Annotated in this window: 75 protein-coding genes, 1 pseudogene and 1 riboswitch (1 of these 77 running past the window's edge); of the genes and pseudogenes, 17 read left to right on the top strand and 59 right to left on the bottom strand. The window is 69.7% G+C overall.

Annotation, left to right across the window (positions count from 1 at the left end):
• Both OOK40_RS33840 and sepH read left to right on the top strand, forming a co-directional pair.
• Window positions 1–1,074, top strand: a 1,074-nt coding sequence (locus tag OOK40_RS33840) for a D-arabinono-1,4-lactone oxidase (RefSeq protein WP_266489273.1), incomplete at its 5' end; no start/stop codon positions are given.
• Between the two features lie 466 nt (window positions 1,075–1,540).
• Complete coding sequence (gene sepH, locus OOK40_RS33835; protein ID WP_266489272.1) at window positions 1,541–2,596, top strand: septation protein SepH; 1,056 nt, start codon at window positions 1,541–1,543, stop codon at window positions 2,594–2,596.
• Between the two features lie 62 nt (window positions 2,597–2,658).
• Here the strand turns inward: sepH and OOK40_RS33830 are convergent, their stop codons facing one another.
• Window positions 2,659–3,489 carry a sulfurtransferase gene (locus tag OOK40_RS33830; RefSeq protein WP_266489270.1) on the bottom strand — a complete coding sequence of 277 codons (831 nt, stop codon included), beginning with the start codon at window positions 3,487–3,489 and terminating at the stop codon, window positions 2,659–2,661.
• Window positions 3,490–3,714: 225 nt separating this feature from the next.
• On the opposite strand from OOK40_RS33830, the gene OOK40_RS33825 reads away from it, so the two are divergent.
• Window positions 3,715–4,488, top strand: coding sequence for a VOC family protein (locus tag OOK40_RS33825; RefSeq protein WP_266489268.1), 774 nt, complete (start codon window positions 3,715–3,717; stop codon window positions 4,486–4,488).
• A 5-nt stretch (window positions 4,489–4,493) separates the two neighbouring features.
• Here the strand turns inward: OOK40_RS33825 and OOK40_RS33820 are convergent.
• From OOK40_RS33820 to OOK40_RS33740, 17 genes and pseudogenes are all read right to left on the bottom strand, one after another.
• Window positions 4,494–4,757: pseudogene (locus OOK40_RS33820) on the bottom strand (thymidine kinase); the annotation flags it as partial.
• A gap of 38 nt (window positions 4,758–4,795) precedes the next feature.
• Entirely contained in the window at window positions 4,796–5,122 is a 327-nt protein-coding gene (locus OOK40_RS33815) for a transcriptional regulator (RefSeq protein WP_266489267.1), read from the bottom strand.
• A complete protein-coding gene (locus tag OOK40_RS33810; protein WP_266489266.1) occupies window positions 5,119–5,556 on the bottom strand; it encodes a hypothetical protein in 438 nt (145 codons plus the stop codon). The genes OOK40_RS33815 and OOK40_RS33810 overlap by 4 nt, the downstream gene beginning before the upstream one ends.
• Before the next feature lie 50 nt (window positions 5,557–5,606).
• Window positions 5,607–6,365: an ABC transporter permease gene (locus OOK40_RS33805; RefSeq protein ID WP_266489264.1), complete on the bottom strand. Its 759-nt coding sequence runs from the start codon at window positions 6,363–6,365 to the stop codon at window positions 5,607–5,609.
• Window positions 6,365–7,384 (bottom strand): ABC transporter ATP-binding protein, encoded by a 1,020-nt coding sequence (locus OOK40_RS33800; protein WP_266489262.1) that lies wholly within the window; start codon window positions 7,382–7,384, stop codon window positions 6,365–6,367. Before OOK40_RS33800 ends, OOK40_RS33805 begins: the two co-directional genes overlap by 1 nt.
• 133 nt (window positions 7,385–7,517) lie before the next feature.
• Entirely contained in the window at window positions 7,518–8,399 is an 882-nt protein-coding gene (locus OOK40_RS33795) for a lantibiotic dehydratase C-terminal domain-containing protein (protein WP_266489260.1), read from the bottom strand.
• Window positions 8,396–10,870: a hypothetical protein gene (locus tag OOK40_RS33790; RefSeq protein ID WP_266489257.1), complete on the bottom strand. Its 2,475-nt coding sequence runs from the start codon at window positions 10,868–10,870 to the stop codon at window positions 8,396–8,398. Before OOK40_RS33790 ends, OOK40_RS33795 begins: the two co-directional genes overlap by 4 nt.
• Window positions 10,867–11,967 carry a hypothetical protein gene (locus tag OOK40_RS33785; RefSeq protein ID WP_266489255.1) on the bottom strand — a complete coding sequence of 367 codons (1,101 nt, stop codon included), beginning with the start codon at window positions 11,965–11,967 and terminating at the stop codon, window positions 10,867–10,869. Before OOK40_RS33785 ends, OOK40_RS33790 begins: the two co-directional genes overlap by 4 nt.
• A 204-nt stretch (window positions 11,968–12,171) precedes the next feature.
• On the bottom strand, window positions 12,172–12,354 hold the full coding sequence (locus OOK40_RS33780) for a thiocillin family RiPP (protein ID WP_266489252.1): 183 nt from the start codon (window positions 12,352–12,354) through the stop codon (window positions 12,172–12,174).
• Window positions 12,355–12,418: 64 nt separating this feature from the next.
• Entirely contained in the window at window positions 12,419–12,598 is a 180-nt protein-coding gene (locus OOK40_RS33775; protein WP_266489250.1) for a thiocillin family RiPP, read from the bottom strand.
• A gap of 43 nt (window positions 12,599–12,641) precedes the next feature.
• Window positions 12,642–12,815, bottom strand: a complete 174-nt coding sequence (locus OOK40_RS33770; protein WP_266489249.1) for a thiocillin family RiPP — start codon at window positions 12,813–12,815, stop codon at window positions 12,642–12,644.
• Between the two features lie 77 nt (window positions 12,816–12,892).
• Window positions 12,893–13,066 (bottom strand): thiocillin family RiPP, encoded by a 174-nt coding sequence (locus tag OOK40_RS33765; RefSeq protein ID WP_266489247.1) that lies wholly within the window; start codon window positions 13,064–13,066, stop codon window positions 12,893–12,895.
• Between the two features lie 32 nt (window positions 13,067–13,098).
• Window positions 13,099–13,284: a thiocillin family RiPP gene (locus OOK40_RS33760; protein ID WP_266489245.1), complete on the bottom strand. Its 186-nt coding sequence runs from the start codon at window positions 13,282–13,284 to the stop codon at window positions 13,099–13,101.
• Between the two features lie 34 nt (window positions 13,285–13,318).
• The gene (locus OOK40_RS33755; protein ID WP_266489243.1) at window positions 13,319–14,071 is read right to left on the bottom strand and encodes a nitroreductase family protein; all 753 of its coding nucleotides are present in this window, start codon (window positions 14,069–14,071) and stop codon (window positions 13,319–13,321) included.
• Entirely contained in the window at window positions 14,068–15,732 is a 1,665-nt protein-coding gene (locus tag OOK40_RS33750; protein ID WP_266489240.1) for a hypothetical protein, read from the bottom strand. Before OOK40_RS33750 ends, OOK40_RS33755 begins: the two co-directional genes overlap by 4 nt.
• The gene (locus tag OOK40_RS33745; RefSeq protein ID WP_266489238.1) at window positions 15,729–16,358 is read right to left on the bottom strand and encodes a TOMM precursor leader peptide-binding protein; all 630 of its coding nucleotides are present in this window, start codon (window positions 16,356–16,358) and stop codon (window positions 15,729–15,731) included. The genes OOK40_RS33750 and OOK40_RS33745 overlap by 4 nt, the downstream gene beginning before the upstream one ends.
• A gap of 8 nt (window positions 16,359–16,366) precedes the next feature.
• Complete coding sequence (locus OOK40_RS33740; protein ID WP_266489236.1) at window positions 16,367–17,722, bottom strand: YcaO-like family protein; 1,356 nt, start codon at window positions 17,720–17,722, stop codon at window positions 16,367–16,369.
• A gap of 308 nt (window positions 17,723–18,030) precedes the next feature.
• Here OOK40_RS33740 and OOK40_RS33735 point away from each other — a divergent pair, with 308 nt between their 5' ends.
• On the top strand, window positions 18,031–18,555 hold the full coding sequence (locus OOK40_RS33735) for a SigE family RNA polymerase sigma factor (RefSeq protein ID WP_266489234.1): 525 nt from the start codon (window positions 18,031–18,033) through the stop codon (window positions 18,553–18,555).
• A gap of 488 nt (window positions 18,556–19,043) precedes the next feature.
• Here the strand turns inward: OOK40_RS33735 and OOK40_RS33730 are convergent, their stop codons facing one another.
• The 5 genes from OOK40_RS33730 to OOK40_RS33710 all read right to left on the bottom strand — a co-directional run bounded on the left by OOK40_RS33730 (window position 19,044) and on the right by OOK40_RS33710 (window position 25,296).
• Complete coding sequence (locus OOK40_RS33730; protein WP_266489233.1) at window positions 19,044–19,700, bottom strand: GPP34 family phosphoprotein; 657 nt, start codon at window positions 19,698–19,700, stop codon at window positions 19,044–19,046.
• A 139-nt stretch (window positions 19,701–19,839) separates the two neighbouring features.
• Window positions 19,840–20,490, bottom strand: a complete 651-nt coding sequence (locus OOK40_RS33725) for a thymidine kinase (protein ID WP_266489231.1) — start codon at window positions 20,488–20,490, stop codon at window positions 19,840–19,842.
• Between the two features lie 45 nt (window positions 20,491–20,535).
• Window positions 20,536–21,741 carry an alkaline phosphatase family protein gene (locus OOK40_RS33720; RefSeq protein ID WP_266489229.1) on the bottom strand — a complete coding sequence of 402 codons (1,206 nt, stop codon included), beginning with the start codon at window positions 21,739–21,741 and terminating at the stop codon, window positions 20,536–20,538.
• Complete coding sequence (locus OOK40_RS33715; protein WP_266489228.1) at window positions 21,741–22,325, bottom strand: DUF5998 family protein; 585 nt, start codon at window positions 22,323–22,325, stop codon at window positions 21,741–21,743. Before OOK40_RS33715 ends, OOK40_RS33720 begins: the two co-directional genes overlap by 1 nt.
• Window positions 22,326–22,362: 37 nt before the next feature.
• Window positions 22,363–25,296 carry a bifunctional GNAT family N-acetyltransferase/acetate--CoA ligase family protein gene (locus OOK40_RS33710; RefSeq protein ID WP_266489227.1) on the bottom strand — a complete coding sequence of 978 codons (2,934 nt, stop codon included), beginning with the start codon at window positions 25,294–25,296 and terminating at the stop codon, window positions 22,363–22,365.
• A 106-nt stretch (window positions 25,297–25,402) separates the two neighbouring features.
• Between OOK40_RS33710 and OOK40_RS33705 the strand changes: the two genes are divergently transcribed.
• The gene (locus OOK40_RS33705) at window positions 25,403–25,684 is read left to right on the top strand and encodes an HPr family phosphocarrier protein (protein WP_266489224.1); all 282 of its coding nucleotides are present in this window, start codon (window positions 25,403–25,405) and stop codon (window positions 25,682–25,684) included.
• 171 nt (window positions 25,685–25,855) lie between these two features.
• On the opposite strand, the gene OOK40_RS33700 is transcribed toward OOK40_RS33705, so the two are convergent.
• The 4 genes from OOK40_RS33700 to OOK40_RS33685 all read right to left on the bottom strand — a co-directional run bounded on the left by OOK40_RS33700 (window position 25,856) and on the right by OOK40_RS33685 (window position 30,629).
• Window positions 25,856–26,533 (bottom strand): GntR family transcriptional regulator, encoded by a 678-nt coding sequence (locus OOK40_RS33700; protein ID WP_266489222.1) that lies wholly within the window; start codon window positions 26,531–26,533, stop codon window positions 25,856–25,858.
• Between the two features lie 189 nt (window positions 26,534–26,722).
• Entirely contained in the window at window positions 26,723–27,493 is a 771-nt protein-coding gene (locus tag OOK40_RS33695) for a M23 family metallopeptidase (RefSeq protein WP_266489220.1), read from the bottom strand.
• Window positions 27,494–27,505: 12 nt separating this feature from the next.
• Window positions 27,506–27,670, bottom strand: a riboswitch (cyclic di-AMP (ydaO/yuaA leader).
• 230 nt (window positions 27,671–27,900) lie between these two features.
• Window positions 27,901–29,289: a pitrilysin family protein gene (locus OOK40_RS33690; protein ID WP_266489219.1), complete on the bottom strand. Its 1,389-nt coding sequence runs from the start codon at window positions 29,287–29,289 to the stop codon at window positions 27,901–27,903.
• A complete protein-coding gene (locus tag OOK40_RS33685; protein ID WP_266489218.1) occupies window positions 29,286–30,629 on the bottom strand; it encodes a pitrilysin family protein in 1,344 nt (447 codons plus the stop codon). The genes OOK40_RS33690 and OOK40_RS33685 overlap by 4 nt, the downstream gene beginning before the upstream one ends.
• A gap of 168 nt (window positions 30,630–30,797) precedes the next feature.
• On the opposite strand from OOK40_RS33685, the gene OOK40_RS33680 reads away from it, so the two are divergent.
• On the top strand, window positions 30,798–33,248 hold the full coding sequence (locus tag OOK40_RS33680; protein ID WP_266489217.1) for a DNA topoisomerase (ATP-hydrolyzing) subunit A: 2,451 nt from the start codon (window positions 30,798–30,800) through the stop codon (window positions 33,246–33,248).
• Here the strand turns inward: OOK40_RS33680 and OOK40_RS33675 are convergent.
• Window positions 33,245–34,279: a GTP-binding protein gene (locus OOK40_RS33675; RefSeq protein ID WP_266489216.1), complete on the bottom strand. Its 1,035-nt coding sequence runs from the start codon at window positions 34,277–34,279 to the stop codon at window positions 33,245–33,247. The two genes, OOK40_RS33680 and OOK40_RS33675, sit on opposite strands and share 4 nt — an antisense overlap.
• Before the next feature lie 310 nt (window positions 34,280–34,589).
• Here OOK40_RS33675 and OOK40_RS33670 point away from each other — a divergent pair, with 310 nt between their 5' ends.
• A complete protein-coding gene (locus OOK40_RS33670) occupies window positions 34,590–35,255 on the top strand; it encodes a DUF6082 family protein (protein ID WP_266489215.1) in 666 nt (221 codons plus the stop codon).
• Between the two features lie 80 nt (window positions 35,256–35,335).
• Window positions 35,336–35,572, top strand: a complete 237-nt coding sequence (locus OOK40_RS33665; protein ID WP_266489214.1) for a hypothetical protein — start codon at window positions 35,336–35,338, stop codon at window positions 35,570–35,572.
• Window positions 35,573–35,623: 51 nt separating this feature from the next.
• Here the strand turns inward: OOK40_RS33665 and OOK40_RS33660 are convergent, their stop codons facing one another.
• Entirely contained in the window at window positions 35,624–36,787 is a 1,164-nt protein-coding gene (locus OOK40_RS33660; RefSeq protein ID WP_266489213.1) for a citrate synthase/methylcitrate synthase, read from the bottom strand.
• An 87-nt stretch (window positions 36,788–36,874) separates the two neighbouring features.
• On the opposite strand from OOK40_RS33660, the gene OOK40_RS33655 reads away from it, so the two are divergent.
• Complete coding sequence (locus OOK40_RS33655; protein ID WP_266489211.1) at window positions 36,875–38,110, top strand: citrate/2-methylcitrate synthase; 1,236 nt, start codon at window positions 36,875–36,877, stop codon at window positions 38,108–38,110.
• A gap of 21 nt (window positions 38,111–38,131) precedes the next feature.
• Here OOK40_RS33655 and OOK40_RS33650 read toward each other — a convergent pair whose 3' ends face one another.
• The 6 genes from OOK40_RS33650 to OOK40_RS33625 all read right to left on the bottom strand — a co-directional run bounded on the left by OOK40_RS33650 (window position 38,132) and on the right by OOK40_RS33625 (window position 48,638).
• Window positions 38,132–39,748, bottom strand: a complete 1,617-nt coding sequence (locus OOK40_RS33650; protein WP_266489210.1) for a glycoside hydrolase family 13 protein — start codon at window positions 39,746–39,748, stop codon at window positions 38,132–38,134.
• Window positions 39,749–39,902: 154 nt separating this feature from the next.
• Window positions 39,903–40,778, bottom strand: coding sequence for a carbohydrate ABC transporter permease (locus OOK40_RS33645; protein ID WP_266489209.1), 876 nt, complete (start codon window positions 40,776–40,778; stop codon window positions 39,903–39,905).
• A 16-nt stretch (window positions 40,779–40,794) separates the two neighbouring features.
• Complete coding sequence (locus OOK40_RS33640) at window positions 40,795–41,754, bottom strand: carbohydrate ABC transporter permease (protein ID WP_266489208.1); 960 nt, start codon at window positions 41,752–41,754, stop codon at window positions 40,795–40,797.
• Window positions 41,755–41,757: 3 nt separating this feature from the next.
• Window positions 41,758–43,143, bottom strand: a complete 1,386-nt coding sequence (locus tag OOK40_RS33635) for an ABC transporter substrate-binding protein (RefSeq protein WP_266489206.1) — start codon at window positions 43,141–43,143, stop codon at window positions 41,758–41,760.
• Window positions 43,144–43,281: 138 nt separating this feature from the next.
• A complete protein-coding gene (locus tag OOK40_RS33630) occupies window positions 43,282–44,289 on the bottom strand; it encodes a LacI family DNA-binding transcriptional regulator (protein ID WP_266489204.1) in 1,008 nt (335 codons plus the stop codon).
• A 59-nt stretch (window positions 44,290–44,348) separates the two neighbouring features.
• Window positions 44,349–48,638: a discoidin domain-containing protein gene (locus OOK40_RS33625; RefSeq protein ID WP_266489202.1), complete on the bottom strand. Its 4,290-nt coding sequence runs from the start codon at window positions 48,636–48,638 to the stop codon at window positions 44,349–44,351.
• A 253-nt stretch (window positions 48,639–48,891) separates the two neighbouring features.
• Between OOK40_RS33625 and OOK40_RS33620 the strand changes: the two genes are divergently transcribed.
• Both OOK40_RS33620 and OOK40_RS33615 read left to right on the top strand, forming a co-directional pair.
• A complete protein-coding gene (locus OOK40_RS33620; RefSeq protein ID WP_266489200.1) occupies window positions 48,892–50,535 on the top strand; it encodes a sensor histidine kinase in 1,644 nt (547 codons plus the stop codon).
• A complete protein-coding gene (locus tag OOK40_RS33615) occupies window positions 50,532–51,257 on the top strand; it encodes a response regulator (RefSeq protein WP_266489199.1) in 726 nt (241 codons plus the stop codon). The genes OOK40_RS33620 and OOK40_RS33615 overlap by 4 nt, the downstream gene beginning before the upstream one ends.
• Before the next feature lie 41 nt (window positions 51,258–51,298).
• On the opposite strand, the gene OOK40_RS33610 is transcribed toward OOK40_RS33615, so the two are convergent.
• The 5 genes from OOK40_RS33610 to OOK40_RS33590 form a co-directional block, all read right to left on the bottom strand.
• Complete coding sequence (locus tag OOK40_RS33610; protein ID WP_266489198.1) at window positions 51,299–52,891, bottom strand: cation acetate symporter; 1,593 nt, start codon at window positions 52,889–52,891, stop codon at window positions 51,299–51,301.
• The gene (locus OOK40_RS33605) at window positions 52,888–53,364 is read right to left on the bottom strand and encodes a DUF485 domain-containing protein (protein ID WP_266489196.1); all 477 of its coding nucleotides are present in this window, start codon (window positions 53,362–53,364) and stop codon (window positions 52,888–52,890) included. The genes OOK40_RS33610 and OOK40_RS33605 overlap by 4 nt, the downstream gene beginning before the upstream one ends.
• Window positions 53,365–53,463: 99 nt before the next feature.
• Window positions 53,464–54,138: a response regulator transcription factor gene (locus tag OOK40_RS33600; RefSeq protein WP_266489195.1), complete on the bottom strand. Its 675-nt coding sequence runs from the start codon at window positions 54,136–54,138 to the stop codon at window positions 53,464–53,466.
• Window positions 54,135–55,295, bottom strand: a complete 1,161-nt coding sequence (locus OOK40_RS33595) for a sensor histidine kinase (RefSeq protein ID WP_266489194.1) — start codon at window positions 55,293–55,295, stop codon at window positions 54,135–54,137. The genes OOK40_RS33600 and OOK40_RS33595 overlap by 4 nt, the downstream gene beginning before the upstream one ends.
• A 105-nt stretch (window positions 55,296–55,400) precedes the next feature.
• Window positions 55,401–57,518, bottom strand: coding sequence for a type IIA DNA topoisomerase subunit B (locus OOK40_RS33590; RefSeq protein ID WP_266489193.1), 2,118 nt, complete (start codon window positions 57,516–57,518; stop codon window positions 55,401–55,403).
• A gap of 433 nt (window positions 57,519–57,951) precedes the next feature.
• Here OOK40_RS33590 and OOK40_RS33585 point away from each other — a divergent pair, with 433 nt between their 5' ends.
• Window positions 57,952–58,182, top strand: coding sequence for a hypothetical protein (locus OOK40_RS33585; protein ID WP_142213264.1), 231 nt, complete (start codon window positions 57,952–57,954; stop codon window positions 58,180–58,182).
• Window positions 58,183–58,309: 127 nt separating this feature from the next.
• Here OOK40_RS33585 and OOK40_RS33580 read toward each other — a convergent pair whose 3' ends face one another.
• From OOK40_RS33580 to OOK40_RS33555, 6 genes are all read right to left on the bottom strand, one after another.
• Window positions 58,310–59,131 carry a serine protease gene (locus OOK40_RS33580; RefSeq protein ID WP_266489192.1) on the bottom strand — a complete coding sequence of 274 codons (822 nt, stop codon included), beginning with the start codon at window positions 59,129–59,131 and terminating at the stop codon, window positions 58,310–58,312.
• Window positions 59,132–59,280: 149 nt separating this feature from the next.
• A complete protein-coding gene (locus OOK40_RS33575; protein WP_266489189.1) occupies window positions 59,281–60,840 on the bottom strand; it encodes an RNA polymerase sigma factor in 1,560 nt (519 codons plus the stop codon).
• Window positions 60,841–61,184: 344 nt separating this feature from the next.
• A complete protein-coding gene (locus tag OOK40_RS33570; protein ID WP_266489188.1) occupies window positions 61,185–62,072 on the bottom strand; it encodes a FadR/GntR family transcriptional regulator in 888 nt (295 codons plus the stop codon).
• 159 nt (window positions 62,073–62,231) lie between these two features.
• Window positions 62,232–64,073, bottom strand: a complete 1,842-nt coding sequence (locus tag OOK40_RS33565) for an ATP-binding cassette domain-containing protein (protein ID WP_266489186.1) — start codon at window positions 64,071–64,073, stop codon at window positions 62,232–62,234.
• Window positions 64,074–64,173: 100 nt separating this feature from the next.
• A complete protein-coding gene (locus OOK40_RS33560; RefSeq protein WP_266489183.1) occupies window positions 64,174–64,938 on the bottom strand; it encodes an NUDIX domain-containing protein in 765 nt (254 codons plus the stop codon).
• A 258-nt stretch (window positions 64,939–65,196) separates the two neighbouring features.
• Complete coding sequence (locus tag OOK40_RS33555) at window positions 65,197–66,552, bottom strand: DUF4192 domain-containing protein (protein WP_266489182.1); 1,356 nt, start codon at window positions 66,550–66,552, stop codon at window positions 65,197–65,199.
• A 111-nt stretch (window positions 66,553–66,663) separates the two neighbouring features.
• Here OOK40_RS33555 and OOK40_RS33550 point away from each other — a divergent pair, with 111 nt between their 5' ends.
• A complete protein-coding gene (locus tag OOK40_RS33550) occupies window positions 66,664–68,841 on the top strand; it encodes a RecQ family ATP-dependent DNA helicase (protein ID WP_266489176.1) in 2,178 nt (725 codons plus the stop codon).
• A 227-nt stretch (window positions 68,842–69,068) separates the two neighbouring features.
• Entirely contained in the window at window positions 69,069–69,698 is a 630-nt protein-coding gene (locus OOK40_RS33545) for a hypothetical protein (RefSeq protein ID WP_266489173.1), read from the top strand.
• Window positions 69,699–69,891: 193 nt separating this feature from the next.
• On the opposite strand, the gene OOK40_RS33540 is transcribed toward OOK40_RS33545, so the two are convergent.
• From OOK40_RS33540 to OOK40_RS33530, 3 genes are all read right to left on the bottom strand, one after another.
• Complete coding sequence (locus tag OOK40_RS33540; RefSeq protein ID WP_266489171.1) at window positions 69,892–70,515, bottom strand: hypothetical protein; 624 nt, start codon at window positions 70,513–70,515, stop codon at window positions 69,892–69,894.
• 82 nt (window positions 70,516–70,597) lie between these two features.
• A complete protein-coding gene (locus OOK40_RS33535) occupies window positions 70,598–71,299 on the bottom strand; it encodes a ribonuclease HII (protein ID WP_266489170.1) in 702 nt (233 codons plus the stop codon).
• 119 nt (window positions 71,300–71,418) lie between these two features.
• The gene (locus OOK40_RS33530) at window positions 71,419–72,045 is read right to left on the bottom strand and encodes a TetR/AcrR family transcriptional regulator (RefSeq protein ID WP_266489168.1); all 627 of its coding nucleotides are present in this window, start codon (window positions 72,043–72,045) and stop codon (window positions 71,419–71,421) included.
• A 119-nt stretch (window positions 72,046–72,164) separates the two neighbouring features.
• Between OOK40_RS33530 and OOK40_RS33525 the strand changes: the two genes are divergently transcribed.
• A complete protein-coding gene (locus OOK40_RS33525; protein ID WP_266489166.1) occupies window positions 72,165–73,721 on the top strand; it encodes an MFS transporter in 1,557 nt (518 codons plus the stop codon).
• Window positions 73,722–73,815: 94 nt separating this feature from the next.
• Here OOK40_RS33525 and OOK40_RS33520 read toward each other — a convergent pair whose 3' ends face one another.
• The 3 genes from OOK40_RS33520 to OOK40_RS33510 all read right to left on the bottom strand — a co-directional run bounded on the left by OOK40_RS33520 (window position 73,816) and on the right by OOK40_RS33510 (window position 76,094).
• Window positions 73,816–74,724: an ADP-ribosylglycohydrolase family protein gene (locus tag OOK40_RS33520; RefSeq protein WP_266489163.1), complete on the bottom strand. Its 909-nt coding sequence runs from the start codon at window positions 74,722–74,724 to the stop codon at window positions 73,816–73,818.
• Between the two features lie 12 nt (window positions 74,725–74,736).
• The gene (locus OOK40_RS33515) at window positions 74,737–75,396 is read right to left on the bottom strand and encodes a histidine phosphatase family protein (RefSeq protein ID WP_266489160.1); all 660 of its coding nucleotides are present in this window, start codon (window positions 75,394–75,396) and stop codon (window positions 74,737–74,739) included.
• A 92-nt stretch (window positions 75,397–75,488) separates the two neighbouring features.
• Window positions 75,489–76,094: a YdbC family protein gene (locus tag OOK40_RS33510; RefSeq protein WP_266489158.1), complete on the bottom strand. Its 606-nt coding sequence runs from the start codon at window positions 76,092–76,094 to the stop codon at window positions 75,489–75,491.
• A gap of 166 nt (window positions 76,095–76,260) precedes the next feature.
• Here OOK40_RS33510 and OOK40_RS33505 point away from each other — a divergent pair, with 166 nt between their 5' ends.
• A complete protein-coding gene (locus OOK40_RS33505) occupies window positions 76,261–76,782 on the top strand; it encodes a TerD family protein (protein ID WP_266489157.1) in 522 nt (173 codons plus the stop codon).
• A gap of 77 nt (window positions 76,783–76,859) precedes the next feature.
• On the opposite strand, the gene OOK40_RS33500 is transcribed toward OOK40_RS33505, so the two are convergent.
• The gene (locus OOK40_RS33500; RefSeq protein WP_266489155.1) at window positions 76,860–79,760 is read right to left on the bottom strand and encodes a vitamin B12-dependent ribonucleotide reductase; all 2,901 of its coding nucleotides are present in this window, start codon (window positions 79,758–79,760) and stop codon (window positions 76,860–76,862) included.
• 173 nt (window positions 79,761–79,933) lie between these two features.
• On the bottom strand, window positions 79,934–80,446 hold the full coding sequence (gene nrdR / locus OOK40_RS33495) for a transcriptional regulator NrdR (protein ID WP_266489153.1): 513 nt from the start codon (window positions 80,444–80,446) through the stop codon (window positions 79,934–79,936).
• Window positions 80,447–81,058: 612 nt separating this feature from the next.
• Here nrdR and lexA point away from each other — a divergent pair.
• Entirely contained in the window at window positions 81,059–81,844 is a 786-nt protein-coding gene (lexA, locus tag OOK40_RS33490) for a transcriptional repressor LexA (protein ID WP_142213283.1), read from the top strand.
• A 132-nt stretch (window positions 81,845–81,976) separates the two neighbouring features.
• Here lexA and OOK40_RS33485 read toward each other — a convergent pair whose 3' ends face one another.
• From OOK40_RS33485 to OOK40_RS33465, 5 genes are all read right to left on the bottom strand, one after another.
• Window positions 81,977–83,971 carry an ATP-dependent DNA helicase gene (locus OOK40_RS33485; RefSeq protein WP_266489150.1) on the bottom strand — a complete coding sequence of 665 codons (1,995 nt, stop codon included), beginning with the start codon at window positions 83,969–83,971 and terminating at the stop codon, window positions 81,977–81,979.
• Between the two features lie 49 nt (window positions 83,972–84,020).
• The gene (locus OOK40_RS33480; RefSeq protein WP_266489147.1) at window positions 84,021–85,853 is read right to left on the bottom strand and encodes an IucA/IucC family siderophore biosynthesis protein; all 1,833 of its coding nucleotides are present in this window, start codon (window positions 85,851–85,853) and stop codon (window positions 84,021–84,023) included.
• 75 nt (window positions 85,854–85,928) lie between these two features.
• A complete protein-coding gene (locus OOK40_RS33475) occupies window positions 85,929–86,666 on the bottom strand; it encodes a GNAT family N-acetyltransferase (RefSeq protein WP_266489146.1) in 738 nt (245 codons plus the stop codon).
• 35 nt (window positions 86,667–86,701) lie between these two features.
• A complete protein-coding gene (locus OOK40_RS33470) occupies window positions 86,702–88,609 on the bottom strand; it encodes an IucA/IucC family siderophore biosynthesis protein (protein ID WP_266489144.1) in 1,908 nt (635 codons plus the stop codon).
• A gap of 27 nt (window positions 88,610–88,636) precedes the next feature.
• On the bottom strand, window positions 88,637–89,019 hold the 3' end of the coding sequence (locus OOK40_RS33465) for a diaminobutyrate--2-oxoglutarate transaminase family protein (protein WP_266489141.1). Its footprint extends 994 nt past the window's final position; only the last 383 of its 1,377 coding nucleotides appear in the window; the start codon falls outside the window, past its right edge — the gene reads right to left on this strand; its stop codon occupies window positions 88,637–88,639.

Genomic DNA, 89,019 nt, shown 5'->3' with positions numbered 1-89,019 from the left:
ACGGCCATGACCGTGACCGTCGAGGCGGGCACCCCGCTCAAGCGGCTGAACGCGGCCCTAGCCCGTGAGGGCCTTTCGCTCACGAACATGGGCGACATCATGGATCAGACCGTCGCGGGCGCGACCTCCACCGGCACCCATGGCACCGGCCGCGACTCGGCGTCGATCGCCGCGCAGATCAGGGCACTTGAGCTGGTCACCGCGGACGGCTCGCTGCTGACCTGCTCCGAGAAGGAGAATCCGGATGTCTTCGCGGCGGCCCGGATCGGGCTCGGCGCGCTCGGCGTCGTCACCGCGATCACCTTCGCCGTGGAGCCGGTCTTCCTGCTGACGGCTCGTGAGGAGCCGATGGCCTTCGACAGGGTCACGGCCGAGTTCGACCAGCTCTTCGCCGAGAACGAGCACTTCGAGTTCTACTGGTTCCCGCACACGGGCAACTGCAACACCAAGCGCAACAATCGCAGCGCGGGCCCTGCCGCCCCTCCCGGGCAGATCAGCGCCTGGATCGAGGACGAGCTGCTGTCCAACGGCGTTTTCCAGCTGGTCGTTTCGCTCGGCCGGGCCGCCCCCGTGACCATCCCGACGATCGCCAAGATCTCCAGCCGCGCCCTCTCGGCCCGTACCTACACCGACATCCCCTACAAGGTCTTCACATCTCCGCGCCGGGTGCGGTTCCTGGAGATGGAGTACGCGCTGCCGCGGGAGGCGGCGATCGGCGCGCTGCGCGAGGTGAAGGCGATGATCGACCGCTCGTCGCTGCGGGTCAGCTTCCCGGTGGAGGTACGTACGGCCCCGGCGGACGACATCACCCTGTCCACGGCATCGGGCCGGGAGAGCGCGTACATCGCCGTGCATCTCTACCGCGGCACCCCGTACCAGGCGTACTTCACCGCGGTGGAGCGGATCATGACCGCGCACGGCGGGCGGCCGCACTGGGGCAAGGTGCACACGCGGGACGCGGAGTACTTCGCCGAGGTGTATCCCCGATTCGGTGAATTCACCGCGCTGCGCGACCGGCTGGACCCGCAGCGGCTGTTCGGCAACGACTACCTGCGGCGGGTCCTGGGCGACTGAGGGCCAACTGCCCGTTCAGATAGGGACATGCGAGCGAAGCGAATAGTTCCCTTTGGGAAGATTCTGTGAATCAGGACACCTGGTCACCCATGTCGCAGACGCCCAACTCCCCTACCCTGCGAGAAGTTCGGCGGCGCGGCGGTCCACCCCCGTGGCCCGAATGGAGTACTGTGGCGAGCCCTGGGCCCGGCCTCCCTCATGGGCGTTCGGACCCCAGGTAGGGGGCCGAAAGCGGCGCTCGATCCGGCGGCGCCGCGGCACCGCACGGGCACCCGATGCAGAGAGTGACGGCCCAGTCACTCAGAGTCGCAAACAGGTAACCGTGCCATAACGGCGATCCAGGGCCTGTGCCCGACACGCCGGGCAACTCGGCAAGGTTGTGGCAGGCTGCACCCGGGCAGGCCACACTCGACTAGCGGAAGCAGCGACGCACGTGACGTCGGCAGGCACCACCCGGGAGGTCCCCATGCCCGAACTGCGTGTCGTGGCCGTCTCCAACGACGGCACACGACTGGTGCTCAAAGCTGCGGACAGCACGGAATACACACTTCCGATTGATGAGCGGCTGCGCGCCGCCGTGCGCAATGACCGCGCCCGCCTCGGCCAGATCGAGATCGAGGTGGAGAGCCACCTCCGTCCCCGCGACATCCAGGCACGTATACGCGCCGGAGCCTCCGCGGAAGAGGTCGCACAGCTCGCCGGAATTCCGGTGGACCGCGTGCGCCGCTTCGAGGGACCCGTGCTCGCCGAGCGCGCGTTCATGGCGGAGCGGGCCCGTAAGACTCCCGTACGCCGTCCCGGGGAGAACACCGGACCGCAGCTCGGCGAGGCGGTGCAGGAGCGCCTCACGCTCCGCGGCGCCGAGAAGGACACCGTGCTGTGGGACTCCTGGCGCCGCGACGACGGCACCTGGGAGGTCCTGCTGGTCTACCGGGTCGCGGGTGAGCCGCACTCGGCGAGCTGGACGTACGACCCGCCGCGGCGGCTCGTACAGGCCGTCGACGACGAGGCGCGCGCGCTGATCGGCGAGACCGACGACACGATCGCCTCCTCGCAGGAGCCGAGCTTTCCGTTCGTACCGCGCATCGCGCGGCTGCCGCGGGACCGGCCGCTGGACCGGGCTCTCGACCGCCAGATGGACCGGCCGGCCGCGCCCGCTGCGTCGGCCGAGCCGGAGGAGAGCGGCGGGGAGAGGGACTCCCTGACGAGTCTGCTGGAGGCGGTACCGAGCTTCCGCGGCGACATGGTCGTGCCGGAGCGGCCCGCACCACCGGAGCCGGCGCCGACGGAGCCCGCCCAGGAGCCGGAGGCCGAGGAGCCGGTGGCTCCGGCCGCGTCGGCGGGTGCGGGCTCGGCGTACGCGGACGTGCTGATGCCCCGCTCGGTGGCGGGTCACCGCGACCGTCTGACGGGGACGACCGACCGTCAGGCGGAGGCGGACGGGGTGCGCCCCGGCCGCAGGGCCGCGGTGCCGAGCTGGGACGAGATCGTTTTCGGCACGCGCCGCAAGAAGCAGGAGTAGCGGTACGCAAGGGGCCCGGCGCGAGCGGTTGGCGCCGGGCCCCTTGCGTACACGTGCGCGGGTCAGCCCGGCTGAGGGCCCGTTGCCACCGGGCGGTTCGGGTCACCGCACCACTCCGACCAGGAGCCCGCGTACAGCGCGGGCTCGAAGCCCGCGATCTCCAGGGCGATGGCCTCTTGCGCGGCGGAGACGCCCGAGCCGCAGTAGACGCCGACGGCCCCGGAGTCGGCCGTCGCGCCGAAGGCAGCGAAGCGGGAAGCGAGTTGCTCGGCCGGGAGGAAGCGGCCGTCCTTGTCGACGTTCTCCGATGTCGGGGCCGAGACCGCGCCGGGGATATGGCCCGCCACCGGGTCGATCGGCTCCACCTCGCCGCGATAGCGCTCCGCAGCCCGGGCGTCCAGCAGCAGGCCGGAGCGGGCCAGAGCAGCCGCACCGTCGGCGTCCAGGAGCGCGAGCGCGCCCGGTGCTGGCCTGAAGGTGCCCTCGTCGGGCTCGGGGACCTTGGTCTCCAGCGGGCCCGTCCACGCGGCGAGGCCGCCGTCCAGAACCCGTACGTCCGTGTGCCCTGTCCAGCGCAGCAGCCACCACGCGCGTGCCGCGCCCCAGCCCTTGTCGGCGTCGTAGGCGACCACCGGAGTGTCCGGCGAGACGCCGGCCCGGCGCATCACCGCGCCGAAGGCCTCCGGGTCCGGCAGCGGGTGACGGCCCCCGGCGCCGGGCGGGCCGGCCAGTTCCGCATCAAGGTCGACGAAGACCGCTCCGGGGATGTGCCCGGCCTCGTAGTCCGGCCGCCCGTGCGGCCCGCCCAGCTGATAGCGGATGTCCAGAAGCACTGGAGGCCGGGTCGAGGACAGCTCGCTCGCGAGTTCGGTGGCGGAGATGATGGGGTTCATAAGGGCCATCCTTGCGCAGTGCCCGGCCGCACGATAACGCCGCGGAAACGGATGGGAAATGCCAAAGCGGGCATCCTCCATCGGGAACCCGCCAATTCCGGCGCGGCCGGGGCGCGCCGGACGCCGGGTGGTGGAACCATCTGCACGGGGCGCGGCCGTTCCGCACAACGGCGCGTACCCGGTCCCCCCGCACGGCCACCACGATGGTCCGAGGAGAGAGTGACGATGACCGAGGCGACTCGGCACACGCCCGGCACACCCTGCTGGGTGAGCTTGATGGTGCATGGCCTTGACAGGACCCAGACCTTTTACGGCGAGTTGTTCGGCTGGGAGTTCTCCCCCGGCCCGCAACAGCTCGGCCCGTATGTCCGAGCGCTGATCGACGGCAAGGAGGTGGCCGGTATCGGCATTCTTCCGGCCGACCGGCAACTGCCGATCGCCTGGACGCCCTATCTGGCGACCGACGACGCGGACACCACGGCGGAGACGATCAGGAGTTGTGGAGGCACCGTCGGAGTCGGCCCGCTGGACGCAGAGGACGCAGGCCGGATGGCTGTGGTGACCGACCCGGCGGGCGCGGTGTTCGGTATCTGGCAGGCGAGCGCCCACGGCGGCACCGCGGTGTACGGCACACATGGCACACCTGTCTGGAACGAGCTGCTGACCGTGGAGACCTCGTCGGTCGGCAAGTTCTATCAAGCGGTGTTCGGCTACGAGGTGGAGGCGGTCGTCTCGGCGGACCTGGACTATGTGACGCTGCTCCTGGAGGGGCGCCCGGTGGCTTCGCTGCACGGCGTCGGCCATGCCCTGCCCCGTAACCGGGGCACGCACTGGATGACGTACTTCGAGGTGGAGGACCCCGACGAGGCCGCGGAACGCGTGGTGGGGCTCGGCGGGCATGTGGTGCAGCCGCCGCGCGAGGCATCCAGCGGCCGGCTCGCGATTGTCGCGGACCCGGAGGGCGCGGTGTTCACGATCGTACGGTCGGCCACCCGCTGACCTGGCTAGGCTTCCACCGGCAGGACGTCCGGCGAGAGGGCGGCGGCACGAGCGGTGGCCGCCGTCATCCGCCGCCGGTGGTGGCGCCGGCACAGCACCTCGTAACCGATCTCGTCCGGCGACTGGTTGACGTCCCCGACAACGACCTGGGCGCCTTCGACGACCATCACCCCGCCCACCGTACGGGCGTTGTGGGTGGCCCGTGCGCCGCACCAGCACAGCGCCTCGACCTGGAGCACTTCGACCCGGTCCGCAAGCTCGACGAGCCGCGGTTGACTGGGGATGAGAAGTCTCCGGGAAGAAGAACTCACGGGCCGCCAAGTTCGTCTACCGGCTCAGGCTCCCACGCGGCGATTTCACGGAGGGCGGTCAAGTGGCGGGCGAAGGCCGTACGTCCCTTGCCGGTGAGTGAGAGCCAGGTACGCGCGCGCTTGCCGACGAAGGCTTTGCGGACCTTCACGTACTCGGCCTGCTCCAGGAGGGCGATCTGCTTGGACAGGGCGGAATCCGTGATCTCGATGGTGTCACGAAGGGTCTTGAAGTCGGCTTCGTCGACCGATGCCAGCGCGGCGGCGATGGAGAAGCGCACCGGTGCGTGAATGACGGTGTCGAGGGACTTGCGCGGATGCGTCATGGCCTGCCCTCGGAGGTGCGGGCCGCATTGCGGTCGAGGACACCGATCACGAAGAAGGGCACGGCGCACAGGACAGCTCCCGGTACCCACCAGAGCGGTTCGCCGGAGAAGAACACCGTGCCGAGGGTGACGGTGAGTGAGTAGAGGGCCGCACCTGCCGTCGTCGTGAGGGCATACAGGGTCCGGTAGTGGCGGGCCAACACCGGACGTGTCGCCGTGTAGATCACGAGGGCGAAGAAGGGAATGAGCAGGACGACCGGAACGGCGTACTGCGAGGAGGGCTCGATCAGCAGTCCGTAGACGGCTGTCATCACCATCATCGCCAGGCCGAGGAGGAACACCACGAGGCTGGGCCGCTGGTTCCCCCCACGCATCCGGGAAGCCAGTGCGTCGGCAGAAGCAAGGGCTTCCCGCGCTTCCTTCTTGTCCATCATGGCGCCTTCCTTGCGGGACAGGACTGGAGGATACGGTCGCATGCCCGTGCCTACGCGGCTTCGCCCTGGTCCCACTTGAAAGTGCGGACGGCGAGGACGACGGCCACGGCGGTGGTGACGGCGACGACCAGGACGGACAGCCACACCGGATGGGTCGGGTCGCCCTCTGACATCTGCGTGAGCATGAGATCTGCGAAGAAGGACGTGGGCAGCAGGCTCAGTGTGGTGCGGACGGCGTCGGGCATGAGCTCGAGGGGGAACGCGAGGCCGCTCAGGAACAGGGCCGCCAGCTGCACGAGCGTACCGACGTTGGTGGCGGCGTCCGGCGAGGACAGACGGCCGCCGATCAGGTACCCGATGCCTCCGAACATGGCGAGGCCGAGCAGGGCGATCCCGAAAAGGGCCGGGAGCCGGGCCGGCTCCACCTTGCCGAGGGCGACCGCCAGCACGAGCAGGACGGCCGCCTGGGCGGTGACCATGAGGACCCTGGCGACCATGTGGGTGTAGATCAGGCGGGCTCGTCCCACGGGTGTGGTGCCCAGGAGCCGGAGGGTGCCCTTGGTTCGCAGATTCGCCAGTGGGCCCGCGGTGACAGTCAGGGCCGCGCTGGTCACCGCCAGGAAGATGGCCATCGGGAAGACCAGCTGAAGGAAGTCGGGGGCATCGGCGTCCTTCGGCATGGCCAGGCCGAGGCTGAGGAAGATGGCCAGCATCCCGAAGGGGAAGAACAGCGCGAAATAGAAGTACTTGGGGTCGCGTACGAGCTCCCGGGCGTGCAAGAGGGCCAGTTCACGCGAGGTCGAAGCCATCAAGCCATCACACCTTCCGACTCTTTGGGCTGCGTGCCGTCGTGCTCCGAAGGCGCTTGTGCACCGCCAGAGGCTTCATGGAAGGAGACTCCGGTGAGGAGGCGGAAGACCGCCTCGAGGCCGGCTTCCTTGATCTGGATGTGGCGGGCTCCGAGCGGGCCGGCGAGCAGGCCGAACACCGCATCGGAGTCGCTGGTCCGCACCGTGACCCGGGTGTTGCCGCCGGAGCCGTGGCTCTCGATGTGGGACACCCCGGGGGCGGACCGCAGCAGTGCGAGCTCGGTGTCGGCCGGGACGGTGAAGTGCACCTCGCGTTCGGGCGCGTGGGTGCTGATCAGGTCCTGCGGGGTTCCGCAGGCGGCGACCGTGCCCTTGTGCAGCACGGCGACCCGGTCGCAGAGCATTTCGGCCTCCTCCATGGAGTGCGTCGACAGCAGTACGGTGCCGCCGGATCCACGGTGTGCGCGGACCGCCTCCCACAGTTCCTGCCGCGCATTGGGGTCCATGCCCGTCGACGGCTCGTCGAGCACCAGCAGACGGGGGCGGGAGATGAGTGCCGTACCAACGAGCAGACGCTGACGCTGTCCACCGGAGAGCTTCGACACCCGGACGTCGCGCGAGGCCGACAGGCCCATCCGTTCGATGATGGCGTCGGGGTCCTCGGGGTCGGGGTAGAGGGACGCCCAGACCCGCAGGAGTTCCGCCACCGTCTGTTGCTCGAACACGGCAGCGTGCTGCGGCTGGATCGCAACGTACTTGCGGATCTCGTCGCGCTGCGCGACGGGGTCGAACCCGAGGACGCGGACTGCGCCTGCGGTGGGGCGGCGCAGCCCGACGAGGGTCTCGATGGTGGTGGTCTTGCCGGCTCCGTTCGGGCCGAGCAGGCCGAAGATCTCCCCCGGCCGCACGGAGAGGTCGATGCCCGCCAGGGCGACGACGTCCCCGTGGGGGCCCGGGTAATGCTTGGTGACGTTCTCGAGCAGGATCACCGCGTCGTAGGACGGGCCTTGTTCAGCCATTCCGCATCTGCCTCTCATCGGATACCGCCGAGGTCTCGCCGTGCGAACTGCTGTCTCTCTGATGTGCCATCATGGCATCCACTTTCCAAGTTGACAAGTGGATGCGTGGTGGGCAACCAGTAGTGGAGGACTGCTAGTTCGCCGACGCGAGCACACCGAGCAGGCTCTCCTCGGCCGGCACGAAACCCCAGCGGTTGAGGTCCATGTGCAGGTAGTGGAGGAGCAACTCCTCCCGCGGTACGGGGTTTCCGTCCGCCGCCGCGTTGAGGGTGCGTACCACCGTCTCGACATGCCTCTCCGCGCTCTCCCGGAGGGGACCGTCGAGGCGTACCGCGGCCTCCTCGACGCCCTTCGCCGCGCGGGTGAGGAGGCCGCGCAGGTCCTCCTGGGCGGGCGCCGCCATCCGCAACTGCCGCCCCCATTGGCGGCGGTGGGCGGTCCAGAACGCCGTCCGCGCCTGGGGGGCGGGAAGCGCCGCCCGTACGAGCGCGCTCATGTACGAGACGGCCAAGGCCGCCCGGTCGTAGAGCGGGGCCAGGGCGCCGATCCGCTGGTCGTCGTACCAGCGGCAGGACGCCGTGAAGAGCTCCTCCGCCCTGGCCACCCCGCCCGTTCCCCCGTACTTGGCGAGTTCCGGCGCGTACAGGCAGCAACGAGCCTGCTTGACCATCGGCAGTCCCTGCGGCACCGAGCCTGGAACGAGGCGTTCCGCAGGGACGGTTCTGTCGAGCGAACGCAGCAACTCGACGAGTTCGGGGAGGCGTTCGTGGATGCGGTCGATCCCGTCGGATGAGCACTTGAGGCGTAGCCGCAGGTGATGACCGCTCATGTCCCAGTAGCGGGTGAAGAACCATGCCGACGCCGCCTCTTCGGACGCCCGCGCGGCCAGCCAGGGGATCAGCACCCTGGTGGCCTCGTCCATCGCATCCGGATGCCCGGGGTAGGCGCGGACGTACCACCAGTCGGACTCCACGCCCCGGTCCACTCGGTCCGTACGGTCCGGTGTCAGCATCATCGGTTCTCCTCGGGCCAGGCAAGCAGGGCCACGTGCTCGGTGACTCGGGGGCGGCCGAGGGCGTCACGCTGGGCGTGCAGGGAACGCTCGGGAAGTGCCTCCACGAGCCGGAGGTGGCTGGTCTGCGGGCTGAGCCAGTGGTGCAGGACCTCCACGGAGAGCGGCGAAGCCAGGGACACCCACATCGGTTTCCGATCGGCCGTCATACCGAGTGCGTTGCCCGCGCCGCCGAGCTGGTGCACGAAGACCTCCTCGGGGATGCCGTGGGCGCGCCGGAAGGCGTCGAGCCGGACGGCGAGAGCAGTCTCGTCGCCGTCCGGGTGCGGGATCGCCGAGGTCGGCACGATCCACGAGGCGCGGCGGGTGACGAGACGGTCCCCGGGGCCGTCGGTGACGCGCGGCAGTTCCGTGACGCCGTCGCCGCAGAGCGGGCCGAGCTCGTGCGCCTTCGTCATCGTGTAGTCGGAGTGCGGCGAGCCGTTGACCCACGGATCGGCGAGTATCGCCAGCAGCCGGACGTAGGACTGGAGCAGATGCTGCGGAATGAGTCCCAGGTAGGCCAGCCCGATGGGGTCGCCGTTCCGGTCGAAGAGGGAGACTGTGTCGTCGCGGGTGTCGTGGACGAGCGCGGTGTCGTCCAGGGTGAGCCCGTTCTCGGCCTCGACCTCGCCCGGCAGTACCAACGGCGGCAGGAGGCCGCCGCATTCGGACTGCACGGTGTTGCAGTCGGTCCACACCACCAGCTCGCGGCAGGGCACGCCGGGCCAGCAGCGTTCGGTGTGCGCGGCGAGGCGGTCGCGGAAGCCGTCGCCGAGGAGTCGGCCGAAGCGGCTGAACAGCCCTCCGGTACCCGCCCCGTACTGGTTGACCACGAGCCGGTAGCGGCCCGCCTCGACATCGGCCTGGCTCGCCGCCTCGATTTGGAAGAAGACTCCGGCGTTCGGCGGGGCGCTGGTCGGCCCGACCGGGAGCCAGGCACGATCCGCCGGGTCGCTTCGGCTCGCCATGTCGGCGAACAGCGCCCGTTCGAGCGGCGGATTGGCGTCCCGGTCGACGGTGAGCCGCATCAGGAAGCCGAGCGGGTCACGGCAGACACCGCCGGCGCCGAACTCTGCGGTGAAGCGCTCCAGGAGGAAGTCGTAGAGGTGTGACCGGAAGAGGTAGGGCCGCATCCGCTCGCCCAGTGTTGTGAGGTCGGCCTGGACCTCGGGCACGGTCAGCGGGTCGGGCAGGCCCAAGTCGGTCTCCCGGTCCTCGTAGACCAGCCCGCTGGGCTTGCGCTCGCCGCGGCCGCCGTTCTCGTTCCAGCCGCCGGTGAGGTCCCGGAGCTCCGAGGCGGCGGCGATCCGTACCTCGGCGTCCTCCCGCCACGCACCGTCACCCAGGCTGTGGGCCCGCGACAGGTCACGGCGCCCGATCGGGGAGGCGGTGAGGTCGTCCTCCAGCAGCGCGGCCAGAGCGAGAAACGGCGCCTCGCCCCTGGTCCAGGGCGGGACGGGCTGTACGACTCCGGCGTCGAGCAGCCGGACGAACCGGGTGAAGGGCCGGGCGCCGCCGACGGCGGCAAGGAGTTGGGCGAACGTGGCACCGGAGCGCAGGCCGGCCATTGAGGGCAGGGCGTAGTCGGCCTCGACCGCCCGGTCATGGCGCCAGACGACACCCTCGGTGATGATCACCTCGCTGTGGAGCAGCAGCCCCGCCGGCTCGGTAGGGGTACCAGGGCGCACGGGCGCGACGCGATAGCACAGCAGGCCGGCCGTCGACGGGTCGCGTGCCAGTCGGCGCAGCGCCAGGTAAGCCGTGGTCGCGGAGGTACGGCTGCGCCCCCGGCCGTGTCCTGCCGCTCCGGCCTCACCGACGGTGGTCAGCCCGGAGAAGGGGCTCGTCTTGACGGCGGCGCGGGCGACGTACGAGTACAGCGTCTTCAGCTTTTTCGTCGACCGGGCCCTGTGTTCGCGGTGGCGGATCCAGTCCGGCGCGGCAATCGCCAGGGATGCGCCGAAGCCGCCCTTCCCCGCGCCGCCGACGGTGTCCCCGCCCGGTTCGAGGCTCTGGTGCAGGGCTTGGACAGCCTGGTCCCGGTCCTCGGCGAGCTGGGCACCCAACTGCTCCAGCAGCCCCTGCCGTTCACCGGCGAGACGGACCCAGACGTCCAGGAGGGAAGCCGCGTCGGGCGGGAGGCGCTCGGCCAGGCGACGTCGTACGTCTTCGTCCCAGGGCAGCAGGTCCAACCGGTTGACCGACCGCTTGGCGGCCAGGGCCTTGCGGCGCAGCGGTACATCGTCGTCGAGCCGGGGGACGAGATCGAAGAGAACCTCGGTGAGCTCGGGCGCCAGGGCGCTCAGACGTTCCGCGGCGGCGGCGTGTTCGGCCAGCAGCTTGCGGGTGGCCGGGGCGACCAGGTCGAGTGCGTCGGAAGGCAGGCCCGCCACCCGGGTCAGCACGACCGGGGAGATGACGAAGGAGGTCATCGTCCCACCGCCGAGAGGGCCAGGTCCACGGTGACCGGGACCGCGTGGAACATGGTGTAGGCAAGGAGGCAGACATAGGCCACGGAGAACAGTCCGTACGCCATGTGGCCGCGGCGGGCCGCCTTGCTGAGGTTGGCGAGGTGCGCGGGGAGCTCTTGGCGCCGGGCCGTGTGGCGCAGCAGCGCGAACGCGCGCCCCCGGGCGTTGGTGAGTCCGCTCGCCGCTTCGAGAGCCGTGTAACCGTCGCTGGGCATCAGCGGGTTGAGGTTGATGATCAGCATCAGGAGCTGCATCCCCAGCAGCAGCACGGCCGTGTCCCTGAGCAGCCCGGCGGAATTCAACGCGACCGCGCCCGACACTGCGCAGAACCAGCCGTCACTGAGGATGCCGGCCATGGCCAGGACGACTCGGCCGCCGCGTCCCCGGAAGCGGTAGGCGTCCGTGCGGTCCACGTAGGCGACCGGCATGAAGTAGAACAGCAGCGCGACTCCCAGTCCGCGGACTGGTGTTCCGAGCATTTGGGCGACCAGGGCGTGGGCGGTCTCGTGCATCAGCACGTACAGCAGCATCACGCCGGTGGCGAGCAGGAACGCGGGCCCCGCCAAGTCCTGCGGCGGTGGCATCGCGGTGAAGAGGGTATGGAAGCCGAACGCGTACCCCGCGAGCGCGCCGAGTGCGACGATCAGTACCAGCAGTTTCGCCGGCACGGCGCGCAGGACGGCGGCCAGGGGTTCGAGCACGCGTGGCAAAGACCGGGTCAGGATGATCCGCGGCATCAGCATGGACGTGCGGACGCGGCCCCCGCCCTGGGGCTTGTCGGGCAGTTCGGAGCCCTCGAGGAGCCCGCTGCTGCCCAAGGCGGCCAGGAAGGTGTCGATCTGCCGGGAGAGTGCTTCGGCGCGCACCTGGTCGGCACGCGAGAAGAAGGCGACGAGGTCGTCGCGGGAGCGGGTGCCGTCCAGATAGGTGAGCACCGCTTCGCCGGCGCGGGTGATGCGATGGTAGTTCCCGGTGACCGGATCGAAGATCAGCGGGATGTCGTCCATCCCGCGGATGACCTCCAGCTCGTCTCGGAGCTTCGGTGGCGAACTGATCACTGTCTACCTCTCCTGTACTCCTGGACGCCCGGGGCCGACCGGCCGCGACCCGTTGACCCCGGGCCCTGCGTTGCAGGATGCTGCGAAATGAGAAAGCCGCCTTCCAGCGGCGCCGGTGACGGCACCGCTGGAAGGGAGGAACCGTGCCCGGCGGGCAGGTGCTGAAACGGTGTCAGCCAGTGCGGCACCGCCTGCCGGGACCGGTCACCCGTACGTCGACGCCGTGGTGGCGCTGCTGGCCGAGCTGACCGGGCAGGACGCGCACGCGGCGGACGTCGCCGTGGAGAAGGAGCCCAGGGCGTTGCCCTGCGGCAGCTCCTCGACGGACAGTTCGCCGTCCAGGGCGTACAGATCGAACGCGTACGGGTCGTTGTGCTGCTCGTTCATGGGGTGTCACCTCTTCTCTGCTTCTTGGGTGCCGGCTCTGGAGGGCCGGAGGGGACGGAACGGGTCAGCCGACGCAGGAGGCCGTGGTGGCGCTGCTGGCCGAGCTGGCAGGACAGGAGAAGGAGCTCGCCGAGGTGGCGCTGGAGAAGGAGCCCAGGGCGTTGCCCTGCGGCAGTTCCTCCACGAAGAGCTCCTCGTCCATCGCGTAGAGGTCGATGAGCTTGTCGGTGCTGTTCTCGTTCACAGGAGATGTCCCTTCTGAGAGGGGCGTGACCGCGCGGGGGCGGTCAGCCGAACGTCGAGGCGCTGCCGAGGCTGGAAGCCGAGGTCGCCGGGCAGGACGCGGTCGACGCCGAAGCGGCGGAGAACCAGCAGCCGAGGGCGTTGCCCTGCGGCAGTTCCTCGACGGACAGTTCGCCGTCCAGGGCGTACAGGTCGAATGTGTCCTCGTTGGTGTCCACTGATCGTTTTCCCTTCGAACGAGGTTCTGTGTGGGACGTGTGGTGGAACGGAGGCGGAGGTGGCACCTCCGGGCCGGTCAGGTGTAGCTGGAGAAGGAGGTGAAGGAGGAGGCGGTGGTCGCCGGGCAGGAGGCCGAGCTGGCCGATCCCGCGGTGGAGACCGACGCGAGGGCGTTGCCGTCCGACAGCGTCTCCATCTCGAGGGAGTCCTCGAGGATGTCGTCGAGGACGTAGAGCTCCAGTTCAGACATGGTGTGCTTCCTTTCTTCCGGGTGCGCCGGGCTCAGCCCGTGCAGTTGGCGGTCATGATGCTTCCGGCGCTGCTGACCGGGCAGCTGGCCGTGGTCGCGCTGGAGGCGGTGCTGAAGGTGCCCAGCGCCACGCCCTCGGGGATCTGCTCGATGGACAGGTCCTCGTCGCCCAGGTCGACACTGTGGAGGTCGAGCTCCCACGCGCTGGCGTCGGTCATCGGATCACTTCCTTCGGTTGCGTTGTTTCTCGGATCACCGGTGGCCGGTCGGCCCCGGAGGTATGGGGGGCGGCACGGGTGCGCCGCCCAGGGCCAGGGCGAAGAGCTGGTGCCGGCTGGCCCCGTCGCTGCGCAGCGGCAGCCGTACGGAGGCGGGGATGAACCCGGCGAATACGGTGCCGACGAGACCGACGGCCACGGCGTCGAGCCACATCGTGTACGCGGCTGCCGCGGCACGGGTCATGAGCGTCCGGTAGCCGTGGGCACCGTGCAGTTCGCTCGCCCGGTCGAGGTCGGCGGCTAGGGAGATGATGGCGGCGGAGTCGCAGAACTCCCGCTGGATCGTGAGCCCGTGCAGGGCTTCGCCCTCCGGCAGCGGTGCGACCTGGACGTAGGACCGCTCCGTGCCGCTTCCGGTGTCGAGGCTGTGCATGCCGGGCTCCAAGCCTCGGAGCCGGAAGGCGACGACGTTGATCTGCAGCGGCAGCCGCTCCCCCTCGTCCGGCCAGGACGCGAGGTCCGCCTCGATGCCTCGGGCGGCCACGTCGGCGACGAGGGAGGCATCGACGGGTTCGGGGCCGAAGAACCGTACGGAGCGGCGCTTCTCCAGCACGGTGAGCAGGGGCGCCCTGTCCCGCTGCCGGGCGGTGAAGCGGACGGGCGGTCCGAGGGGTACGGGCGGCTGGGGCGCGGGTCGTGCGGGCATCGGCGCGGTGGCGGTGCCCGTGGCCGCGGGAGCCCGGAAGGCGGTGAGGAGTTCAGCCGCGAGGTCGTGCGGGCTGCTCATGTGGCGTCTCCCAGGTCGATGACGGCCGTGACCGGTTCCATGTCGGGGTTGGTGCCGAGGGCCGCCGCGATGGCGTCGTCGTCCCAGCGGGGGCGCAGGGCGAAGCCGACGCCGAGGGCATGGGCCGCTTCCCGGGCGGTGGCCTGGGCACAGCCGCTGTCGAGCAGCACGATCCGCAGGGCGAAGGCGGAGTACTTGCGGGCGACCTTGGGGAAGTCACCGGTCAGCACGATGCTGAACGGCCGGTCACCGGGCACGGCGTCGGCGCGGGAGGACAGCCGCGCGAGCCGGTGGCCCGAGGCGACGTAGCCGTAGACGCCGGGGGCGATGCCCGGTACGTCGCGGACGGCGGCGTACGCGGTCACCGAGCCGATGTTGCCGCCGCTCGCCGTCCAGCGGGCCACCTTGTCGGGGTTGTCGGCCCTGATGCCCGCGGTGACCGAGAGCAGCAGCGACAGGATGTCCGTCCCGGGCCGCGCGGCGTCCCGGGGCTCGTCGCGGTCGGCGCGGTTGAGCCGGGCGTGGTCGGGCGGCGGGAGCTCGACGGCGGGGGCAACCGGCCAGGTCCGGGAGACGCGCTGCAGAGCCAGGTTGGAGGGCTTGTAGTGCATCTGATGGGCCTTGAGGTCGGCGAACTCCTTCGGGGGCATGGCCACTGACGCCTCGAAGCGTGTCGCCGGCGCGGCGCGTTCGACGACCGGCCCTTCGGCGACGGAGCAGCGCGGACAGCCGGGCCGGGTCGCGGAGGAGGTGTCCCGCTGGCCGAGGGTCTCCAGGTCCACAAGCCGCCAGCGCATCGGCAGCGGGGTAGGGGTCGTCCGGGATACCGCGGCGAACACGTCGCGGGCGAACAGGGCAGCGGCGAGCTCGTGGTCGCCGACGACGGCCGTACGGTCGTCGTCCTCGTCGTCGGCGGTCAGGCAGTCCAGGCACGGCGTCGTGCGGGGGTCGACCAACGGGCCCAGGGCCGCACGGCGGCCGCGCACGCTCAGGCGCAGCAACGGGACGCCCTTGTCCCAGCAGTGCTCGGCGAGGGTGTGCCGGCCGGTACCGGGAGCGGCGTCCTGTCCGCCGCCTCCGGCATCGGCCCAGACCGCGAGCGTCGCCCACTCAGCCGGGGTGTCGCCGGTGCCCAGGGTGACCGGCATGGAACCGGTGAGCTCGTCGCGCAGAAGCTCGGCGAGCGCCGGGTCGCCGAAGATCTCGATCTCGGCGGTACGGAGCCGGGCCGCCGCCTCCTCCCAACAGGGGTTCACCTCGGTCGCGCTGCCCACCCGGGACAGGTAATCAGCGAGGCGGTCGTCGACGTCGGTGACCGCTTCGCGTTCCGGCCCCCCGGGCGGCCCCTCCTCGACGACGCCGCAGGTCCACAGCAGCGAGAGTGCCTTGAACACGACCTCTTCGGGCAGCCCGAGCTCCGCCGCGAGCCGGTCATGGGTGCGCTCTCCGTCGAGCAGGTCGAGCAGCCCGGGCAGCATCTGCGTGGCGGACCTGCCGCGGAAGAGCTGCTTCTTGGGCGGGCCGGTCACCACCACCTGGTCGGCCTCGGCGCTGACCACGAGGCCCCGGCGCAGGCGCGGCCGCCGGGGGATGCGCAGCTGCGGGTCGAACCGTGCGGCGGAGCCTACGGTTTCGGCCGTCATCATGGATCGGTCGCTCACGCTTTCCGCCCTTCGTTGATCGAGGCCAGTCGGCGCCACAGTTCGTCGCCCGTGGCAGCGGTGCGGCAGCGCGCGCATCGGTCCACCGCGATCACGGAGGCCCTGCTGGTGGCGCCGGTGATCTGGTCGAACTTCCGCACCGTGCCGCCGATCGCCTCCTCGTCGCCCGGTGTGCGCAGCGCCTCCTCGACTGCTTGCCGGGCGAAGGCGGCGGCGACGCCGACGTGGTGGACCGGGTAGCCGGTCGGATGGCGGTCCCCCGTGCCGGCGGAGCCGTGCTCGGGCCGCCGGTGCTGGTTGCGGCGGCGCGCGTAGCACTGGTGGCAGGCCGTACGGCCGGGGACCACCACGGGTCCGCACAGCACCTCGGTGGCGGTGGTGTGCACCCCGAACCAGGGAGTGCCCCAGGCGAAGGCCGCCCGGTCCGCCGCCTCGTCGATCCGGGGCCGCTCATGGGAGGTTGCCAACATGATGAGGTCGGCGCGGGGCCACAGACTCGGGTGGGTTCCCTCGTCGATCTCCATCAGGGTGATGTCGTGTCCGCGCTCCCGGGAGCCGTGTTCCAGGCGTCGTGCGACGTCCTTGCCGAACGCCCCTGAGGCGAGTACGAGCAGTTGACGATTCATGACCCACCTCACGCGAAGGGCTGCGGATTGGGATTGATGCCGTCCTCGTCGCGCACGGGGTGGCCCATGGCGCGAGGAGCCTCATAAAGGCGGGGGTGGGCGAGGTAGCGGGCCCGGTGGGCGAAGGAGAGCGGCATCAACTGCGGCACCATGACCCGTACGACGGTCGCGCCCACCTGGCGGGCCTCGTCGGTCGTGATGTCGACGACCACGACCTCGCAGCCGGCCTTGGACAGCCGCTCCAGCAGCCATGGCAGCTCCTCCGCTCCCTCTGCGGGGCGCGGCAGGTCGGCGAAGGCCCGCACGGGGCGCTCGCCCTCCAGCAGGAAGTCGAACCGATGGCGCTGGTCGGGCTTCCCGGCGAGGAGCGCGCCACCGATCACGCTGACGATGTCCTGCGGGTCGTCCGGGTTCGTGTGCCGGCTCGCGTGGGAGCGGAGCGCGATGCGCAGCGAGGCGGCCTCGCGGTGCAGCTTGGCGATGGCCTTGCCCGGGTCGGTGTCGCAGGTGGCGACGACGAGTTGGGCGAGATCGCGGTCGTGGTCTGCGAGCTGCACCCCGTAGATGACGGGGATGCCAACGTCCGTCGTGGCGTCGAAGAGCAGGGTGCGGATGTTCTCGCTGGCCGCCCGTTCGACGAACGCGCGGTGCTCGGGGGCCAGATCGTCGAGTGCGAACTCCAGCCGGGGCAGCCGGAGGCGCTGAAGCCATGTCAGGGCAATGGAGTCCCGTTCGACGACTTCCATCAGACCGTTGGCTATGGCGGCCAGCGGGTCGGCGTGGGTTGCGCAGCCTGTGGAGACCGGGTGCACGTAGCGCTCGGCTGCCGACTCCGGTGAGCACTTCAGATAGACCTGGACGGCCGGTACGTACACCTTCCGGCCGCGGGCGAGGGACCAGCCCTCGACCCAGCGCAGCGGCATCCGCCGGTCGGTGGGCACCAGACCGCAGCGGGGGTCGGCCAGTTCGGCCGGTGAGAGGTTCGGCCACTCCCAGGGCGGGATGGCGTCGTCGCCGAGTTCCTCGGCGGTCGCCCAGATCATGTCCTGCGGGGACCAGGCGCACGAGGAGTACCGCTCCAACGATTCGGCGGCCGCGAGGTGCGCCGCCGTCTCGCTGTCCAGCGCTCCGCCTGCCCCGTCGAAGTTGCCCGAGGAGGCGTCGTGCTTCCACTCCCCGTGCGCGGCGAGAACCGCTCCCGGGTCGCCCAGCGATCCGGAGAAGACCGCGAAATCCGGCTCCCCCTCGGTGACGGGCAGCCAGGTGAGCCGGGACACAAGCCCGTACGGCGACACCAGCTTTCCGATCCGGCGCAGGGACTCGGGCACCGCGGCGCCCTGGGGTGTCGCCTGGAGCGTCCTCATTCCTCGCCCTCCTCGATGATCGGAAATCCGGCCGGGTCGCAGCCGAGACCCCTTCCAATTCGCATCCGTTGAGACCGCAAAAGAGAAATCCCTTGTCCTGGACGGTGCAACTCCGCTTCGCACCATGGGGCCTGGAACATCTGCAACGCATGTTGCATTGAGCCACTAGCGGGAGAGCAGATGACGTGTTTGACTCCGTTGAGCGTCACGCGGCCCGGTTCGCGACTTGTGGCGAACCGTTCCCACCCTCTACACGTGGTGGACAGGCCGGGACGCTGTTCGGCGGGGCGAAGAAATTTCGAACGGGGATGAACCGATTGGATGAGGCGCACGAGGAACGCTTCGCACGCTACGTCGTAGGTGCTCGACCAGCACTCAGACGTAAGGCATTCGTACTGGTAGGGGACTGGTTCGCGGCCGACGATCTCGTACAGCAGACACTGATCACCGTCTACCGGAGCTGGGAGCGGCTGGATCGCCACGACGCACTGTCCGCCTACACCCGCACCGTGATGGTGCGGCTCTTCATCGACGAACGGCGCAGGCATCGCTGGACCCGCGAACTGTTGCAGGGCTCGTTACCCGAACCCGAGCCCGCGGCTGAGGAGATGACCCGGGTCGGGGACAGGATGATCCTGCTCAAGGCGCTGTCGACCCTCTCGGCCCGGCAGCGCAGTCTCGTCTACCTACGCTACTGGGAGGACCTCAGCATCGAAGAGGTCGCGCGGATCATGGACTGCTCGGCCGCGACGGTCCGCAGTTCCACCTCCAGAGCGCTGCGGATCCTGCGGGAGCGGATCGGCGTGCTCAGCGCGCCTCGACGGGAGGATTGACTGAACTACGAGTGCCGGGGCGCCGGCCACGGGGCGTCCGCGAGGGTCACCCTTGCCAAAGGACCGGCGACCCGGCACTCTGAACCAGATGCAGGCAGCAGCGTCCACTCAGGCTTCCGCCGGGAGACAACCGCAGGAAACCTGCTCAGGGTGCAAGTGACGCTCGGCCAGCTCCGCATATGCTTTGTGAGGCCAACCTGTTCGGCACCTTTTTCTCCATGGGATTGAGTCATGAGTGAATCTGGGCGAGATCACGCTTCGGAATGCGAATGGGACGCTTCCGAATCACTCCGCGACGCCCTGCACACACTCCTCGGCTCAGCTCCGGCCCCGCGCCCTGAATTGAGCGACGAGGAACTCCTCGCGAAAATCCGCGAGTCCGCCGACAAGGCTCCTTTGGAAGACCTTCAGTGACGGGCATCGCCAGACCGGCCTCGACCTGATACTCCGGGCGATATCCGGCCGATGCACCGATGGGGCTTAGCCGATCAGCTCCTCATGGTGACCAGGGCGACCGCGGACATCGCCGCCTGCATGTCCTGGATCGCCTTGCGCACGCTCTCCCCCGCCCATTGCCCCTCGGCGATCTCCCGCATTCGCGGAGAGACCTCTTTGCGCGGCAGGTCGGGGAAGGCCAGGCGGTGCAGCTTGGCGCCGTGAAGCAGTGCGATGAGGCCGGCCGAGCGGTCGTCGGGCTCCCCATGCCGCAGGACCAATCCCTCAAGCCGCCCGCGCAGTTCGCGCTCGACCGTGCCATCCGCCTCAGGAAACCGCCGCACCGGGAACAGCCCCAGTAGCTTGCGCTCTTCCTGGCTGACCAGGCCGCGCTCCCTGAGGCTTTCGAGGGTGGCGTCCAGAACCTTGCGGTGGTCCTTGGTCAGCCACTCCGTCACCTTGGGCGGCTTGCTCTTCCCCGCCGCCCAGGCATCGATCATCCTGAGCCGGTCGTCGAGCAACCGGACCCCCGTCGACGCCGTGTCGACCACCGCGATCCGTCCGCGGTCCACGGACAGGCGACCGGACAGAACGAGCTCGAGGACGATCCCACCCGCTACCGCCCACTGGCAGGCCTGCCGTTCGCGCGCCACCCCCGAGTCGTCGTCCAGCGACAGCAACGTGATCTCCTCGCCCAGTGTCACCGTCATGCTCGGTCCCCCGTCACTCGACTCTCCTTCTGAGACGTGTGGGACGGGACCTCCGTTCCCGCAACCGGGGAGTAACCCCTGTGTGGTCCACGCCCGTTGGGGTTGGTGGCGGTGGTGCGGATGACCCCCGCCGACCTGGCTAGGTGACTTCCACCGGCAGGACGTCCGGCGAGAGGGCGGCGGCACGAGCGGTGGCCGCCGTCATCCGCCGCCGGTGATGGCGCCGGCACAGCACCTCGTAACCGATCTCGTCCGGCGACTGGTTGACGTCCCCGACAACGACCTGGGCGCCTTCGACGATCATCACCCCGCCCACCGTACGGGCGTTGTGCGTGGCCCGTGCGCCGCACCAGCACAGCGCCTCGACCTGGAGCACCTCGACCCGGTCCGCGAGCTCGACGAGCCGCTGCGAGCCCGGAAAGAGCTTGGAGCGGAAGTCGGTGGTGATGCCGAACGCGAAGACATCCAGTTCGAGGTCGTCGACGACGCGGGCGAGCTGGTCGATCTGCTCGGGCGCGAGGAACTGCGCCTCGTCGGCGATCACGTAGTCGCAGCGCCCGCCCTGGGAGAGATGGGCGACGAGATACGCGTAGAAGTCGAAGCCCTCGGCGGCCTCGACCGCGTCGGTGACCAGGCCGAGCCGGGAGGAGAGCTTGCCCTCGCCCGCCCGGTCGTCGCGCGTGAAGATCATGCCCTGGAGCCCGCGCGTGGACCGGTTGTGCTCGATCTGAAGAGCGAGGGTGCTCTTTCCGCAGTCCATCGTTCCGGAGAAGAACACCAGCTCGGGCATGGGGAGTTGAGGACCTTTCGGGGCTGTGCGGGGAGGGAGGGACGGTCAGGAGCGTACTTCGAAGAGCGGTACGAGCTGCTCGACGGGGGTCATGGAGCCGTGCATCCCGACCATCGCCGACTCGTGGGGCTCGTTGACGGACGCGGTGATCACCACGTCGTCGTGGGCCGCCGCGACGACGTCGCCGATCCGTCCGTACACCCGCTCGTCGACCCTGGCGCCGAACCAGCCGGCCGCGATCGCCTCGTCCCGGCTCGCCACCCAGAACTGCTCGCCGAGCACCTCGCGCCAGACGGCGAGCACGTCGGACTCGGCGCCGGGGACGGCGTAGACATGGCGGGCCCGGCCCTCGCCGCCCAGCAGGGCGACTCCGGCGCGCAGTTCCCAGTCCTCGTCGAAGTCGATGCGCGACTGCTCGTCGAAGGGGATGTCGATCATGCCGTGGTCGGCGGTGACATACAGCGCGGTGCGCGGCGGCAGTTGCTCTGCGAGGCGCTGCGCCAAGCGGTCGACGTACATCAGCTGGCCGCGCCAGGCGTCGGAGTCGACACCGAAGCGATGGCCCTTGCCGTCGACTTCGCTGTAGTACGTGTAGACCAACGAGCGGTCCCCCATGGCCAGTTGCTCGGCCGCGAGGTCCATGCGCTCCTCGCCGGTGAGCCTGCCGAGGAAACTGCCGCCGCTGAGTGCGATCTTGGTGAGCGGGGTGTGCTCGAAGGTCGGCGAGGACACCTGGGCGGTGTGGACGCCCGCCTCGTCGGCGAGCTGGAAAACAGTGGGGTACGGCTGCCAGACGCGCGGCTGTGTCCATGGCTTCCAGCGCAGCTGGTTCATCAGCTCGCCGGTGTCCGGATTGCGCGCGGTGTAGCCGGGCAGGCCGTGGGCTCCGGGCGGCAGACCCGTGCCGATGGAGGCCAGCGAGGTGGCGGTGGTGGCGGGGAAGCCGACGGTGATGGGCCGTCCCGTGCCACCGCGCGAGGTGCCGAGCAGCGAGGTGAGGTAGGGGGCCTCGTCGGGGTGGTTCTTGATCTGCTCCCAGCCGAGTCCGTCGATCAGGAAGACGCAGTTCCGGTCGGCGGGGGTGAGCTCGGGGATGCTGTGGGCGAGTCCCGGTACGCCCTGGCCCGCCGCGAGCGTCGGCAGCAGATCGGCGAGCGAGCCGGTGCCGTACTCGGGGACGGGTGCGGTGTCGACGGCCAGCCGCACCGGGTCGTCGGGCCAGATCGCGGGCTGGGCTGTGGACTGAGGCATCAGCGCGTGGCTGCCGTGGCTTCGGAGAGCGCCTGGGCGAAGGCCAGCGTCTGGCGGACCGCGTCCGTGCCGTCGCCGGCCTCGCTGACGCGCAGGCTCAGGTCGTCGGCGGTGGAGTTGCCTGTGTAGCCGTGGTCGGCGTCGCAGTTTGGATCGCCGCAGGCGGCGGGCTCCAGGTCGATCCGGGAGACCGCGCCCCAGCCGATGGTGAGGACGACCTCGCGGGGCAGGGTGCCGGGGGCGTACGACTCGGGGTTGGCGACGACACGGCTGACCACGACCGAGGAGATCCGGCCGAGCTTGACCGATTCGGTCGAGGTCGTGGCGTACGGCGTCGGGGAGCTGGAGTCGGCGGCCTGCTCGTCGGTGTGGCTGACGATGAAGCGGTTGGCCGTCAGGACGAGGACGGTGACATGGCGACGCACCTCGTTGGCGTCGAACGTCGTCTCCTGGTGCACCAGGTACGACGCGATCTGCTCGCCACCGACAGCGGCCTCCACCGCCTCGGCCACGAGGGCCGGGTAATAGCCGCTGCGCTCGATCGCCGCGCGCAGCCCCTGGGTCGTCGTACCGGTCTTCGCCATGCGGTCCATCCTACGGGCCCGCAGGGCCGGTGAGCGCTCAGTAGCTGGGGAGTCGGCGGGGGCCCAGGTCAGTGCGGGCGGGGGGTGGCGCGAGGCGTACGGAGGCGTCGAGCACGGAAAGGCCTCGCTGAGCGACAACGACCGGTTCGAGGCTGATCCCGACCACTTCCGGGTGGTCGTCGACCAGTCGTGACACCCGGAGCAGCAGCTCCTCCAGGGCGGGGGTGTCAACGGGCGCGGAGCCGCGCCAGCCGAAGAGGAGGGGCGCGGTCCGGATGGCCCTGATCAACTCGGCCGCGTCACGGTCGGTGGCGGGGACGAGCCGGTGCGCGGTGTCGCCGAGCAGCTCGGAAGCCGCACCGGCGAGCCCGAAGGAGAGGACGGCGCCGACGGCGGGGTCGATGGCGGCACGGACGACGGTGTCCACCCCGCGGGGTGCCATCGCCTGGACGACGGGCTGCAGCTCTTCCGGCTTGCCGAAAGTCTCGGTCAGCTCCCGGTACGCCTGGCGCAGTTGGTCTTCGGTGGCCAGATCGAGCCGTACGCCGCCGAGGTCGGCGCGGTGGCGCAGGTGCGGGGCGGTGGTCTTGAGGGCCACCGGATAGCCGAGCTGCCCGGCGGCGTGAACCGCGGCATCCGGTCCCGGCGCCGGGAGGGTGGGCCGGACGTCGATGCCGTACCGGCCCAGCAGCGCGCGGGCGTCGTCCGGGGCGAGCGTGCGCGCGCGAGGGTCGTCGTGCCCCCCGAGGAGCGCCTCGATCCGGCGGGCGGCGCCGGGCTCGTCGATGTCCTCGTATTCGGGGACCTTGCCGGGGTCGGCGGCGTCGCGGCGCCACTGGGCGTACTTCACGGCCTCGGAGAGTGCACGGACAGCACGCTCGGCGGCGGGGTAGGCGGGGATGCGGTAGTCGTGCGGGGCGGCCGCGGGGGCGGGGGCCCCGTAGCGGGCGGCCGCGGACACGGGTGGCGCGTTCGGCGCCGGAGGTGGCGCGGGAGCGGTGGCGGGCGGGGCGGGAGCGGTCGTGGTCGTGGCGGTGACGGGCGCTTCCGCCGTCCGCGTGCTCGACGCCGCCGCCAGCGCCTCCGCCAGGCCGCCCATCTCCACATGGACCACCGCCACCGGCTTCGCCGGGGACGCGTCCGAGGCCTCGCGCAGGGCCGCGGCCAGGACCTCGCCGTCGCCCGACTCCGTGACGCCGTTCTCGCCGACCCACGGGATGGCCGTCACCACCACTGCGTCGCACGCGTCGTCCTTCAGCGCCTCGGCCAGAGCCGCGCGGAAGTCCACTGGCGTCGCCGCGGTCGTCAGGTCGCGCGGCGGCTGCGGGCGCAGGCCCTCGGTCAGGCAGGCGTCGTACGTGAGGAGCCCGAGGGACTCGGAGTTGCCGAGGATCGCCACGCGCGGCCCTGCGGGCAACGGCTGGCCGGCCAGCAGCAGGCCCACGTCGACGAGTTCGGTGACGGTGTCGACGCGGATCACGCCCGCCTGGCGCAGCAGCGCGCCGACCGTGGCGTCCGGGATCCGGGTCACCGGCACCGCGTGCCCCGGCGGCTCGCTGCCGCTGTGGCGGGCGCCCTTGACCACGACCACCGGTTTCACCGCCGCCGTACGCCGTGCGAGCCGGGTGAACTTGCGGGGGTTGCCGATCGATTCGAGGTACAGCAGAACGACATCGGTGTCCGGGTCCTCGTACCAGTACTGCAGAAAGTCGTTGCCCGACACATCCGCGCGGTTGCCCGACGAGATGAAGGAGGAGAGTCCCGCGCCGCGCCGGTGGAGGCCCGCCAGCAGAGCGATGCCGATCGCGCCCGACTGAGTGAACAGGCCGATGCGCCCGGGGGCCGGGGAGTCCGGCGCGAGCGAGGCGTTGAGCCGGACGGCTTCCGCGGTGCTGATGATGCCGAAGGAGTTCGGGCCGATGATGCGCATGCCGTACGAACGGGCCTGCCGCACCAGTTCGCGCTGCCGCTCGCGTCCCGTCCCGCCACTCTCGGCGTATCCGGCGGTGAGGACGACCAGACCCTGGACGCCGTGCTCGCCGCAGTCTGCGACCGCTTCCGGCACCCGCTCGGCGGGTACCGCGACGACCGCGAGGTCGACCGGCTCGCCGATCTCGCCCACGGACCGGAAGGCGGGGACACCGTCGATCTCCCGCTGATCCTCGGACAGGGCGCGGTTCACGGCGTACGTACGGCCCGCGTACCCGGCCTCCAGGAGGTTGCGCAGCACGGTGCGACCCACGCCGCCCGGCGCGCGGCCGGCGCCGACGACGGCGACCGACCCCGGTGCGAGCAGACGCTGCACGGAGCGCGCCTCCGCCCGCTGCTCGCGGCCGCGCTGGACGGCGAGGGACTCGGCGGTCGGTTCGAGGTCGAGGGTCAGATGGACGGAGCCGTCCTCGAAGCTGCGCTTCTGTGTGTACCCGGCGTCCCGGAACACCTTGATCATCTTGTTGTTGGCGGGCAGTACCTCGGCGGCGAAGCGCCGGATGCCCCGCTCACGGGCGACCGCCGCGATGTGCTCCAGGAGGGTGGAGGCGACACCGCGCCCCTGGTGCGCGTCCTGGACGAGGAAGGCGACCTCCGCCTCGTCGGAGACGGGAGGGGCGGGCGCGGAGCGCCCTCCGGCAAGGGTGGTGGTGGGAGACGGGTGGGAGCTCGCGGGGCGGCCCTCCGCGTTGATGCGGTCGTAGCGGACGGTGGCGATGAACTCGCCGCCGACCGTGACCGCCAGACCCACCCGGTCCACATAGTCGTGATGGGTGAAGTGGTGGACGTCCTTGGCGGAGAGCCGCGGGTACGGCGCGAAGAACCGGTAGTACTTCGACTCGTCGGAGACCTGTTCGTAGAAGCTGACCAGACGCTCGGCGTCCTCGGTGGTGATGGGCCTGATGCGCGCGGTACCGCCGTCACGCAGCACCACGTCCGCCTCCCAGTGATCGGGGTAGGCGTGATCCGGCTGGGTCTGCATGTGTGAAAGCGTACGGCTCACCCACCGGTCGCGGGTCGGTTCGGGAGCACGCCGCGACACATGAGAGACTGGTCTAGACAACCGTTGAGACTTGAAGGGCAACACCATGGCTGAGCGCCGCGTCAATGTCGGCTGGGCCGAGGGCCTTCACGCCCGCCCCGCTTCCATCTTCGTCCGTGCCGCCACGGCTGCCGGCGTCCCCGTGACGATCGCCAAGGCCGACGGCAACCCGGTCAACGCCGGCTCCATGCTCGCCGTGCTCGGCCTCGGCGCGCAGGGCGGCGAGGAGATCGTGCTCGCTTCCGAGGCGGACGGCGCCGAGGCGGCCCTGGACCGGCTGGCCAAGCTGGTCGCCGAGGGGCTCGAGGAGCTTCCCGAAACGGTCTGAGCGGCTGAGCAGAATGCGCCCGGCGGTACGCAGCCGCGGTCTCCCGAATTGAGGCGACCGCGGCTGTGCGCATTTCCCGGCCCGACGTTCATTTCCGCGCCCGGCTCCATGAATTCGGGCAGCAGAAAAGGAGCCCCGCGAATATCCTTCCCTTTGTATACAGCGCGCCTGTTAATGGCGAACGCTCGTGGTGTTTACGGCATGTTGCGAAGTCCTCACCCGCTCGGGACGGCGCAGCCGGTGCGCCGATGCGGCCCGCTCCGCGTGCACAGCCGTCAGCGCGCGCGCCCGCTCCACATCGCCGCGCGCCACCGCGTCCACGATCGCGCCGTGCTCCGCCCAGGAGTCCACGGGCGTGGCGGGCTGTTCGACGGCGTACATCCAGGCGATCTTGTGCCGCAGCTGGGTGAGCAGCGCGATCAGCCCCGGGCTGCCGGAGGCCTGGGCGAGGGTCTCGTGGAACCAGCCGCCCAGCGACCGCAGGTCCTCGCCCTGGCCGCGGCGTGCGCGCTCCTGGCCCAGCCTTACCAGGCCGCGCAGGACCTTCAGGTGCGCTTCCGTCCGCCGCTGGGCCGCGCGGGCCGCGCCGAGGGGCTCCAGCAGCATCCGGACCTCCAGCAGGTCGGCCGCCTCCTGCTCGGTGGGCTCGGCGACACAGGCACCCGCGTGCCGGCGGGTGGTGACGAAGCCCTCGGACTCCAGGGTGCGCAGGGCCTCGCGCACCGGGACCCGGGAGACGCCGTAGCGGCGCGCCAGCTGCTCCTCGGTGAGCCGGCTGCCGCGCTCGAATACACCGGAGACGATGTCGTCGCGGATCGCCGTGCATACCGAGTGCGCGGGAATGCGCATGACCGAACCTCCGCTTTAATCCGCGCGAAACGCAGCCGATTGACGTCTGTTCGGTGACTCTATTGCAGTGGGCCGGATTTTCCGATGGCACCCGGGAATCCATGGATATCTTTTGGCCAGGGCTCCGAACGCCGAAGGCCCCGGCAGGAAGCCGGGGCCTTCTCGCGCGCCCACGCTCGGGCGCTGTTCTCAGACGCTGACGCCGTGCGCGCGCAGGTACGCGACCGGGTCGATGTCGGAGCCGTACTCGGGGCTGGTGCGCGCCTCGAAGTGGAGGTGCGGCCCGGTGGTGTTGCCGGTCGCGCCGGAGAGGCCTATCTGCCGGCCCGGGGTGACGCTCTCGCCAACCGAGACCGCGATCGAGGAGAGGTGGCCGTACTGCGTGTACGAGCCGTCCTTCATCTTGATCACGACGTTGTTGCCGTAGGCGCCGCCCCAGCCGGCCTCGACGACGGTGCCGGAGCCGACCGCGTGCACGGTGGTGCCGGAGGCGGCGTGGAAGTCGATGCCGGTGTGGCTGCCGGAGGACCAGACGGCGCCGCCGGTCTTGTAGCCCGTGGAGACGTACGAGCCGCTGATCGGCGCGACGAAGGAGTTGAGGCGCTTGCGCTCGGCCTCGCGGGCGGCGCGCTCCTCGGCCTCGCGGGCGGCCTTCACGCGGGCCTCGGCCTTGCGCTTGGCCTCCTCCGCCGCCTTCGCCTTGGCGATGGCCTCGGCGGCCTCCTGCTTCTGGGCGGCGGCCTGGTCGGCGATCTGGTCCGCGAGGGTGTCGGCGGTGACGACCTGGGTCAGGCCGGTGTCCTCGACGGGGGCCATGCCCGGGGTGGCGGCGAGCGCCGGGGAAGCGAGGGTTCCGATGACGCCGGTGGTGGCAAGGGCCGCTGCGCCCGCCATGTTCGCGCTCCTGCGCGTCAGGCGGCTCGGGGCACGGTGCTTCCCGGTGGCACGGGTGAACGCCATGAAGAGGCTGGTCCTTTCCTTCCTTCTCGCCTACCGGGTTAGCTGACGGGTTCGGAGCAGGAAGGTCTCCTACGGGCCCCTCCGTACGGATACGAAGGCGTCCGATTCACCCCAGGGACTGAGTGGGTCCCCGGCTCCCCAGGCTCGCGCCAGACGGGGACTCGGCGATGGCTGTCCGATGCCGCGGATGCGACGGGCTACTGGCGAACAGCCGGACCGACGCTAGGCGGGCCGACTTTCAATCACCAAACAGACGGGCCCTTTTGTCGTGCATCCCACAGGGCAGACAGGCAGCCTCCGCAATAAACCGGACATAGCACGGAACCCCGGCACCGCTTGGATGCCAGGGTTCCGCTTGTCTGTTGCGCCGGGTTCAACCGGAGTTGTCCGGATCGTGCGAGGGGCAATCAGCCGGTGACCACGGTCACTTCGCCGATTTCCAGCGCCCTGACCGGCTCCTCGATCTGCGAGGCGTCGCCGACGAGCACCGTGACCAGACGGTCCACCGGGAAGGCGCTGACGGCCGCCGCCGTCGCCTCCACGGTGCCGGTCTCGGCCAGCCGCACGTACAACTGCGCCTGGTAGTCGTCCGGGAGGAACTGCTCGACCTGGTCGGCGAGCGTGCCCGCGACGGACGCTGCCGTCTCGAACTTCAGCGGCGCGACACCCACCAGGTTCTGCACCGCGACGTCACGCTCGGCGTCGGTGAGCCCCTCGGCGGCGAGCGTCCGCAGCACCTTCCACAGGTCGTCCAGCGCCGGTCCGGTGTTGGGCGTGTCCACCGAGCCGCTGATCGCCAGCATCGCGGCGCCCGAGCCGTCCGGGGCGGACCGCAGCACCTGACCGAAGGCCCGTACGCCGTAGGTGTAGCCCTTCTCCTCGCGCAGCACGCGGTCCAGGCGCGAGGTGAGGGTGCCGCCGAGGCAGTACGTGCCGAGCACCTGAGCGGGCCAGACGCGGTCGTGCCGGTCCGCGCCGATCCGGCCGATCAGCAGCTGGGTCTGCACGGCGCCCGGGCGGTCCACGATGACCACGCGGCCGGTGTCTTCCGCGGTGATCGGCGGTACGGGACGGGGCTTGGCGCTGTCGCCCGTCCAGGTGCCGAAGGTCTCGGCGAGAACGGCGTCCAGGTCGACCCCGGTGAGGTCGCCGACGATCACCGCGGTGGCCGTGGCGGGCCGGACGTGCGCCTCGAAGAAGGCACGCACGGCCGCGGAGTCGATCCGGGCCACCGTCTCCTCGGTGCCCTGGCGGGGGCGCGACATACGGGCGGCGGCCGGGAAGAGCTCCTTGGAGAGCTCCTTGGCCGCGCGGCGGGCCGGGTTGGCCGTCTCGTGCGGGATCTCGTCGAGGCGGTTGCGTACGAGCCGCTCCACCTCGCTGTCGGCGAAGGCGGGCGCGCGCAGCGCCTCGGCGAGCAGGCCGAGCGCCTTGGGCAGCCGGGAGACCGGGACCTCCAGGGAGACCCGGACGCCGGGGTGGTCGGCATGCGCGTCAAGGGTGGCGCCGCAGCGCTCCAGCTCGGCGGCGAACTCCTCTGCGGTGTGCTTGTCGGTGCCCTCCGACAGGGCGCGCGCCATGATCGTGGCGACGCCGTCGATGCCCTCGGGCTCGGCGTCCAGCGGGGCGTCGAGGGAGAGCTCGACAGCCACCACCTGCTGGCCGGGACGGTGGCAGCGCAGCACGGTCAGGCCGTTGTCCAGCGTGTCGCGCTCGGGGGCGGGAAACGCCCAGGGCCGGGCGTCCCCCGCCGTGGGCTGCGGGTGGTACGTCATCGTCACGGCAGCGTCGCTCACTGGTCCGCCTCTTCCTCTTCGTTGCTTCCCTCGGGCGCCGAGACGGGTTCGTACACCAGCACCGCCCTGTTGTCGGGGCGCAGCCGCGCCTTGGCGACCGCCTGCACCTCCTCGGCGGTGACCTCGAGCACCCGCTGCACGGCGGTCAGCGCCAGCTGCGGGTCGCCGAACAGCACTGCGTACCGGCACAGTTCGTCGGCACGGCCCGCGACCGTGCCGAGCCGGTCCAGCCACTCGCGCTCCAACTGGGCCTGCGCGCGCTCCATTTCCTCGGGCGTGGGGCCGTCGGCGGCGAACCGCGCCAGCTCCTCGTCGACCGCGGCCTCGATCTCCGGGACCTCGACACCGCCGGACGTCTTGACGTCCAGCCAGCCGAGAGAGGGGGCACCGGCGAGGCGCAGCAGACCGAACCCGGCGGCTACGGCCGTCTGGTCGCGTCGCACCAGACGGTTGTGCAGCCGGGAGGACTCGCCGCCGCCGAGAACGGTGAGCGCGAGATCGGCGGCGTCGCACTCGCGCGTGCCGTCGTGCGGCAGCCGGTAGGCGGCCATCAGCGCCCGCGCGGGGACCTCCTCGCGGATCTCCTCGCGCAGCTGCTCGCCGATGACCTCGGGCAGCGAGCCGTCGCGCGGCGGCTGCTTGCCGTCGTGGGAGGGAATGGAGCCGAAGTACTTCTCGATCCAGGCGAGCGTTTCCACCGGGTCGATGTCGCCGACGACCGACAGCACGGCGTTGTTGGGCGCGTAGTACGTACGGAAGAAGGCGCGGGCGTCCTCGAGGGTCGCCGCGTCCAGGTCGGCCATCGAGCCGATCGGGGTGTGGTGGTACGGGTGGCCCTCGGGGTAGGCGAGAGCGGTCAGCCGCTCGAAGGCCGTGCCGTACGGGACGTTGTCGTAGCGCTGGCGGCGCTCGTTCTTGACGACGTCGCGCTGGTTCTCCATCGACTCGTCGTCGAGCGCGGCGAGCAGCGAGCCCATCCGGTCGGCCTCCAGCCAGAGCGCCAGCTCCAGCTGGTGGGTGGGCATGGTCTCGAAGTAGTTGGTGCGCTCGAAGCTGGTGGTGCCGTTCAGCGAGCCGCCGGCCCCCTGCACCAGCTCGAAGTGACCGTTGCCCTTGACCTGCCCCGACCCCTGGAACATCAGGTGCTCGAAGAGGTGAGCCAGGCCGGTACGGCCCTTGACCTCGTGGCGCGAGCCGACGTCGTACCAGAGGCAGACCGCGGCGACCGGGGTCAGATGGTCCTCGGAGAGGACCACACGCAGGCCGTTGGCCAGCCGGTGCTCTGTCGCTGTGAGGCCGCCGGAACCGGCCTGCGCTGTGGCCGTGTGACCCATGGGCATGTACGTCCCTTCGATCGCGATGCTGCTTGTCTTTGTCAGCCCTGCCACTTTAGAGGGGGAGGTCTGGACCGGGCGAAGTTCCCGGGTCGCGGTCGGCGTTGTCAGTGGGACGGTCCACAATGGTCGGCGTCAGTTCCAGACCTGGTACGTGAAGGAGCAGCAGCCGCGATGGCCCGCCGCAGCACGAAGACCCCGCCTCCGGACGATTTCGAGGAGAAGATCCTCGACATCGACGTCGTGGACGAAATGCAGGGCTCCTTCCTCGAGTACGCCTACTCGGTGATCTACTCCCGGGCCCTGCCGGACGCACGTGACGGTATGAAGCCGGTGCACCGCCGGATCGTGTACCAGATGAACGAAATGGGCCTGCGCCCCGACCGTGGCTATGTGAAGTGCGCCCGCGTCGTGGGCGAGGTCATGGGCAAGCTCCATCCGCACGGCGACGCGTCGATCTACGACGCCCTCGTGCGGATGGCACAGCCGTTCTCCATGCGCCTGCCGCTCGTCGACGGGCACGGCAACTTCGGCTCGCTCGGCAATGACGACCCGCCCGCCGCCATGCGGTACACCGAGTGCCGGATGGCCGACGCCACCAGCCTCATGACCGAGTCGATCGACGAGGACACGGTCGCTTTCGAGTCGAACTACGACGGCCAGGAGCGCGAGCCCGTCGTGCTCCCCGCCGCCTACCCGAACCTGCTGGTCAACGGCGCGTCCGGGATCGCGGTCGGCATGGCGACGAACATGCCCCCGCACAATCTGGGCGAGGTCATCGCCGCCGCCCGCCATCTGATCAGGCACCCCGGCGCCGACCTCGAGACCCTGATGCGCTTCGTCCCCGGTCCCGACCTGCCGACCGGTGGCCGGATCGTGGGCCTGAGCGGCATCAAGGACGCGTACGAGTCGGGCCGCGGAACCTTCAAGATCCGCGCGACGGCCTCCGTGGAGGACGTCACGGCCCGCCGCAAGGGCCTGGTCGTCACCGAACTGCCCTTCACGGTCGGCCCCGAGAAGGTCATCGCGAAGATCAAGGACCTGGTCTCGTCGAAGAAGCTCCAGGGCATCGCGGACGTCAAGGACCTCACCGACCGCTCGCACGGACTGCGCCTGGTCATCGAGGTCAAGAACGGCTTCGTGCCCGAGGCCGTCCTCGAGCAGCTCTACAAGCTGACGCCGATGGAGGAGTCCTTCGGCATCAACAATGTGGCGCTGGTGGACGGCCAGCCGCTCACGCTGGGGCTCAAGGAACTGCTCGAGGTCTATCTCGACCACCGCTTCGACGTCGTACGCCGCCGCAGCGAGTTCCGGCGCACCAAGCGGCGCGACCGGCTGCATCTGGTCGAGGGCCTGCTCGTCGCCCTGCTCGACATCGACGAGGTCATCCGCCTCATCCGCTCCAGCGACAACTCCGCGCAGGCGAAGGAGCGGCTGATCGAGCATTTCTCGCTCAGCGAGATCCAGACGCAGTACATCCTGGACACCCCGCTGCGCCGGCTGACCAAGTTCGACAAGATCGAGCTGGAGAGCGAGCGCGACCGGCTGAACGGCGAGATCGACGAGCTGACCGGCATCCTGGAGTCGGACAACGAGCTGCGCAAGCTGGTCTCCTCCGAACTGGCCGCGGTGGCCAAGAAGTTCGGCACCGAGCGACGGACCGTGCTGCTGGAGTCGGCGGGCACGACCGTCGCCGCGGTGGCACTGGAGGTCGCGGACGACCCGTGCCGGGTGCTGCTGTCCTCGACGGGCCTGCTGGCGCGTACGGCCACCGGCGAGCCGCTTGCCGACGACGGCGGCAAGCGCACCAAGCACGACGTGATCGTCTCGGCCGTCCCGGCGACCGCGCGCGGCGATGTGGGGGCGGTGACCTCGACCGGGCGGCTGCTGCGGCTCGCGGTGATCGATCTGCCACAGCTGCCGGACACGGCGTCCGCGCCCAATCTCTCGGGCGGCGCGCCGGTCGCGGAGTTCCTGTCGCTGGAGACGGCGGAGCAGATCGTCTGTCTCACCACACTCGACGAGTCCTCGCCGGGCCTGGCGCTGGGCACCCTGCAGGGTGTCGTCAAGCGCGTCGTGCCCGACTACCCGGCCAACAAGGACGAGTTGGAGGTCATCGCCCTCAGGGACGGTGACCGGATCGTCGGCGGCGCCGAGCTGCGTACGGGCGAGGAGGACCTGGTCTTCGTGACGTCCGACGCGCAGCTGCTGCGCTATCAGGCGGGGCAGGTCCGGCCGCAGGGCCGGGCAGCGGGCGGCATGGCCGGAATCAAACTGTATGAGGGCGCCGAGGTGATCTCGTTCACGGCGGTGGACCCGGCCGGGGACGCGGTGGTGTTCACGGTCGCGGGATCGCACGGCACGCTGGACGACTCGGCGCTGACGGCGAAGCTCACGCCGTTCGACCAGTACCCCCGCAAGGGGCGGGCCACGGGCGGGGTGCGCTGCCAGCGCTTCCTCAAGGGCGAGGACGTGCTCGTACTGGCGTGGGCGGGCCCGGCCCCGGCCCGGGCAGCACAGAAGAACGGCTCACCGGCCGAGCTCCCGGAGCCGGACCCGCGCCGTGACGGCTCGGGCACTCCGCTGACCTCGGCGGTGGCGGTGCTGGCGGGCCCGGCAAGCTAGCGCTCGTCGCCTTCCGCCTGGACGAACCGCAGGACGCCCCACATGCTGTGCTCATCGGGGGCGTCCTGCGGTCGGGTCACCCGGGCGGCGTCGAGTTCCTTGATCAGGGCTTCCGCGTCGATGCCGGACCCGATCAGGACCAGCTGGCTCGCCCGCTGCGCACCGTCCGGCCAGGGCTCCGGGTAGAACCGGAGAAATCGGCCGACGGCGTGGACGGCATACCGGTTGCGCGGGTCGGGTGCGCCGAAGTCGACAAAGCCCTTGATGCGGTAGAGACCCTCGGGCCGCGAGTCGAGAAAGTCCAGCAACCTGCGCGGGTGGAGCGCCTCGGCCGAGCTGAAGGACACGGTCTCGTAGGCCGCGTGCAGATGGCCGTCGTGATCGTCGCCGCGCAGATCCTCGAACGACAGCTGCCCCGCGCGCTCGGTCCGGGGTCGGCACTCGAAGAGCAACTCGGGGTCGATCCGCCCGTACGTCGCCGACATCACGGCAGCTCCCTCGGCGAGAGGCGCGATCTTCTCGCGCAACCGCTGGCCGGCCACCTCACCGATACGGTCCGCCTTGTTCAGAACGATCAGATCGGCGATCCCGAGATGCCGGTCGATCTCAGGGTGCCGCGCCCGTGTCCGGCCGAACTCGGCAGAGTCGACGACCTGGACAAGTCCGCCATAGACGATGCGCTTGTTCTCGCTGGCCAGAAGCATGCGGACTAGTTCCTGCGGCTCAGCGAGTCCGCTGGCCTCGATGACGATCACGTCGAGGCCAACGGCGGGCCGGGTGAGCTTGTCGAGGAAGACATCCAGCTCGCCGACGTCCACGGCGCAGCACAGACAGCCGTTGCCGAGGGACACGGTGGAATCACCGAGCTGACCGGCCACGGTCATGGCGTCGATCTCGATGGCACCGAAGTCATTGACGATGGCGCCGATCCGAGTGCCGCGGCTGGCCCGCAGCAGATTGTTGAGCACGGTTGTCTTGCCAGATCCCAAAAAGCCCGCGAGAACGACGACAGGTATCGGTTTTCTTGCCACGCGCAAGGATCGTAGTCGACCCGATATTCAGTTACTCCCGTGACTGAAAACGGCAAAGGTTGCGCCCTTGCCCCCCTCATGAGCCAAAATGTTCGTCTCAGGCGCTCAGATGCGCGATTGCTACAGCCGCCCGCCGGGCAACCTCCTTGGGACGGCGACTGGTTCATCCTCGCCCTCCACCTTTCGCCCTTCACCGATCAGAGCCGCTCGGCGGCAGGGCGACAGCATGCGCAGACTGCGACCGCACGCCGGCCCCAGCACGTCCCTGCCCGGTGACCGGCGAACGGCCGCTTGTGGATCGGGGGTTGACATGACCACACAGGGAAGCGCCCAACGAGGAGTCGCCGTCGGCGTTGCCGTGGTCATCGTGTGCGCCATCGCCGTCATCGGACTTGTCGCGACGCTCAGCCTGGCCATCAGTGTCACGATGAACGAACTCGCGCCCGACACGGACGTATCAGCCGCCAACGCGGTCTTCTCCGGCCTCGCCTTCGGCGCAGTCATCGTCGCCCTCGTGATCCAGCACCAGCAAATGCACCGCCACAACGGCAACCTGAGCACCCAGCTGGCACACATGGAACAGGCCAACGGCTTACAACGCCGTGCCGACATCACCAACCAGCAGCGACTGCACTTCGAGCTATTGAGCAAGGCGATGGACGATCCGGACCTGGCCGCCGTACTGGACACGTACGACACCCGACTGTCACCCGTGAAACAGCGTCAGTACCTGTACGCCAACGCCCTCTATCAGCATGTGCTGCACGCCTACCGGATCGGGGCGGCCACGGAGGATGATGTCCGGGGACACCTTCGAGTGATTTGCCGGAACCCTATCTTCCGTGAGTTCTGGGCTGCCACAAGGAGCCATCGCGCCAGCGTGCGATACGAATCTCAAGAGGCTTACCTCGGTCGACTCGTCGATCGCCTCATCATTCGCCACGAGGAGGAGGGTCGTGATTGGTGGGCCGATTGATGTAGGCGCGCGCCGTCGGTCTTGCGCCGCGAATTACAATGCCGTAATTCGCGCCCCCTAGCTCTCTGAGGACACCCCAATTGAAGATCGTGCGCCGGATCGGAGCATCCCCCCGTCAGCGCGGAAGCATGTCAGGACAGACATGTCCTGACATTTTCGAGCTGAGCACCGGTGACTTTGCCGTCATCGGGACAGAGGCGACGGAGGCGCTGGACAACGAGCTCCCGTCCGACGCAGGCCGGGCAGACCACGAGCGGATCGTCGTGATCTCGCGCGAGACCCTCATCCGAGCGAAGGCTGACATCCCCGATTCCTAGCCGCAAAGCACCCCGGCCCGGCACCGCCTGCGGTACCGGGCCAGACGTTTGTCAGGACGCCACCGGAACGGGCTGGGGCGGCGGAGGTCCCGCATAGCGGGCCGACGGGCGGATGATCTTGGAGTCTTCGGCCTGCTCCAGGATGTTGGCGCTCCAGCCGACGACCCTCGCCGCGCAGAACGTGGGCGTGAACATCTCGCGCGGCAGTCCGCACAGTTCCATGACCACCCCGGCGTAGAACTCCACATTGGTGTGCAGCTCACGGCCCGGCTTGAGTTCGGCGAGGATCGCCTCGACGCGCGCCTCCACCTCGACCGCGAACTCCACCAGCGGTCCGCCGAAGCTCTCGGCGATGCCTCGCAGCATCCGCGAGCGCGGGTCCTCGGTGCGGTAGACGGGATGACCGAAGCCCATGATCCGCTCGCCCGCCAGGACCCGTTCCCTGATCCAGGGGTCGATCCGCTCCGGCGTGCCGATCGCGTCGAGGGTGTCCAGAGCCCGGCTCGGGGCGCCGCCGTGCAGCGGACCCGAGAGCGCACCGATCGCTCCGACGAGGCAGGCGGCCACATCGGCTCCGGTGGAGGCGATCACGCGGGCGGTGAAGGTCGAGGCGTTGAAGCCGTGGTCGACGGTGGAGACGAGGTACTGCTCGATCGCCCGGGCCCGCGCCGGCTCCGGCTCGGAACCAGTCAGCATGTAGAGGTAGTTGGCGGCGTACGGCAGGTCGTCACGCGGTTCGACGGGCTCCAGCCCCTGGCCCAGCCGGTGCAGCGCGGTGAGCAGCGTCGGCACGGCCGCGCACGCGGCGAGTGCGTCCGTGCGGCGGCGGTCGGTGTCGAGGTCGTACACCGGGCGCAGCCCCGCGGAGGCTCCCAGCAGGGAGAGCGCAGTACGCAGTCCGGCGAGCGGCCCGGACAGCGCGCTCGAGCTGGCTATCGCGGGCAGTGCGGCGCGGACGTCGTCGGGCAGACGGCGCAGAGACGTGGTGTGCTTCACAAAGGCCGCACGCTGCGCGGCGTCCGGCAGTTCGCCGTGGAACATCAGATGCCAGACGTCCTCGAAGCCGCGCCGCTCTGCGAGTTCGACGGCCGAGTACTGGCGGTAGTGGTAGAAGCCCTCGCGCCCTCTGACGTCGCCCAGCGCGGTGTCGGTGACGACGACGCCCGCGAGTCCGCGCGGTACGTCGACGGGTGCGGTGGTCCCGGTGCTCTGCATGGTGTCCTCCCTGAACTTGATTCGACTGTCCATGCTTGATGGGATCACTGTCAACATTGATTGAATCAATATGTGTACGGTGACGGCATGACGGACCACGCAGCGGACGGCGAGCGGCTGACCACCAAGGAGGCGGCCGCACGGCTCGGTGTGAAACCCGAGACGGTGTACGCGTATGTCAGCCGCGGCCAGCTCTCCAGCAGGCGCGACCCCACCGGCCGCGGCAGCACCTTCGACGCCAAGGAGGTCGACGCGCTCGTGCGCAGGGGCCGGCGCGAGCCGTCGTCCGGCAGCGACATCACCCAGCGGATCCGCACTCACATCACCCTGATCGACAAGGACCGCTACTACTTCCGGGGCGTCGACGCGACCGAACTCGCCCGCCGCTACGGCTACGAGGAGATCGCCGACTGGCTCTGGACCGGCACCCTGCGACCTGGCGTACGGTTCACGTCTCCGCCCGAGACACTCGCCGCGGCCCGTCGCGCGGTCGACGCGCTGCCCGCGCACAGCGGATCGACGGACCGGCTGCGGGTCGCCGCCATCGCGGCCGCCGTCGCGGATCCGCTGCGCTTCGACCTCGACCGGGACGCCGTGCTCGGCAGCGCGCGCATGCTGATCCCCACCCTGGTCGACGCGCTCCCCACGGTCGGGCAACAGCATCGTGGCGAGGGCAGGATCGCCGGGCGGCTGTGGTCACGGCTCACCGCCGAGCGCCCGGACGAGAGGTCCGTACGAGCCCTGGACACGGCACTCTCGCTGCTGATCGACCACGATCTGGCCGCATCGACGCTCGCCGTACGGGTCGCGGCCTCGGCGCGTGCCCACCCCTACGCCGCTGTCTCCGCGGGTCTCGGCGCGCTGGAAGGCCCGCTGCACGGAGCCGCCAGCGGTCTCGCGCACCGGATGCTGGCCGAGGTCCTGGAGCGGGGAAGCGCCGCGCCCGTGGTGGCGGACCATCTGCGGGCGGGCCGTCGGGTGCCGGGTCTCGGCCACCGGCTCTACCCGGGCAAGGACCCTCGCGCCGAGGCACTGTTCGGCGCACTCGCAGAGCTGCCCGCGGCCCGTCCCGCGCTGGAGGCGGCGCGCGAGGTGGAGGTGACGACGGCCCGCCATGTGGAGCTGCACGCCAATGTCGACCTGGCGCTGGCGGTGCTTTCGGTGGCGTCGGGTATGCCGGCTGAGGCGGGCGAGACGGTGTTCGCCGTGGCGCGTACGGCGGGCTGGATCGCGCACGCGCTGGAGGAGTACGAGGAGCGCCCGCTGCGGATGCGTCCGAGCGGGCAGTACGACGGCCCCCGCCCTCCCAGGCCGCTGCCGTGAGCGGGCAGAGGACTCCCTGCGTCAGGCCCGCAGCCAGGCGGCCGTGTCCCGCGGCAGCCGGCCCGCGTCGTCCAGCGGGCCGCTCGTCAGCAGGACGCTTGTGTGGCCGGGCAGTTCGGCGGGGTCCCCGGCGAGATTGACGACGCAGATCAGTCCACCGCCACGCCCGAAGACGAGGACTCCGGGCGCGGCCGGCAGCCAGCGCAGCGGTCCGTCCCCGAACCCTGGCCCGGCCCGGCGCAGCCGCAGGGCCCGCCGGTAGAGGTTCAGCATCGAGCCGGGATCGGCCGCCTGCACGTCGGCGGCGTACGGGGCCCAGCCCTCGGGCTGCGGAAGCCAGGGATCCACCGCCGAGCCGAATCCGTAGTACGGCGCGTCCGCGGCCCAGGGCAGCGGCACCCGGCAGCCGTCGCGTCCCGGGTCCGCTCCCCCGGAGCGGAAGTGCATCGGATCGTGGATGCGGTCGAGCGGTATGTCCGCCTCGGGAAGCCCCAGTTCCTCGCCCTGGAACAGATAGACGGAACCGGGCAGGGCGAGCGAGAGCAGGGCCGCGGCCCGGGCGCGCCGGGTGCCGGTGGCCAGGTCGGTGGGGGTTCCGAAGCGCTTCTTCGCGAAGTCGAAGCCGGTGTCGTCCCTCCCGTAGCGGGTGACCGTGCGGGTCACGTCGTGATTGCACAGCACCCAGGTCGCCGGAGCGCCGACCGGGGCGTGGAAGGCGAGCGTGGTGTCGATGGAGGCACGAAGCTCGGCCGCCTCCCAGGGGCGGGCCAGGAAGTCGAAGTTGAAGGCGGTGTGCAGCTCGTCGGATCGCAGATAGCGGGAGAAGCGGTCCGGGTCGGGCACCCACAGCTCGCCGATGAGGACCCCGCCGTACTCGTCGGCGACAGCCCGCCAGGCGCGGTAGATGTCGTGCAGTTCGTCGCGGTCGACGTAGAGCGTCGTGTCGTCCTCGTCGGCGTCCGGCAGACCGGGGGCCTTGGCGCACAGGGCGGCCGAGTCGATCCGTACACCCGCGGCACCGCGCTCGAACCAGAAGCGCAGGACGTCCTCGTGCTCCTGGCGTACGACGGGGTGGTCCCAGTTGAGATCGGGCTGCTCCGGGGTGAACAGGTGCAGATACCACTCGCCGTCGGGCACGCGGGTCCAGGTCTCCCCGGCGAACTGCGACGGCCAGTTGTTGGGCGGCAGTTCGCCCCTCGCACCGCGGCCGGGACGGAAGTGGAAGAGTTCGCGCTCGGGACTGCCCGGTCCGGCGGCGAGGGCCGAGCGGAACCAGGTGTGCTGGTCGGAGACATGGTTGGGCACGATGTCGACGATGGTGCGGATCCCCAGCTCGCTGGCCTCACTGATGAGCTTCTCGGCCTCGGCGAGGGTCCCGAAGGCCGGGTCGACGGCACGGTAGTCGGCCACGTCGTAGCCGCCGTCGGCCATCGGGGAGAGGTACCAGGGGTTGAACCAGACCGCGTCGATGCCGAGTTCGGCGAGATAGGGCAGTCTCGCCCGGACGCCCGCGAGATCGCCCGTGCCGTCCCCGTCGCCGTCGGCGAAGCTGCGCAGGTACACCTGGTAGATGGCGGCCGAACGCCACCAGTCGTCCGTACGGTCCACGTCCGCGTGATCCGGAGGAGGGGCTGCCACGTGACGGTCCTTTCGGGCAGGTGGGACTCCGCCGCCGGCCCGACAGCAGGGCGCCGGAGTGAGGCCGGCGGCGGAGGCTTGACGAAGAGCGGTGCGGCGGGCCGGGTTCAGCCCCTGGGACAAGGCCGGGTCAGCCCCTGGGACAGGGCCGGGTTCAACCCTTCAGGCCGCCCGCGGTGAGACCGCTCATAATGTTGCGCTGGAAGATCAGGAAGATCAGCAGCGTCGGCACGGACGCGATGGTCAGCGCCGCGATCAGCACGTTCTCGGGCACGCCGTTCGCCAGGGAGTAGATCCCGACATTGAGGGTCTGCTTGCTCGGATCGGGCAGGGTGAGCATCGGCCAGAGGAAGTCCTTCCAGACTCCGACGACCGCGAAGATGGAGACGACGCCGAGGATCGGCCGGGAGATCGGCAGTACGACCGACCACAGGGTCCGCATCCGGGAGGCTCCGTCGATGGCTGCCGCGTCCAGGAGCTCGCCCGGGATCGAGTCGAAGAACCGCTTCAGCAGGAAGATGTTGAAGGCGTTGGTGACGGACGGAAGCCAGATCGCCCAGGGCGAGTTGAGCAGATTGCGTTCCACGACCGGCACGTCGAGCACCGTCAGATACTGCGGTACGACCAGGACGGTGGCCGGGATCATCAGCGTGGCCAGCATCATCGCGAGGATGACCTTGCCGAACACGGGCCGGAGCCTGGAGAGCGAGTAGGCCGCGGCGACGTCGAGGACCAGCTGGAAGGCGAGCGCGCCGAAGGCGTAGTAGAGGGTGTTGAACAGCAGCCGGGCCAGGTCCATCACGTCCCAGGCCCGCGAGTAGTTCTCCGGGTGCACGGCCTGGGGCAGGAAGGTCGGCGGTGACTGGACGACCTCCTGGGTGGTCTTGAGCCCGCCGGAGACCATCCAGTAGAGCGGGCCGAGGAACACCAGGGTGAAGAGGCCGACGACCAGGACGAAAACCGTCCAGTAGAGGAACTTCGCGCGGGGCCTCGCGAGTTGGGCCGGTGAGATGAGTGTGCGTGTGCTCATGTCCGTCTCCCCCGTCCTACTCGTCGTCGCCTGCGCGGCTGAGCCGTACGTACGCCCCGGAGAACCCCGCGAGCAGTACGAGCAGGACCAGGCCGAGCGCGGCCGCGCTGCCGTAGTTGTTGAAGTTGAAGGCGTACTGGTAGATGAGATAGACGACGGTCGTCGTGGACCCTTCGGGACCCGCGCCGTTGGTGAGCAGGAACGGCTCGGTGAAGACCTGCATCGTCGCGATGATCTGCATGAGCAGCATCAGCGAGAGGATCAGCCGGGTCTGCGGGATGGTGACGTACCAGATCTTGCGCAGCAGGCCGGCGCCGTCGAGCTCCGCCGCGTCGTAGAGCTCCCCCGGTATGCCCTGCAGTGCGGCGAGATAGATCAGGGTCGCGCCGCCCATGTTCATCCAGGTGGCGGCGATGACGACCGAGAGCATCGCCGTGTCGGGGTCCTGGAGCCACTGCTGCTGCGGGAGGTGCAGCAGTTCCAGTATCCGGTTGAGGAGTCCGTATCCGGGGTCGTACAGATACTTGAAAAGCAGGACGGACGCGACCGGCGGCAGCATGACGGGCAGATAGACCAGCAGCCGCAAGTAGCCCTGCGCGTGCCGGAATTCATTGAGGACCAGGGCGACGACGAACGGGACGGCGAAGCCGAGCAGCAGCGCGAGGCCGGTGAACAGCAGGGTGTTGCGCCATGCCTGCCAGAAGGCCGGGTCGTTGAACACGGTGCTGAGGTTGGACCAGCCGGCCCAGGTGGTGCGTCCGTCCTCCGTCTTCTGGAAGGCCAGGACGAACTCCCTGACCATCGGATACCAGGAGAAGAACGAGAAGCAGAGCACGGCGCCGATCAGGAAGCCGTGTGCTGACAGATTGCGGCGCAGGGCCCGTACGAACGCCTCCCTCGATGCGTTCGTAGGGAGCCCGGTGGCGCGCCCGGGGCGCGGTGGGGCCTTGCGCGGGGTGAGTGTGGGGGCCGACATCGGCTACTGGTTCGCCAGGATCTGGTTGACCTGCGTTTCGGCGGTGGCCAGCAGCTTGCCCGCGTCGGCCTTCTCGTTGGTGAGCACTGCCGACATCACGTTGTCCAGGACCTTGTAGATCTCCTGGGCCTTGGGCGGTTCGGCCTTGCCCTTGACCGGGTTGTCCATGAATGCCTTGAAGTTCTGCACCGGCATGGTGGCACTGGCCGCGCGTGCCGCGTCGTCCTTGGTCTTGCTGGTGCCCAGCCAGAAGTTGGGCTGCGGGACACCGACGGGAAGACCGTCGGCCTTGGTGCGTGCCCAGTCGAACTGGCCCTTGCCGAGGGTGAGGTTCTTGAAGTTGAGCCAGGCGACCGCGGCCTTGATCTTGTCCGGGGAGATCCCCTTCTTGATCATGTAGTTGTTGCCGCCGAAGAGGGTGTTCTGCTGGCCGGGGATCGGACCCATGCCGAAGTTCTCGTACGTGGCGCCCAGTTGCTGGACCATGTACGCGATGTCGTCGGGCGCGGCGAGGAACATCCCGAGCTTGTCGCTCGCTATCTGCTTCTGCAGGTCGCCCCACTTGAGCAGCTGGGTCTTGCCCATGCTGTCGTCGTCCCAGCGCATGGTGTGCAGGTTCCGGACGATCTGCCTGCCCAGGTCGTTGTTGAAGGCGGCCTTCTTGCCGCTCGCGTCGACGACCTCGCCGCCGAGGCCGTACATCGTTGCGGTGAAGTGCCAGCCGCCGGTGTTGCCCGCGCTGTACTCGCCGTATCCCGCGATTCCCTTGCCGAGCCCGGCGATCGCCCTGGCCGCGGTACGGACCTCGGCCCAGGTCTTCGGCGGGTTGTCGGGGTTGAGCCCGGCCCGCTGGAAGAGCTTGCGGTTGACGAGCAGACCCATGGTGTAGTTGCTGGTGGGCAGTCCGTAGAGCTTGCCCTCGTGTTTGAGGGAGTTCATGACGTCGGCGTCGATGTCGGCGAGCGCGGGGACCGTCTTGGGGGTGACGTACGCCGAGATGTCCTCGGCTCCGGCGTTGTCGAGGACCTGCTGGAGATCGGTGAAGTACGTATAGAACACGTCCGGTTGGGACTTGGCCTTCAGCATCGCGGTGAAGCGCGGCGGCTCGAGGCACTGGCCGGGCGTCGAGCGTCCCTGGATCTTGATGTTCGGGTACGTCGTGTTGAATGCCTTGACGTCCTCGTTCCACTCCTTGAGCTCCGCGGCCTTGGCGGGCGAGGGCATGCAGTCGATCGTGAGCGTCAGCTTGGTCTTCGGGTCCAGTGGCGCCGACGGGTCGGACGAACCGCCGCCGGAGCCCTCGTCGTTGTCGCCGCTGCTGCTCGTGCCACAGGCGGCCAGGACGGTGAGGGCGAGCGCGGTGACGAGGACGGTCGTAGCACTTCTCATGGGTGGTCCCCTTCGGGCATGAGCGTGGATGACCCCGCGGCAGACACGCTGCGGGAGCGCGGCACACTCAACCACCGGCGACAGGAGACCGCAATATCTCGCGCCGATTTCGTAAAACTTTGACAGACCTTTGTTCAGCTAGCGCGGGGCCTGCGCCGTCGAGCCGCGCACCACCAGTTCCGGCTCGAACAGCAGCTCCCCGGGCGGGACATCGCCGCCCTGGATCTGCGCGCACAGCAGCTCGACCGCGGCCCGCCCCATCGCCTCGATCGGCTGGCGGACGGTGGTCAGCGGCGGCTCGGTGCAGTTCATGAAGGCGGAGTCGTCATAGCCGACGACCGAGACATCCCCGGGGACGGCAAGACCGCGTCGGCGGGCGGCCCGTACGGCTCCCAGGGCGAGCGGATCGCTGGCGCAGATGATCCCGGTGATCCCGCGGTCGAGCAGCCGCGAGGCCGCCGCCTGCCCGCCCTCCAGGGAGAACATGGAACGCTCGACGCAGTCGTCGGGCAGCTCACGGCCGGCGGCCTTCGCGGCCGCGTGCGCGGCGGCGAGCTTGCGCCGCGAGGGCACATGGTCGTTCGGTCCGAGGACGAGGCCGATGCGCCCGTGGCCGAGCGAGGCCAGATGACGCCAGGCCTGCTCCACCGCCACCGCGTCGTCGCAGGCAATACAGGGGAAGTCGAGATTCTCGATGGAGGCGTTGATCAGCACCACCGGAATCTTGCGTTCGGCGAGCAGCCTGTAGTGGGCGTGCGGTGCGTCCGCCTGTGCGAAGAGTCCGCCCGCGAAGACCACTCCGGACACCTGCTGCTGGAGCAGCAGTTCCACATAGTCCGCCTCGGAGACGCCGCCCTTGGTCTGGGTGCAGAGCACGGGCGTGAGCCCCTGCTGCGCGAGTGCCCCGCCGATGACCTCGGCGAATGCCGGGAAGATCGGGTTCTGCAGCTCCGGAAGGACGAGACCGACCAGCCGCGCCCGCTCGCCGCGCAGCTGGGTCGGCCGCTCGTAGCCGAGGACGTCGAGCGCGCTCAGCACCGACTGCCGGGTGGACTCGGAGACTCCCGGCTTGCCGTTGAGTACCCGGCTGACCGTGGCCTCGCTGACCCCAACCTTCTTCGCCACCTGAGCAAGTCGTCGCGTCATGAGCGCAAGACTAGCGCAAGCCATGCAAGCGGCTTGCGCCAGCGCTTGCCCCTGTTCTGCTAGTTGATGTTGATCTTGAATGTGGAGGTGGTGTTCTTTACGTCCTGCGCGTTGCCGCTGAGCTGCAGACCGTTGAAGGTGACCTCTCCGACCGCGGGCCCCTGCCCCGACTCCGGCATCTCGTTCGCCCAGAGCCCGAAGCCTGACTTGGCATCGAAAGCGTCACCGCTCTTTTTCGCGCCGCTGACGGCGACATCGGTCAGCACGCTGTCCCGGACCGGGTACATCGGCCGGCTGCCGTCGTATTTCGTCTGGAACATGATTCCCGAGTAGGTCGGATCGGTGATGTCGAGTCCGCTGATCCGGATGCCCTGGTACTCGTACTCCGCCGAGTACATCCACAGCGCCGGGAAGGTCTGGTTGCCCCAGAAGTGCCCACCGGCCCGCTCCAGCGAGATGTTCTCGAACGTCGATGGAGTGGCGCCGAAGCCCAGCGCCGGGATCGATCCGAACTTCAGCGTGGCGATGGTGAGTCCGGAGTAGGTGAGCGTGTCCGCGACATAGGCGTTGCGTACGGCGTTCCCGCTGCCGCCGTAGACCGCGATACCGGCCGCCCGCCAGGTCAGCAGCGATGTGATGTTCTCGTACACATTGCCGGTCTGGTCGGCGTTGACGATGTCCACGGCGGGGAACAGCGCGAAGGCGTCGTCTCCCGTCGTGCGCGCCTCCACATTGCTGACACGGTTGTCGCTGCTGCCGTTGGTGACGTTGATCCCGTCGGCGTACATGTCCCGGATACGGGAGTTCTTGATGGTGATCCGGTCCGTGTCCGTGCCCCAGTAGAGGCACATCATGTGCTCGGTCCAGATGTTGTCGACGGTCATGTCCGAGACCTTGGACCAGTCGAACACCTTGCCCGGACCGTCGTTGCGCGCGGTGTAGTTGCCGAAGAATCCGAAGCCGGAGAAGGACGAGCCGTTGGCGGTCGCCTGGACATCGAAGCCGGCGTCGGTGTTCTCCTGGTCGGGCGGGGTGGTGAAGCGGCTGAACCAGGGGCCCGCGCCGACGACCTTGACCGCCTTTCCGTACACCTGGAACTTGTTCGACGTGCGGTAGTCGCCCGGCGGCAGATAGACGCCGACGAGCTTGCCCGTGGTGTCCATCCGCACCTTGTCCAGGGCGTTCTGGACATCCTGGTGGGTGGTTCCGGCCGGGATGGTGTACGCCTCCGGGTCCGGGTTCGCCGCCGCCACGACCTGCTCCAGGTTGATGAAGTCGATCGCGTACGTGTCCTTGTTGGCGGCGTCCTTCTGCAGCCGGATCTTCGAGCCCGCCCGGACGGTCTCGCCGAGCAGCACGTTCGCCTCGTCGTAGATGTGACGCGGCGCGCCCGCTCCCGGGGAGTTGCCGGGGCTCGCCTCGGCTCCGTACTGCCACATGTACTTGGACGTCAGGTCGATCGCTTTGCGGAAGGTGCCGTCGACGTAGACGTTGAGCGTGGAGTTGATGCCTCCGCCGCCCGGGGCGTCCGGTATCGAGAACCGCGCCACCAGCGTGTTGGTGCTGTCCCTGGTCGTGAACTCGACATAGTTGCCGGTGCTGTTGAGGGTGACGGCCTGGCGTCCGGACGCCTCGCCGCCGAGGTCGCCGATGGTCCGGTTGGGGCCGACCTTCTGGGCCCCGCCGCCGAGGGTGCCGTCCTCCGCCTCGTACATGTCGTACGGCATATTGGCGCCGCGCCCGACGAACAGCGGCCGGGTGCTGGTGTTGTTGGCCCGCTTGACCGGCAGCTCGTTGGCGTCGTCGGCGACGACCACCTTGACGCTGCACGAGCCGTTGGCGACGGCCCAGGTACCGAGGTTCACGGGTGAGGTGCTCGCGCCGGCGGCGATGACTCCGCCGTGCTCGCCCGTGAGGGTCTTGACAGTGGCGCCCTTGGAGTCGGTCACGGTGAGCGTGATGCCGTGGCTGCCGCCGGCGGAGGCCACCGTTCCCTGGTTCTTGAGAGTCACGGAGAAGTTGACGGTGTCACCCGCCGAGGGGCTGCTCGGGGTCCAGCCGACCGCGGACGCGATCAGATCGGAGCTCTCGACCGGCTTCACCACCAGTGATGTCGGGCTGGTGTAGGTGTTGTTGGTCTCGTTCTGCTCGATGACCGCGTTCGCCTCGTCGGCGACGGCGCTGAGCTGGTACGTACCGGCGTCACGCGCCCCGATCGAGGCGCTGACGGTCGATGTCGCCCCGGCGGCCAGTGCCCCGGCCTGCGCCGTGGCGACCTTGGTGCCGCCCAGCCGGAACGCCACGGCACTGGCCGCGGAGGCGACCGGCCCGCTGTTGCGCACGGTGGCCGACAGGGTGATCGGGTCGGACTCGACGGGCGCGGCGGGCGAGGCCGTGAGGCCGGTGACTTCGAGATCCGGGTTGGGTGCCGGGACGCCCAGGACCTGGAACTCCGCGACCTGGCCGGCGGTGGCACCGGTGTTGGACGTGAACTTCAGTTGGACGTCGGCGACTCGCGCGTCCACCGGGACGGTGACGGCGTTCGCGCTCGCGGGATCGAAGGTGTAGTCCTTCGCCGCGACCAGACCCGTGAAGCCGGTCGCGCTCTGCTCACGCCCGAGGACCTGGATGTTCTGGGTCCGGGTGCCCCAACTGCCCTCTGGATTGAGCTTGAGTACCACACTGCCGATATCCGCGTTGGCGCCCAGTTTCACCGTCAGGGTGTTCGGGTAACTGCCTGCGGCGCCCTCCCAGTAGGTCGTCAGGCTGTTGTCGTTGGCGTTCTCGGCGACGAAGGTGTGGATCACGGAGGAGGCGGCGATGGGCTTGCCGACGGCGAGGTTCGAGGCCGAGCCCGCTGAGCCGTTGCGTATCACGGTGTTGCTGTTGCCGGACTGGTTCCCGGCCGCGTCCTTGGCGCGTACGACATAGGACACCGTCGCGCTCACGGGCTGGCTGTCCGTGTACGTCGTGATGTTGCCCGCCACGGTCTTGCGCAGCGAGTTGTTGGCGTAGATGTCGTATCCCGTGACACCGGTGTTGTCCGAGGACGCGCCCCAGCTGAGCTTGATCTGCCCGGCTGCGGGCTCGGTGAAGGAGAGACCGGCTGGTGCGGTCGGCGCCTGTGTGTCGCCGGTGTCGCCCTTGCGGGTGACGGTGTTGCTGTTGCCCGACTGGTTCCCGGCGGCGTCCTTCGCGCGGACGAAGTACGAAACCGTGGCGCTCGCGGGCTGCGTGTCCGTGTACGTCGTGATGTTGCCGGCGACGGTGGTGCGCAGTTCGTTGTTGGCGTAGATGTCGTAGCCGGTGACGCCGGTGTTGTCGGTGGACGCCTCCCAGGTGAGCTTGATCTGCCCGGTGGCCGGCTCCGTGTAGGCGAGCGCGGTGGGAGCGGTGGGCGCCTGGGTGTCGCCGGTCGCCGGGCCGTAGATCTCGAACTCGGCGACCTGGGCGGCCGCCCGGCCCGTGTTGGCGGTGACCAGGACGCGGACGTACCGGGTGGTGGCGGCGTCGAAGGCGATCATCGCCGACTGGCCGCCCGCCGCGTTGAACTCGTACGCCTTCGACGCGGTCAGATCGGTGAAGTCCGTGCCGTTGGTGCTGCCCTGGATCTTCAGTGTCTGCGTCCGGGCCTCCCAGCCGTCGGGCAGCCGCAGCACGACCCGGTCGATACGGACGGACGCGCCGAGGTCCGCCTGGATCCACTGCGGGAGATCGCCGTTGCGGCTCTCCCAGTAGCTGGATCGGTTGCCGTCATTGGCGTTGGCGGCCGTGTAGACCTCGGTGTGGCTGCCGGCCGTCAGGGTCTTGCCACGGGCGAGGTCGACCGAGGACTCACCAGCCGTGTGGACTTCGAGCTCGGACAGCTGGGCGGCAGGCCAGCCCGTGTTGGCCGTGATGTGGATACGGACGAAGCGGGTCTGAGCCTCGGCTAAGGCGATGGCCACGGTATTGGCGCGACCCGGACCGAAGGTGTACGTGGCCGAGGTCTTCAGGGTCGTGAAGCCGACGCCGTCGGCGCTGCCCTGGACGGAGAGGGTCTGCTCGCGGCTCTCCCATCCGGCGGGCAGCCTGAGCACGACCTCGTCGATCCGGTGGGCGGAGCCGAGGTCGGTCTGGACCCACTGGGGGAAGCCGCTGCCTGCACTCTGCCAGTAGGTGGCCTGGTTTCCGTCGGTGATGTTCCGGGCGGCGTATTCACTGTGGGCGCTGCTCGCCGCCGCGGGGCGGCCCGCGGCGATATTGGGGCCGGCGGCCGCCGAGGCGGTGATCGACGGCCAGGCGATCATCAGAAGACTGGTGGTGATGACGGCGGAGAGAACCCGCCAACCCCAGCGTTGCGGTCTCATATGTCCCCGATCTGCACGTCAGATTGAGTCTTTTGCGTATGGCGGTCAGAGAATTGCAGAGATCCGGCACATCGTCCACTGCCATGACCGCGTCAAAATGGCCGTCGCGATCGGCCGGAACCTCGAAATCCGGCCGCACCAGCGCCTTTGCCGCCCGCTTCCACGAAAACGTAAGTGGGCTGCAAAACGCGCAAGCAATTTGCGTGTAGAGGGGATTTCGGAAAGGGCCGCACGCCCCTTACCGTTCCTAGGCATGAGCCCCGTACCGACCGCTCCCGCCCGGCGCCGGCGGTTCGGCTGGCCGCAGCGGGTCTTCTCCCAGGTCCTGCTGATGCAGCTGGCCATCGCCACCGGTGTCACCGTGCTGGCCACCGGCCTCTTTCTCGCACCGCTCAGCGCCCAGCTCGACGATCAGGCGATGCGCAGGGCGCTCGCCATCGCCGAAACGACCGCGTCCCCGGAGGTCGCCGACGAGCTGCTCGGCTCGCGGCCGACGGCAGGCGGTCCGGTCCAGGCCAAGGCCGAGCGGATCCGGAAGGCCACCGGCGCCGAGTACGTGGTGATCATGGACATGCGCGGAGTGCGCTGGTCCCACACCGCCCCCCGGCAGATCGGCAGGGTCGTCTCCACCGACCCCAGCGACGCGCTCGCGGGCCATGAGGTCATGGAGATCGACAGCGGGACGCTCGGCCGCTCCGCCCGCGGAAAGGTGCCGCTGCGCGACGACAGCGGCACGATCGTCGGCGCGGTGTCGGTCGGCATCGAGTACGACAGCGTGCGCGCCCGGCTTCTCGCGGCGATCCCCGGACTGCTCGCGTATGCGGGCGGGGCGCTTGCCGTAGGAGCCCTGGCCGCGTATCTGATCTCCCGAAGGCTCCAGCGGCAGACCCACGACCTGGCCTTCTCGGACATCGCCGCGCTGCTCGCGGAACGCGAGGCCATGCTGCACGGCATCCGGGAAGGGGTTGTCGCCCTCGACGCCTCGGGCCGGATCCGGCTGATGAACGACGAGGCTCAGCGGCTGCTCGGCCTCGGCCCCGAGGCCGAGGGGCGTCCCCTCGACGAGGTGCTCGGCGAAGGCCGCACCACCGACGTGCTGGCCGGACGGGTCACCGGCGAGGATCTGCTGACCGTACGCGGCAGCCGGGTGCTGATCACCAACCGGATGCCGACCGACGACGGAGGGGCGGTCGCCACCCTGCGCGACCGCACCGAATTGGAACAGCTCGGCCGTGAACTCGACTCCACCCGAGGGCTGATCGACGCCCTGCGCGCACAGGACCATGAGCACGCCAACCGCCTGCACACCCTGCTCGGTCTCCTCGAACTGAAGATGCACGAGGAGGCGGTCGAGTACGTCACCGAAGTGGTCGGCGTCCACCGGGCCACCGCCGAGCAGGTCACCGAGAAGATCCACGATCCGCTGCTGGCCGCGCTGCTGGTGGGCAAGGCGACGGTGGCGGCGGAACGCGGCGTATCGCTGCGCATCGCGCCCGGGACGCTGCTGCCCGACCGGCTGGTGGACCCGCGCGGCCTGGTCACGGTCGTCGGCAATCTCGTCGACAACGCGCTGGACGCGGCGACCGGCTCGTCGGAGCCACTGATCGAGGTCGAACTGCGCGCGGAGGGACGTACGGCTGTCCTGCGGATCGCGGACAGCGGCCTGGGAGTCCCGCCCGACCAGCGGGAGTTGATCTTCACCGAGGGCTGGTCCACCAAGGAACTCCCCGTACACGGCAAGCGCGGCCTCGGTCTGGCGCTGGTGCGCAGGCTCGCGGAACGGCAGGGCGGCAGCGCGCGGGTGCGGGAGGCGCAGGGCGGCGGCGCCGAGTTCACGGTCGTACTCCCCGAGGCGCTGACGGAGCCGGGCCTGGCCGCGGCCGTGGAGGCGCGATGACCGACGCACCGATCGACGTACTGGTCGTGGACGACGACAAACGGGTCGCACAGATCAATGCTGCCTATGTCGCCAAGGTGCCCGGCTTCCGGGTCTCCGCGACAGCGCACTCGGCCGCCGAGGCGCTCGCACGGATCGCCGACTGCCCGGTGGATCTGGTCCTCATGGACCACTATCTGCCGGACGGGAACGGCCTCGCGGTCGTACGGGAGCTGCGCAGACTCGGCCACCAGACCGACGTGATCATGGTGACGGCCGCGCGGGACGTGGCCACCGTCCAGGCGGCGATGCGTCACGGAGCGCTCCAGTACCTGGTGAAGCCGTTCAACTTCGCCGGCCTGCGCGCCAAGCTGGAGGCCTACGCCACGCTGCGCCGCACCCTGGAGGGCGGCGGCGAGGCGGAACAGGCGGAGGTGGACCGCATCTTCGGGGCACTGTCGGTCGGCTCCGTCGCCCCGGACCTGCCCAAGGGCCACTCCCCGACCACCGCCGAGGTGGTCCGCCAGGTGCTGCTGGCCGCCGAAGGACCGCTGTCCGCCCAGGAGATCGCGGAGCGCGCGGGGGTGAGCAGACAGACGGCCCAGCGCTATCTGAAACTGCTGGAGCGAACGGGCCGGGTACGCCTGAGCCTGAAGTACGGCGAAACGGGCCGGCCGGAACACCGCTACGTATGGGGATCTCCGAGCCCGTCCGGGCCTGCGGCGAGCCCGTCCGGCGACTGAGGACTGGACCGCCCGGGGACGGCCCCGGGCCGTCCCCGGACTCACACCGCTCCCGCGCCCGTCAGCGCCCGTACCTCCGTCTCCGCGTGCTTCGCCTCATCCGGCGGCTCCGTCGATGTGACCGTACCGATCCAGCCCGCCAGGAAGCCGAGCGGAATGGAGACCAGGCCCGGGTTCTGCAGCGGGAAGACATAGAAGTCCACTCCCGGGAACAGCGCTTCCGGGCTGCCCGAGACGACCGGCGAGAACACCACGAGCAGCACGGCAGGAACAAGCCCTCCGTACACCGCCCAGACCGCCCCGCGCGTGGTGAAGTTCCGCCAGAACAGCGAGTAGAGCAGTACGGGCAGATTGGCCGAGGCGGCGACCGCGAAGGCCAGGCCCACCAGGAACGCGACATTCAGGTCGCGGGCGAGCAGGCCGAGCGCGATCGCGGCTACGCCGATCCCCGCGGCCGCGACCCGCGCGACGGCAACCTCGCTGTGCTGTTTGGCATGGCGGCGCTTGAGCGAGGCGTACAGATCGTGCGCGACGGAGGCCGATGAGGCGAGCGTGACCCCGGCGACGACGGCGAGGATGGTCGCGAAGGCAACGGCCGCGACCACCGCGAAGAGAACCGTTCCGCCCGTGGACCCCGCGCCTCCGCCGAGGTCCAGCGCCAGCAGCGGGACCGCGGTGTTCCCGGCCGCGTTCGACTTGCGTACCTCGTCGGAGCCAAGCACGGCGGCCGCGCCGAAGCCGAGCACGATCGTCATCAGATAGAAGCTGCCGATGAGCCCGATCGACCAGACGACCGAGCGGCGGGCAGCCCGCGCGGTCGGCACGGTGTAGAAGCGCGACAGGATGTGCGGCAGACCCGCCGTGCCCAGGACGAGCGCCAGGCCGAGGCTGACGAAGTCGAGGCGTGCGGTCCAGCCCCCGCCGTACTTGAGGCCGGGTGCGAGGAAGTCCCTGCCGTGGCCGCTTCGTTCGGCCGCGGAGTTGAGAAGCTGGTTGAAGTCGCCGTGGAAGCGCGCGAGGACGAGGACGGTCATCGCGATCGCGCCCGCCATCAGCAGCACGGCCTTCACGATCTGGATCCAGGTGGTGGCTCGCATCCCTCCCAACGACACATAGATGACCATCAGTGCACCCACGCCGATGACGGTCCACGAGCGCGCGGCTTCACTCGTACCGCCCAGCAGCAGCGCGACGAGGCTGCCGGCCCCCACCATCTGCGCCACCAGATAGAGAACGGACACGGTGACCGAAGAAGTTCCCGCCGCGATGCGCACGGGGCGCTCGCTCATCCTGGATGCGACGACGTCCGCGAGCGTGAACCGGCCGCAGTTGCGGACAAGTTCAGCCACCAGCAGAAGGACGACCAGCCAGGCGACCAGGAAGCCGACGGAGTAGAGCATTCCGTCGTAGCCGTAGAGCGCGATGAGCCCGGAGATACCGAGGAAGGAGGCGGCGGACATGTAGTCACCGGCAATGGCGAAGCCGTTCTCCAGGGGCGAGAACAGCCGCCCGCCCGCGTAGAACTCCTCGGCCGAACCACGCCTGTTGCGACTCACCCAGGTGGTGATGCCGAGTGTGACCGCGATGAAGGCGCTGAACAGCAGCAGCGCCAGGGTCTGGTGGTGGCCGCTCACCGCACGACCCCCCGTGTCAACTCCTGTGTGTCCCAGCGCAGATCGAGCGCCGCCCGGTCCCGGTGCAGGCGCGCATGCCGTGCGTACGCCCAGGTCAGCAGGAAGGTCGTGAGGAACTGCCCGAGCCCGGCGACCATCGCCACATTTACCGCACCCGCCACCGGCCTTGCCATCAGCTCCGCTGCGGTGGTCGCTGCGACGACGTACGCCAAGTACCAGGTGAGAAACGCGAGGACGGCAGGGACGGCAAACCTGCGGTAACGGCTGCGCACCTCCTGGAAGGCGGCGCTCCGCTGCACTTCCAGATAGATGTCGGCGGCGCTCGATCCACGCTCCGGTACCGCGGGTCCGGGCGCCGCAACGGGCGCGGGGGCGCCCGTGCCGTCCAACTCCCCCCAGCCGGAGGCCAGGGCGTCGTACCACGGGTCGTCGAGCCGTACCTCCGCGGCGTCCCGCCCTTCAGGCTTCTCCACCGATCAGCTCCCCTTGGTCAGCGAACCGTTTCGGCCGCGTGCACAAGGATGGACAGAGCGGGAAGATCCCGGACTCTTCTCCCGCCGGTCTTCACCCCATTAGGTGATGCTCGACCCAGGTGGCCGCGCAAGACCTTCCCGATAGGCGTACCGCACCGCCTGAGCGCGGTCGTGGATACCGGTCTTCGCGAAGAGATTGTTGATGTGAGTCTTCACGGTGGCCGTGGAAATGTGCAGCCTGCGCGCGATGTCGACGTTGGTGAGGCCCTCCGCGATCAGGGTCAGCACCTCGCCCTCGCGCGCGGTCAGCCCGTCGGGCAGCCTCCGCCCGGACGGTTCGGGCGCGGACGTGACCTGCTCGAGCAGCCGCTGCTGGACGACCGCTGAGAGCCCGGCGCGACCTGCCATGACGTCCTGAATGGCCCGTACGATCTCGTCGCCGCCGGCGTCTTTCGTGAGATAGCCGCGCGCCCCCGCCCGCAGCGCGGGGAACAGCGAGTCGTCGTCGGCATAGGTGGTGAGCACGACGATCTGGGTGCCCGGGTGTTCGCTGCGGATGCGGCGGGTCGCCTCGACGCCGTCGCAACGGGGCATCCGCAGATCCATCAGGGCCACATCGGGGGCGAGTTCGGCGACGAGAGCGACCGCCTCCTCGCCGTCCTTGGCCGAGCCGACGACCTCGATGCCGGGCAGCAGCCCCAAGAGCATCACAATGCCCTCGCGCACCACGGCCTGGTCGTCGACGACGATCACTCTGGCGTTCTGCGTTGTCATGCCGGCACCCGCAGCCGCACTACGAAGCCCTCTCCCTCGGGTCCTGCTTCCAGGGTGCCGCCGAGCAGTTCGGCCCGTTCGCGCATCCCCAGCAGACCGTACCCGGAGCCGGACGCCCCGAGCTCACCACCGTGCGCACCGGCGCCCGAGTCCCGTACTTCCAGGGCCACTTCACCCTTCTCGTAGGCGAGCAGCATGCGCACCTTGGCGCCGGGCGCGTGCTTGCGCGCATTCGTCAGGGCCTCCTGGGCCACCCGCCGTACCGCCTGCGAGGCCTCGGCCGTCAGCGGCCGCCGCTCCCCTGCCACCTCGGTCTCCGCTCCGTCCGCGGCAGCGAGCTCGCGCAGATAGTCCTCTACGGGAGCCATCTCGCCGCGCAGCGCCGAGAGCGCCTGCCGGGTCTCGGCGAGGCCCTCGCGGGCCATCACCCGGGCCGCCACCACCCGTTCCAGGATCTGTTCCCGGAACGGCCCCTGCGGTCCGCGCTCGATCTGGATCCGGGCCGCTTCCAGATGAACGAGCTGAGCGGAGAGGCTGTGCGCGAGGACGTCGTGGATCTCCCGTGCGATACGGGCCCGTTCGGCGAGGGCGACGGACGTGGCCTCGGCCTCGCGAGCGGCCCGTTCCTGGGCGAGCAGCCGGAATCCGGCACCCCGTGCCTGGGCATCGAGCCGCAGTGAGTATCCGCCGAGCAGCACCGCTGCGATCGTGAAGTAGGCCCCGAACTCGCTGTCGTCGGCCAGCGCGAATCCGATGGACATCACCGCCGCGGTACCCAGGCCGGCGAAGAGCGGGAGGCGCTCCATCGCCATGACGGAGGCCGAGATCCACAGCACCATCGCGGGAACCGCGGCCCCGGCGATGTACGCCGCCGCTCCGACGGCCGCGAGGGCGGCGACCAGTCCGAGCGAGGGTCCCAGCCGGTTGGCGAGGGTCGTCCGGTGAAAGCCGAAGACCGCGGCTGCGCAGCAGAGAAGACCCAGGGGCGGGAACACCGCGCCCAGGCCGTGGAAGACCTCCGAGTCGTACGCGCTGTACACGGCCCATGCCGCAAGACCGGCCAGCACCGCGATGTCGAGGGCGATACGGACGCGCGGTACGCCGAGACGGGACAGTGCTTCCCGCGTCGGCCACACGGTCAACTTGCTGCTGCGCACGCCAGATCCTCCTCCGTCGCCCCCGATGCTACGAAGGAGGAGCCGGACCCGGGATCGGCTCAGGGGTGGAGCCACGGGCTCCACCCCTGGGTGGGCGGGCCGTCGTCAGGCGTCGATCCGCGAGCGGTCCAGCGTCGCCGCGGATCTGGTGATGAACTCCTTGCGGGGCGCGACCTCATTGCCCATGAGCAGGTCGAAGACCTGCTCGGAGGACTCCAGGTCGCCGATGTTGATCCGGCGCAGGGTTCGGTGACGCGGATCCATGGTGGTCTCCGCGAGCTGGTCGGCATCCATTTCGCCGAGGCCCTTGTAGCGCTGGATGGAGTCCTTGAAGCGGACCCCCTTGCGCTGGAACTCCAGCAGGGTCTGGCGCAGTTCGCTGTCGGAGTAGGTGTACACGTACTTGTCCTGGCCCTTCTTGGGCTGGACCAGCTCGATACGGTGCAGCGGCGGCACCGCGGCGAAGACCCGGCCCGCCTCCACCATCGGCCGCATATAGCGCTGGAAGAGCGTGAGCAGCAGACAGCGGATATGGGCGCCGTCGACATCGGCGTCGACAAGCAGGACGATCTTGCCGTAGCGCGCGGCGTCGATGTCGAAGGTCCGGCCCGATCCCGCTCCTATGACCTGGATGATCGCGCCGCACTCGGCGTTCTTGAGCATGTCCGAGACGGACGATTTCTGTACGTTGAGGATCTTGCCGCGGATCGGGAGCAGCGCCTGGAATTCGCTGTTCCGGGCGAGCTTGGCGGTGCCGAGCGCGGAGTCTCCCTCGACGATGAAGAGCTCACTGCGCTCCACGTCGTCGCTGCGGCAGTCGGCGAGCTTGGCGGGCAGCGAGGAGGTCTCCAGCGCCGTCTTCCGGCGCTGCGCCTCCTTGTGCTGGCGGGCGGCGATGCGGGTGCGGGCCGCGGCCACGGCCTTCTCCAGCACCGCGCGGGCCTGCGCCTTGGCGTCCCGCTTGGTGGAGGTCAGGAAGGCCTTGAGTTCCTTGGCGACGACATTGGCCACGATCCTGTTGGCCGCCGAGGTGCCGAGGACTTCCTTGGTCTGACCCTCGAACTGCGGCTCGGCCAGCCGGACCGTGACCACCGCGGTGAGGCCCTCCAGGGCGTCGTCCTTGACGATGTCGTCCTCGGCGACGCGCAGCAGCTTGGCGGAGCGCAGTACCTCGTTCATCGTCTTGGTGACGGAGCGCTCGAAGCCGGTCACATGGGTGCCGCCCTTGGGGGTGGCGATGATGTTGACGAACGACTTCACGGCGGTGTCGTAGCCCGTGCCCCAGCGCAGGGCGATGTCGACGGCGAGCTCCCGGGTGACCTCGGTGGGGGTCATATGGCCGCGGTCGTCGAGGACCGGCACGGTCTCCTTGAAGGTGCCCTGTCCGGTCAGCCGCAGCACGTCGCAGACGGCCTTGTCCTGGGCGAGGTACTCGCAGAACTCGCTGATGCCGCCGTCGAAGCGGAAGGTCTCCTCGCTCTTGCCCTCTCCTTCCAGGTCCCGCTCGTCGCGGACGACGATGGTCAGGCCGGGGACCAGGAAAGCGGTCTGGCGGGCGCGCTGGTGGAGGTGCTCCAGGGAGAGCTTGGCGTCCTTCAGGAAGATCTGCCGGTCCGCCCAGTACCGCACGCGCGTGCCGGTACGGGTCTTGGGGACGCGCTTGCCCTTGAGCAGGCCGTTCGCCGGGTCGAAGGGAGCGTCCGGGCCCGACTCGGTGAAGATGCCGGGGACCCCGCGCCGGAAGCTGATCATGTGCGTCGCGCTGTTGCGGTCGACCTCGACGTCCAGGCGTGCCGAGAGGGCATTGACGACGGACGCGCCCACGCCGTGCAGACCGCCTGACGCCGCGTACGAACCACCGCCGAACTTGCCGCCGGCGTGCAGCTTGGTCATCACGACCTCGACGCCGGAGAGGCCGGTCTTGGGCTCCTTGTCGATGGGGATGCCCCGGCCGTTGTCCTTGACCTCGACGGACCCGTCCTCGTGGAGGATCACGTCGATGTGGTCGCAGTGGCCCCCCAGGGCCTCGTCGACGGAATTGTCGATGATTTCCCAGAGGCAGTGCATCAGGCCGCGGCTGTCGGTGGACCCGATGTACATTCCGGGGCGCTTGCGGACCGCCTCGAGCCCCTCGAGTACGAGCAGGTGCCGCGCGGTGTAATTGGACCCGTCACGGTCTGCGGTCAGTACCGCACTGGACGGCACGGACGTTTCGGCGGTCACGCGGTTCGCTCCTCGCTGAATTTGAGATGTGGCCCGGTGGGGTAAAGGCCCGGCGTCGGTCGCCGGTCAGAGCGTACCGAGGCCTGGTAGAGCCGATGTAACGCCACCCTCGTGATTTCTCATGCTAGTCCAGTCTCGTATAGGTGTTCGATCCCTCGATGGAGTGACGTGCACATCACGTTCCCTTCCAGGCATGAACCATTTAGGCTCCGGGCACGTCCTCATGAACAACCGGCAACCCAGCCGGGAGGGCCAAACGAGACAAGCAACGCGAAATCCGTAGAGCGAAGCAATACGGCTCATTCGCCGCCAACCGGCAGCAGACAGCCACCTTGACAAGAAGTTTCGAGGAAAAGCCACGAGCGGGAACGTTTTCGGCCTGGTTGGATGTTGACCCTGGTACGACAGCTCGTCGAGCTAGAGAAGAGGCGACGTGACTACTGTTCTGACCCCCGCGAGCCCCCTGACGGCCGCAGACCGCTGCGACCGCTGCGGCGCCCAGGCGTACCTGCGCGTCGTCCTGACCAGCGGCGGTGAGCTGCTCTTCTGTGCCCACCACGGGCGCAAGTTCGAGCCGGAACTCAAGAAGATCGCCGCGGAAATACAGGATGAGACCGACCGACTCACGGCCGTCCCGGCCGCCGCCGGTGAAGAGGAACACTGACACCTCGCATCCCACGACGAGCCAAGGCCGGTCCCGGACCGGCCAACGGGCGGCCGCCCCTGAATACCAGGGGCGGCCGCCCGCTCTCATACCGTGACCGCGACAGCGGCCCGATGCCGTGCCGGCCTCAGTCCGTCGGCAATGCCACCGCCGAGATCCGTGTGTACACCCCGGGGCTGCCGGCCAGCCCGCAGCCGCTCCCCCAGGAGACCAGGCCGATGAGCATCCCGCGGGCCACCAGCGGCCCTCCGCTGTCCCCCTGACAGGCGTCCCGGCCGCCGCCGGTGTCTCCTGCGCACAGCATCGTGGCAGCCACGTAGCGCCCGCCCAGTCCCCCCGGATAGGCCTGTCCGCACGTCTGGTCCGAGAGCACGCTCACCTGCGCGGCCCGGAGCGAGGAGGAGTAGCTGCCGTCGCCTCTCGTATCGCCCCAGCCGTAGACGGTGGCGCTCGTGCCCGGCTCGTACGCCGGATCACCGGCGCCCGCCAAGCGGATCACCTGCGATGCGGGCAGCGCCTCGGCCAGCGTCACCAGCGCCATGTCCGAACTGTTGGTCAGCGGGTTGTACTGCGGCGCGACCCAGCTGTCGCTCACCGCGATCTCCCGGCCTTCGACGCCCGTCAGCTCAGAGCGCCCGGAGATGACCCGCAGATCCCGGACCTCCCTCACGTCCTGGCCGAGCACGGTCCGGCTCAGACAGTGGGCGGCGGTCATCACCTTCGTCGGCGCCACCACCACGCCGCCGCAGAATTGACCCGCGCGCGTTCCCCCGAACCGGTCACGGCTGGCGAGTGCGACGACCCAGGGGGCCTCGATGGTGGTGACCGGATCGCCGCCGACGACCACACTGTCGGCACCGGCGGGGACGGGCGATACCAAGGGCGCCACAGCCGCCGCGGCGACAAGCGACAGCGCCCCGGTCAGGGCTCGGGCGAGGGAACGACGCATACGGCCTCCTGACTCTGCGTTGAAGTAATTCCACCCAGAGTCAGCCACCTCACACCCGCCCGCACCCGCGACATGGCGAAGGGCCCGGTCCCCTGACGGGATCCGGGCCCTTCGGCGTACTTCTACGACCGGTTGCGTACCACCGCGACCTAGTCGAGGTAGTCGCGCAGCACCTGCGAACGCGACGGGTGGCGCAGCTTCGACATGGTCTTGGACTCGATCTGACGGATGCGCTCGCGCGTCACGCCGTAGACCTTGCCGATCTCGTCCAGGGTCTTCGGCTGGCCGTCGGTGAGACCGAAGCGCATGGAGACAACGCCCGCCTCACGCTCGGACAGGGTGTCGAGCACCGAGTGCAGCTGCTCCTGCAGAAGCGTGAAGCTGACCGCGTCGGCCGGCACGACCGCCTCGGAGTCCTCGATCAGGTCACCGAACTCGCTGTCGCCGTCCTCGCCGAGGGGGGTGTGCAGCGAAATCGGCTCGCGGCCGTACTTCTGGACCTCGATGACCTTCTCGGGGGTCATGTCGAGTTCCTTGGCCAGCTCCTCCGGGGTGGGCTCGCGGCCCAGGTCCTGGAGCATCTGGCGCTGCACGCGCGCGAGCTTGTTGATGACCTCGACCATGTGCACCGGGATACGGATGGTGCGGGCCTGGTCGGCCATGGCGCGGGTGATCGCCTGACGGATCCACCAGGTGGCATACGTGGAGAACTTGTAGCCCTTGGTGTAGTCGAACTTCTCGACCGCACGGATCAGACCGAGGTTGCCCTCCTGGATCAGGTCCAGGAAGAGCATGCCGCGGCCGGTGTAGCGCTTGGCCAGCGAGACGACCAGGCGGAGGTTGGCCTCCAGCAGGTGGTTCTTGGCGCGGCGGCCGTCCTCGGCGATGATCTCCAGCTCGCGCTTCAGCTTCGGCGCGAGCTTGTCGGAGTTCGCCAGCTTGTCCTCGGCGAACAGACCGGCCTCGATGCGCTTGGCGAGCTCGACCTCCTGCTCGGCGTTGAGGAGGGGAACCTTGCCGATCTGCTTGAGGTAGTCCTTGACCGGGTCGGCGGTGGCACCGGCGACGGCGACCTGCTGGGCGGGCGCGTCGTCCTCGTCGTCGTCGGAGAGGACGAAGCCCTTGCTCTCGCCCTCGGCCTCTTCCTCTTCGCCCTTGCCACCGGGCTGGACCTCATCGAGCAGCTCTTCGCCCTCGGTGGCCTCGTCGGTGTCCTTCTTGCCCGTGGTCTTCTTGGCCACGGTCTTCTTGGCGGCGGTCTTCTTGGCCACCGTCTTCTTGGCCGCTGTCTTCTTGGCGGCCGCCTTCTTGGCAGGCGCGGTTGCCGTGACCTCTTCGTCGGCCTGGACGTCGACGGTCTCGGCCGTCGGCGCCGCGGTGGCCGCGACGGTCTTGGCCGTGGCGGTCTTGGCCGCGACGGTCTTGGTGGCGGTGCGCTTTGCCGGGCTCTTCGCTGCGACGCTCTTGCGGGCGCGCTTCGGCGACTCCGCGGCACTGACCATCAGCGTCACACCCTCTTCCTCGAGGATCTGGTTGAGGCTGCGCAGAACATTCTTCCACTGGGTTGGCGGAATTTGGTCAGCCTCGAAGGCCCGACGCACGTCATCGCCGGCGATCTGCCCATCAGCCTTTCCCCGCTCGATGAGCGCCATCACAGACTCGGACTCGGCGATCTCCGGCGGGAGCGTACGGGATGTGCTGGCCGACACGAACAACCTCTCGGAACGATGGAAACGGCTTCCGGCCCCGCCCATGATCGGGCCGGAGCCGACGACCACCAGGCTGCGGATGTGCCGGTGGCGCGGGGCTGAGCCTCGGAATTGCACAGCGCCCTGAATGGCGGCTGTATTCCCTCTTCGGCTGTCACCTCTTAGGTCATCGCACTGTTTCGAGGAGTGTTACGCCCAATCCACGTGGCCCGAGTCACACCTCATTTAAGACGAATCGGTCAAATGGGGGCGTTCACTACACAATCGTGTCGCCGGATCCCGTGGAATCCGGCGACACACGATGCGTACGCCTCCGTACTTCCTGACCGCGTCCCGCGCCGCGCTCAGTGCTCGCGCGGCGCGGGGACGACTCGCTCCACTTCCGGGTGAACGGTGAGCAGTTGGCGCATGGCCGATTCCGCGGCGTGCGCGTCGCCGGTCGCGAGTGCGTCGGCGATCCGCGCGTGATGGGCCAGAGAAGCCTCGGTAGCGCGGTCACAGCCGGTGACCGGGCCGCCGGAGACCTGGAGGGCCGCGGAGACGATCCCGGAGAGGTGCTCCAGCATCCGGTTGCCCGCGAGCTGGATGAGGAGGGAGTGGAACTCGGCGTCCGCCCGGGAGAAGGTGATTCCGTCACCCTGAGTGAGGGCATGGTTCATGATCTCAACCATGTCGGCGAGCCGCTGCTGGACGTCCTCACGGCCGTGCCCCGCGGCGAGGCGGGCGGCGAGCGGCTCGATGGTCCAGCGCAGCTCGCTCAGCTCCCGGCGCTGGTCGTCACGCTGCGGACCGAACGCGCGCCACTCGATGATGTCGGGGTCCAGCAGGTTCCAGTCGCTGACCGGACGGACCCGGGTGCCGACATTGGGGCGGGCACTGACCAGGCCCTTGGCCTCGAGGACGCGCAGCGACTCCCGCACGACGGTGCGGGAGACCTCGAAGCGCTGGCCGATCTCCTCCGGGACGAGCGGGCGATCGGCGCCCAGGTCCCCCGAGACGATCATCTGGCCGAGCTGCTGGACGAGTTGGCCGTGCAGTCCGCGGCCCCGGCTGCCTGCCGCGCGGCGGCCGACCCGGCCCAACTCGGCGTCAGCGCCTTCCCAGGAGGGTGGGCCGACGCGGTCGGCGCCGTGCGCCTCCGCGTAGGGGTATCGGTCGAGTTCGCCCGGGCCGGCGAGGCCGGACTCGGCGGGGCGGGCGGCGGTCATCATGGTGTGCGCAAGGGTACTCACGCATCCTTTGTCGGCGTGGCTCCGGCGGCCCTTGAGGTCTTTGGTGAAAAGCACACGAAAGGGTGATCGGCGCTGGCCTCGCAATTGACGCCTTATCGGAAGGAAACGGGCGCTCTCAAGGGAGTTGTGAACAGATCGCCGAGTCCCGGTCGATCATGATCACCAACGGGCGCTGCGGCGAAGGCCCGTGAACAGATATGCACAGATCAGGGCCGACAACGACAACATCAGTGCCGCGCCGACGGGTTGGGCCAGCAGATGCACCCCCGCCATCAGCCAGTCGTCGGCCTGTTGCGGCAGCCACACCCAGGTCAGTTCACGCAGCCTGCCGGGAAGCCCGGCGATCGAACGAACGGACGGAGCGATCAGCGCCTTTTGCACGAGAGGGGCGATGAGGACCGGTACGGCGAGCACGGCGGCCACTCCGGCGGCGGTGACCCTGAACACTCCTGCTCCGAGCAGCCCGGCCCAGGCACATCCGACCGCGAGAGCGCTCCAACTGGCCATCAGGGCAGGCCAGTTCTGCGGTACGGGGACCGCATCGCTTCCGTACGCGAGTCGGAGCGTCTGGAAGTCGGCCACTGCCACGAGGAGCGCGATCAGCAGGGCGGCCGCCGCAGTCACCGCAAGCTTGGCAAGGAGGAGGCCGAGGCGGCGGGGCACGGTGCCGCGGGCGGCGGCGAGGGCGGGGTAGCGGAACTCCTCGCCGAAGGAGAGCGCCCCCAGCAGTCCGGCACCGAAGGCGGCGGGCGGCAGCGGAAAGAACTCGGGCCAGGCGGTGAGCAGCGCCGGGAGCGGGGTTCCGCCGGTGCGGCCGAGCAGGACGCACAGCGCGGCTGAGGAGACGAGGACGGCACCCAGAACGAACAGGGCCGTACGGACACCGAGGAGGCGGCGGAGTTCGTAGCGCAAGGGCCTGAGGGGGCTGCGGACGGGGCGCGGCAGGGGGGAGGACTGAGGGGGAACGGGGGGACGGGCGGCTTGTGGGGGATTCGGCGGGTGCGGGGCCTGCTCGGCCGGCGGGGGCCCCTCCTGGGTGGCGGGTGCGGGTGGCGGTTGGAGCGCTGCTGCGGCGGCGCCCGCGGGCGCAGGGGTCGGCTCGGAGCCATGAGCGGGGTCAGGTTCGGGGCCTGCGTCTCCCACCTCGTCGGACAGCCGGTGGACGAGTACGCCGTGCCGGAAGGCCGTTTCGCCGATCTCGGCGCAGTTGCTGCCGTAGACGGACAGCAGGCTGCCGCTCTCGGTGACGACCTCGACGGAGCGCTGGGCGGCGCGCGCCTCGCGGGCGACGACGGCGGCCAGGCGGGCGGCCTGCGGGGTACGGACGGCGACGCGGGGGCGGAGCCTGGTGCGGGAGAAGGCGGCCGCGTCCTGGTCGGCCACTAGGCGCCCCGCGTCGAGGGTGACGACCCGGTCGGCGAGGCGGGCGGCTTCCTTGGGGTCACTGGTGGTGCACAGGACGGTGCCCCCATGGGCGGCGTGAGCGCGCAGCAGGCCGTACATCCAGCTGTTCTCCTGGGGCGAGAGCCCCTTCGTGGGCTCGTCGAGGATCAGCGTCTGCGGATCCCCGAGCAGGGCGGAGGCGAGCCCGAGCCTGCGGTCCATGCCGAGCGAGAGCGTGCCGAGGCGCTCACCGCCGAGGCCCGCCAGACCGACGGCCTCCAGCATCTCGTCGGCGCGGGAAGCGGGAACTCCGGCGGCGGCGCAGAGCATACGGAGCTGCCCCCGAGCCGTCCGCGCCGGATGACCGGGTACGTCGCCGAGGAGCACACCGACCTCACTGGCTGGGTGGGCAATGCGGTGGAGAGGGTTCCCCCGGAAGTACGTGACGCCCCGGCCGGCCTCGAGTTGAAGCATCAGACGCAATGCCGTCGTCTTGCCGGAACCGGCCGCGCCGAGGAGGGCAGTAACGAGGCCCTGCCGGGCCTCGAACGTGACATCGTCGACGGCGGGCCGCTGGGCTCGGCGGTGGGCGCTGGTCAGTCCGATGGCCTGGAGCATCGCTTCTCTCGCGGAAGTTGAGACCGCTCGGCGGCAGGTCGGGTACCGCAGCAAGATAACGCGACATTTAGGACTTTTAGCGCAACGGCCAGGCCGGGTGTCAGACTTCCGGACGCAGCATCGGGGGGTTCAGCACGGTGGCGCCGCCCGCCCGGAACAGCTGCGCCGGACGGCCGCCCTGACGGGTGGTGGTCCCTCCCGCGGGCACCAGGAAGCCCGGAGTGCCGGTCACCTTGCGGTGGAAGTTCCGGGGGTCGAGCGCAACGCCCCACACCGCCTCGTACACCCGTCGCAGCTCGCCGACCGTGAACTCCGGCGGGCAGAACGCGGTGGCGAGCGAGGAGTACTCGATCTTGGAACGGGCCCGCTCCACCCCGTCCGCCAGAATCCGCGCATGGTCGAAAGCGAGCGAGGCGGCCTGATCGTCCTCGCGTCCGAACCCGTTCTCCTGGCCCAGGAGGTCCTCGACCGGGGCCCAGCGCGCGCTGTTGGCGTCACCGCCCGCGCGCGGCGCAGGAAGGTCGGGCGCGAGCACCAGATGAGCCACGCTGACCACGCGCATGCGGGGGTCACGCTTGGGGTCTCCGTAGGTGGCCAGCTGCTCGAGATGCGCGCCGTTCCCGGGTGCCGGGGAGGAGGGGTCGTCCGCGCACAGTCCGGTCTCCTCGGCGAGCTCACGCGCCGCAGCCGCCGCCAGATCCTCGTCGCCCCTGACGAAGCCGCCGGGCAGCGCCCACCGGCCCTGGAACGGCGGCTCTCCGCGGCGTACCACCAGCGCGCAGAGCGCATGACGACGCACGGTGAGCACGACCAGGTCGACGGTGACAGCAAAGGGGGGATAGGCCGACGGGTCGTAGGGAGACATGCCGTGATCATAGTCGTCTGCCTGACGATAAACACTCCCTTCGCCACGTGCGGCGACTGTTTCTTCATCCACTCCCCCGCCCCACTCACCCGCCCGCCTGACAACCCCAACTGGAGGCCGTCGGCGGCATCCTCGACCGCCCCGGGGCCGAGCCTGATGATCCGTACGGCGAAGGACTCCAGGGATTGGGCGGCACGGGGTCGTACGACTTCGCCACGCCGGTGAAGGGCGGCACGGGCGCCAGGTCACGGCCGTCCGTCACCTCCCGCTCCTCGTACCGCGCTCCCCGCTGCGCCTGCTCCCCCGGGCCCGGTCGGCCGACGCCGACGTCGCGGGGCGTGGTCCCGCAGGCGGAAGAGCCTTCTTGCCCAGGGGTGGCCGAATCCTCCGTGGCCGCGGGCCGGACCGGCCCTTCCGTCGCCCGTCGTCACCTCGCCCGCCATCCCCTCGCGCTCCCTCGTCCGGCCAGCCGCTGCCCGAGGGCGCCCGGGAGCTGCCGGCCGCGCGCAGACAGCTGCGCACCGTCTCAGGATCCAGGCCCTGGTTGCAGGCCTCATGCAGCAGGCGGGCGAAGAGGTAGTCCGAGTCGACCCGCAGCGCCCGTCCGAGGGCGACCCTCGCTGCGGGTTCGTCGCCGGTGGACCAGGCGACCCATCCGGCCAGGGTGAGCGGTGCGGCGGCATGCTCGCAGTAGGGCCCGACACAACGGCGGGCAAGCGCCCGCCACAGGCGCAGCGCCGGAGGAGCGTCGGGCCCCTCCATCCATTCCGCGGCCCGGTCCCGGGTGTCCCGGTCCTGGATGCCGAGGATCACGGCAGCGGCTTCGTCGTGAGTGATGAGCCGGTCGTCCGCGACGTCCGTCTCGGCCCAGCCACTGGATCGCGGTGATTCGTCGATGCGCTTCATCAGCCGTCGGGCCAGCGCGAGGGTCTCGGCAGCGACCTGCTCACGCCCCTCTTCGTCCAGGATCCTCGGCACCAGCGTGGCGCCCGCGGTGTCCAGTGCCTTCTCCTGGTCGGCAGCGGGCGGAGTGGTCAGGGGCGCGAGCCGCCCCTCCATCTCCCGCAGGGATCCACGCACTTGAATCCCCGCGTAGGCGGCCGCCGCCGCCATGACCGAAGTGCCGGGCAGCGCAAGGGCGCTGCCTTCGGGTGGACAGCAACGGGCGTCGGGGCAGCAGTAGGACCAGAAACGGCCGTCGGAGATACAGAGAGCCTCGTACACCGGCACCTCGAGGGTGCCGCAGGCGGTCCTGAGTCTTTGCGCGAGCGGGCGCAGCCGCTCCATCACCCGGCGGCTCGTCTCACCCTCGGCCGGGTCCTGGCAGAGGAAGACGACAATGCCGTCGGGCCGGGAGCCACGGCGTTCACTGCCCTCGATCAGACATTCCGCGAGCTGCTCCGCCACGGGCGACCACTCGCCAGGCAAGCTCGGAATGCCGAGCCTCAGCCGACCGCCGAAGCGGCCGCGGTTGCCGTGCAGGGCGACGAGCACGATCGAATCGTTCGGATGGAACCCCATCAGGTACGGCAGAGCGTCGGCCAGTTCGGCGGGTCCGCGCAGGGTGATCTGCTGCTCGTCGGCGGGACCGGTGGTTTCGTGGTGCTTGTTCATGGCACGACGGTCCCGCGGCGGCCCCGACCTCCGCGACCCCTGTGGATAACGTTATCCACAGGCCGACGGCCTCGTTCGCGCTTTGTCGGTGCCATCAGGTTGCATGGGGGCATGACCAACGCAGACCTCGACCTCGCGAACCTCCGCGCCTCAGCCGACTCCGTACTCGCCCGCCTCGTCTCGGACACCACGGGCACCGCCCGGCTGCGTGAGGACCAGTGGCGGGCGATTGAGGCGCTCGTCGCCTACAAGCGCCGGGCTCTGGTCGTGCAGCGGACGGGCTGGGGCAAGTCCGCGGTGTATTTCGTCGCGACCTCGCTGCTGCGCGAGCGCGGCAGCGGTCCTACCGTGATCGTCTCCCCCCTGCTCGCGCTCATGCGCAACCAGGTCGAGGCGGCGGCGCGAGCCGGTATCCGCGCCCGGACCATCAACTCCTCCAATACCGAGGAGTGGGACACGGTCCAGGACGAGGTGGCCGCCGGAGAGGTGGATGTGCTGCTGGTCAGTCCCGAGCGGCTCAACAACCCCGATTTCCGGGATCAGGTGCTTCCCAAGCTCGCAGCCGCGACCGGGCTTCTGGTCGTGGACGAGGCGCACTGCATCTCCGACTGGGGCCATGACTTCCGGCCCGACTACCGGCGGCTGCGCACCATGCTCGCGGATCTGCCGGCCGGGGTCCCGGTGCTCGCCACCACCGCCACCGCCAATGCGCGCGTGACCGCGGACGTCGCCGAGCAATTGGGCACCGGGGCGGGCACCGACGCCCTCGTGCTGCGCGGCGCGCTGGACCGGGAGAGTCTCAGCCTCAGTGTGCTCCAGCTCCCCGATGCCGCGACCCGCCTGGCCTGGCTGGCCGATCACCTCGGTGAGCTGCCGGGTTCGGGAATCATCTACACGCTCACGGTCGCGGCGGCCGAGGAGGTCACGGCGTATCTGCGGCAGTGCGGTCACACCGTGGCCTCGTACACCGGCCGCACGGAGAACGCCGACCGGCTGCAGGCCGAGGAGGATCTGCTGGCCAACCGCGTCAAGGCCCTGGTCGCCACGTCCGCCCTGGGCATGGGCTTCGACAAGCCCGATCTCGGATTCGTCGTGCACCTGGGCTCGCCCTCCTCGCCCATCGCGTACTACCAGCAGGTGGGCCGCGCGGGCCGCGGTGTGAAGCACGCGGAGGTCCTTCTGCTGCCGGGCCGGGAGGACGAGGCGATCTGGCAGTACTTCGCCTCGGTGGCCTTTCCGCCCGAGGAGCTGGTGCGACGTACCCTCGGCGTGCTTGCCGAGGCGGGCAGGCCGCTGTCCCTGCCCGCGCTGGAGCCGCTGGTCGAGCTGCGGCGTACGCGACTTGAGACCATGCTCAAGGTCCTGGACGTGGACGGCGCGGTGCGCCGGGTGAAGGGCGGATGGACCACCACCGGCCTGCCTTGGTCGTACGACTCCGAGCGCTATGCGTGGGTCGCCCGGCAGCGCGAGTCCGAGCAGCAGGCGATGCGCGACTACGCACGGTCGACGGGCTGCCGTATGGAGTTCTTGCGGCGGCAGCTTGACGACGAGGAAGCGGTGCCCTGCGGGCGCTGCGACAACTGCTCGGGTGCCCGCTTCAGCGACAAGGTCACCGATGCGGCCCTTGACACCGCGCGCGGGGAGCTGGGCAGGCCGGGCGTGGACGTGGAGCCCCGCAAGATGTGGCCGACCGGGCTTGCGGCGGTGGGCATCAGCCTGAAGGGCCGTATCCCCGAAACGGAGCAGTCCTTCACGGGCAGGGCGCTGGGGCGGCTCTCCGACATCGGCTGGGGCAACCGGCTCCGGCCGATGCTCGCACTACATGCGCCGGACGGACCGGTGCCGGACGATGTCGTCACGGCCGTGGTGACCGTGCTCGCCGACTGGGCCAGGGGCCCCGGCGGATGGGCATCCGGCGCAGCGGACGCACCGGCACGGCCGGTGGGTGTCGTCACTGTCGCCTCGCACAGCAGGCCCCAGCTGGTCGGCTCCCTCGGCGCCCGGATCGCCGAAGTGGGCCGGATGCCGCTCCTGGGGACAGTCGAGTACGCGCCGGAAACAGTGGACGCGCGGATCTCACGCACCAACAGCGCCCAGCGAGTGCGCGGCCTGCACGAGGCGTTCGCCGTACCGCCCCGATTGGCAGAGGCGCTGGCCGAAGCCGACGGACCTGTCCTCCTGATCGACGATCTTTCGGACAGCGGCTGGACCCTCGCCGTGACGGCGCGGTTGCTGCGCCGGACCGGCGCGAAGGGGGTGTTTCCGCTGGTCCTTGCCGTTCAGGCATGACAAGAGGGGTCAGAGAGGCTCCGGATGGGCAGGATCGGTGAAGGAATATGAGCCTCATACCCGCCGATTCCCGCCGGTGACGCCAAATTGCTCGTTGCCGCATGACCACGCGCCAGCAAGAATTGGAGCGCTCCCCGCGGGCCCGTTCGCGGCCCTGAAGGGCTGTGCCGCGGTGCGCCCGCACCCGTCCCCGCCCGCACTGTGGGCGCGTATGCGAAGGGAGGAACGTGACCTTCGGATTCGCTCCGTCCGCAGCCACTTCGTTCAGCACGTCGGCGAATTCCGCCAGCCGCCTGGCCAGGATGCTCGAACCGGCCGAGTGGGCGGCAGCGGGGATACCCCTGCTGCGCAACCCCCGCGAGGTGGTCAGCGGGCTGCACACCCGGCACCGGCCGATGCCGGCGACCGCGGTTGTCGCCGTGCTCGACCACGAGGAACGGATCGCCGCCAGCGCGTCGTTCGCCCGGCGCTCCGCCCCTGTGGACGGCTGGGAGTTCCGCAACGTACTGCTGGCCCATCTGCGCAGGGTCATCCCGCACGATCTGCGTCGGCGCACGCCCGTGCGCACCGCCGTACTGCTCTACTGCCGCGAGGGCGACGAGCGCTGGACGGAGGAGGACGGGGCGTGGATGTGGGGGCTGCGGGACGCGTGCACGCTGCATGGGCTGCGCTGCGGGGCGTACATCACGCTGACGCGCGGCGGCTGGCAGGTGCTCGGTGAGGGCCGGGGCGGCCGGCGGCCCAGCTCCCTGTCGTCGCCCGGCGATCTCTCCGACGCCGGGGCCGACGCCGAACTGCTGCCGCTGCGTACCGCGAGCGGCGCGGCCGAGGCCCTGCGCCGCACAGCCGCCCGCTGAAGGACCACCGGGCCGCCGAATGGGAGCCGGTGGTGCCACTTTCCGGTTGCCCGCCTTGTGGGCAACCGGACGACCGACCGGCCGCTCGGCACAGGCCGAGTGATCCGCCAGGACCGTGCGATCGCCGAAGACCGCGCGGTCTCAGCGGGCCTTGCGGTCCGTGAACACCCCGCGGTCCAGGAGACCGTACGGCTCAGACGCCCGTCCCCAGCACGGTGTTGATGCGCTGGGGGTCGCCGCACACGATCAGCAGAGCGGTCGCCTTCGCCAGGGCCGCGGGCAGTGCGCGGGCGGCATCGTCGTCGGCGCCTCCGTTGATCGCGACGACCACCACGGGACGGGCCGAGGCCCGGCCCACCGCAGCGGCGTCCGCGTAGAAGACGTCGTCACGGGCATCGTGCTGGGCCCAGTAGGCGGCCTCGCCGAAGGACAGTTCGTGCGCCGCCCACGGGTGTTGTTCACCGGTGGTGAGCACCAGGACGTCGGCCGGGGCGCGACCGGAGTCGAGCAGCAGGTCGACGGCCTCGTCGGCGGCGTCGAGCGCGCCGTCGGCCGGGGCGGGGATCAGCTGGATCTGAGGAACTGACGGCTTGGTCGGCCGGGGAGCCTGGGGCTGCCCGGCGGAGGTGGCGGATGTATGCGTACGCGGCGGGGCGGGCCTGGCCGGACCGGGGCCCGGGTGTCCGGGACGCGGCGAGGCCGCGGAACGCGGACCGGGTACGGGACGGGGGGTCGGCGCGGTGCGGCCTGCGGCCGGAGTAGCGCGGGGACCCTGGGCACTCTCGTGAATCTGAGGCTCCTCGGGGATGAGAGGCATGAGTGGATGTCTATCAAATGCCGACGCGGAAGGCATCGGCGGGTGGGCACATGGGTGCGACTGCCCTGACGGCAGGGCCGGTTCAGAATTCGAAGCCGAGCTGGCCCCCGCTTTCCAGTTCGGCCGCCTCGGCGGAGAGGCGCACCTTCTTGAGGTGCCGCCACTGGGGCAGCGCGTCGAGATAGGCCCACGAAAGCCGGTGGTAGGGCGTGGGCCCCAGCACCGCGAGGGCAGCCTTGTGCACGGGCGAGGGGTAGCCGGCGTTGGCGTCGAAGCCGAAATCGGCGAACTCGCTGCGCAGTTCGGCCATCATCGCGTCCCTGTGCACCTTGGCGATCACGGAGGCAGCGGCGACCGCTACGCAGGACTGGTCCCCCTTGATGACCGTACGGACCTTCCACGGCGAACCGAGGTAGTCGTGCTTGCCGTCGAGGATGACGGCGTCCGGCCGGACCGGGAGCGCGTCCAGCGCACGGACGGCAGCCAGCCGCAGCGCCGCAGTCATCCCCAGTTCGTCGATCTCCTCCGGCGAGGCGTGTCCCAGGGCGTGCGCCGTGACCCACTGCTCCAGCAACCCGGCCAGCTCCGTACGACGCTTCGGGCTGATCAGCTTGGAATCGGTGAGACCTGCGGGGGGTCGGCGCAGTCCGGTGATCGCGGCGCACACCGTGACGGGACCGGCCCACGCCCCGCGTCCGACCTCGTCGACACCAGCGACGATCTTGGCGCCGGTGGTGGCTCTGATCGAGCGCTCGACTGTGTGGGTGGGGGGTTCGTACGGCATGGCGCCAGCAAGGTTACGCCGCCGCACCCCACCCGCGACAACCGGATTGCACGTGCCGCCTCCGCGTCACTGCAGTCACCCGCTCCGCGTCACCGCGCTCACCGGTTCCGCCTCGGCGATCAGCCGTTGTGAGGACGCAGCAACGGCACCATCACCTGATCGATCATCTTGGAGATGTCTTCGTCGGGCCATTCGCTTCCGCACACCTTCGAGCGGTACATCATCAGGCCCGGAATCACATCGAAGACCAGATCACCGATGGCATCAGCACGTACGTCGCCCCGTGCGACCCCGCGGTGCACCACCTTACGGAACAGCTGGTTGGACGGTTCGACGAGCTGGCGCACGATCACTGCGTGGAAGCGCTCCGCCGTGGAGCTGTCGCACTCGTGAAGCACAGAACGCAGAGCGAAGCCCGACCTGGAGTACATCGCGTCGCGCACGCGACGGCAGAGCTGGAAGAGGTCCTCGCGGATGCTGCCGTGATCGGCGGCCTCGTCCAGAGTCGGCAGCCCTGCCTGCAGGGCGTCCGCGACAAGGTCCTCCTTCGACGGCCAGCGCCGGTAGACGGCCGCCTTGCCCGTCTGGGCCCTTGCGGCGACGCCTTCCATGGTGAGCCCGCTCCAGCCGACCGTACTCAGCTGTTCCAGAGCGGCCTCGATGATCGCGCGTTCCAGCACGGGTCCTCGGCGGCGCAGCGAGACCGGGGGTGTCTCGGTGGCGCCGGTGCAGCGCGAATTGCCCATCTTCATCTCTCCGTTGGGGACAGGAGTTCAGTGAACGCTTGCGTTCACTGAAGGGGATTCTCTACGGTATACGCGACAGTGAACGGCTACGTTCACTAACTCACTTGTGGGGGACCATAGTGACAACCTCTCAGTTGACAGCTCAAGCCAAGCCGGGAGCCGCCCGCAGACAGGGACGCCCCGGGATCGCCCTCGCCGTTATCGCGGCCCTGCAGCTCATGGTGGTCCTCGACACGACGATTGTGAATATCGCCCTCCCGCACATCCAAGGGGCGCTCGAGTTCACCACGACCCAGCTCTCCTGGGTGGTCAATGCCTACACCCTCACCTTCGGCGGACTGCTGCTCCTCGGGGGCCGGGCTGGCGACATTCTCGGCCGGCGGCGGGTGTTCGTCTTCGGCGTGCTGCTCTTCACCTTCGCCTCGCTGCTGTGCGGTGTGGCGCAGGAGCCCTGGCAGATGCTCGCGGCCCGCGCGCTCCAAGGTGTCGGCGGCGCCATCGCCTCACCCACGGCGCTCGCGCTCATCACGACGACCTTCCGCGAAGGCCCCGAGCGCAACCGCGCGTTCGGCATCTTCGCGGCGGTCTCGGCCAGTGGCGCGGCCATCGGCCTGCTCGCAGGCGGCATGCTCACCGAGTGGCTGAACTGGCGCTGGGTGTTCTATGTCAACCTGCCGATCGGCATCCTGATAGCCGTCCTCGCACCGATGTTCATCAACGAGTCCGAAAGGCACTCCGGCCGGTTCGACATCGCGGGCGCCTTCACCTCGACCGCGGGAATGGCATCACTCGTCTACGGCTTTGTCCGGGCCGCCGAGGACGGCTGGAGCGACCGGCTCACCCTCGGCGCGTTCGGGGCGTCGGTCGTGCTGCTCACGGCGTTCGTACTGATCGAGCGGCGGGCGAAGGACCCGATCACTCCACTGCGGATGTTCGCCGACCGCAACCGTTCAGGCACGTATCTGATCATGATGAGCCTCGCCGCGGCGATGTTCGGCATGTTCTTCTTCATCGTCCTGTTCGTGCAGAACGTGCTGGACTACAGCCCGATCACCTCCGGTCTGGCATTCCTGCCGGTCACGGTGATGATCGTGACCGCCGCCGGTATCTCGTCCAAGCTGCTGCCGGTGCTCGGGCCCAAGCCCTTCCTGGCCGCGGGTGCGGTGCTCACCGGCAGCGGAATGGCGTGGCTGACAGTGCTGGACCCGGGCAGCTCATATCTGGGCGGGGTACTGGGGCCGATGCTGCTCTTCGGATTCGGTATGGGTCTGGTCTTCGTGACGGCGACGCTCACGGCGGTCTCCGGCGTCGCTCAGCACGAGTCGGGTGCGGCCTCCAGTCTGCTCAACGCCACGCAGATGGTGGGTGGTTCCCTGGGACTGTCGATTCTCATGACCGTCTTCAGCACCGCCAGCCGCGAGGAGGCGGATCGTCAGATCCCGCTCTTCCTCGCGGATGCGACAGCGGCCCAGAAGGAAGCTTTCGCCAAGACGCACGAGCTGCCGCCGCCGTGGGGGCACCAGGTGCTCGCGGAAGGCATCGCGACGGCGTTCTGGGCAGGAGTCGGACTGGTCGGACTCGCGGTGCTGACCGCGGTGTTCGTCATCCGGGTACGCAAGAGCGACCTGGAAGCGCTCAGCGGGGCGGCGGGCGCGGGCGGCGGCCACCCGGCATAGGGGCCGCCTCGCAGAGCCGGGGTGCGGGCCGTACATGGGGGTACGGCCCGTACCTCACGTGAGCCGGGTCATTCGGCAGCCTGGAGACAGCCGCTCATGGCGTCTGCTGCGGCACCCACTGCGGAAGCCGCTCGGTCTGCGCCAGCCAGGCAGCCGGCGGCTGTCCCGACTTGCCCGCGGCGACCACTCCGCAGGCGATGGCGCAGGTCGTGTCGACGTCTCCGCCCACTTGGGCGGTCGTCCAGAACACCCGCTCGAAGTCGCCGAGCGAGCGCGCCGCGGACCACAGCGCGAACGGAACGGTGTCATGCGCACTGGTGCGCCGACCGCTGCCGAGGACCGCCGCGACCGTCCCCGCATCGTTGTAGTCGAGCATGTCCCGCGCCCGGCGGAGTCCGGCTCCCACAGCGCTGCGCGGTACGAGCGCGATGACGCCGTCGAGCAGGTCCTCGGCCCCCGGAGGCCCGGCCGGATCCGCGGCCAGCGCGGCGGCGGCCGCCACGGCCATCGCCCCGACCACGGCCTCCCGGTGCTGGTGCGTGGTGTACGAGGAGATCTCGGCCTGGTGGGTGGCCTGCTCCGGATCGTCGGCGTACCAGGCACCGAGCGGCGCGATGCGCATCGCGGAACCGTTGCCCCACGACCCCTGGCCCTGAAAGAGCGCGGCGGCGAGTTCACGCCAGTCGCCGCCCTCCCTGATCAGCCGGAGCATACGGTTGACGGCAGGGCCATAGCCTCGGTCGAAGTCGTGGTGCTCGGCGAAGGACTGGGCGAGTGCGTCCTGGTCCACCCGGTCATGGGCCGCGAGCACGGACAGCACGGAGCAGGCCATCTCGGTGTCGTCGGTCCACTGCCAGGGGCCCGGCGGCAGGGCACGCCGTTTCAGCGATGGATAGTTCGAAGGAACGAAGAACTGGGAGCCCAGGGCGTCTCCCACGGACAGTCCGCGCAGGCTGTCCAGGGCGCGTTCGAAGCGCCTGTCGCGAGAGGAATCAGCGGTCATCTTCCTGCCACTCTATCCGGTGACGCCATAAGGCTCAGGTGTGCGCCACCGTTCGAAGGGCCGGTCAAGGGTGTAGCGGCCGTCCTTGCCGAGCTGCAGAATCCGAGTCTCGGCGTTGCCCGGGTTGGAGAGGGATTCGAATTCCGCGACCGACCAGTGGAACCAGCGCATGCAGAACAGCCGCATGGTCAGTCCGTGCGTCACCAGGAGCACGTTCGGCGGATGATCCGGCGATTCGAAGCTCCGGTACAGACTCTCCAGGAAGGCCCCGACCCGGTCGTACACATCCGCTCCCGACTCCCCCTGGGCGAAGCGGTAGAAGAAGTGGCCATAGGCGTCGCGGTAGGCCTTCTGCAGCCGGACGTCCTCCCGGTCCTGCCAGTTCCCCCAGTCCTGCTCGCGCAGCCGCGGCTCCTCCCTGACCCGTACCAGCTCAGGGTCGAGGGCGAAGGCGCGGAAGGTCTCATGGGTACGGCGGTAGGGCGAGACGTAGACGCTGACGCGCTCGCGTCCGAACAGCTCACGAAGCCGTCCGCCCGTCTCCTCGGCCTGCGTCCAGCCGGTCGGGGTCAGCCGCAGCGCGTGGTCGGGCTCGCGCTCGTACACAGTGTCATCGGCGTTCCCCTCCGACTCACCGTGCCGGACGAGAACGATGCGTTGCGGTCGGGCCATGTCACGACAGTAGATCGGTCCGGACTCGGCCGAGCAGCCGGGACGGGTCCGACCGGCGTACCGGGCCCGTGAAGAGAGCCGGGCGGCCGGCTTCATACCGTCCAGGACGGTTCGAGCTGCACCACATCACCGGCGAGCGCCGAGACATCCGCCTCGGTCTGCGCACGCAGCAGGAGCCGCTCGACCCGCTCTCTGCGGTACTTCCCGTGCTCCGCCGCCGACTGCCACATCGACATCACCAGGAACTCGCTCCCCGGCGCCTCCCCGAACAAGCCGCGCACCATTCCCGGCGACCCGGCCATCGCCGGGTTCCACACCTTCTCCTGCATCAGCGCGTAGTGCTCGACCCGGTCCTCGCGCACCCGGCAGTGCGCGACCCGTACGACATCGGCGTCCGTGAAGCGCGGCTCGAACCCGGTCTTCACATCGAAGCGATAGTCGAAGAGCTTGGCCTGTATGTCCTTATACGTGCCCGTCTGCCCGGACGCCAGCCGGTCATGGGAGCGCGCCATGAAGGAGTCGTAGAACGCCCGGCTCTCCCAGAAGGTAAAAACATGCGCGACATGCGGCCGCCCCTTGCTCCACCCGCCACCCTGTCCCCGGAATCCCGGCTCACCCAGCAGCCCCGCCCACTTCCGCTGCCCCCGCTCGAACCCACGACGGTCCACGACGGTGCAGCGAATCCACTTGACCAGCACCGCGCCATCGTACGGCGCGGAACGTGGCCCCGGTCACTCTCCGGCACAGTCCACCGTCAGCAGCTCTCCCAGCCTCCCTGCGCACCCACCCCTTCTGGAGCAGCGAGCCGTGACAGCATGGTCAACCGACGTGAAACTCCCGTCAGTTACGGGGAAGGGGAATCTGGTGAGCAGTCTCAACAAGGGGGTCCGGAAGGCTGAGGTGACCCTCCGGTGGGATCCGAGTCCCCTGGGTGAGCCGGCGCATGATCTCGACATCGTCGCCGCGACGTACCGGGCGGAGGCCCCACACGGCGAACCGGCGTACGTCGTCCACTTCGACAGCCGGTCACCGGACGGCACGATCATCCTGACCAGGGACAGCAAGACCGGTCAGGGCTTCGGCTCCGACGAGGTCATGACCCTGGAGTTCGACCGGCTGGCGGCCACGTACGGCCGCGTCGTCGTGGGTGTGGTCATCCAGCAGCGGGACGAACGCCGGGTGTTCTCCGACATCGCGAACACCCTCGTCCGCATCCTCGAAGGACACACCGAGCTGGCCCAGAACGACTTCGCCGCCGTCCTGGAATCCACCGCGGCCGTGGTGGGAGAGTTCGTCCGGAGCGATGCGGGCGAGTGGCAATTCCACGAAACCGTCCGCGGATTCGACGCCGACCCTCAGTCCTTCGTCGAGCTCATGGGCAGCTGATCGGCAGCTGAGAAGAGGAAGGGAGGGGCGCCCGGCACGGTGGCCGGGCGCCCCTCCCTCTCATTCAATGAGTGCCGTCAGCTGCAACCGCTGGTCGAGCCGCAGCCCTCGCAGATGTAGCAGGAGCCGGCCCGCTGCATCTTCGTCCCGCAGGAGAAGCACAGCGGCGCGTCCGCGCTGATGCCCATCTGCATCTCGACGAGCTCCGCCGAGGTGTGCGCCTCCTTCGGAGCCGGGATTTCCAGCTTGGGGGCAGCGACCGGCTTCAGCGTCTCCTGCTGCTGCTGGCGCGGGGCGGACTGGGCCAGACCCTCGACGTCCATCTCCTCGTCGGACGGCTCGTACGAACCGGTCTCCAGGTGACGCTGACGCTCCTCGGCCGAGTGGATGCCGAGCGCGGAGCGCGTCTCGAAGGGCAGGAAGTCCAGCGCCAGGCGGCGGAAGATGTAGTCGACGATCGACTGCGCCATCCGCACGTCCGGGTCGTCCGTCATACCGGCCGGCTCGAAGCGCATGTTCGTGAACTTCGAGACGTAGGTCTCCAGCGGCACGCCGTACTGCAGACCCACCGACACGGCGATCGAGAAGGCGTCCATCATGCCCGCGAGGGTCGAGCCCTGCTTCGACATCTTCAGGAAGACCTCGCCGAGACCGTCGTCCGGGTAGGAGTTGGCGGTCATGTAGCCCTCGGCGCCGCCCACCGTGAAGGAGGTGGTGATGCCCGGACGGCCCTTGGGGAGGCGCTTGCGGACGGGGCGGTACTCGACGACCTTCTCGACCGCGGCCCGGATCGTCCCCTCGGCCTTCTCTGCCGCTGCCGTGGCTTCGGGGCTCTGGTTGCCCTTGGTCTTGGCGGAGAGAGGCTGGCCGACCTTGCAGTTGTCGCGGTAGATCGCGAGCGCCTTGACGCCCATCTTCCAGGCCTCGAAGTAGACCTCTTCGACGTCCTCGACCGTGGCGGTCTCCGGGAGGTTGACCGTCTTGGAGAGCGCGCCCGAGATCCACGGCTGGATGGCGGCCATCATGCGGACGTGACCCATCGCGGAGATGGAGCGCTCGCCCATGGCGCAGTCGAAGACCTCGTAGTGCGCGGTCTTCAGGCCGGGGGCGTCGACGACATTGCCGTGCTCGGCGATGTGGGCGACGATCGCCTCGATCTGCTCCGGCTGGTAGCCGAGACGGCGCAGCGCCTGCGGGACCGTGCCGTTGACGATCTGCATCGAGCCGCCGCCGACCAGCTTCTTGAACTTGACCAGCGCGAGGTCGGGCTCCAGGCCGGTGGTGTCGCAGGACATCGCGAGACCGATGGTGCCGGTCGGGGCAATGACGGACGCCTGGGAGTTACGGAAGCCGTTCTTCTCGCCGAGACGGATCACGTCCTGCCAGGCCTCCGTGGCGGCGGCCCAGATCGGCGTGTCCAGGTCGTCCATGCGGACGGCCACGGCGTTGGCATCGGCGTGCTGCTTCATGACGCGCTTGTGCGGAGCGGCGTTGCGGGCGTAGCCGTCGTACGGACCGACGACCGCGGCGAGCTCGGCGGAGCGCTTGTACGAGGTACCCGTCATCAGCGAGGTGATGGCGCCGGCGAGGGCGCGCCCGCCGTCCGAGTCGTACGCGTGGCCCGTCGCCATCAGCAGGGCGCCGAGGTTGGCGTAGCCGATGCCCAGCTGACGGAAGGCGCGGGTGTTCTCGCCGATCTTCTGCGTGGGGAAGTCCGCGAAGCAGATGGAGATGTCCATCGCGGTGATGACCAGCTCGACGACCTTGGCGAAGCGCTCGATCTCGAAGGACTGGTGGCCCTCGCCGTCGTCCTTCAGGAACTTCATGAGGTTCAGCGAGGCAAGGTTGCACGAGGTGTTGTCCAGGTGCATGTACTCGCTGCACGGGTTCGAGCCGTTGATCCGGCCGGACTCGGGGCAGGTGTGCCAGTGGTTGATGGTGTCGTCGTACTGGATGCCGGGGTCGGCACAGGCCCAGGCGGCCTCGGCCATCTTGCGGAAGAGCGACTTGGCGTCGACCTCCTCGATGACGTCGCCGGTCATCCGGGCACGCAGCCCGAACTTGCCGCCGGACTCGACGGCCTTCATGAACTCGTTGTTCACCCGGACCGAGTTGTTGGCGTTCTGGTACTGGACGGACGTGATGTCATCGCCGCCCAGGTCCATGTCGAAGCCCGCGTCACGCAGCGCGCGGATCTTCTCCTCTTCTTTGACCTTGGTCTCGATGAAGTTCTCGATGTCGGGGTGGTCGACGTCGAGAATGACCATCTTTGCCGCGCGGCGCGTGGCACCGCCCGACTTGATCGTTCCTGCGGACGCGTCGGCGCCGCGCATGAAGGAGACGGGACCCGAGGCGTTGCCGCCGGAGGAGAGCAGTTCCTTGGAGGAACGGATCCGGGAGAGGTTCAGGCCGGCGCCGGAGCCGCCCTTGAAGATCATGCCCTCTTCCTTGTACCAGTCGAGGATCGACTCCATGGAGTCGTCGACGGCCAGGATGAAGCAGGCGGAGACCTGCTGCGGCTGGGGCGTGCCGACGTTGAACCACACCGGCGAGTTGAAGCTGAAGATCTGGTGCAGGAGGGCGTACGCCAGCTCGTGCTCGAAAATCTCGGCGTCGGCGGGCGAGGCAAAGTAGTTGTAGTCCTCGCCGGCCTTCCGGTACGTCTTCACGATCCGGTCGATCAGCTGCTTCAGACCGGTCTCGCGCTGCGGGGTGCCGACGGCCCCGCGGAAGTACTTGCTGGTGACGATGTTGACCGCGTTCACCGACCAGAAGTCGGGGAACTCGACGCCACGCTGCTCGAAATTGACCGAGCCGTCGCGCCAGTTGGTCATGACGACGTCACGGCGCTCCCAGACCACCTCGTCGTACGGATGCACGCCGGGGGTGGTGTGGATTCGCTCGATGCGCAGGCCCTTGCTCGCCTTGGATCCCTTGGGGCGGGACCCTCGTGCCGGACCGCTCGTCGTCTCTGTCATGCCGCCTCCCATACATGGGCAAAAACGCCCTGAAGTGCCCAGTTCTTCCCGTGGCACAGTTCTGTGTCTGATGCCTCGGGCGCCAGCGCACAGCGCCCGTGACAGGTCTTTTGCCGCTCTGCCGGCGATCGGCGGGCCACTGGGGCGGGCCGATCCGCTCAGCCAGGTGTTGCTCAGTCGGCGGCGGTGGCGGGCACGGGGACCTCAAGGGTCTCGCCGCTTCCGCATTTCTCTGCGGGAGGCCGTTGTTCGCGGAGTTCCGCGATGGCGGCCTCGAAGTCTTCGAGTGAGTCGAAAGCCCGGTACACGGACGCGAAGCGCAGGTACGCGACGAGGTCGAGTTCCTGCAGGGGGCCGAGTATGGCCAGACCCACGTCGTGGGTGGTCAGCTCGGCACTGCCCGTGGCGCGCACCGCTTCCTCGACCCGCTGGCCGAGCTTGGCGAGGGCGTCCTCGGTGACCGGCCGCCCCTGGCATGCCTTGCGGACGCCGGAGATGACCTTCGTACGGCTGAAGGGCTCGGTCACACCGCTGCGCTTGATCACCATCAGCGAGGCGGTCTCCACCGTCGTGAAGCGACGGGAGCAGTCAGGACACTGCCGGCGGCGCCGGATCGACGTTCCGTCGTCGGTGGTGCGACTGTCGACGACACGGCTGTCGGGGTGCCTGCAGAAGGGGCAGTGCATGGCTCCCAACCCCCTCCTTCACTGCACGACGAAATGGCCTCAACAGGGCGGTCGAAGCCCTTCGAAGCAGCCCCAAGCATAGGCGATGGCTGCGGCCTTGAAGGACCGGGGACCACAACTTCTGGGCTACGGACACAATCCAACCACTAGATCTGGGGTTTGGTCGCATTTTCGAGCCTCAGCGCGTGTCGCGCAGCTGCGCCTGCACACAGCAGGCGTACGGGTGGTGACACCGCGCCATCGAAGCGGCGCGGGACCCACGCGGGACCGATGCAGGACGGGCGAACTGGGCCAACGCAGAACGGGCGGAAACGTGGCGCGCACGCCGGGCGGGACCGGCCCCGAGATTACGGGAATCGCGCGGCTCCGTGGATTCCGGGCCCCCGAGTGCAAGACTGGGAATCACCCGGTAACACCACGCTCCACCGCATGCCGGCGGTGAAGGTTACCGTCGTGGCCCGCATTGCCTTACGGCCCGATCGTTCGCACATACACCCAGCCAGACGCTTGCGTCAGGCAATCTGCAATTTTTCACTCGAACGTGTGTTTGGCGCAACCTTTCGAAACCCACTACCGTTGTCCAGCTAGGGAGACCATTCGAGAGGGGCCGACGTGACCACCACCGCAGACAGTGCCACCATCACTGCCCAGGACCGCTCCCAGAACCGATTCGAGCCGGTGCATGCCATGAATGACGCAGCCACGACACCCGAGGGGCCCAAGCCCACGCGTTCGCTGCCCGGCCGACCTCCAGGGATCCGAGCCGACAGCTCCGGTCTCACGGATCGGCAGCGGCGCGTCATCGAGGTGATCCGTGACTCCGTACAGCGTCGGGGATACCCGCCGTCGATGCGTGAGATCGGCCAGGCGGTCGGGCTGTCCAGCACTTCTTCCGTGGCACACCAGCTCATGGCTCTGGAGCGCAAGGGTTTCCTGCGCCGGGACCCGCACCGCCCCAGGGCGTACGAGGTGCGCGGCTCCGACCAGCCCAGCACACAGCCGACGGACACGACCGGCAAGCCCGCCGCCTCGTATGTGCCGCTCGTCGGCAGGATCGCGGCCGGTGGCCCGATCCTCGCCGAAGAGTCCGTCGAGGACGTCTTCCCGCTGCCCCGCCAGCTTGTGGGTGACGGCGAGTTGTTCGTGCTCAAGGTCGTCGGCGACTCGATGATCGAGGCCGCGATCTGCGACGGCGACTGGGTGACCGTGCGCCGCCAGCCGGTCGCGGAGAACGGCGACATCGTGGCCGCGATGCTGGACGGCGAGGCCACGGTCAAGCGCTTCAAGCGGGAGAACGGCCATGTGTGGCTCCTCCCGCACAACGCGGCGTACCAGCCGATTCCGGGTGATGAGGCGACCATCCTCGGCAAGGTGGTGGCGGTGCTGCGGCGGGTGTGACAGGCCCGTCGGCTCTGACCGGCCCCGGGACCCACTGCGCCGGCCCCGGGACCCACTGCGCCGGTCCCGGGGCCCAGTTGTTCCTGCCCGCCGTCGTTGCCCCGTCGCTGCTCCTACCTGCCGTCGCTGGCCCTACCTGCCGTCCGCCTTGGCCACGGCGTCGATCGCGGCCAGCGATCGGCGCACCTGGTTACGGTCCGTCGTGTACCAGAAGTCCGGCAGCGAGGCACGCAGATAGCTGCCGTACCGGGCATTGGCCAGCCGCGGGTCGAGTACGGCGACGACGCCCCGGTCGCCCGTCGCGCGTACGAGACGGCCCGCTCCCTGGGCCATCAACAGGGCGGCGTGCGTGGCGGCGACGGCCATGAAGCCATTGCCGCCCGCCTCCTCAACGGCCTTCTGCCGGGCGCTCATCAGCGGGTCGTCGGGGCGTGGGAACGGGATCCGGTCCATCACCACCAGCTGACAGCTGGCTCCCGGCACATCCACGCCCTGCCACAGGGAGAGAGTGCCGAACAGACAGGTCTCCGGGTCGCCGGCGAAGGTCTTGATCAGCTCACCCAGCGTTTCCTCGCCCTGGAGCAGAATCGGCTTCTCGAGCCTGCCGCGCAGCTCCTCGGCGGCCGCCTGGGCGGCCCGCATCGAGGAGAAGAGACCGAGCGTACGACCGCCGGCCGCCTCCACCAGCTCGGCGAGCTCGTCCATCATGTCGCCGCGGGAACCCTCCCGGCCGGGCGTCGTCAGATGGCGCGCGACGTAGAGGATGCCCTGCTTCGGGTAGTCGAAGGGCGAGCCGACGTCGAGCCCCTTCCACTGCGGGCTCGTGACCTCGTCACGTTCGCCCGTGGCCGCTTCCGCAGTGCCCTCGGGAGCCAGGCCGAGCGAGGCCCCGACGCCGTTGAAATCGCCGCCGAGCTTGAGCGTGGCCGAGGTCAGCACCACCGAGCGCTCCGCGAAGAGCTTCTCGCGCAGCAGGCCGGAGACGGACAGCGGTGCCACCCGCAGGGATGCACCGAAACGATCGTGTCGCTCGAACCAGACGACGTCGTACTCGGAACCCTGCGTGATGCGCTCGGCGACGTCATGGATGTTCTCGACGGAGGCGAGCGCTTGCTTGCGTACGGCGTCCTCGTCCTGGACGGATTTGTCACGGGTGCTGCCGAGGGCCGAGATGACCGTGCGCGCCGCGTCGCGCAGTGCCATCAGGGCGTATCCGAGATCCTCGGGGATCTCTTCGAGCCGGCCGGGGAGCGCGAGCTCCATCACTCGCTCGAAGGTCTCGGACGCCGTCTGCAGAGCATCCGCGGCCTTCTCGTTGACCAGCTTGGCGGCTCGGCGCACGGCACGGTTGACCTGGCCGGGTGTGAGCTCGCCGGTCGCCACGCCGGTGACCCGGGAGACCAGCTCATGGGCCTCGTCGACGATCAGCACCTCGTGCTGCGGGAGCACCGGGGCGCCCTCGATCGCGTCGATCGCCAGGAGCGCGTGGTTCGTGACCACGACATCGGCCAGCTTCGCCCGCTCGCGGGCCGCCTCGGCGAAGCACTCCGCGCCGTATGCGCACTTCGACGCCCCCAGGCACTCCCGGGACGAGACGGAGACCTGCGACCAGGCCCGGTCGGAGACGCCGGGGGTGAGATCGTCGCGGTCCCCGGTCTCGGTCTCGTCGGCCCAGTCGCGCATCCGGAGCAGATCCTGCCCGAGCTTGCTGGTGGGTGCGGCGGCCTCGAACTGATCGAAGAGGCCGTCCTCCTCTTCCTGCGGTACGCCCTCGTGGAGGCGGTGCAGACACAGATAGTTGGAACGCCCCTTGAGCATGGCGAACTCCGGCCGTCGGCGCAGCAGCGGGTGCAGCGCCTCGACCGTCCGCGGAAGATCACGCTCCACGAGCTGCCGCTGCAGGGCCAGGGTGGCCGTGGCCACCACGACCCTCTCGCCGTGCGCCAGGGCGGGCACCAGATAGCCGAGCGACTTTCCGGTACCGGTGCCTGCCTGGACAAGCAGATGGGAATTGTTGTCGACCGCTTCGGCGACGGCCTCGGCCATGGTGACCTGGCCTGGCCGTTCCATGCCGCCGACGGCGGTGACGGCGGCATGGAGGAGCTCGGGGAGGGATGGCTTCGTCATAGCCAGTCCACCCTACGGCGCGCCACTGACAGCCCGATCCCGGATCGGGTCATCGCGCCGGACTCAGCGGATTGGGGACCGTGCCGTGGACTGCGGCATGGGGACGGTCGGGGCGGTCGCGGTAGCCGTCCAGATGCAGTCGGTTGCGGTTGAGACAGAGGCGCTCGATGTCCGGCGTGAGCAGGTCGAACGTCTCGAAACGTTCCTTGAGCTGCGGGAAGCGGGCCTGATGGCGCAGGATCTCCGCCCGTACGAGCGAGAAGAACTGCGCCTCCGGCACACCCAGTTGCTCCTCGCAGAGGGGTGCGAGGAAGCGGAACACGCCGACGAAGAGCCCTGAGTGGATGAACTGCGTCAGGAAGGCGGGCTCCTCGGTGAGAAGCGTCTTGCGTACGTCGTCGGGCATGGAGTCGTGCTCGGGGAGCGGCTGGGCGCTGATGTTGACGTCGTCGACGAAGTCCTTGATCGCCAGTCGGACGGGTACGTCGTGGTCGTCGTGGACGACGATGGCGTTCTCGCCGTGCGGGGAGAAGACGGTGCCGTAGCGGTAGAGGAAGTGCAGCAGGGGCGGGAGCAGCGCGGAGAAGAGCCGCTGGAGCCAGACCGTGGGAGCGAGTCCGGAGCGGGAGACGAGCTCGGCGGTGAAGGACCTGCCCTCGCGGTCGACGTGCAGCAGCGAGGCGAGAGTGCGCGCCCGCTCGCCGGGGGCGAGACGCGGCTGCAGGGGCTCGCGCCAGATCGCGCCGAGGAGTTCCTTGTACTGGTACGGCACCTCGGGGAGGTGGTCGTACAGGGGGTGCTCGACGGTGACCGATGCGACTTCGCCGAGCAGGATCACACCGCACTCGTCACGCAGGAACGGGTCCGCGTCGCGCAGTCCGCACACCCAGGAGGTCACGGCGGGAGCGGCGAGGGTCCGCTCGGTGGGCAGGCCGCGCCAGACCAGGGTGTTCAGGATGGACAGCGGCAGCTTCACGGTGTGCCGGTCGGTGCGGTCCAGGTTCACAAAGGTGCGGATGGACTGCTGCGGCAGCCGCCGATCACCGTCCGTGGGGAGCGGAACGATGGCTCCCTGTGCGATCGCGGGGGCGAAGAGAGGCAGGAGTACCTCGTCCCACTGCCAGGGGTGTACGGGCAGGTAGAGATACGCGTCCGGGTCGAGGCCCCGGGCGCTCAGCACGGCTGCGAACGAGGTACGGACGGGCGCGTCCAGCTCACGGGCGTACAGGTCCTCGGGGTGGGACAGCCGGGAGACGCCCCGGTAGGCGGCGAGAGTGGAGCTGACCGCGATCCAGGGAAGCTGGGCGGGTCGGCGGGACTCGGGCGACCAGCGGGCACTGTCCGTGGCGGAGAAACCGATGCGGCCCTTGTTGAGGACGATCCAGGGATGACCGGTCTGGTGGCCCTCGAGTTCGGCGTAGCCGAGGTCGGCGAGCTCCGCCGCGGTGAGTGCGCCGTGATCGAGTCCGGTGTCGGAGACGAGGGTCGTGGTCAGCTCGCGCAGGAGGTGGCCGAGCGTGGCGCCGTCGACGGCGAGCCGGTCGCGGGCCCGGACGAGGAACGCGAGCGGGTCGGTGAAGGGCCGGCCCCCGTGCTCGATGGAGTCCGGGTCGACTCTCCAGCTTCCGTACGCTCCACGCCGGGCCCGGAAGGACAGGCTGCCGCCGTCGTCCAGCGCGAGTGTGTAGCGGGCGGGGGACGCAGAAGAAGGGGCCGCGTGGTCAGGGACCGGCTCGATGATCTCTTCGTAGGCGAACTCCCCGAGCATTTTGGCGAGGAGGCGCCCGGCCGCCCGGTTCCAGGTCCCCGAGGTCAGACCGGGCGGGGTGAACGGGATGGCGGGCGGCTGTTCGGAGTCGTGGCTGGCAGGGGACTTCGGCACGAGGACTCCTCGAGTGGAACCGATGCGGGTCGAGCGGTCTGAATGTCGAGCGGCGCAGGTCGGGCAGCGGGTCGTTCACAGCAGGTTGCGAAGCGCGCGATCGCGGACCATGAGGGCAGCCCGCTTGTCGGGGAGGTCGACTTCGGCGGAGAAGCGGAATCCGGCACTCAAAAAGGCGGACACGGAGGGGGTGTTGCGCAGATCGGGTTCCGCGATGACGCGTGCGCAGCGGGGGCGATGGTCGAGGACAAGGTCGGCCACCGCTCTGAGGAGGGTCGAGCCGACACCGCGGCCGCGGTCGGCGACGCCGCCGATGAGGATGTGGATGCCGGTGTCATGAGGGCGGGCGGGATAGTGCCGCGCGAGCGGGTCGAGGTCGGCGCGGTAGATCTCGAAGTAGCTCATGGGGATTCCGTCGAGGACGCCGAGGCAGGGGACACTGCGGCCGTCTCCGTCGAGTTGGGTGCGCAGGTGGGCGGCGGTGACGGAGTGGGGTCCCGACAGTTCCCAGAAGGCGGCCACGGCGGGGTCGTTCATCCAGCGGCTGATGAGCTCCACGTCGCGTTCGATGCGTACGGGGACGAGCTGCAGGGAACCGGCGGAGGTGGCGACAGGGCCCCAGTCCGCGGGGGTGCCGAGCAGATCACCGGTTGCCGTGGCCTCCGCCTCGCCGGAGTCGGCCGACGGCTCGTTCTCCCGGAAGAGCGCGAGGAGTTCCTCGGGCAGGCGCAGTTCCAAGGTGTCCTCGGCGCCTGAGCCGAGCTGAGGTGTCGGACCGGCTCCGGTGTCGGTGCTCGCATCGGTGGGGGGCACAGCGGCGCTCTCCTCTCGCAGGTCGGTCGTGTCGCTCAAGAACGAAGCGGGTTGGTGATCGTCACGTAGACGGACTGCGTGTCGACGGGGCCGACGAGCTCGTCGAGGCCGCGCAGCCGGGTGAGCAGATTGGCCTTGGAGCGGAGCGTGGGGGCTTCGAGGAGCTGCGCGGGCAGGGGCGAGCCGAGGCCCGCGGTCGCCGTCAGGAACTGCCGGAACGCGGCGATGAGTACGCGCTCGTCGGCGAGACGCTGCGCGCCGAAGGCTCCGATCAGGCCGAAGACGTTGTTGATGCCGAGGTAGTAGGCGAACCGCTCGTCGGTGACTTCGTCGGAGACGAAGGTGTCGCTGGCCGAGCCGATGCCGGGGAGGCGGCGTTCCAGTGCGGCGCGGTGGGACTCGCGGAAGTAGTAGCCCTGGTTGTCGCGGTAGCGGCCGCCGACGGGCCAGCCGTCGGGGTCCAGGATCACCAGGGTGTTCTGCTGGTGGGCTTCGAGGGCGATGCCCACCGTGGCGTCCAGCCAGAGCACCGGGCGTACGACACGGTCGAGGTAGCGCAGGAACCACTCGGCCGCCACCGCTCCGGCGGGCCGGCCGCTGCGCGCGGAGAGCCGGGCCACGATGTCGGCGAGGCGTGAGTGCATGCCGGGGCGGCCCGGCCAGGGGCGGGGCGCGGTCAGTCCCGCGATGCAGACGGCATCGTCGTCCGGGCCGAAGGGGTTGTGGCGCAGCATGACGTCGAGCCCGGGCAGCGGTTCGCCGTCGGCGGTGTCGACCGCGAGCCAGGCGGGGTCTCGCACGATGTCGAAGCCGGGGTGTGCGGACTGCCACTGCTCGGCGAGTCCGGTGCGCAGGAGCCGGTGGACCTCCACGCCGCGGTGGAGTTCTTTGCGGAGGTTCTCCCGGCGGGAGTTGGTGATGCGTACGCCGAGGGAGAGCTTGAGCATGACGGGGGCGGCGGGACGGTGCACGGTGCGGACCGAGGAGGTGGGGTGCCAGGGGTCTCCGCAGGGCCCGAGGTCGTGCAGGAGACCGGCGTCCAGGAGGGCGGTGACGGCGGGGCGGTGCTTGAGCTCGCGTGCCTGCCAGGGGTGGAGCGGCAAGGCAACGGTGTGGTGGGGGAGTTGGAGGTCCCCGCAGAGGCGGGCGGTGAGCTGCTCGGCCGGCAGGGTGCGGCCCTGTTCGGTCCAGGCCGATTCGGTGGCCAGGACCGACCGGTCGACGGCCATCCAGTACAGGGGGAACGAGCCGCGCAGCTCCGGTGAGTAGAGCTCGGCTTCGGCGTCGGAGAGGCCTTCACGGCTCTTGGGCGCGGGGTGCAGGGGGTGGCCGAGCAGGAGCGACTGCTCGGCGGTGAGGAAGAGGCCGGCCGCGGGGTCGGGTTCGGGATGGGCGCGGCGGTCGGTGATGAAGTCGGCGGTGCGTCGCACGGAGTCGGCGACCCGGCCGACCAGGTCGGCTTCTTCGCTCTGGCCCGCCTCCCTGCCGAGGAGGGCCGCGACGGTGACGGCGTCGGCGGCGGGCGCGTCGCGCAGGGCTCCCTCCAGAGATGGCGGACCGAAGCGGTGCCAGCCGCCGGCCGACCAGTAATGGACGGGGACGAGCAGTGCGGTACCGCTGGCATGCAGCGGGATGCGCAGGGTGTGTCCGTCGGGCTTGTCGAGGTTGTTCTCCCGCACCCAGCAGCGGAGCAGATTCTCGACGCCCGCCGCGTCGGCGGCACGGCAGGGATCCGGGTGGTCGAGGTATTCGACGGCTCTCGCTGTCGCGGGCAGGCCGAGCGTGGGGGCGGTGGTGTGCTGATCGGCGTGACCCCCGCCCTGCTGGCGCGGCACCGTCGCCGGCTCGGCCGTGCCGGCGCGGCGGCATCCGCTCTGCCCACGGTCGTCAGCGGTGGGGCGGCCGTCGGCCTCGGGCACTTCGGGTGCGGGAGTGATGTTCACGGGGGTCTTCCTTGTGATGTGTCCGGGTCAGCGGGACTGCCCGCTGTCGGTGCGGCGGTGCATCGAGCGCTCGGCGGCAGCCAGGGCGTCGGCGAAACGGTCGAGGACGGCCACGGCCTGTTCGTCGGTGAGGGTGAGAGGAGGCAGCAGTCGTACGACGCCGCAGTGGCGTCCGCCGAGTTCGACGATGAGTCCGCGGCTGAGGCACTCCTGCTGGACCGCGGCGGCAAGGGCGGGAGCGGGCGGCGGGACCAGGGCGTCCGGGGCAGCAGCATCGGGGTCGACGAGTTCGACGCCGATCATGAGGCCCCTGCCGCGTACGTCTCCGATGCACGAGTGGGCGGCGGCCAGGCCCTGCAGGCTGCCCAGCATGCGCGCGCCGAGCCTCGCCGCGCGGTCGGCGAGCCGGT

This window comes from Streptomyces sp. NBC_01481 (genome assembly GCF_026339995.1).
In the GTDB taxonomy this organism is placed as follows: Bacteria; Actinomycetota; Actinomycetes; order Streptomycetales; family Streptomycetaceae; genus Streptomyces.
The sequence above is the reverse complement of the archived record's forward strand: the minus strand, read 5'-3'. Positions and strand labels throughout refer to the sequence as shown.

Bases quoted from the DNA above. Each gene is read 5' to 3' on its own strand.
- OOK40_RS33530 (WP_266489168.1), bottom strand. From the start codon at position 72,045: ATGGGCAATTCGCGCTGCACCGGCGCCACCGAGACACCCCCGGTCTCG.
- OOK40_RS33815 (WP_266489267.1), bottom strand. From the start codon at position 5,122: ATGACGCATCCGCGCAAGTCCCTCGACACCGTCATTCACGCACCGGTG.
- OOK40_RS33720 (WP_266489229.1), bottom strand. From the start codon at position 21,741: ATGCCTCAGTCCACAGCCCAGCCCGCGATCTGGCCCGACGACCCGGTG.
- OOK40_RS33645 (WP_266489209.1), bottom strand. From the start codon at position 40,778: ATGAGCACACGCACACTCATCTCACCGGCCCAACTCGCGAGGCCCCGC.
- OOK40_RS33730 (WP_266489233.1), bottom strand. From the start codon at position 19,700: ATGACGGTGACACTGGGCGAGGAGATCACGTTGCTGTCGCTGGACGAC.
- OOK40_RS33705 (WP_266489224.1), top strand. From the start codon at position 25,403: ATGGCTGAGCGCCGCGTCAATGTCGGCTGGGCCGAGGGCCTTCACGCC.
- OOK40_RS33755 (WP_266489243.1), bottom strand. From the start codon at position 14,071: ATGAGCAGCCCGCACGACCTCGCGGCTGAACTCCTCACCGCCTTCCGG.
- OOK40_RS33550 (WP_266489176.1), top strand. From the start codon at position 66,664: ATGACCAACGCAGACCTCGACCTCGCGAACCTCCGCGCCTCAGCCGAC.
- OOK40_RS33640 (WP_266489208.1), bottom strand. From the start codon at position 41,754: ATGTCGGCCCCCACACTCACCCCGCGCAAGGCCCCACCGCGCCCCGGG.
- OOK40_RS33540 (WP_266489171.1), bottom strand. From the start codon at position 70,515: ATGCCTCTCATCCCCGAGGAGCCTCAGATTCACGAGAGTGCCCAGGGT.
- OOK40_RS33725 (WP_266489231.1), bottom strand. From the start codon at position 20,490: ATGCCCGAGCTGGTGTTCTTCTCCGGAACGATGGACTGCGGAAAGAGC.
- OOK40_RS33670 (WP_266489215.1), top strand. From the start codon at position 34,590: ATGACCACACAGGGAAGCGCCCAACGAGGAGTCGCCGTCGGCGTTGCC.
- OOK40_RS33630 (WP_266489204.1), bottom strand. From the start codon at position 44,289: ATGACGCGACGACTTGCTCAGGTGGCGAAGAAGGTTGGGGTCAGCGAG.
- OOK40_RS33680 (WP_266489217.1), top strand. From the start codon at position 30,798: ATGGCCCGCCGCAGCACGAAGACCCCGCCTCCGGACGATTTCGAGGAG.
- OOK40_RS33600 (WP_266489195.1), bottom strand. From the start codon at position 54,138: ATGACAACGCAGAACGCCAGAGTGATCGTCGTCGACGACCAGGCCGTG.
- OOK40_RS33790 (WP_266489257.1), bottom strand. From the start codon at position 10,870: ATGACCTCCTTCGTCATCTCCCCGGTCGTGCTGACCCGGGTGGCGGGC.
- OOK40_RS33760 (WP_266489245.1), bottom strand. From the start codon at position 13,284: ATGACCGACGCCAGCGCGTGGGAGCTCGACCTCCACAGTGTCGACCTG.
- sepH (WP_266489272.1), top strand. From the start codon at position 1,541: ATGCCCGAACTGCGTGTCGTGGCCGTCTCCAACGACGGCACACGACTG.
- OOK40_RS33810 (WP_266489266.1), bottom strand. From the start codon at position 5,556: ATGATGGACAAGAAGGAAGCGCGGGAAGCCCTTGCTTCTGCCGACGCA.
- OOK40_RS33515 (WP_266489160.1), bottom strand. From the start codon at position 75,396: ATGGCCCGACCGCAACGCATCGTTCTCGTCCGGCACGGTGAGTCGGAG.
- OOK40_RS33685 (WP_266489218.1), bottom strand. From the start codon at position 30,629: ATGCCCATGGGTCACACGGCCACAGCGCAGGCCGGTTCCGGCGGCCTC.
- OOK40_RS33695 (WP_266489220.1), bottom strand. From the start codon at position 27,493: ATGGCGTTCACCCGTGCCACCGGGAAGCACCGTGCCCCGAGCCGCCTG.
- OOK40_RS33520 (WP_266489163.1), bottom strand. From the start codon at position 74,724: ATGACCGCTGATTCCTCTCGCGACAGGCGCTTCGAACGCGCCCTGGAC.
- OOK40_RS33700 (WP_266489222.1), bottom strand. From the start codon at position 26,533: ATGCGCATTCCCGCGCACTCGGTATGCACGGCGATCCGCGACGACATC.
- OOK40_RS33715 (WP_266489228.1), bottom strand. From the start codon at position 22,325: ATGGCGAAGACCGGTACGACGACCCAGGGGCTGCGCGCGGCGATCGAG.
- OOK40_RS33800 (WP_266489262.1), bottom strand. From the start codon at position 7,384: ATGGCTGAACAAGGCCCGTCCTACGACGCGGTGATCCTGCTCGAGAAC.
- OOK40_RS33780 (WP_266489252.1), bottom strand. From the start codon at position 12,354: ATGAACGAGCAGCACAACGACCCGTACGCGTTCGATCTGTACGCCCTG.
- OOK40_RS33735 (WP_266489234.1), top strand. From the start codon at position 18,031: ATGAACCGATTGGATGAGGCGCACGAGGAACGCTTCGCACGCTACGTC.
- OOK40_RS33635 (WP_266489206.1), bottom strand. From the start codon at position 43,143: ATGAGAAGTGCTACGACCGTCCTCGTCACCGCGCTCGCCCTCACCGTC.
- OOK40_RS33660 (WP_266489213.1), bottom strand. From the start codon at position 36,787: ATGCAGAGCACCGGGACCACCGCACCCGTCGACGTACCGCGCGGACTC.
- OOK40_RS33765 (WP_266489247.1), bottom strand. From the start codon at position 13,066: ATGTCTGAACTGGAGCTCTACGTCCTCGACGACATCCTCGAGGACTCC.
- OOK40_RS33620 (WP_266489200.1), top strand. From the start codon at position 48,892: ATGAGCCCCGTACCGACCGCTCCCGCCCGGCGCCGGCGGTTCGGCTGG.
- OOK40_RS33625 (WP_266489202.1), bottom strand. From the start codon at position 48,638: ATGAGACCGCAACGCTGGGGTTGGCGGGTTCTCTCCGCCGTCATCACC.
- OOK40_RS33745 (WP_266489238.1), bottom strand. From the start codon at position 16,358: ATGAATCGTCAACTGCTCGTACTCGCCTCAGGGGCGTTCGGCAAGGAC.
- OOK40_RS33830 (WP_266489270.1), bottom strand. From the start codon at position 3,489: ATGAACCCCATCATCTCCGCCACCGAACTCGCGAGCGAGCTGTCCTCG.
- OOK40_RS33555 (WP_266489182.1), bottom strand. From the start codon at position 66,552: ATGAACAAGCACCACGAAACCACCGGTCCCGCCGACGAGCAGCAGATC.
- OOK40_RS33805 (WP_266489264.1), bottom strand. From the start codon at position 6,365: ATGGCTTCGACCTCGCGTGAACTGGCCCTCTTGCACGCCCGGGAGCTC.
- OOK40_RS33535 (WP_266489170.1), bottom strand. From the start codon at position 71,299: ATGCCGTACGAACCCCCCACCCACACAGTCGAGCGCTCGATCAGAGCC.
- OOK40_RS33580 (WP_266489192.1), bottom strand. From the start codon at position 59,131: ATGCGTCGTTCCCTCGCCCGAGCCCTGACCGGGGCGCTGTCGCTTGTC.
- OOK40_RS33825 (WP_266489268.1), top strand. From the start codon at position 3,715: ATGACCGAGGCGACTCGGCACACGCCCGGCACACCCTGCTGGGTGAGC.
- OOK40_RS33500 (WP_266489155.1), bottom strand. From the start codon at position 79,760: ATGACAGAGACGACGAGCGGTCCGGCACGAGGGTCCCGCCCCAAGGGA.
- nrdR (WP_266489153.1), bottom strand. From the start codon at position 80,446: ATGCACTGCCCCTTCTGCAGGCACCCCGACAGCCGTGTCGTCGACAGT.
- OOK40_RS33565 (WP_266489186.1), bottom strand. From the start codon at position 64,073: ATGCTCCAGGCCATCGGACTGACCAGCGCCCACCGCCGAGCCCAGCGG.
- OOK40_RS33560 (WP_266489183.1), bottom strand. From the start codon at position 64,938: ATGTCTCCCTACGACCCGTCGGCCTATCCCCCCTTTGCTGTCACCGTC.
- OOK40_RS33795 (WP_266489260.1), bottom strand. From the start codon at position 8,399: ATGATGCTGACACCGGACCGTACGGACCGAGTGGACCGGGGCGTGGAG.
- OOK40_RS33740 (WP_266489236.1), bottom strand. From the start codon at position 17,722: ATGAGGACGCTCCAGGCGACACCCCAGGGCGCCGCGGTGCCCGAGTCC.
- OOK40_RS33485 (WP_266489150.1), bottom strand. From the start codon at position 83,971: ATGACGAAGCCATCCCTCCCCGAGCTCCTCCATGCCGCCGTCACCGCC.
- OOK40_RS33615 (WP_266489199.1), top strand. From the start codon at position 50,532: ATGACCGACGCACCGATCGACGTACTGGTCGTGGACGACGACAAACGG.
- OOK40_RS33710 (WP_266489227.1), bottom strand. From the start codon at position 25,296: ATGCAGACCCAGCCGGATCACGCCTACCCCGATCACTGGGAGGCGGAC.
- OOK40_RS33655 (WP_266489211.1), top strand. From the start codon at position 36,875: ATGACGGACCACGCAGCGGACGGCGAGCGGCTGACCACCAAGGAGGCG.